Annotated in this window: 128 protein-coding genes (1 of these 128 running past the window's edge); 120 read left to right on the top strand and 8 right to left on the bottom strand. The window is 42.0% G+C overall.

Annotated features, from left to right (window positions below; genetic code table 11):
• The 64 genes from HPK16_RS09505 to HPK16_RS09195 form a co-directional block, all read left to right on the top strand.
• A protein-coding gene (locus HPK16_RS09505; RefSeq protein ID WP_181676735.1) for a hypothetical protein crosses the window boundary here: on the top strand, positions 1-147 show its 3' portion. It extends 21 nt beyond the left edge of the window; 147 of the gene's 168 nt are visible here — the last part of the coding sequence; its start codon lies beyond the left edge, outside the window; it ends in the stop codon at positions 145-147.
• A gap of 267 nt (positions 148-414) precedes the next feature.
• A complete protein-coding gene (locus HPK16_RS09500) occupies positions 415-651 on the top strand; it encodes a hypothetical protein (protein WP_181676734.1) in 237 nt (78 codons plus the stop codon).
• Positions 648-965, top strand: a complete 318-nt coding sequence (locus HPK16_RS09495) for a hypothetical protein (protein WP_181676733.1) — start codon at positions 648-650, stop codon at positions 963-965. The genes HPK16_RS09500 and HPK16_RS09495 overlap by 4 nt, the downstream gene beginning before the upstream one ends.
• Positions 962-1,294, top strand: coding sequence for a hypothetical protein (locus HPK16_RS09490; protein WP_181676732.1), 333 nt, complete (start codon positions 962-964; stop codon positions 1,292-1,294). Before HPK16_RS09495 ends, HPK16_RS09490 begins: the two co-directional genes overlap by 4 nt.
• On the top strand, positions 1,291-3,237 hold the full coding sequence (locus HPK16_RS09485; protein ID WP_181676731.1) for an AAA family ATPase: 1,947 nt from the start codon (positions 1,291-1,293) through the stop codon (positions 3,235-3,237). The genes HPK16_RS09490 and HPK16_RS09485 overlap by 4 nt, the downstream gene beginning before the upstream one ends.
• Before the next feature lies 1 nt (position 3,238).
• Positions 3,239-3,547 carry a hypothetical protein gene (locus tag HPK16_RS09480; RefSeq protein WP_059140768.1) on the top strand — a complete coding sequence of 103 codons (309 nt, stop codon included), beginning with the start codon at positions 3,239-3,241 and terminating at the stop codon, positions 3,545-3,547.
• On the top strand, positions 3,537-4,421 hold the full coding sequence (locus HPK16_RS09475) for a recombinase RecT (protein WP_181676730.1): 885 nt from the start codon (positions 3,537-3,539) through the stop codon (positions 4,419-4,421). Before HPK16_RS09480 ends, HPK16_RS09475 begins: the two co-directional genes overlap by 11 nt.
• Entirely contained in the window at positions 4,418-5,128 is a 711-nt protein-coding gene (locus HPK16_RS09470; protein WP_181676729.1) for an MBL fold metallo-hydrolase, read from the top strand. Before HPK16_RS09475 ends, HPK16_RS09470 begins: the two co-directional genes overlap by 4 nt.
• Positions 5,129-5,132: 4 nt before the next feature.
• A complete protein-coding gene (locus tag HPK16_RS17105) occupies positions 5,133-6,053 on the top strand; it encodes a Lin1244/Lin1753 domain-containing protein (RefSeq protein WP_181676728.1) in 921 nt (306 codons plus the stop codon).
• The gene (locus HPK16_RS09460) at positions 6,031-6,795 is read left to right on the top strand and encodes an ATP-binding protein (RefSeq protein ID WP_246369375.1); all 765 of its coding nucleotides are present in this window, start codon (positions 6,031-6,033) and stop codon (positions 6,793-6,795) included. The genes HPK16_RS17105 and HPK16_RS09460 overlap by 23 nt, the downstream gene beginning before the upstream one ends.
• Positions 6,792-6,998, top strand: coding sequence for a hypothetical protein (locus tag HPK16_RS09455; RefSeq protein ID WP_181676726.1), 207 nt, complete (start codon positions 6,792-6,794; stop codon positions 6,996-6,998). The genes HPK16_RS09460 and HPK16_RS09455 overlap by 4 nt, the downstream gene beginning before the upstream one ends.
• A complete protein-coding gene (locus HPK16_RS09450) occupies positions 6,985-7,182 on the top strand; it encodes a DUF6877 family protein (RefSeq protein WP_181676725.1) in 198 nt (65 codons plus the stop codon). Before HPK16_RS09455 ends, HPK16_RS09450 begins: the two co-directional genes overlap by 14 nt.
• Before the next feature lie 281 nt (positions 7,183-7,463).
• Positions 7,464-7,997 carry a Holliday junction resolvase RecU gene (locus HPK16_RS09445; protein WP_181676724.1) on the top strand — a complete coding sequence of 178 codons (534 nt, stop codon included), beginning with the start codon at positions 7,464-7,466 and terminating at the stop codon, positions 7,995-7,997.
• A gap of 13 nt (positions 7,998-8,010) precedes the next feature.
• A complete protein-coding gene (locus HPK16_RS09440) occupies positions 8,011-8,559 on the top strand; it encodes a hypothetical protein (RefSeq protein ID WP_181676723.1) in 549 nt (182 codons plus the stop codon).
• A gap of 39 nt (positions 8,560-8,598) precedes the next feature.
• Positions 8,599-9,306: a DNA adenine methylase gene (locus HPK16_RS09435; protein ID WP_343064811.1), complete on the top strand. Its 708-nt coding sequence runs from the start codon at positions 8,599-8,601 to the stop codon at positions 9,304-9,306.
• Positions 9,307-9,401: 95 nt separating this feature from the next.
• Positions 9,402-9,728, top strand: coding sequence for a hypothetical protein (locus HPK16_RS09430; protein WP_181676722.1), 327 nt, complete (start codon positions 9,402-9,404; stop codon positions 9,726-9,728).
• On the top strand, positions 9,725-10,084 hold the full coding sequence (locus tag HPK16_RS09425) for a hypothetical protein (RefSeq protein WP_181676721.1): 360 nt from the start codon (positions 9,725-9,727) through the stop codon (positions 10,082-10,084). Before HPK16_RS09430 ends, HPK16_RS09425 begins: the two co-directional genes overlap by 4 nt.
• A gap of 14 nt (positions 10,085-10,098) precedes the next feature.
• Positions 10,099-10,524, top strand: coding sequence for a YopX family protein (locus HPK16_RS09420; protein ID WP_181676720.1), 426 nt, complete (start codon positions 10,099-10,101; stop codon positions 10,522-10,524).
• Entirely contained in the window at positions 10,521-10,778 is a 258-nt protein-coding gene (locus HPK16_RS09415; RefSeq protein WP_181676719.1) for a hypothetical protein, read from the top strand. Before HPK16_RS09420 ends, HPK16_RS09415 begins: the two co-directional genes overlap by 4 nt.
• Positions 10,775-10,921: a hypothetical protein gene (locus tag HPK16_RS09410; protein WP_181676718.1), complete on the top strand. Its 147-nt coding sequence runs from the start codon at positions 10,775-10,777 to the stop codon at positions 10,919-10,921. Before HPK16_RS09415 ends, HPK16_RS09410 begins: the two co-directional genes overlap by 4 nt.
• Positions 10,922-10,932: 11 nt before the next feature.
• A complete protein-coding gene (locus HPK16_RS17000) occupies positions 10,933-11,055 on the top strand; it encodes a hypothetical protein (protein ID WP_281368036.1) in 123 nt (40 codons plus the stop codon).
• A gap of 27 nt (positions 11,056-11,082) precedes the next feature.
• Positions 11,083-11,463: a hypothetical protein gene (locus tag HPK16_RS09405; RefSeq protein ID WP_181676717.1), complete on the top strand. Its 381-nt coding sequence runs from the start codon at positions 11,083-11,085 to the stop codon at positions 11,461-11,463.
• Positions 11,460-11,645, top strand: a complete 186-nt coding sequence (locus HPK16_RS09400; RefSeq protein WP_181676716.1) for a hypothetical protein — start codon at positions 11,460-11,462, stop codon at positions 11,643-11,645. The genes HPK16_RS09405 and HPK16_RS09400 overlap by 4 nt, the downstream gene beginning before the upstream one ends.
• Positions 11,642-11,866, top strand: a complete 225-nt coding sequence (locus tag HPK16_RS09395) for a hypothetical protein (protein WP_181676715.1) — start codon at positions 11,642-11,644, stop codon at positions 11,864-11,866. The genes HPK16_RS09400 and HPK16_RS09395 overlap by 4 nt, the downstream gene beginning before the upstream one ends.
• Positions 11,863-12,015, top strand: coding sequence for a DUF6906 family protein (locus HPK16_RS09390; protein WP_181676714.1), 153 nt, complete (start codon positions 11,863-11,865; stop codon positions 12,013-12,015). Before HPK16_RS09395 ends, HPK16_RS09390 begins: the two co-directional genes overlap by 4 nt.
• Complete coding sequence (locus tag HPK16_RS09385) at positions 12,012-12,287, top strand: DUF3850 domain-containing protein (protein WP_181676713.1); 276 nt, start codon at positions 12,012-12,014, stop codon at positions 12,285-12,287. Before HPK16_RS09390 ends, HPK16_RS09385 begins: the two co-directional genes overlap by 4 nt.
• 14 nt (positions 12,288-12,301) lie before the next feature.
• Complete coding sequence (locus tag HPK16_RS09380) at positions 12,302-12,991, top strand: putative HNHc nuclease (RefSeq protein WP_181676712.1); 690 nt, start codon at positions 12,302-12,304, stop codon at positions 12,989-12,991.
• Positions 12,992-13,002: 11 nt separating this feature from the next.
• Entirely contained in the window at positions 13,003-13,407 is a 405-nt protein-coding gene (locus HPK16_RS09375; RefSeq protein WP_181676711.1) for a hypothetical protein, read from the top strand.
• A 73-nt stretch (positions 13,408-13,480) separates the two neighbouring features.
• On the top strand, positions 13,481-14,002 hold the full coding sequence (locus HPK16_RS09370) for a hypothetical protein (protein WP_181676710.1): 522 nt from the start codon (positions 13,481-13,483) through the stop codon (positions 14,000-14,002).
• Positions 14,003-14,414: 412 nt separating this feature from the next.
• A complete protein-coding gene (locus HPK16_RS09365; protein ID WP_181676709.1) occupies positions 14,415-15,203 on the top strand; it encodes a hypothetical protein in 789 nt (262 codons plus the stop codon).
• A 27-nt stretch (positions 15,204-15,230) separates the two neighbouring features.
• Positions 15,231-15,728 (top strand): hypothetical protein, encoded by a 498-nt coding sequence (locus HPK16_RS09360; RefSeq protein ID WP_181676708.1) that lies wholly within the window; start codon positions 15,231-15,233, stop codon positions 15,726-15,728.
• Between the two features lie 18 nt (positions 15,729-15,746).
• The gene (locus HPK16_RS09355) at positions 15,747-16,010 is read left to right on the top strand and encodes a DUF6275 family protein (protein ID WP_181676707.1); all 264 of its coding nucleotides are present in this window, start codon (positions 15,747-15,749) and stop codon (positions 16,008-16,010) included.
• 225 nt (positions 16,011-16,235) lie between these two features.
• Positions 16,236-17,123 carry a phage terminase small subunit gene (gene terS / locus HPK16_RS09350; RefSeq protein ID WP_181676706.1) on the top strand — a complete coding sequence of 296 codons (888 nt, stop codon included), beginning with the start codon at positions 16,236-16,238 and terminating at the stop codon, positions 17,121-17,123.
• Complete coding sequence (terL, locus tag HPK16_RS09345) at positions 17,098-18,567, top strand: phage terminase large subunit (protein ID WP_425487928.1); 1,470 nt, start codon at positions 17,098-17,100, stop codon at positions 18,565-18,567. The genes terS and terL overlap by 26 nt, the downstream gene beginning before the upstream one ends.
• A 19-nt stretch (positions 18,568-18,586) precedes the next feature.
• Complete coding sequence (locus HPK16_RS09340; RefSeq protein WP_181676705.1) at positions 18,587-19,987, top strand: DUF1073 domain-containing protein; 1,401 nt, start codon at positions 18,587-18,589, stop codon at positions 19,985-19,987.
• A complete protein-coding gene (locus HPK16_RS09335; protein WP_181676704.1) occupies positions 19,980-20,765 on the top strand; it encodes a phage head morphogenesis protein in 786 nt (261 codons plus the stop codon). Before HPK16_RS09340 ends, HPK16_RS09335 begins: the two co-directional genes overlap by 8 nt.
• Positions 20,766-20,826: 61 nt before the next feature.
• Positions 20,827-21,939: a DUF2213 domain-containing protein gene (locus HPK16_RS09330; RefSeq protein WP_181676703.1), complete on the top strand. Its 1,113-nt coding sequence runs from the start codon at positions 20,827-20,829 to the stop codon at positions 21,937-21,939.
• Between the two features lies 1 nt (position 21,940).
• A complete protein-coding gene (locus HPK16_RS09325) occupies positions 21,941-22,390 on the top strand; it encodes a structural cement protein Gp24 (RefSeq protein WP_181676702.1) in 450 nt (149 codons plus the stop codon).
• 27 nt (positions 22,391-22,417) lie between these two features.
• Positions 22,418-23,323: a DUF2184 domain-containing protein gene (locus tag HPK16_RS09320; protein ID WP_181676701.1), complete on the top strand. Its 906-nt coding sequence runs from the start codon at positions 22,418-22,420 to the stop codon at positions 23,321-23,323.
• Between the two features lie 28 nt (positions 23,324-23,351).
• A complete protein-coding gene (locus HPK16_RS09315) occupies positions 23,352-23,729 on the top strand; it encodes a hypothetical protein (protein WP_181676700.1) in 378 nt (125 codons plus the stop codon).
• A 13-nt stretch (positions 23,730-23,742) separates the two neighbouring features.
• Positions 23,743-24,087 carry a DUF4054 domain-containing protein gene (locus tag HPK16_RS09310; protein ID WP_246369373.1) on the top strand — a complete coding sequence of 115 codons (345 nt, stop codon included), beginning with the start codon at positions 23,743-23,745 and terminating at the stop codon, positions 24,085-24,087.
• The gene (locus HPK16_RS09305; protein WP_181676699.1) at positions 24,087-24,680 is read left to right on the top strand and encodes a hypothetical protein; all 594 of its coding nucleotides are present in this window, start codon (positions 24,087-24,089) and stop codon (positions 24,678-24,680) included. Before HPK16_RS09310 ends, HPK16_RS09305 begins: the two co-directional genes overlap by 1 nt.
• Positions 24,681-25,064, top strand: coding sequence for a hypothetical protein (locus HPK16_RS09300; protein WP_181676698.1), 384 nt, complete (start codon positions 24,681-24,683; stop codon positions 25,062-25,064).
• Positions 25,051-25,533: a phage neck terminator protein gene (locus HPK16_RS09295; protein ID WP_181676697.1), complete on the top strand. Its 483-nt coding sequence runs from the start codon at positions 25,051-25,053 to the stop codon at positions 25,531-25,533. Before HPK16_RS09300 ends, HPK16_RS09295 begins: the two co-directional genes overlap by 14 nt.
• 2 nt (positions 25,534-25,535) lie before the next feature.
• Complete coding sequence (locus tag HPK16_RS09290; RefSeq protein ID WP_181676696.1) at positions 25,536-26,534, top strand: DUF3383 family protein; 999 nt, start codon at positions 25,536-25,538, stop codon at positions 26,532-26,534.
• Positions 26,535-26,548: 14 nt separating this feature from the next.
• Positions 26,549-26,947, top strand: coding sequence for a phage structural protein (locus tag HPK16_RS09285; RefSeq protein WP_181676695.1), 399 nt, complete (start codon positions 26,549-26,551; stop codon positions 26,945-26,947).
• Between the two features lie 47 nt (positions 26,948-26,994).
• Positions 26,995-27,345 (top strand): hypothetical protein, encoded by a 351-nt coding sequence (locus tag HPK16_RS09280; RefSeq protein ID WP_181676694.1) that lies wholly within the window; start codon positions 26,995-26,997, stop codon positions 27,343-27,345.
• The gene (locus tag HPK16_RS09275; protein ID WP_181676693.1) at positions 27,326-27,517 is read left to right on the top strand and encodes a hypothetical protein; all 192 of its coding nucleotides are present in this window, start codon (positions 27,326-27,328) and stop codon (positions 27,515-27,517) included. Before HPK16_RS09280 ends, HPK16_RS09275 begins: the two co-directional genes overlap by 20 nt.
• A 1-nt stretch (position 27,518) precedes the next feature.
• Positions 27,519-32,192, top strand: coding sequence for a lytic transglycosylase domain-containing protein (locus tag HPK16_RS09270; protein WP_181676692.1), 4,674 nt, complete (start codon positions 27,519-27,521; stop codon positions 32,190-32,192).
• 1 nt (position 32,193) lies between these two features.
• Positions 32,194-32,763 carry a LysM peptidoglycan-binding domain-containing protein gene (locus HPK16_RS09265; protein ID WP_181676691.1) on the top strand — a complete coding sequence of 190 codons (570 nt, stop codon included), beginning with the start codon at positions 32,194-32,196 and terminating at the stop codon, positions 32,761-32,763.
• Positions 32,763-33,128, top strand: coding sequence for a phage baseplate plug family protein (locus HPK16_RS09260; protein WP_181676690.1), 366 nt, complete (start codon positions 32,763-32,765; stop codon positions 33,126-33,128). Before HPK16_RS09265 ends, HPK16_RS09260 begins: the two co-directional genes overlap by 1 nt.
• On the top strand, positions 33,121-34,086 hold the full coding sequence (locus tag HPK16_RS09255; RefSeq protein ID WP_181676689.1) for a phage protein: 966 nt from the start codon (positions 33,121-33,123) through the stop codon (positions 34,084-34,086). The genes HPK16_RS09260 and HPK16_RS09255 overlap by 8 nt, the downstream gene beginning before the upstream one ends.
• Entirely contained in the window at positions 34,087-34,431 is a 345-nt protein-coding gene (locus HPK16_RS09250; RefSeq protein WP_181676688.1) for a hypothetical protein, read from the top strand. It abuts the gene before it with no gap.
• Positions 34,431-34,781: a contractile injection system sheath initiator gene (locus HPK16_RS09245; RefSeq protein WP_181676687.1), complete on the top strand. Its 351-nt coding sequence runs from the start codon at positions 34,431-34,433 to the stop codon at positions 34,779-34,781. The genes HPK16_RS09250 and HPK16_RS09245 overlap by 1 nt, the downstream gene beginning before the upstream one ends.
• The gene (locus HPK16_RS09240) at positions 34,774-35,955 is read left to right on the top strand and encodes a baseplate J/gp47 family protein (RefSeq protein ID WP_181676686.1); all 1,182 of its coding nucleotides are present in this window, start codon (positions 34,774-34,776) and stop codon (positions 35,953-35,955) included. Before HPK16_RS09245 ends, HPK16_RS09240 begins: the two co-directional genes overlap by 8 nt.
• Positions 35,945-36,577 (top strand): hypothetical protein, encoded by a 633-nt coding sequence (locus HPK16_RS09235; RefSeq protein WP_181676685.1) that lies wholly within the window; start codon positions 35,945-35,947, stop codon positions 36,575-36,577. Before HPK16_RS09240 ends, HPK16_RS09235 begins: the two co-directional genes overlap by 11 nt.
• 17 nt (positions 36,578-36,594) lie before the next feature.
• The gene (locus HPK16_RS09230; protein ID WP_181676684.1) at positions 36,595-38,691 is read left to right on the top strand and encodes a hypothetical protein; all 2,097 of its coding nucleotides are present in this window, start codon (positions 36,595-36,597) and stop codon (positions 38,689-38,691) included.
• Between the two features lie 45 nt (positions 38,692-38,736).
• Positions 38,737-38,958 (top strand): hypothetical protein, encoded by a 222-nt coding sequence (locus tag HPK16_RS09225; RefSeq protein WP_181676683.1) that lies wholly within the window; start codon positions 38,737-38,739, stop codon positions 38,956-38,958.
• 2 nt (positions 38,959-38,960) lie between these two features.
• On the top strand, positions 38,961-39,371 hold the full coding sequence (locus tag HPK16_RS09220; RefSeq protein ID WP_181676682.1) for a hypothetical protein: 411 nt from the start codon (positions 38,961-38,963) through the stop codon (positions 39,369-39,371).
• A 20-nt stretch (positions 39,372-39,391) separates the two neighbouring features.
• A complete protein-coding gene (locus HPK16_RS09215; protein WP_220132303.1) occupies positions 39,392-39,676 on the top strand; it encodes a phage holin in 285 nt (94 codons plus the stop codon).
• Entirely contained in the window at positions 39,676-39,906 is a 231-nt protein-coding gene (locus tag HPK16_RS09210; protein ID WP_181676681.1) for a hypothetical protein, read from the top strand. The genes HPK16_RS09215 and HPK16_RS09210 overlap by 1 nt, the downstream gene beginning before the upstream one ends.
• A gap of 1 nt (position 39,907) precedes the next feature.
• Positions 39,908-40,849, top strand: coding sequence for a peptidoglycan recognition protein family protein (locus HPK16_RS09205; RefSeq protein ID WP_246369371.1), 942 nt, complete (start codon positions 39,908-39,910; stop codon positions 40,847-40,849).
• Between the two features lie 23 nt (positions 40,850-40,872).
• A complete protein-coding gene (locus HPK16_RS09200; protein WP_181676680.1) occupies positions 40,873-41,067 on the top strand; it encodes a LysM peptidoglycan-binding domain-containing protein in 195 nt (64 codons plus the stop codon).
• 23 nt (positions 41,068-41,090) lie between these two features.
• Positions 41,091-41,603 (top strand): SH3 domain-containing protein, encoded by a 513-nt coding sequence (locus HPK16_RS09195; RefSeq protein ID WP_181676679.1) that lies wholly within the window; start codon positions 41,091-41,093, stop codon positions 41,601-41,603.
• 42 nt (positions 41,604-41,645) lie between these two features.
• Here the strand turns inward: HPK16_RS09195 and HPK16_RS09190 are convergent, their stop codons facing one another.
• Entirely contained in the window at positions 41,646-41,930 is a 285-nt protein-coding gene (locus tag HPK16_RS09190) for a hypothetical protein (protein WP_181676678.1), read from the bottom strand.
• Between the two features lie 436 nt (positions 41,931-42,366).
• On the opposite strand from HPK16_RS09190, the gene HPK16_RS09185 reads away from it, so the two are divergent.
• The 17 genes from HPK16_RS09185 (at position 42,367) to HPK16_RS09105 (ending at position 60,074) form a co-directional block, all read left to right on the top strand.
• The gene (locus HPK16_RS09185; protein WP_181676677.1) at positions 42,367-43,320 is read left to right on the top strand and encodes a hypothetical protein; all 954 of its coding nucleotides are present in this window, start codon (positions 42,367-42,369) and stop codon (positions 43,318-43,320) included.
• Positions 43,321-43,438: 118 nt separating this feature from the next.
• On the top strand, positions 43,439-44,734 hold the full coding sequence (tig, locus tag HPK16_RS09180) for a trigger factor (protein WP_181676676.1): 1,296 nt from the start codon (positions 43,439-43,441) through the stop codon (positions 44,732-44,734).
• A gap of 434 nt (positions 44,735-45,168) precedes the next feature.
• Complete coding sequence (gene clpX / locus HPK16_RS09175) at positions 45,169-46,428, top strand: ATP-dependent protease ATP-binding subunit ClpX (protein WP_036077100.1); 1,260 nt, start codon at positions 45,169-45,171, stop codon at positions 46,426-46,428.
• 204 nt (positions 46,429-46,632) lie between these two features.
• A complete protein-coding gene (gene lepB / locus HPK16_RS09170) occupies positions 46,633-47,232 on the top strand; it encodes a signal peptidase I (RefSeq protein WP_181676675.1) in 600 nt (199 codons plus the stop codon).
• Positions 47,233-47,482: 250 nt separating this feature from the next.
• Entirely contained in the window at positions 47,483-48,022 is a 540-nt protein-coding gene (gene sipZ, locus HPK16_RS09165; RefSeq protein WP_181676674.1) for a type I signal peptidase SipZ, read from the top strand.
• Positions 48,023-48,034: 12 nt separating this feature from the next.
• Complete coding sequence (gene ylqF, locus HPK16_RS09160; protein ID WP_181676673.1) at positions 48,035-48,928, top strand: ribosome biogenesis GTPase YlqF; 894 nt, start codon at positions 48,035-48,037, stop codon at positions 48,926-48,928.
• Positions 48,903-49,682 (top strand): ribonuclease HII, encoded by a 780-nt coding sequence (locus tag HPK16_RS09155; protein WP_181676672.1) that lies wholly within the window; start codon positions 48,903-48,905, stop codon positions 49,680-49,682. The genes ylqF and HPK16_RS09155 overlap by 26 nt, the downstream gene beginning before the upstream one ends.
• A 150-nt stretch (positions 49,683-49,832) precedes the next feature.
• Complete coding sequence (gene dprA / locus HPK16_RS09150; protein WP_181676671.1) at positions 49,833-50,693, top strand: DNA-processing protein DprA; 861 nt, start codon at positions 49,833-49,835, stop codon at positions 50,691-50,693.
• A 282-nt stretch (positions 50,694-50,975) separates the two neighbouring features.
• Positions 50,976-53,054 carry a type I DNA topoisomerase gene (gene topA, locus HPK16_RS09145; RefSeq protein WP_181676670.1) on the top strand — a complete coding sequence of 693 codons (2,079 nt, stop codon included), beginning with the start codon at positions 50,976-50,978 and terminating at the stop codon, positions 53,052-53,054.
• Positions 53,055-53,133: 79 nt separating this feature from the next.
• Positions 53,134-54,438: an FADH(2)-oxidizing methylenetetrahydrofolate--tRNA-(uracil(54)-C(5))-methyltransferase TrmFO gene (trmFO, locus tag HPK16_RS09140; protein WP_181676669.1), complete on the top strand. Its 1,305-nt coding sequence runs from the start codon at positions 53,134-53,136 to the stop codon at positions 54,436-54,438.
• A 253-nt stretch (positions 54,439-54,691) separates the two neighbouring features.
• Positions 54,692-55,594 carry a tyrosine recombinase XerC gene (xerC, locus tag HPK16_RS09135; protein ID WP_246369370.1) on the top strand — a complete coding sequence of 301 codons (903 nt, stop codon included), beginning with the start codon at positions 54,692-54,694 and terminating at the stop codon, positions 55,592-55,594.
• A gap of 27 nt (positions 55,595-55,621) precedes the next feature.
• A complete protein-coding gene (gene hslV, locus HPK16_RS09130) occupies positions 55,622-56,149 on the top strand; it encodes an HslVU peptidase proteolytic subunit (protein WP_036093845.1) in 528 nt (175 codons plus the stop codon).
• 13 nt (positions 56,150-56,162) lie between these two features.
• Positions 56,163-57,557, top strand: a complete 1,395-nt coding sequence (gene hslU, locus HPK16_RS09125; protein WP_181676667.1) for an ATP-dependent protease ATPase subunit HslU — start codon at positions 56,163-56,165, stop codon at positions 57,555-57,557.
• Between the two features lie 20 nt (positions 57,558-57,577).
• A complete protein-coding gene (gene codY, locus HPK16_RS09120) occupies positions 57,578-58,357 on the top strand; it encodes a GTP-sensing pleiotropic transcriptional regulator CodY (protein ID WP_036077117.1) in 780 nt (259 codons plus the stop codon).
• Positions 58,358-58,455: 98 nt separating this feature from the next.
• Positions 58,456-58,878 carry a YbgC/FadM family acyl-CoA thioesterase gene (locus HPK16_RS09115; protein WP_181676666.1) on the top strand — a complete coding sequence of 141 codons (423 nt, stop codon included), beginning with the start codon at positions 58,456-58,458 and terminating at the stop codon, positions 58,876-58,878.
• Positions 58,879-58,893: 15 nt separating this feature from the next.
• Entirely contained in the window at positions 58,894-59,208 is a 315-nt protein-coding gene (locus HPK16_RS09110) for a hypothetical protein (protein ID WP_181676665.1), read from the top strand.
• Positions 59,208-60,074, top strand: coding sequence for an aldose 1-epimerase family protein (locus HPK16_RS09105; protein WP_181676664.1), 867 nt, complete (start codon positions 59,208-59,210; stop codon positions 60,072-60,074). The genes HPK16_RS09110 and HPK16_RS09105 overlap by 1 nt, the downstream gene beginning before the upstream one ends.
• A gap of 40 nt (positions 60,075-60,114) precedes the next feature.
• Here the strand turns inward: HPK16_RS09105 and plsY are convergent, their stop codons facing one another.
• Positions 60,115-60,708, bottom strand: coding sequence for a glycerol-3-phosphate 1-O-acyltransferase PlsY (gene plsY, locus HPK16_RS09100; protein WP_181676663.1), 594 nt, complete (start codon positions 60,706-60,708; stop codon positions 60,115-60,117).
• A gap of 192 nt (positions 60,709-60,900) precedes the next feature.
• On the opposite strand from plsY, the gene HPK16_RS09095 reads away from it, so the two are divergent.
• The 7 genes from HPK16_RS09095 to HPK16_RS09065 all read left to right on the top strand — a co-directional run bounded on the left by HPK16_RS09095 (position 60,901) and on the right by HPK16_RS09065 (position 69,132).
• Entirely contained in the window at positions 60,901-62,199 is a 1,299-nt protein-coding gene (locus HPK16_RS09095) for a purine/pyrimidine permease (RefSeq protein WP_181676662.1), read from the top strand.
• 66 nt (positions 62,200-62,265) lie between these two features.
• Positions 62,266-62,685, top strand: coding sequence for a CoA-binding protein (locus tag HPK16_RS09090; RefSeq protein ID WP_181676661.1), 420 nt, complete (start codon positions 62,266-62,268; stop codon positions 62,683-62,685).
• Between the two features lie 380 nt (positions 62,686-63,065).
• Complete coding sequence (gene parE, locus HPK16_RS09085; protein WP_181676660.1) at positions 63,066-65,033, top strand: DNA topoisomerase IV subunit B; 1,968 nt, start codon at positions 63,066-63,068, stop codon at positions 65,031-65,033.
• Positions 65,030-67,480 (top strand): DNA topoisomerase IV subunit A, encoded by a 2,451-nt coding sequence (gene parC / locus HPK16_RS09080; protein WP_181676659.1) that lies wholly within the window; start codon positions 65,030-65,032, stop codon positions 67,478-67,480. The genes parE and parC overlap by 4 nt, the downstream gene beginning before the upstream one ends.
• 74 nt (positions 67,481-67,554) lie before the next feature.
• On the top strand, positions 67,555-68,022 hold the full coding sequence (locus HPK16_RS09075; protein ID WP_181676658.1) for an S-ribosylhomocysteine lyase: 468 nt from the start codon (positions 67,555-67,557) through the stop codon (positions 68,020-68,022).
• Between the two features lie 149 nt (positions 68,023-68,171).
• Positions 68,172-68,477, top strand: coding sequence for a hypothetical protein (locus HPK16_RS09070; RefSeq protein WP_181676657.1), 306 nt, complete (start codon positions 68,172-68,174; stop codon positions 68,475-68,477).
• Positions 68,478-68,502: 25 nt separating this feature from the next.
• Complete coding sequence (locus HPK16_RS09065; protein WP_181676656.1) at positions 68,503-69,132, top strand: hypothetical protein; 630 nt, start codon at positions 68,503-68,505, stop codon at positions 69,130-69,132.
• Between the two features lie 44 nt (positions 69,133-69,176).
• On the opposite strand, the gene HPK16_RS09060 is transcribed toward HPK16_RS09065, so the two are convergent.
• Entirely contained in the window at positions 69,177-71,018 is a 1,842-nt protein-coding gene (locus HPK16_RS09060) for an acyltransferase family protein (protein WP_181676655.1), read from the bottom strand.
• Between the two features lie 257 nt (positions 71,019-71,275).
• Here HPK16_RS09060 and HPK16_RS09055 point away from each other — a divergent pair, with 257 nt between their 5' ends.
• From HPK16_RS09055 to glnA, 9 genes are all read left to right on the top strand, one after another.
• The gene (locus HPK16_RS09055; RefSeq protein ID WP_181676654.1) at positions 71,276-72,004 is read left to right on the top strand and encodes a glycerophosphodiester phosphodiesterase family protein; all 729 of its coding nucleotides are present in this window, start codon (positions 71,276-71,278) and stop codon (positions 72,002-72,004) included.
• Positions 72,005-72,209: 205 nt separating this feature from the next.
• Complete coding sequence (locus HPK16_RS09050; RefSeq protein ID WP_181676653.1) at positions 72,210-73,880, top strand: glycerol-3-phosphate dehydrogenase/oxidase; 1,671 nt, start codon at positions 72,210-72,212, stop codon at positions 73,878-73,880.
• 192 nt (positions 73,881-74,072) lie between these two features.
• A complete protein-coding gene (locus HPK16_RS09045) occupies positions 74,073-74,501 on the top strand; it encodes a hypothetical protein (protein WP_181676652.1) in 429 nt (142 codons plus the stop codon).
• Positions 74,502-74,639: 138 nt separating this feature from the next.
• The gene (gene miaA, locus HPK16_RS09040) at positions 74,640-75,566 is read left to right on the top strand and encodes a tRNA (adenosine(37)-N6)-dimethylallyltransferase MiaA (protein ID WP_181676651.1); all 927 of its coding nucleotides are present in this window, start codon (positions 74,640-74,642) and stop codon (positions 75,564-75,566) included.
• Between the two features lie 135 nt (positions 75,567-75,701).
• Positions 75,702-75,935, top strand: a complete 234-nt coding sequence (hfq, locus tag HPK16_RS09035) for an RNA chaperone Hfq (RefSeq protein ID WP_036064844.1) — start codon at positions 75,702-75,704, stop codon at positions 75,933-75,935.
• Positions 75,936-76,081: 146 nt separating this feature from the next.
• Positions 76,082-77,293: a GTPase HflX gene (hflX, locus tag HPK16_RS09030; protein WP_246369368.1), complete on the top strand. Its 1,212-nt coding sequence runs from the start codon at positions 76,082-76,084 to the stop codon at positions 77,291-77,293.
• A gap of 2 nt (positions 77,294-77,295) precedes the next feature.
• The gene (locus tag HPK16_RS09025) at positions 77,296-78,591 is read left to right on the top strand and encodes a methionine gamma-lyase family protein (protein ID WP_181676650.1); all 1,296 of its coding nucleotides are present in this window, start codon (positions 77,296-77,298) and stop codon (positions 78,589-78,591) included.
• A gap of 177 nt (positions 78,592-78,768) precedes the next feature.
• Positions 78,769-79,137, top strand: coding sequence for a MerR family transcriptional regulator (locus HPK16_RS09020; protein ID WP_181676649.1), 369 nt, complete (start codon positions 78,769-78,771; stop codon positions 79,135-79,137).
• A 58-nt stretch (positions 79,138-79,195) separates the two neighbouring features.
• Positions 79,196-80,530 carry a type I glutamate--ammonia ligase gene (gene glnA / locus HPK16_RS09015; RefSeq protein ID WP_181676648.1) on the top strand — a complete coding sequence of 445 codons (1,335 nt, stop codon included), beginning with the start codon at positions 79,196-79,198 and terminating at the stop codon, positions 80,528-80,530.
• Between the two features lie 166 nt (positions 80,531-80,696).
• On the opposite strand, the gene lexA is transcribed toward glnA, so the two are convergent.
• Positions 80,697-81,311 (bottom strand): transcriptional repressor LexA, encoded by a 615-nt coding sequence (lexA, locus tag HPK16_RS09010; protein ID WP_181676768.1) that lies wholly within the window; start codon positions 81,309-81,311, stop codon positions 80,697-80,699.
• 160 nt (positions 81,312-81,471) lie between these two features.
• On the opposite strand from lexA, the gene yneA reads away from it, so the two are divergent.
• The 11 genes from yneA to HPK16_RS08955 all read left to right on the top strand — a co-directional run bounded on the left by yneA (position 81,472) and on the right by HPK16_RS08955 (position 92,472).
• Positions 81,472-81,801 carry a cell division suppressor protein YneA gene (gene yneA, locus HPK16_RS09005; protein ID WP_181676647.1) on the top strand — a complete coding sequence of 110 codons (330 nt, stop codon included), beginning with the start codon at positions 81,472-81,474 and terminating at the stop codon, positions 81,799-81,801.
• A gap of 76 nt (positions 81,802-81,877) precedes the next feature.
• Positions 81,878-82,333 (top strand): large conductance mechanosensitive channel protein MscL, encoded by a 456-nt coding sequence (gene mscL / locus HPK16_RS09000; RefSeq protein WP_181676646.1) that lies wholly within the window; start codon positions 81,878-81,880, stop codon positions 82,331-82,333.
• A 21-nt stretch (positions 82,334-82,354) separates the two neighbouring features.
• A complete protein-coding gene (locus HPK16_RS08995) occupies positions 82,355-82,588 on the top strand; it encodes a DUF896 domain-containing protein (RefSeq protein WP_181676645.1) in 234 nt (77 codons plus the stop codon).
• A gap of 163 nt (positions 82,589-82,751) precedes the next feature.
• Positions 82,752-84,746, top strand: coding sequence for a transketolase (tkt, locus tag HPK16_RS08990; RefSeq protein WP_181676644.1), 1,995 nt, complete (start codon positions 82,752-82,754; stop codon positions 84,744-84,746).
• 233 nt (positions 84,747-84,979) lie between these two features.
• Entirely contained in the window at positions 84,980-85,216 is a 237-nt protein-coding gene (locus HPK16_RS08985; RefSeq protein WP_181676767.1) for a YneF family protein, read from the top strand.
• A gap of 255 nt (positions 85,217-85,471) precedes the next feature.
• On the top strand, positions 85,472-86,653 hold the full coding sequence (locus HPK16_RS08980) for an amidohydrolase (RefSeq protein WP_181676643.1): 1,182 nt from the start codon (positions 85,472-85,474) through the stop codon (positions 86,651-86,653).
• Between the two features lie 342 nt (positions 86,654-86,995).
• Positions 86,996-88,762 (top strand): ABC transporter ATP-binding protein, encoded by a 1,767-nt coding sequence (locus HPK16_RS08975; RefSeq protein WP_181676642.1) that lies wholly within the window; start codon positions 86,996-86,998, stop codon positions 88,760-88,762.
• Positions 88,749-90,551: an ABC transporter ATP-binding protein gene (locus HPK16_RS08970; protein WP_181676641.1), complete on the top strand. Its 1,803-nt coding sequence runs from the start codon at positions 88,749-88,751 to the stop codon at positions 90,549-90,551. Before HPK16_RS08975 ends, HPK16_RS08970 begins: the two co-directional genes overlap by 14 nt.
• A 76-nt stretch (positions 90,552-90,627) precedes the next feature.
• Positions 90,628-91,104, top strand: coding sequence for a CcdC protein domain-containing protein (locus HPK16_RS08965; RefSeq protein ID WP_181676640.1), 477 nt, complete (start codon positions 90,628-90,630; stop codon positions 91,102-91,104).
• 116 nt (positions 91,105-91,220) lie between these two features.
• The gene (locus tag HPK16_RS08960) at positions 91,221-91,724 is read left to right on the top strand and encodes a hypothetical protein (RefSeq protein WP_181676639.1); all 504 of its coding nucleotides are present in this window, start codon (positions 91,221-91,223) and stop codon (positions 91,722-91,724) included.
• A 136-nt stretch (positions 91,725-91,860) separates the two neighbouring features.
• Positions 91,861-92,472 (top strand): hypothetical protein, encoded by a 612-nt coding sequence (locus HPK16_RS08955; protein WP_181676638.1) that lies wholly within the window; start codon positions 91,861-91,863, stop codon positions 92,470-92,472.
• A 57-nt stretch (positions 92,473-92,529) separates the two neighbouring features.
• Here HPK16_RS08955 and HPK16_RS08950 read toward each other — a convergent pair whose 3' ends face one another.
• Entirely contained in the window at positions 92,530-93,138 is a 609-nt protein-coding gene (locus HPK16_RS08950) for a lysophospholipid acyltransferase family protein (protein WP_181676637.1), read from the bottom strand.
• 150 nt (positions 93,139-93,288) lie between these two features.
• Here HPK16_RS08950 and HPK16_RS08945 point away from each other — a divergent pair, with 150 nt between their 5' ends.
• The 9 genes from HPK16_RS08945 to HPK16_RS08905 all read left to right on the top strand — a co-directional run bounded on the left by HPK16_RS08945 (position 93,289) and on the right by HPK16_RS08905 (position 106,971).
• Positions 93,289-94,416: an exonuclease SbcCD subunit D gene (locus HPK16_RS08945; RefSeq protein ID WP_181676636.1), complete on the top strand. Its 1,128-nt coding sequence runs from the start codon at positions 93,289-93,291 to the stop codon at positions 94,414-94,416.
• Positions 94,413-97,484, top strand: a complete 3,072-nt coding sequence (locus HPK16_RS08940; RefSeq protein ID WP_181676635.1) for an AAA family ATPase — start codon at positions 94,413-94,415, stop codon at positions 97,482-97,484. Before HPK16_RS08945 ends, HPK16_RS08940 begins: the two co-directional genes overlap by 4 nt.
• A 135-nt stretch (positions 97,485-97,619) precedes the next feature.
• Positions 97,620-98,189: a GNAT family N-acetyltransferase gene (locus HPK16_RS08935; protein WP_181676634.1), complete on the top strand. Its 570-nt coding sequence runs from the start codon at positions 97,620-97,622 to the stop codon at positions 98,187-98,189.
• A gap of 29 nt (positions 98,190-98,218) precedes the next feature.
• Positions 98,219-101,389 (top strand): DEAD/DEAH box helicase, encoded by a 3,171-nt coding sequence (locus tag HPK16_RS08930; protein ID WP_181676766.1) that lies wholly within the window; start codon positions 98,219-98,221, stop codon positions 101,387-101,389.
• Positions 101,390-101,412: 23 nt separating this feature from the next.
• Positions 101,413-101,835 carry a general stress protein gene (locus tag HPK16_RS08925; RefSeq protein ID WP_181676633.1) on the top strand — a complete coding sequence of 141 codons (423 nt, stop codon included), beginning with the start codon at positions 101,413-101,415 and terminating at the stop codon, positions 101,833-101,835.
• Between the two features lies 1 nt (position 101,836).
• Positions 101,837-102,478, top strand: coding sequence for a lytic transglycosylase domain-containing protein (locus tag HPK16_RS08920; protein ID WP_246369366.1), 642 nt, complete (start codon positions 101,837-101,839; stop codon positions 102,476-102,478).
• Positions 102,479-102,649: 171 nt separating this feature from the next.
• A complete protein-coding gene (gene acnA / locus HPK16_RS08915) occupies positions 102,650-105,358 on the top strand; it encodes an aconitate hydratase AcnA (protein ID WP_181676632.1) in 2,709 nt (902 codons plus the stop codon).
• 92 nt (positions 105,359-105,450) lie between these two features.
• Positions 105,451-106,383, top strand: coding sequence for an aldo/keto reductase (locus HPK16_RS08910; RefSeq protein ID WP_181676631.1), 933 nt, complete (start codon positions 105,451-105,453; stop codon positions 106,381-106,383).
• Between the two features lie 18 nt (positions 106,384-106,401).
• Positions 106,402-106,971, top strand: a complete 570-nt coding sequence (locus HPK16_RS08905) for a DNA-3-methyladenine glycosylase I (protein ID WP_181676630.1) — start codon at positions 106,402-106,404, stop codon at positions 106,969-106,971.
• 62 nt (positions 106,972-107,033) lie between these two features.
• Here the strand turns inward: HPK16_RS08905 and HPK16_RS08900 are convergent, their stop codons facing one another.
• The 3 genes from HPK16_RS08900 to adhE all read right to left on the bottom strand — a co-directional run bounded on the left by HPK16_RS08900 (position 107,034) and on the right by adhE (position 110,911).
• Positions 107,034-107,447, bottom strand: a complete 414-nt coding sequence (locus HPK16_RS08900; protein WP_181676629.1) for a VOC family protein — start codon at positions 107,445-107,447, stop codon at positions 107,034-107,036.
• A gap of 98 nt (positions 107,448-107,545) precedes the next feature.
• Positions 107,546-108,142, bottom strand: coding sequence for a class I SAM-dependent methyltransferase (locus HPK16_RS08895; protein ID WP_181676628.1), 597 nt, complete (start codon positions 108,140-108,142; stop codon positions 107,546-107,548).
• 168 nt (positions 108,143-108,310) lie between these two features.
• Positions 108,311-110,911 carry a bifunctional acetaldehyde-CoA/alcohol dehydrogenase gene (gene adhE / locus HPK16_RS08890; protein ID WP_181676627.1) on the bottom strand — a complete coding sequence of 867 codons (2,601 nt, stop codon included), beginning with the start codon at positions 110,909-110,911 and terminating at the stop codon, positions 108,311-108,313.
• Between the two features lie 385 nt (positions 110,912-111,296).
• On the opposite strand from adhE, the gene HPK16_RS08885 reads away from it, so the two are divergent.
• The 3 genes from HPK16_RS08885 to tsf all read left to right on the top strand — a co-directional run bounded on the left by HPK16_RS08885 (position 111,297) and on the right by tsf (position 115,115).
• Positions 111,297-113,159, top strand: coding sequence for a multicopper oxidase family protein (locus tag HPK16_RS08885; protein ID WP_181676626.1), 1,863 nt, complete (start codon positions 111,297-111,299; stop codon positions 113,157-113,159).
• A gap of 201 nt (positions 113,160-113,360) precedes the next feature.
• Complete coding sequence (gene rpsB / locus HPK16_RS08880) at positions 113,361-114,146, top strand: 30S ribosomal protein S2 (protein ID WP_036093911.1); 786 nt, start codon at positions 113,361-113,363, stop codon at positions 114,144-114,146.
• Between the two features lie 84 nt (positions 114,147-114,230).
• The gene (gene tsf / locus HPK16_RS08875) at positions 114,231-115,115 is read left to right on the top strand and encodes a translation elongation factor Ts (RefSeq protein ID WP_181676625.1); all 885 of its coding nucleotides are present in this window, start codon (positions 114,231-114,233) and stop codon (positions 115,113-115,115) included.
• Positions 115,116-115,343: the final 228 nt, after the last annotated feature.

The raw sequence follows: 115,343 nt of genomic DNA, 5'->3' as shown, positions 1-115,343 counted from the left end.
TTCATTTTAGGGTTCATGTTAGCGACGATTTACGGCAACATCTTTGTAGCCGATAAAGCGAAAAGAAAGGCGGATGAATATGACTCTACCACTTTGGATGGTAATCATAGCGATACTGTCGTTAGTCGGAGCAATGACAATCGTTGAGAAAGTTGTAAACCAGGTCAAGGAGATCAAGCGAATCGGTTTTGAATCATGGTATATGAGGTGGTTCAATGCTTAGCGGTTACGAAGGTTATGTATTCGGGATTATCGGGTTTATTGTTTTCGTACTTCTGTTGTGCAGATTCAAACGAGAAGACAAATAAAAAAACACCCTTTGCAGAGGGTGCTCACATAAATTGGCTGTTCGCCATACATTTCACCTTTATTATATGCGAACAGCCCCAAAATTACAAGATAGGGGTTTTTATTATGGAGAAGAGCATTGATGTAGTTTTTTTGAAAGAAGTATTGTTTACAGCGAAGTTGTCAGCGGAAAGATCGGTTATCTATATGCAAGATAAGATTGCTGAATATGGTAATGATACACATTTGCAAGAGTTTTTTACTTTACAACTTGAGGATAGAGAAGCTTTTCTCAATAAAATCAACGAGAAAATCGCAGAAATCGACAACATCAAATTTAATATTATGGGGGAACAGTTATGAAAACAGTACAGAGCAATTATAAAGAGGCGTCCAATTTAGTGGTTGAAGCTTGTAAGGTATGTCGAACGAGTCAAGACAGAACAACAATGGTCGGCCTTGTTTTGAACAATGATGATACCACAGTGGCTTTTGAAGGCGAAGGAGTCGCATTACTAGAAGCCTACAAACGATTAACTCGAGAGTTGGTAGCAATGTTTGCTACTAGTATTCCAGTTGAAGAGGTAATCGATGAGGTTAAGGAAGCTGGGGCGCTTGGGATTATCGACGGAGTTATCAAACACGGGCAGAGAGCCAATAAGGAGGCTCAGCGATGAAGCGCAAAAAACTAACGCCTTTTGAAGAGGTTTCCAATTTAACGGATCGCATTAATGTTATCTCTCGTGCCGATAATAATGTCAGTTGCATTTCCGCTATTGCTCGAAGTGGGGGCGATAACGGCTTTAATTACGTAGCGAATGTGAACGGTGGCAGGGAAGAATTACTTGCACTCTATACGCAGCTGACACAGAGCATAGCAGAAGTATTATTCATGGACCGACCAGACGAAACTACTTTGAAAGATATGCAACGAGCAGGTGGCGAAGGGCTTGCCAATGGAGTGTTGGCAGTTAATCCGAATTACAGAGGGGACGAGAAGAAATGAAAAACATCCGACTAATAAATCTCAAACTACGCAATTTCAAAGGTATTAAAGAGTTCGAGTTAGCATCCAGATTCGAGGAAAACCTAGCAGTGTATGGGGCGAACGGGACAGGCAAGACATCGATTTTTGACGCTTTCATGTACTTATTGTTCGACAAAGATAGCCAAAACAAAAAGGAGTTCTCGATAAAAACACGCGACGAGAACGGCGAAGAAATTCACTTTTTAGAACATGAAGTCAGCGCTGTGTTATCCATCGCGATGAAACACACAGAACTAAAAAAAGTATACAAAGAAAAATGGACGAAGAAAACAGGCGCAATAGACAAAGAGTTTACAGGCCATACCACTGACTACTATATCAACGACGTGAAGGCGAAGAAAAAAGAGTACATGGATTTCGTGTCGGATTTGATTGACGAAAATACTTTTAAAATGATTACCTCACCAACATTTTTCAGTGAACAGCTCAAGTGGCAAGAACAGCGTGATGTTGTGATGACTATCGCAGGTGATGTGACAGACGAGGAAGTGATACAGTCCAATCCGGAGCTAGCCGAACTAACAGATTTGCTTGGCGCTCGAAGTGTCGAGGATGCTCGTAAAATCGCGATACAGAAGCGTAAAGATGTGAATGAGCAACTGCAAAACATACCAGTTCGGATTGATGAAGCAGCGCGTAATATGCCGGATGTTTCGGAATTAGATCAGCAGCTACTTACTGATGAAATTCAAGCATTAGAGTTATCTAAGGATGAGAAGCAAGGTGAGTTGCAAAATATCCGGAACGGATCGCACGCTGCTGAATTGATGATTCAAAAATCGAAAATCGAAGGCGAACTACAAGAAATTAAGAATCGTCATCAAAGCGAAGTGTATGCCGCAACAAATGACAAACGACAAGACATGTCCAATTTACAAGGTAAGATTGCGAGTGCCGAGGGCGTACAACGTAGCTTGCAAGATACTTTCGAAACGCTGACTAAATCAATTGAAACTAAAACACATCAGAAAGCGCAATTAGAGCAACACTGGTACGCGAAGAAACAAGAAACGTTTGACGAACACCGAGCGACTTGTCCGACGTGTGAGCAAACCTTCCCACCTGACAAATTAGATCAGATGATTGCAAATTTCAACAACGAAAAAGCCGCAGCACTCGAAAAAATTGTCGCCGATGGTCAAGCGCTGAAAGAACAGATTGAGAGTCATCAAAACCAACTCGACTTTGAAGAAGCGGCGCGGAAAACAGCAAAAGAAGAGCTTCAAAACCTATGTGTTGATCTAGCTTTAGAACAAGAGAAACTAGCCGAAATGGAAGCTAACGCAACGAAAGTCGAGAACACCGGCGACTATGTAACGAAGTTCCAGAAACTCGAAGAAGTAAGAAAACAAATCGAAAACGGCGCACAAAGTAGTACGGTGCGTGAATCAGAAGTTAGGAACGAAATTGGCAGTATCGAGAACGATATCGCCGCTTTGCGTACCGATTTATCTAAATTTGAGACGATTTCGAACATAAATGCACGAATCGAAGAATTGAAAAAAGAGCAGGCTGAACTTGCCGACTTGTTCAACGAGTGCGAAAAAATGGTGTTCTTAACGAATAAATTCACTCAAGCGAAAGCGAGCCTCTTGGAAGGCCGTATCAACGACAAATTCGAGCTTGTACGCTTCAAATTGTTTAGAACACTGATAAACGGCGGGCTAGAAGAATGTTGTGAGGTTACTGTAAACGGTGTTCCTTACACCTCTGGGCTCAATACAGCATCGCGCATTAACGGCGGTTTGGACATCATAAACTCGCTTAACGAACATTACCAGGTAGCGGCGCCAATTTTTATTGACAACCGCGAATCAGTAACCGAGCTTATCAAGACGAAATCGCAGGTCATTAGCTTGATTGTTTCAGAGAATGATAAAACTTTGAAGGTGAGTGAATAGGTTGGATATAAACGTTGTGGATAAAAAGGTTAAATATCTGTCCAAATTACGAAGCCAATATAAAGAGATTGAAGAAGCGAAAACACGCGTAGGAAATGCTTCGATTGGTGTACTTGGAATTAATTGCCCAAGCGAGGGTAAGCCAAGCTGTGAGCGATCATATGTTGGTCGATTCGTTCAAGATTTTGAAATTGATGAGCGATTAGTAACGATTTGGAAAGATGGGATTGTACTAGAGCTTGAAAATAGATTGCTTGCTATTGAAAACGAAATTGAAAAAGCCTTAGGAGGAATGCCGGATGAGCAATGAATTATCCATGATGAGAAAAGATATTATCAGCCAAGTGGAGGGCAAAGTGAAAACACTACAAGGGAATGCAGAACTGCATTTCCCCGCTGACTTTAGCCCCGAAAATGCAATGAAGAGTGCGTGGCTGATTCTTCAAGAAACGAAGGATCGTAACCAGAAGCTTGCTTTAGAAGTTTGTACCCGAGATAGTATCGCAAATGCATTGTTAGACATGGTTGTGCAAGGTTTAAACCCACAAAAAAAACAGGGCTACTTTATCGTTTACGGCAAAACACTCACGTTCCAACGAAGTTACTTTGGAACGATGGCGGTTACCAAGCGTGTGACGGGAGCAAAATCCATTGATGCAATGATTGTTTACGAGGGTGACGAGGTTACCTATGAAATTGAGAATGCGCGGATTAGCAACTTAAAACATACCCAGCAATTTGGAAACATCGACAAGAAAAAAATACTTGCAGCATATTGCGTTATAACACTTCCAGAAGGCGAATATTACACGGAATTTATGACGATGGACGAAATACGCCAGTCATGGGGACAATCTCAAATGTGGTCCAAAGGTGCAACGGTTGAAAAAGAAGGCTCAACTCATGAAAAATTCTCGCAAGAAATGGCTAAAAAAACAGTCATTAACAGAGCATGTAAGAGGTATCTCAATAGCTCCGATGATTCCAGCGTCCTCTTAGACACATTCAATCAATCACCTGATGACTCTGTAGAGAGTGCTGTAGAGCAAGAAATCGCAGAGAACGCTAATGCCGAAATAATCGAAATGGATGATTATCAAAACGAACCAGAAGCCCAAGCGGAGGTCATCGAAGCAGAATCAGTCGTGCAAGAAGAAGTCATAGAAAAGCCTCCGTTCGCATGATTATCAAGACATTAGCAAGCGGAAGCAAAGGGAATGCCTATCTATTGTCAGACGGGCATTCTGAATTGCTTCTAGAATGCGGTATATCATTCAAAAAGATTCGCGAAGGTCTAGGGTTCAACTTATCAAAAATAGCAGCCTGCCTAGTCTCTCATGAACACGGAGATCACACGGCAGGCATTAACAAAATGTTACGAGAAACAAGCATACCCGTATACGCGTCAGAAGGCACCATATCGGCTTTAAAAATTCAGGACAAGCAAACATTCAAGTTAGTAAATAAAACACCGTCAACGGTCGCTACGTTCCGAATTATGCCGTTTGATGTGCAACATGATGCATCGGAGCCTTTGGGATTCATGATTGACTCTATTCACACAAAAGAACGGTTAGTTTTCATAACAGACAGCTATTACGTCAAATACAAGTTTCCGAAAATGGACTATCTCATGATCGAGTGCAATTACGCAGCTGACATCTTAGAAGAGAATGTCCAGTCTGACCGCGTACACAGAACACAGAAAAAACGAGTTTTACAATCGCATTTCAGTCTTGAGAACGTCAAAGACTTTTTGAAAGCTAACGATCTGTCGAAGCTAAAAGAGATTCACCTGCTACACATTTCAGATAGCAACGGTGATCCAGAACGATTTAAACATGAAATACAAGAACTTACAGGAATACCAGTTTATATAGCTAGGGGGTGACAACGTGGCTCGGCCAACAAAACAAGGACTAAGTTATTTTCCGCTTGATGTTGATGCGGATTATGACGATAAATTTCAACTAATCGAAACCATACACGGACCCACAGGTTTTGCAGTGATTATTAAGCTAATGATGAAAATTTACAACGAAGGTTTCTTCTATAACTGGTCCGACAAAGAACAAATACTATTCGCTCGTCGGGTTAATGTTGAGATTAACCAAGTAAAAACTATCATTTCGGACTGCATAACCTATGATTTGTTCGACAAAACTCTTTACGATACAGAAAATATATTAACTTCTAGGGGTATTCAAAGCCGTTTTTTCAAAGCAGTAGACAAACGCAAAAAGTTAGAAGTACCCATCGAATACCTATTAATTGACAAGGAAGATATTCCAGGAACAGCGATAAAATACGTTTTGTTGCACAAAACCCCTAGTTCCGCCGAACAAAACACTACCGAATGTGAAATAAATCAGGGATTAAGTACACAAATTAAAGTAAAGGAAAGTAAAGAAAAAGAAAGTAAAGCAGAAGAAAGCAAAGAGCAAATTATCGACGAACAAAAACCTGCTACTACTGCCTACCGATTTTGGGAAAGTAATGTCGCGATAACTGGATTGTCACAATTTGATATAGAGCTACTAAACAAGTTGCTTGATTTAGGCGGCAACGAACTGACTGTACACGCGATGAAGAAAGCAATTGAGCTCAACCGGCGCAGGATGAAAACTGTAGATACTGTATTGCGTGGTTGGCTAGATCATGGTGTTAGGACGACAGAAGAGGCAGATATTCACGAAACGAATTGGATTGGAGGGAAAACGGATGGAGGAGATGAAAAGCAACAGGAGCAACCTACAATCAGCGACAAATATAATTTCGGAACTACAAGCTCGAATGGCGAAGCACTCCCTTTCTGACGCGGAAGAGAAGCAGATTAGAGAGCGAATTGAAGCTGAGGATAGAGAGTTGGCAGAGAAAGCTCGAAAAGCAGATCAAAATATTCTCATGTCCAAGGTTTTTTCTCAAAGCATGGTAAATAAAAAACTTGAAAATGCGTGTTTCGACAATTACGAACCAGAAACCGAAGAAGCTAAAAGAGCATTGGAGATTTGCAAAAAATATGCAACTAATTTCAAGGTGAGCAATCCGCAAAGTATCATGCTGTACGGCACTTTTGGAATCGGAAAAAGTCACTTAGCGGTAGCGATAATGCGTGAATTAAGCAAGATAGATTTAGTCGTGAAACGTGATGAATCAAGAAACGTTGTTCTAAAGACTAGAAAAATGAGCATGTTATTCATCAACACAGCGAAGTTGCTGACTAAAATTAGATCGTCATTCAATGCAGATAGTGAGTTTTCCGAAGATAAAGTACTTCAAGAATTGGAAGATGTGGATCTGCTGGTCCTTGATGATTTTGGTAGCGAGATTAAAGACGTGAAACCTGCGGACTTTAACACCAAAAATGGTTTTGCTATTGAGAAAATATTTGAAATCGTAGAGAGCCGTGTAGGCAAGCATACGATATTTACAACGAACTACGATGTGGATACATTATTCAGATACTACGGAGAGCGTAGCTTTAGCCGAGCTATGGAAGATACGACATTGATTCAGATGACTGGTCGTAATTATCGATTGAGGGGGTTTGAAAAATGATAGCAACACTAGGAAAAGTTGAAATGGTCGGTTTTGATGGTCCTGATCCAGAGCATGTGATTTTATGGATCAACGCAGGCAAGCCGGTTGCAAAAACAATCTGCTACGACAACGAGGATGTCCAGAATGCGCTGGCGCACAAGGCAGGAAAATATGAAGGTTACGAGGTGATTGAGAAGGTTGTTGTAGATGAGTCAGCCTGATTACTTAGCGGAGCTAGAAGCAATATCCGATAAGGTACCGCTTGTTGTGCTTGCAGACGTCAATAACCGTATTAACGATTGGATATTAAGTGGCGGCAAGGCAACAGACAACTACGTTAAGCAGAAAGTAGACTACGCCAAGATGTGGGCGGAAAAAGGAGCGAAGGATAGTGAGCAGATTTGAGCCGGGAAATCGAGTCATGGGAATAATCAACAACAAGCTTGAGACTGGGGAGGTATGCGAGGTAACGGGTCCAGAAAGATATACCGTTATCTATGATTTTGACCGCGGAGGGTTATATCCGCAATCAGGCGAAGATTTAGTTTTGCTGGAGTCGGTAGGAACCCCTGTGTATGAGGTGATTCACCAATTCAGCCGGTTCGGAGTGGTGCATAAAACTATTACTCTAGAGAAGCCAGATTTAGACACTGTACAGATAAGTCGTAGAGGGAGGGTGATTTGGGATGATTAGAGCAAAAAGTAGGACACATGCCAATCGTGGAATGAAATTCGAATCAGCGATAGAAAAGTCATGTGAAAACTATCGGCAACAAAAACTAGCAGTTATCAAAAAACGGCCGACAGATTGGACAGTGCGATGGGAGGACGGAAAAATCATCAGTGCGTTCCCAAAGAAGAAAAGTACCGTGGATTTTGAGGGCATTCTTGCAGGTGGACAAGGTATCGCATTTGAGGCTAAGGAGACCAAAAACAAAACAAGTTTTCCGCTTAGCAATTTCCAATCGCATCAAATCAGCTACTTACAAAACTTTGCTCAAATGGGCGGTATGGCTTTCGTTTTAATCCGTTTTACAGTGCATGAGGCAGTTTACAAAATTATGATTGACGAGTTTTGCAAGATGATTAGCGACTGCGAAACACTAGGGAGAAAATCAATTCCTCTAGACCGTATAAAGCAACCTTCAGATAAATGCTACCGAATCACTGAAATGTATGAGTTACCGCTATTCTTAAATAACCACTATAACCAAAAATGAGGAGTCGATGAAAATGGAATTTAAACCAGTACCCCAAAAAATCACAGCAAAAGGTGACGGTGTTATCGAATTAGTACTAAAGGTTGAAAATGGTAGCCTTTACGGCAAAATGGATCAAATTCAAGAACTAATAAAACGGCCGTGTGTTGTCAGTATCAAACTAAACACGACAGAGTTCACAACCGAAAGAGACAAGGTCACTAAGCAGCCGCTAATCCGTTATCAAATTGACGATAACTCGGGACTGGTTGAGGCAGTTCATATCGAGCAAGAACAACTCGAACTCGAGGGAATCGAAAAGTTAGAGGTCGAGAAGGAAACGCAAGAAATCGATATTGATATCATAGATCAGTTTATTTTAGAGGCTGCCCAACCGGAATTTGACGGAATCGATATTGATGCCCAAAGAGTGATCATGTTGCAAAAAGCAGGGAAGGCCGATCGTGAAATCGCATTAGACTTGGAAATCGAGACCGAGGCGCTGATAACGCAGATGGATGAGTATAAGCAACTGGTTGCGCCGTATGCATTCGCTTGGTGGTCTTGGAAGACAGGTAAGTAAAATATCGGGCGGGAAACCGCCCTTTCAAGTAGGTGCGGTATGAAACGAATATTAAATTATCCCGGCTCGAAATGGAAAATCGCGAAATGGATCATTGAGAATATGCCAAGTCATCAGTCATATTTAGAACCATACTTCGGAAGTGGTGCGGTTTTCTTCAACAAACAAAAAAGCCTAGTCGAAACTATAAACGATCTGGATGGACGAATTGTGAATCTCTTTCGGATGATGCGTGAACAGCCTGAGGAATTAGCTTTTTTAATAAAAAATACACCGTACGCTCGAGACGAATTCGAGAACAGTTTAGTGGTTTCTGCAGACTCACTCGAAGATGCGAGACGGATGTTAATCCGTTGTTGGTTTGCGATAGGAGGCAAAACAAGCAATAAATCAGGTTTTCGCAAGCTGGTATCTCCAAATGGGCCGTATGTTGTTCAGGATTGGATCAAAATGCCCGCAACGATTCTGGAAGCTGGAAATAGACTTAAAGAAGCACAAATTGAAAACTTGGATGCGATAGCCCTTATTGAACAAAGCGCTCGGTCAGAAGTCCTTATCTACGCTGATCCACCCTATCTGCCCTCTACGAGATCAAGCAAACATTATGAGCATGAATATATCGAATCGGATCATAAAGACATGTTGGAAGTATTAAAAGCGCACCCCGGCCCAGTTATTTTAAGTGGATATGATAGTGATTTGTATCGTGACGTATTGCATGATTGGCAGGTAAAAAAATTCAAGTAACAGCCTTGCAAGGGGCTAAAAGACAGGAAGCATTATTTATCAATCCCGCAGCAACAGGAAACGGACAACTAAATTTATTTGAGGAAGTGGAATAAATGAGCTTTGAACAGTTAGATTTATTCACTGAAACCGAAGAACCGGAAACAACAATACAGCATGTCGGTGAGCCGTGCACGCAACTAAATGTGTTGCTAGCTATCAAGGAGATTCAAGCATTAACAGGGCGTAAAATAGTAGCTACACACGGATGTTATCGCGGTAAAACAGCGTATCACCCTGAGAGTGAGTACAAATCATTTTTCAAATTCGAGACAGGGATCTGCTACGTAGACGAGTTTTTGCAGTTGTGGATCATAAACGGAAATCCCAAGAAGCGGCTGTATAACAAAGCTGGCGTACTAAGTGATGGGGTGAGGCTATGACAAGCCCAATGCCAATAACAATAAACCGGATGCGCGAGTACGAATTACACGATGCCATTGCAGACGCCGAAAAGCGCGGCTACAGAGTGATTAGCGATGTACGACATAACTACGCAGAAGGCAAAACGTATCACAAGGAAGGCGCGTTTTTCAGGCAAGACAGCGTATCAGATACTAACAAATACACAGTGAGGATGATTAAGCCAATGAAAAAAGAGGAGCGGACGAAAGAAATTCAGAGTTACATGGACTCATTGATACTTTGCGAAAAAGTCACCGAAGAAGAAATGGAGACGTGGAGCGATAAGCGGATTGAAACAGCTTATTATCAGTTGCGTAGCGAATTGGATAGTTGAGGAGGAGCGGAAACATGAAACCAAGTGAATTCAGAGGTAAGCGCCTAGATAACGGAGAGTGGGCATTTGGAACATATACTAACGCGTATGGAGACTGGATTAATGAATTTGCACCATACGGGCCAAAAATGTACGGAAATGAGATTGTCGAAGATGCTGGGGAACATTATGCAGAAAACGAAGTAGATCGTGAGACAGTCACCGGATTTACAGGGATTACAGACATAAACGAAAATAAGCTTTACGATCAGGATATTTGTGAAGATGAGAATGGCAATAGGTTCTTAGTCATGTGGTCGATGTACTTTAACGCGTGGTGCTACATCGAGTACCTCGGAGACTTACGCGAATATCCACTATACAAATTTATAGGAACATACCGAAAAGTTGGGAACAAGTTCGATAATCCAGAGCTTTTAGAAATTGAGGTGGCGGAATGAAAACAGGCGAGTTTACTCAGGCGGTAGAGAAATTAGGTTACACAATACGACTAGTTGGTCGAGATAAAGCATATTTTCGAATTTACATTAATGATGCGATAGCTGCGGTGATTGATGGAAATGCATTTATGAGTTCCGACACGGTGTTTACAGAATTTGAACAACTAGACGATGCACGTAAATTGGAACTTGGGTCATTGATAATTAAATATGCATGTACGCCAATAAATGAGCGTGAGGGGGAAGCTGAATGAGTGGAGATAACGAGGGATTGAAAATTGGTGGTGAAGTGAGATTTACGGATATTGTCACCATTGTAGAAGTGGAAGATGACAGCGTAAAGGTTCTTACAGATTCAGGGTTTGAGTTCTGGACGACACGAGATAATTTAGAGTAGGGTGAAGTGCATTGAATGCAAAAGATGTCAGAGCTTTGATGCTTACATCAGTCGATGAAATCGTAGAGGAAACTACAAAAGCGTGTGCAGAATTAGCGATGAAAGGCAAAACAAGTATTAAGGTCCGAAAATAAAGAATTGCTGGAAGGAGCGGAATGAGCATGGAAAACGAATTAATCGAAGAACAGTTCAATAATTTAGACGGCGCAACTTTGGAAATCGGATACAGCAAGGAAGTAAAATCACACTTACTCGCACTGTTCCCTGAAAAGAAAGGTGACGTAGTTAGTATATGGATTGATAGCGAACTTAAAAATAAAATGATGGACGCGCTAACGGTTAAAAAGCTCGATGCTAACGATCTATTTATGCTTGAGGAGTTGAAAAAATTAGTTCCAATGTATAAAGGTGATGTAATAGCAACTTTGACCTATGCGAAAAATGATGCTGAATTTTTCTTTATATGGAAAGACCTTGAAAATAAAAATCTTATCATTCAAAAACTCGCTACTTGGGCGCTTGAACAGGAGGAAATGGAATGAAGGCTGTGACATGGCGCGTGAGAGTAGGAGATCTTTATTTTATCAAATTTGGTGGTGGCAGGCGTCCTGATTATACAAAAAATAGAAGCCGTGCAACGACATTCGAGGATAAAGAACGGGCGGAGGAAGTCGCTAAAATGCTTGTTGCCGGCGAGCTGGAGGAAGTAGGGAGTGACGAATGAAATGGCGACCTTTTAACATTAATCACAATGTCAAAGTGAAGCTGACTCGAGTAGGTATACAGCGTTATAAAGACTGGATGAATCGATATATACCTGTGAAGGATAGTCACTTACGAATCGAGCGACCAACAAGAGATGATAGTCGTTTATATCAGTTCAATAAGCGGAAAATGGAGTCGTTTATATATGATTATTACGAATGGGGAGGCGTCGCGGTATGAAAAACGGCAAACGACCAACAAAGCGAGAATGCGAGCAGATTAAAGTATACGGATTGAACCCCGCCAACTGGCTGATTTTTAAGAACTTGCATGACGAGCTACACCTTGTCCATCGCGAAACTGGAACGAAGCGGGTGATTAGCAAATGAAAAAGCAGGCACACTCAACGGAAATAGTCACTGTTCATAGACTTAAGATAGCCCCAGAGTTTTTCGAAGCAGTGCAGTCAGGAGCGAAAAAAGCCGAGGTCAGAAACAATGATCGTAATTTCAAAGTAAATGACACGATTTTGCTTCAAGAATACGAAAACGGTAGGTACACAGGCAATATCGTATGTGTCCGAGTTACCTACATTTCAGATTACAATCAGCCACCGGGGCAAGTAGTTCTAAGCATAGAGGTACAATCAAAAGAAATTTGAAGGGACTGATCCAAATGACTACGTTCGCCAAAATTCGCGATGTGCGAGAAAAGGGCGGTAGACAGCTCGTCATTGTCGAATTTGACGAGCCTATGCCAAAGTACCAATTAGAGAAAATGAGCCCAGAAATCGAGATACAGCTACACGACGGACGCCGTAAATCACCAGGGCAAAATAAACTGATCCATGCGCTGCTGAATGAAATCACAGTTGCGTATGTAGGGCCAAGCACTTCTATACAAAGGAAAATCGATTTAGAGTACACGAAAAGCACCATGAAAGCCATGTTTGCAGACGAGTTGGGACGAAATAGCTTCTCGGTCGGAAAAGCCAACATGACTGAGGCTACGGACTTTATAGAGTATCTAATCAATTTCTGTATACGAGAAGGTATCGAGTTAAAAAACAGAGATATGTACAAGGATTACAACCTGCAGCACTGGTCATTCTGTTGCTTGATTCACGGTAAATGCGCTATAAGTGGCGTGAATCAAGGCGTTGAAAAGCATCATGCGAAGAACCTAGTTGGCATGGGCCGTAATCGTAGAAATTTGGATCATCTAGATTCGTATTTTATATCGCTATCAGCTATCTATCACGAAGAAGCGCATAAGCTGGGCTGGACAGATTTTAGCAATAAATATCATGTTGAATGCGTGAAACTAAGCACTGAATGGATTAAAAAGTTAGGAATAAGTAGATGAGGAGAATGAATATGAATGAGGAAACACCGAATTGGAAGCTGAGTTCTATTATTAAACAGGGGTGGAGGAATCAAGCTGATAGTGCATTGCGAATAAATGAGAAGGGGATGTTTTACAATATTGAAGGACTAGAAATAAAAGCGCCTTTGGATATTGAAGCAGCATTCAGGAAGGCATTAAACATAGAATTCGCGTTAAGTGAGCAACAGCAAGTTATTTTTGATTACCTGGTTGAAAATGAATACAACATGGATGATGTATTCACAGCTGTAGGTGAGATTGGAAATGACTATTACAATTGCGAGGGATATACTCCAATTCCTGCGATAGTAGTGGCTTACGGTGAGCTAGAAGGAGATCGGATTGCGCAGGTTATATGCCGATTCCTAGACTACCAAGCAAAAAAAGACAAATAAAAAACCAGAACGCATTCGCTCCGGCAAGGTATTTCTACTCGACATAGAAATTATACCATAGGAGGGCGTTCTGGTGGAACAATTATCATTATTTAATGCCAATAATATAGAGATCGATATTACATCAACACGGCGTAATATTTGGATTGAGGTAGAGCGATACCAGCACGCACAACACGTAATCAAACGGAATGGTAGAGCTAAGGTTAATTTGGGGGCACAACAGATCAGTGATATGCCAAGCGTCCCACAAAATGAATATACATCAAATGTGGAACGCGCTGTCATTGAGGCGCAAACAGAGCTTGAAGATGCAAAATTCTATGTTGAAGAGTTTGACGACGCAATGGAACAGATCACGAACTACAAAACGCGGGATGCTGACATCCGTTCCAGGCGTCGTGAAATCTTTAAATACACCTTTTTAAAAGGATGGGGACGCACTCGTATTTGTTCAGAGTTCGCAATTAGCGAAACGCTATACTATGAAGAAGAACGAGAGGCAATCAAGCAGTTTAGTCGCAATATGGGTTGCTATGCGATTGCTCATAAAAACAGCAAAAGGAAAGAGGGGATGTTTGTTGATAAGCACTAATTTTGAAAAGGTGGAATATCACAGGAATATGAGCGGGATATTCCCGGAAAAACTCCGTGATATTTACCATCAAAATCATGATATTATGTTATTGTCGAGTAGTGAGGGAAACATAATTTCGACCCCTGCATCGTCAGTTTTTAGTGAAACATATTTCATAGAGCGCGAACGCCTCTTAAACAACTTGACGAAGTGAACAACGTCGTGCGGTTGAAAATGAATCTAAGGTCATGAACTTAGAACAGAGAGTAAACTGTAGCAGTTTAAAGTCACGATAAACAAGGCGGACCAGTCGCGTTGTATGAAGTATGTTTCACTATTTCTGAAATACTTTCTCCTTTTACACCTACTTGCTATTGCGAGTAGGTGGTTTTATTTGGTATAGTGGTTTTAAAAAAAAGGGTGAGAAAGCATGAGTAAGAGTGAACCAAAAAAGACATTTGCTGTACTTGCGGCAATTGGTGTTTGTACGGTAATTGTTGGTGTAATTGGTTTTTTGGCACCATACGGTAACGAACGTTGGAATTTTATTTTTGAGAATTTAATCTGGTTACCACTTGAACTGGCATTGGTAGTATTCATTTTTGACCGATTAATGAAAAGGAATAATGAAAGGGTGGCAGCTAAGAGGGAATTTGATGAGTACTTTTTGTTAGCTGAAGCAAGGTTAACTGAGCTGATACAGGTTTTAAAACTTGAAATGATAAAAGTATACACTGGAACAGTACCTCAATCACATGAAGAAACGAATACGGCATTTGAAGATGTGTTTAAGAATATTGATGAAGTTATAAATCCTGCTAAGCTACATAAAGGTATAGAATCTCCAATACTTGATCTTAGGAATATTCAATTTCCGCCCAAATACCAAAGGAGAACACATCTTGAACTGTCCGAACTTGCTGGCATGGAGATTGTTTTTCAAATTAAAGGCCATTTTGATTTATTTATCAAATATATACCCAAAGAAATTTTCCATACCTTAGATAAGATTCTAATATGTATAGATCAGTCGATGGTTTTTTCGGAAAATCCCAATTTTAAAATGATGCGTGGGATGCTTATACTTAGGGACTCAGATAAAAAGTGCTCCTATGAAGAGTATCTAGGTCTAAGCAGCAGTTATGTAGCGACTTTTAAGGAGTATTATCAATTAGTAATTGAGTTAGAAGAACAGATCGCAGAGAAAAGAGCCAATTAGGCTCTTTTTTTATTGGAGGAATGAAAAATGAAAAAAGATGTATCACCAAAACCAGTTACTAAGGATATGTTTCCTGCGCCACCATTGAACGGATATAGTTGTGAACATAACGAGCCACCCGAAAAAACCAGAGCTTTTTATGAAAAGCTTATGTCGGAACACGAAGTAAAAAATAAAGAGACAGGATGTGCAGATGTAATTACTGCTGACCAAAAATCGGAAATAATAAAGGAGTTTTACAATAGTTTAGGTACAGATATCCCATTAACACGAGAAACGGACTTCGAAGATTTTAAGAGTGGTGATATTGTGGGTGTGTACGCTTGGGATTCTTTTTGCGGAATGCCAAAGGGGTATCAGCAAGGAATTGTTGTGGATTTGAAAGGTGAAGAAAAGCCGGTGATTGCTTTTACTGACATAGGTTTAGCGATGAGAGCAGACGCGGAAGGCGTATGGCAATTTCTGAACTTTGAGGCATGGGGTAATTGCAACATCGTATTGCTCCATCGCTGTAACAATTCATAAAAAATAGGAGTGATAAGGATGGATAATCAAGACTTTATCGGCAAATGTAAGGACCTTGTGGTTGGCTACGCAAATGAGCGGTTGGATAAGACAGATGGCAAGAACATCACTAGTGACGATGTTTATGTCGTGTGGAGCTGTAAGACGCTGCAGAACAATAAAGCGATGCTAAGTACAACGCTGTTTGACGGTATGTACTATGAGCTGACGCTGAATGGGGATAAGCGTGAGATTTATCTGGACGCCTATAAGAAGTGGGAAAACGTTAAGTATGATGTGTGAACTAGGAACCGTCACAGTAAACGTGAAACCTCACATTGAATTCTCGTTTCCTGATGCTAATGGATGCACAGTCTGCAAAGGAAAGGGATTCATTCAAGGTTTCGAGGCGCATGGCGTAATAGCAGGTAAATCACTAGCGAAGTCCAAAATAGTAACTTGTCCAACATGCAAAGGTACCGGTGGACGCTGAAAACAAACTCTAACACATGAGGGGGTGTAACAATTATGGCGCAGAAACGGAACCCGCAGCGGGATGAAGCAAAACAGATGTGGTTAGAATCTGGAAAACAAATCAAACTAGCGGAGATTGCTGCCAAATTGGAGACACTCCCTAGCACGATAAGAAAATGGAAATCCCAGGATCGTTGGGATGATGAAACCAATGAGAGCGCTCCGAATGACAAAGGGAGCGCTCCTTTACGTCATGCCTCCATGAAAGGCAACAAGAACGCTACGGGGAACAAGGGTGGCAAGGGAGCGCCGCTAGGTAACGACTATGCGAAAGGGAACGCTGGAGGTGGAGCGCCCCCTCGCAATGAGAACGCCGTGAAAACTGGCGAGTACCAAACAATCATGTGGGGCTACCTCTCCGATGAGGAAATAGCGCTCTTTCAGTCGATTCCTGATGACCCACTCGTTCAAATTACAGCAACAATAAAAGAGTTGGAGATAAGGAAATATCGCATGGCAGGGCTACTTGACAAAGCGAAGAAGGAATTAACGCCATCGCAGAAAAAGACGCTTAAACAGTTGCAAGAAGTACCTTATATTCAGGATGTAAAGGGAACGAAAGTGCGAGTATCGCGTGAAGAACTCTCAATCGTAGAGGAGCGCGAGGAGTCAGTAGACATATTCAACAGGATATTAAGCATAGAGGACGCGCTCACACGTGTTACTAATCAACTTGTGAAGGCGATCAAGCAAAAGAGCGATTTAGAGCTAGCCAGCGCACGAAAGAAGCTGATTCAGACACAAACAGACGTCAACAAAGAGAAGCTTTATCGCCCCTCTACTGTTGAAGATGAAAAGGTAGAGAACAAAGCGCCTCCTGATATGACTCAGTTGAGCATAGAGGAGTTGAGGAACCTTGCAAGCATCAACAAACTTAGTTAAAACCGAAGAAGAGCTGTATATAGAAATGATTCGAGAAGAAGCCAACAAAGAACTAGCACGGCGTTCTTATCGCGACTATGTAGAATACGCCCACTTCGGTATATACAAGCACTTCCCGCACACGGATCTCATTTGTGAGCATCTACAGCCGATTGCGGACGGTGAACAGAAATTCATTATTATTGAAATGCCTCCTCGGCACGGTAAATCTATGACGACAACCGAAACATTCCCGTCTTACTATGTGATGAAAAACCCTACAAAGCGTGTCATCACAGTATCTTACGCGGACACATTAGCCCGCAAGTTTGGGCGGAAGAACCGCGACAAGGTGCGATTAGTGGGGCAAAAGCTGTTCAATGTGAATATATCGCCGCTGGTCTCAAAAGCCAACGACTGGGAGCTTGAAAACAGCGGGGGCGGGATGATAAGCGTTGGTATCACAGGTGGTGCGACTGGTCACGGTGCCGATTTACTGGTTATCGATGATCCATTTAAGAACCGTGAGGAAGCCGAATCTCTACTCATGCGCGATAAGGTGTTTGAGGAGTGGGAAAGCACATTCCTTACCCGTTTGCATGGTGGTGGAAGCATTGTAATCATCATGACGCGATGGCACGAGGACGACCTTATCGGACGTTTGTTAAAGAAGAGCAATTTCAAGTGGGAGCGGCTTAGACTACCAGCTATTGCAGAAGACAGTGACGACTTACTACAACGTGCGATTGGTGAGCCACTTTGTCCTGGTCTAGGCTATGATAAAAAGTGGGCAGACGACAAAAAAATACAGGTTGGATCGCGCACGTGGGCGTCATTGTATCAGCAACGACCATCGCCTGCAGACGGTAATATATTTAAACGACACTGGATCAGATATTATGTGCCAGACGAAGAATTTAGACGTAAATATGATTTGGGCGACGAGGTGAAAGTATTGCCTCGTTTATTTGATGTGAGCGCGCAATCGTGGGACTGCGCATTTAAGGATACCAAAAAATCCGACTTTGTTGCAGGCCATGTGTGGAGTGCTAAAGGTTCTAACTTCTTTATGCGTGACCGCGATCATGACAGGATGGACATTATACGCACTATGCAAGGTATACGGAATATGACGACTAAATGGCCTAATGCAACTGCTAAGTATGTTGAGGATAAGGCAAATGGTCCAGCGGTGATACAAATGTTGAAAGACGAAATAAGCGGGCTTATTCCTATAGAGCCAAACGGCGGTAAGGAAGCGCGTGCAAATGCTGTTGCTCCTCTATTCGAGGCTGGCAACGTGTATCTGCCACATCCGCTTTATAAGCCATGGTCGGAAGATGTCGTCGAAGAACTCGTCTCATTCCCTAATGGTCTGCACGATGATGATGTGGATGCTACAACTCAAATACTTAATAAGTTACGAGGGCATACGGCTTCACTGAAAGACAGATACAATTATTAAACAATAAGGTGGTGAGCTAATGAGTATCACGGAAGACTTACAACAGCTACGGCAAGATGCAAAAGAAACTCGTAATGATTTCATGCTTGGAAATGGGAAGGGCGACCCCAAAGACAACCTCACAAGACAAAGACCTGGTGCAGCTAAAATACTAACGTTTAACGACTGCAAGAATCTGTACGCCTCAAACGGCATTGTTAAAAATATTATCGACATCATACCTGAAGATATGACAAGGGCAGGGTGGACCCTAAAAACAGAGAATAAAGAGGTGAAAAAAGCGATTGAATCTAAATGGCGGCAGCTGAAAACTAAAGATAAGTTTCGAAAGCTGTTTGCTGACGACAGGCTCTATGGGGACGGCTACATCTCGGTTGGTGCAGTTAGTAATAACGTGGATAATGGTAGCAATCTGAATCAAGCTATCGACACGAAGCAACTTAAGAGCGTGCCTTATCTAAATGCCTTTTCTGCACAAAAAGTTAGTCGTTTCTACACTAATGAAGATATGTTTAGTGCTGATTATGGTGAGGTTGAGCAATTTGAGGTTAGTAGGCGGTCTCAAATCGGCAATCATATCATGTCTATAGGCGGTATGAGTGCGACAACCCAAGAACTGGTCCATCGGTCAAGGATTTTACATCAACAATCTCTTAGATTTGAGGATGAGCCGGATGGCAGGTCTGTACTTGAGGGGTTGTATGACATTATCACGGTCATGGACACATCACTCTGGAGTGTGGGGCAAATCCTGTATGATTATGCATTCAAGGTGTTCAAATCACCCAAAGTAGACAATATGACGAAGAAAGATAAAGCTGAAATTGGGATGCTGATGGACTTTAAGTTCAGGACGGAAGCACTGGCGCTGATTGGCGATAATGAGGAGTTGAAAAAAGAATCTACTGCAACAACTGGCATGAAAGATTTATTAGATTACGGCTGGGATTACCTCTCTGGTGTTGTACGAATGCCAAAAAGTGTTTTACGAGGCCAAGAAGCTGGAACGCTGACAGGTGCGCAATATGACGTCATGAACTATTACGCACGTGTGAGTTCGATGCAAGAAAACCAGTTAAGGCCTCACTTGGAATACTTGACTAGGTTGTTGATGTGTTGTGATGACGATGCTGGACCTAAAATTGATCCTGATACTTTCGAATGGGCAATAGAGTTCAATCCTTTGTGGTCCGTTGATTCAAAAACAGATGCCGAAATACGGAAATTGACTGCAGAAGCGGACAAGATTTATATCGATAGTGGCGTTGTTGATCCAGAAGAAGTCTATGATACCCGTTTTGGGCGCTTTGGTGTGGAAAATACGAGCAAGTTTAATGCTGATAGCCTAGATGATATTGATGAGATAGCCAAAAAGGTATTAGAAGCCTATAACGCTAATAGGGCTGGTAGCCATGGCTAAACGAATGCCGATAACGCGATATCCGCACAATGTAGAGAGAGCTTACGCTAAAAATATGCTGAAACTCACACAGGCGATTGCTGACATCGTTTTATACGAATTTGATACACAGATAACCCCTGAACTTAATTCTCGAAATATGCGCTTTGACGGCTTTATAGCCGATAGTATCTTTCAGAAGAGTTTAGACAGAATAAAAGCCCTCACATTAGGGATTTTTACTGCTAAAGAGAAGTATTCTATCGCCAGTAAGTTTGTTAGAGCAAGCAATAGCACAGCAAAGACTCAATTTGTAAATCAAATGGAGGTTTCTGGGGTTGACCCGACCACAACAGAGCCCTGGATAAATGACTATATGGATGAGGCAATTGCTGAAAATGTTAGCTATATTGGCAGTATTGGGGATGAATACAACGCTAAAACGGAACAAATTATACTGCGAGGAGCAAAAGAAGGACGTTCAAGTCAAGAAATACGAGATGAATTAGTAGACCAGATAGGAATGACCGAAAATAAGGCTAAATTTATTGCTCGAGATCAGACAGGTTCGCTATTTGGGGACTTGACCATGATGCGACATAAAAAAGCAGGAATACCAGGATTTATGTGGTCTGATTCAGGCGATAGCAGGGTTAGGCCGAAACACGTCGAGTATAACGGCCAGTTTTTCTCTTACGATGACCCAAATGCTCCGATTCCTGGTAAGGATTATGCGTGTAGGTGCGTGGCTATTCCTGAATTTGATCCATCTAAAATACCTGAATATATAGCGGCCTAGAAGGTGTTAACAATCTGTTAATGCTTTTTTATTATGCCCTGAAAGGTGGTGAGAACATGAAATGAGAGTACAACGGTATGATCGATCGTATATTACTGATTCGAATTTGACGGAGACGGCTGAGGGGTATCTCACTGTGCGAGCTCCGGTAACAAAACCGGGCGTTTTTCCATACATGCGTGGAGATGGTGGAGTATCTATGGAAGTAAAGCTACCTGACGAGTTATTTTCAGAGGGCGTATTACAATCCATGAATGCTAAACCAGTCACAGACAATCACCCAACTGAATTAGTCACCGCTGCTAATTACAGTAAGTATTCAAAAGGCATGACACATACAGATTCAGCAGTTAGTGACAATAAACTGTTTGTATCATTTACGATTACTGATTCTGATACGATTCAAAAGGTGAAGAACGGTAAACGCGAGCTTTCGCTAGGCTTTTCAGCTGACATTAAAGACGAAAGTGGCACATATGACGGGATCAAGTACGATTCCGTACAGAGGAATATGAAGATTAACCACCTCGCAATTGTTGATAAGGGGCGAGTTGGTTCAGAAGCGGCAATCAGAGGAGATTCAGCGGCCTTTATGGTTGATGCAGCTGATATTAATAAACAAGGAGGCAACAATAACATGGCTAAATTAGTTCTAGACAGTAAAGAGTATGAGGTGGATTCAGTTGTTAAATCGCGCATCGATACATTAGAAGCGCAGTTATCGGCTGAAAAAGTGAAATCTGGCTCCATTGACACAATCACAGGTGAACGTGATGGATACAAAACTAAGCTGGAGACTGCAGAATCTGAACTCGCGACTTTGAAAGATAGCGCCTTGACTCTTGATAAGGTTGAAGAAATAGCAGAAGCTCGTGTGGCTATGATTAACACAGCTCAAAACTTCTTAGGTGATTCATTCGATTTCAAAGGAAAGACTGAGAAGGCGATTAAGGAGGCAGTTATCCAAACGGCTGACAGTGCTTTCAAAGCAGATGGGAAATCAGAGGACTATGTTAATGCCTATTATGATGCTATGACGGCAAATCATAAAGGATTTACAGCTGATGCAGGGTTTGGAAAGCCAAATGATAAGGCGGCTGCGGCAAAAGAAAAGGAAGAAATCGATGCTAAGAAGCAAGATCGGTTGAATATGAGAAAGAAAGGAGAGCAATAATATGACGATTCCAGTAGGACAAGAGTATATGGACCCGAATATTGGTATTGGGAAGTTAGCAAATTACCAAAACACACAGGCGGATAGCGCAGTTGTAGAGGGAACAATTCCGTTTGGTTCAGCTGTACAGTTTTCTGATGGTGTAGCTAAGGTCTTGAGTGATAAAGACTTTTATGGCGTTGCGCTAGCCAAGGAGTATGTCCAAGAGCTGTATGGAGATAAAATCGGTAACTATGAAGAAAAAGAAATGGTGGCTGTCGTTCGTCGGGGTGTTATTTGCGTGCATGTTGAGGAAGATGTTGTCGATGGGGACAAGGCGGCTGCTAACAAAGCTACAGGAACGTTCTTGCCAGCTACATCCCCTGTTAGTACAAAAACCGAGGCAATTGGTCGCTTCAAAACTACTGCGCAGGCAGGCGGGCTAGCACACTTGGAAATTAATTTACCTTAATCGGTGAAAAATGAGGAGGAAAAATAAATGCCAGCATCACAAGTAACAGCGAGACTACAAGCTCGCGATTTAGAAGTTATTGATAAAACACTATTTGAACCGCGCGAAGAGGAACTCACAGCGCGTACTATTTTTGACATGAAAACTGATATTGACCCTGGTGCCGAGACATACGGTTATGATGTTGCTACTAGATCCGGTGCAGCTAAGATCATTGCAAACGGTGCAAATGATCTACCATTGGTCGACACAGATGTGAAACGCTATTTTGCGCAAATTTACACGATTGCATTAGGTTTCCGATACAGTTTGCAAGATTTGCGTCAATCACAAATGACAGGTAAGCCGGTAGATGCAACTAAAGCCGCTGCAGTCCGTCGCGGAATAGCAGAGAAAGAAAATTCTTTAGCGTGGAAAGGTGATTCTAGATATGAAATTCAAGGGGTAGCAACTGCCACTGGTATTCAAATCGAAGCTGTAGGCACTAATGCTGCAGGCACGTCTACTAAGTGGGTGGATAAGTCGAGCGACGAAATTGTTGAGGAATTACGTAAATTACGTACGCGGATTACTGTACTACCTGGTTATGGCGATGCTTCACTCATCTTAGCATTACCTCCAGTGCAGTTTGAAGAGCTGAACAGACGTTACAGTGACTATGATGCTAGAACTATTATGCAAGTAGTTGTAACTAATAGATGGTTCTCTAAAATCAAGCGTGTAGCTGATTTGAAAGGGATTGGCCTTTCAAAATCTGACTCCCTTATCATCTGTCATTCAGAACCAGAGACGGTGCAATTGCTTTTACCTATGGATATTACACGGCAACAAGAAGAATACCAATATCCAAACTGGAAAGTTCCATGTGAAGAACGTTTCGGCGGTGCTGTTGTTCGCGCGCCACACGCTATTTTACGTGCTGACGGAATCTAATAAAACTGCTTAGGAAGGGGCTAGAAAGATGATTATTCAAAATAAAGGCAAGTACACATACAATATCGGTGCAAGGATTATTCCTGGTGCAAACAATCTGGAGGGTTCGGATATTGAGGCATATAAATCAGCTGTCAAATTACCGCTAAATGCTGCGTTGGTTAAAGATGGTACTATCGTGCAAGAAGCTGAGGATATTACGCAAATGAATGTTGGAAAAGCAGGCGATCTTATCGGTGATACGTGGGATTTACAAGTTTTAGAGCAATTTCAGGAAAAGGAAGAGGCTAGTAAAGATCCTCGCTCAACCGTTATTAAAGCGATAGAAAAACAAGTAGAATCGATAGTCAACCCGCCTGATGACGAAAGATTAAATAATAACGGTGATGAGAACCCGCCTGAATAGGAGGTTTTTTATTTTGGTCAAAACTACTATTGATAAGCTGAAATACACGGCAAAGGAAGTAAGTAATCTACCAAAAGAAGCATTAGAAATGCATATTGATGATGCTTTTCTTGAGGTGCAAGAAGCTAATTTTCCAGAAAAACACGAAGAACGAGCCAATCGCTATTTAGCTGCACATCTTGCCACGTTAGGGGACAAGAATGTTAAGTCGGAGGCGGTTGGTTCGTTGAAACGTGAGTACTCGGGGAAGAATGTATCTTTCCAAAACCTAAAAGGGACAGCATACGGGCAAGAATATCTACGCTTGTTGGAGGAGTTTGCAGGTGGTGGCAACGGAATAGGGTTGTGGGTGATCTAATGCGAGTGACTAACGATAAAACAGTGATGAAAAGTGTAATCCAGACCTTAGATGAGTTAAACGATTATTCGCTACAGATCGGAATTTTTGGGGAAGATAACTCTTTTATCCAGATGATCGCAGGTGTGCAAGAGTTTGGGCTCACCATCAAGCCGAAAAACAAATATCTAACGCTACCTACCGAGGCGGCAGCTGGTCGTAAAGCTCGTGAAATACCTGGTCTGTTTAAGCCAAAGGGCAAAAATATACTTGCTGTTGCTGATAAGAACGGCAAACTAGCCGTTATGTTTTATCTCAAAGAAGAGGTAAAGATTCCTGAACGGTCTTTTTTGCGTTCGACATTTGAGGAGAATAACCAGAAATGGCTTGATTTCTTCGATAGGAAAATGGACGAGATCATTGTCGGAGAATGCACAGCACAGCAAGTATATAACCAGTTAGGCGCGATGATTGTGGCTGATATTCAAATGAAAATCAGGGATACACAGTCACCGGCTAACTCGGGGTATACGGCTAAGCGTAAAGGCGCTAATAATCCGCTTGTTGATACGGGACGATTGCGCCAGAGCGTTACATGGAAGGTGGTGCGCTAAATGGAAAAGATGGATTTTCAATCTCTGTTGGACACGTTTGGCGTGCCGCTTAAAGTGTACCCGAAGCAGGAAGCTGGTGGCGAGTACGATAACAAGGGTGTTTGGGTCAAAAAAGAGGCGGACGAAGTAACGGCATTAGAAGTCTCAGAACCATTTATCCCATCATCGTTGCAAACTAAGCTACCCGTTCAAGGTAATTATCGCGGTGGCGGACGAATTGAAGAATTTGAAATGGTTTGGTTCTCGTCGCAAGTGGTTCCTCTGAAATCGATAGTTGTTCACAACGGTGTATCGTATTCCGTTGAGGATAGCATCCCGTACACTGATTACTCGAATGTAACACAGTACGGATGCAAGGCGGTGAGCGCTTTTGTCAGAGAATAAAGGATATGACTACTCCGATTTGGCAGCTGCGCTTGTAGAAGCCATTTCAACTTTGAGTGACGGTAACCCTCTCATCGAATCAAATTCGAACGGAGAGCAACCAGAATACCCATTCTGCACATATTCGATAATTAACCCGTATATCGGGATTACGTTCGATGTCGTGCAGAATGAGCCATTTGAGGCGGTAGTTTCGCTCACTTGGTACGACGATTCGGCAATTAACGTGCTAAATCTAGCAAATAGAACAAATAAATGGTTCCGCTCCTTCGCAGGGCGGGATTTTTTGTTTCAAAAAAACATCATTGTTGTTGATGTGAAGATGGACGGTCAACGTGATGACTTTATCAGTATCGAGTACGAACGCAAAGCGGGATTAGATATCCGGCTGCGACTTAACGACTCGTTTATTGACGAAGTGGGGAGCATTGACGAGTTCAGTATCAACAACGAAAACGAGGAGGAATAAAGATGGCAGTAGCAGTTACAGATGTTGTAGTAAACATCGATATTGAGCGTCCAGCGGCAAAAGTCGGTCTTGGTCGTCCGCTAATCTTAACAAAAGATGTTGCTGTTGATGCGAAATATGGCGAATTTACATCGCTTGAAGCATTGGCAAAAACATATCCGAATACTACGAAGGTGTACGAGAAGGCTAAGGCAATCTTTTTACAGAAGAATGCGCCTGATATGGTTGCGGTCGCGCCGTATAACACTAGTGTTGCGAACGCATTAGAGGATGTTTTCTCGAAAAGTTGGCACTTCGCTATTTTAGACGAGTATGTAGCAGCTGACGCGCTGGCAATTTCAAACTTGATTGAAGAAAAGGCGTTCAAGTTTGCTGTGATTCAAGTGCCTACATTTGCGGGGGCAGCACAGCTTAAAACCAATTCTCGCACGATTGTGGTCGTTCATGACAAGGTTGGCGAGCATTTAGACGCTGCATGGATTGGAGACGTAGCAAGTGCGACAGTAGGCTCCGTTACATGGAAATTCCGTAAAAATCTAGTCGGAATTACAGCCTCTGAACTTACTTCTGTGCAAGTGGATGAGATCCATGCGCAAGGAGCAGTTGCGTACGTTGTTAAAGCTGGGATTCCGCAGACTTCGGAAGGTAAAACGGCTAACGGTGAGTTTATTGATGCGCTACACGGTGATGATTGGGTTAAATCTACAATCGAAACCCGATTGCAAAAGGCGCTCACTGATGCGGATAAAGTAAGTTTTGATTCGCGCGGGATCGCACAATTGCAAGGTGAGGTTGTCGCCGTAATGGACGAAGCTTTCGCAAATGGAATTATTGATACTGATGATGCGACCGGCCAAGCGAACTACACGGTGACCGCACTTGATCGTAGTGAGCTAAAAGAAGAAGATATTCTGGCGAGAAAATACAATGGGCTAAAATTCCGGTACAAGCGCTCTAATGCAATTCACAGCGCGACTGTATACGGAACAATAGTCGTATAGGAGGTACGGTCTAAATGGCTGAAATGGAAACATATGACGCGCTAAAGGTAGTAACAGTTGTTGATGGAGTAACGCTCTTTGGATTTAGTGACGGAGACATGGTGACTTGTTCTAAGGACGCAAACAATATGGAAGCAAAAACAGATGCACAAGGCACAGCGTCGGCTGCTGTAAATAATGATAGCTTAGGCACCATAAAAATAGATTTAGCAGCTACTTCGCCCTGCAATAAACAAATGATTACACTCGCAAATACGCGTAAAAAATTCCCAATTCGAGTGATAAATGGCAAAGAAACTATGGGCGGCTCATTGGCTTTTGTTGAGAAACTGCCTGATAGCGGCTTTGGCAAGGGCGTGGGTACACGCTCTTACAGCATAAAAATTCTAGACTACTCCCATAAATACGACTAAAAAATCAATAGGCGGCTGAATGTCGCCTATTTCAGGAGGAAATGACAATGACAGAAACTAAAAATGCAGTAACAAAGAAAGATATTGAAGCAGCGCAAACAGCGCAAGCAATTTCGAAGGATGAAAAACATCCAATGCGTAAATATGGGAAACAAGAAACGCACACGGTTGAAGGGGTTGACTATACGTTCCAATTCCCTGGCGTGAGGCATACGCAACAAATTATTGATAGCGCGAAATTACCTGGTGGGGTTTTTGGCGAAACAAATTACAATACAGCGATTATGAGCGATGTTATCATCAGTCCTAAAGTTGACTGGGATTACTGGGAAGAACACGATGGATATGGTGAGGTTATGGCGTTAGCGGACAACTTTCTTGGTCGAACACTCGGCTAATCCGAACACGCGTGTTATTGAGCGGGAAGTTAATCAGAATTTCAATATGTGGCTTCCCGTTATCGCTGGAATAGCGACAAAAGAAGAAGTTGAAATGGCAACAGCGCATCAGCTTGCTACGTGGTGTGAAGTCGCTAAAACAAAAATAGAACTTATGAGAGGTGGTGTCTGATATGGCAAAGGCATTGAGAAAAACAACAATTGAGATCGATTGGAAAATTAACAATAAAGCTTTGCAAGAAGCGAATAAAGAGACGGATAGCATGATAAAACATGCTGGCGATTCTGAAAAAGGGTTTGTTAAAACAAACAAAGCGATTGAAGGCGCCACTTCCTCAATTAAAAAGCAAAATTCGGCCGTGAACAAAGCGACAGGAGAAGTGGTACAGTTTCAGGGTAAATCAAAAAATGCCTTTGACACGACGACAAAGGGAGCTAAAGAAACGCGGTCGAATGTGATACATATGGAAAGTGCATTCGATAAAAGCAAAAAAAGTGCAGTTGGCATGGGAAGAGATACAAAAAAAGCACTTGATAATGCCAAAAATGGTACACAGGATTTAAAAAAATCATTTAATACGCTAGATTCGAATGTCGGCAAAATGACTTCCGGTGCTGTGAAAGGTCTCAATTTAGTTAAAACAGCTATCATCGGGATAAGTACTGGCGTGCTGGTATCGGCGGGTAAAAAGGTCTTTGAACTGGCATCAGATACAAATGAGAGCTTGAATAAAGTCGAAGTTGCATTCGGTAGTAATGCTGATTCTGTTAAGGCGTGGTCTAAGACAACATTAGATAAAATCGGTCTTGCGCGCGGAACGGCTTTGGATTTGGCGGCAACTTACGGCGATATGTCCACATCGATGGGGTTGAATACCCAAGAAGCAGATAAAATGTCAACATCAATGGTTGATTTGGCGGGAGATTTGGCATCATTCAAGAATATAGGCATCGATCGCGCAAATACAGCTCTAAATGGTGTTTTCACAGGCGAAACAGAGGCGCTCAAGAGCCTTGGTATCGTTATGACACAAACGAATTTAGAACAATTCGCGATGAGTTCTGGGGCTTTGAAAGCTGGCAAGGATCAGTTGGCCGCGTCCAAAAATGCGCTTGCTCGAGAAAAAGCGCAGAAACAATTGAATACGGCAATAAAAGAACATGGTAAAAACTCGTTAGAGGCCCGAGAGGCGCAGTTAAAGCTGACAGAAGTTGAGAAAAAATCAAATACGCAGACGCAAGCATCGTTGAAGTCGTTGAGCCAAGCAGAACTTGTAAGGTTACGGTATAACTACGTAATGAATGCGACAAAGAACAGTCATCATGATTTCGCGAATACGAGTAATCAAGCAGCGAATGCTTCTCGCGTCTTCTCAGAATCGCTGAAAGAGTTGGGATCTAATGCAGGGCAGTATCTGTTACCTATTTTCACGCCTGCGATAATCAAAGCTTCGAGCTTTGTGAAAAAGATGTCGGATATTCCTGGAACTTTGAAAAAAATGACGGAAGAAGCCGCTCCTACTATCGAGGGTGCGAAAGATTTACTTGGTAGCGTAGGAGAGACGTTGAAAGAGGATGTGATTCCAACAGCAAAAGACTTCGCTCTGGCAATCGGACCCGCTGCACTGGATGCAGGAACGGCTAGCTTGAAAGGTATCGGATGGACCTTCAAGACGTTCATATCGCCACCATTACGGGAAATACGAGAGTTTGTCGAGAAGCATCCAGATGGAATGAAGAAAACAGCTAAATTTGCTGGCATTGGATTAACAGCATTTCTCGGTTTCAAAGTTGTATCAGGAATTTTCACGAGAACGAAAGGCGCGGTTGACAGTCTGGTAAATTCGATCAAGAGGATTGGGCCAGCCACAACTTCCGCTGCGGTTCAATCATCGGCTGCGATGCAAGGCATGGAGGCATCGACTAACAATACCCGATTAGCTGATAATATATTGCCTGCTGGGGCAAGTAGAGTAAAACCAAAAATCGCAAAAACTCCACTTTGGAGAAAGCTGACAATAGGAACAAGTGGGGCAGAAAAAGTTGCGCTCCAAGGAACGCGCGTGGGTAAAAACATGAGCTGGTTATCTAAGGCTAGTATGGGTATGAAATCGACGGGAGTTCTAGGCAAAGCTTTAGGTGGAGCTGGCATTCTAGGCGTGGGATTATCGGCAGTTGATTTGTTAGGCATGAATAAAAAAAACGCTGGCGATAAACTTGGTGGTTTCGGCGGCTCGCTAGGAGGTATGGCAGGCGGCGCGGCGATTGGAACCATGATTGCCCCTGGAATTGGTACAGCAATAGGTGGTGCGATAGGCGCCTTTGCAGGTAGTGCGCTTGGAAAGAAATTAGGCGCATATTTGCAAAAAGAAGGCCCTAAAATACTTGATAAGTTTAAAGACGGTTGGAAGGGGCTTTCAGCATTTGCGGAAAAGCATCCGCTTTTAATGGCTCCCGTGAATCAGGTTAATGAAGCGATTAAGACGTATAAAAAAGGTGCTAAACAGATTAAACAAGCTTGGAATGATGCAACAGCTTCACTAATTTCTGATAAAACGAACGTGGGCGGCAAGGGTGTGAGTAAAGATGCTGCTAAACAGGTAAATTCTTATGTTGACGCAGACAACAAGATGGCTAGTGAATTCCAGTATAAGATGTATTCTGGTGAAAAAACATCGGCTAAAGAAAATGCTACTGTTAATAAATCGTATGATTCACAGGCGTCGAAAATCGTTTCTGCTTATGATAAAAAAGAGAAGAAGTCTGCTAAGAATATTGATTTCTTTCAACAAAATGGTTTGATGAGTGTATCGGAGGCTGCGAGTGCGAAAAAGCGGACAAAAGAATTCTATGGCATCGGCAAAACTGATGCGAAAAAGAATGCGGCTGAGTTAAAACGTATCAATAATCAAATGTACAAAGAAGAAGAATCTTCAACAAAAATGTACGAGAAGCGGATTAATGCTATTAAGGCGAAAGCTAAGAAAGAAGGTCGCGTTCTCACATCTAAAGAAAACACTGAGATTGCACGCTTAGAAAACACAGGTAATGCACATAGAGCTAGTATTCGTAAGCGATATGAGAAACAAAGAACAGAATTACAACAAAAACAACAGCGTGAAGCGGTCACTTCGATGTCAAAATCGGCCAAGGAACAGAAACGTATTCTTGGTAAGTTGGAAGATGATTCTGGCAAAATCTCGGCAAAACAGGCAGCCGATGTAGTGAAAAATTCAAAAAAAGCTAAAGATGGAGCCATTAAGGAAGCTAACGCGAAGTACAATTCCGTGATTAAGAAAGCGGAAGAAGAGTATTATGTGAACGGTTCAATAACTAAAGAACAGTATGAAACGATTGTTAATAATGCTAAGAAGACAAAAGAAGATGCAGTACAGCAAGCAACAACTATGCACGAGGGCGTCGTCGATCAAGCCAAGAAACAAGCAGCTGGTCATGCCACTCAGGTAGATTGGGAATCAGGCAGGGTTTTGGGCATCTGGGATAACATAAAGATAAACATGGCTAAAGCTGTAAATTGGGTATCTGGTGGTGTCAACAAGGTATTGAAGTTCTTTAAACTGCCAGAAATACCGATGTGGGACCCACCAGGTTCAGGCGGAGGAAATGACTCGTCATCAAGTTCCGGCTCATCAGCAAAATTCTCAGGTGGTGGTAAGCAATCAGGTAGCTTGGCGATGAATTACACTGGTTCAAACAGTGCCAGCGGTCAGATTATGGCTGGTGAGGAAGGCGTCGAGATTGCTTATGATAAATCGAGCGCAAAAGCATATCTTCTGGGTGCGGATGGTCCTGAAATTACAACTGTTGGAGCGAATACTAAAATTTTAAATCATGCCGATTCTAAAAAAATGCTTTCAGGTGGTTTAGGTGCTGGAAGAGTATTACCTGGGTTTGCTAAAGGAACTAGCTCCTTAGCCGATTTCGCGACTGGCGCACTTGATAAAGTGAAGGATGTTGGTGGAAAAATTGCTGATGGGGCTTCGGCAATGTGGGATTGGGTGTCTAATCCGGTCGAAAAAGTAAAAGGATTGCTGAATAAATATAATCCTTTCAGTGGCGGAGATGGCGTGGAAGGCTTAGGGAATGGCATCTTTAAGCACTTCGGTAAAGGCGTTACCAATTATGCAAAAGAAAAATTAGCAGATGCAGGTTTCGGTGGTGCTGGTCCTGCTGGTCCCGCGGGAGCGAATGCTCAAGCATGGGCTCCTATCATTCAACAAGCAGCGGCTGCAATGCGTGTAAACTTAGGCGGTGGAGAATTAGGCGGTATCATCGCTCAAATTCACAGAGAGTCGGGCGGTAATCAACGTATAACGCAATCCTCGGCGGTAGTTGATGTCAATACGCTTAGCGGTAACCCTGCGAAAGGGCTATTGCAATACATTCCGCAAACTTTCGGATCATACGCAGTCAAAGGACACGGCAACATATTCTCCGGATACGATCAGTTGCTGGCATTCTTCAATAACTCGACGTGGCAACGAGATTTACCTTACGGAAAACGTGGATGGGGACCGCGTGGAAAGCGGAGATTTGCAAAGGGCGGTCGTCCTAATGTCGCTGAAACCGTGCTCGTTGGTGAAGAAGGACCTGAGCTTTTCGAAACAGATTCACCGGGAACGATTCACACAGCGCGTAAAACGCAAGAATTACTGAACAACCGCAAAGGTGGCGGTGAGACTCACTACCACTTTGAACCTACTATCAACATCACGGTTCAAGGATCAAACACAGACGCAAAAGGCATTGCAAGTGAAGTAAAAGGCGCATTGTACGAGATGTTCCAGCAATGGCTAGAACAAATTGAACCAGGGGAGGTGTACTAAGATGGCAAAGCTAGCAGGTATCTATATTGTCAATGAAACAGAGACCTTCACACCTTCCGTCGAGGTCACCCAGCACCCTGTTGAGCAAGGCGTGGCTATCACGGATCACGTGCAGAAAAACAATAGAACAATTAGTGTATCGGGCATGCTACTTGCGAAAGATTCGGCGACGGCCGAACGGAGTTACAACACGTTGCTAGCCAAAATGGAATCCGGTGCATTCGTGACCTATGTGGGGCGGACTTACGCCGCTAATTACCTAATAACATCGATGCCAAAGGATTATTCCGCAGTGAAAAATGGCTTTGGAATAAGCATAGAGTTACAGCAGGTGAGAATTGCGAAAAGCCCCTGGGTACGCAAGAAAACGACGGTTAAAGTTAAGGCGAAGAAATCAACTGCTAAGCCCAAAACGTCCGCAGCGAAGAAGTTTCATAAAATCAAAAAGGGGGAGTGTTACTGGATTCTTGCCCGTAAATACGGGACAAATCTTAACACATTAAAGAGTTGGAAAGAAAATAAATGGCCGGATAGGCGTATTCCTATTGGCGTGATGGTGAGGGTGAAATAATGGCTATACGTGAGTATTTACCTGTTGATATTGATGATATTCCAGAACGATTTGACGTGGATATTGAGGACGAGACATTTATATTTCAGGTCAATTACAATATGAGCCAGAAATACTACACGATTGATCTGTACAGTTCTGATGAAGATCCAATCATGCTAGGCGAAAAGCTGGTATTAAACGAACCACTTTGGGAGGGTATTTACGACGAGAGATTGCCCGCCCCTACCTTGATTCCGATGGATGAGGCAGGTCTGGCCAAAGCCATAACCCCCGAGAATTTCATGAAAACAGTCTTTATTTTCTTCGACAATATCGTGCAAGATTTAGAGCCAACGTTGGGAGAAGGTGATTCGGATGGCTAACGAGTTATTCGGACGCTACGCAGATGTTTACGTCAGCGGATCAGTATACGCAGCACATTTTAATATGGCTAATTTATATCTTGAATTCGAGGTAGAATTCGATGACGATTCTAAGCCGAATATAAGCTCTGTGAGCATTTTTAATCTTTCCCAAACATCTAGGTCAAGAATTGTAAAAGGAGCCAATATCGCTATCACAGCGGGCTACAGGAAGGACGGCACAGGGGTTATTCTTCAAGGCAAGATAACGGGCGTCACAAATAACAAGGATGGTGTGGATCGCATTACGAAAATCAGCGTCAAAGAAGGTCAAGATTACAGTCATATCAAGATTGACACCTCAACTGCAGATGCTGCCGTCAAATACCAGGTAAAAAAACGCGTGAAGCTCAAAAAGCCAATCGTGACATACACGAAAACCAAGACCGGCAAGAAGAAAAAGAAAACAATTTCGTATCGTACGGTGACCGAAACCAAATATAAAAAACGTGCGATGAAGAAAAGTTTTGGTAAGAATACGCGCTCTTCTACAATCATTCGATGGTGTGCTAGGACGCTTGGAATGAAGATAACGACGCTCTCACTTCCTACCGACAAGATATACAAAAAAGGTTACACAATCACAGGGAGTATAGAGGCGAAGATGGAAGAGGTCGTTAAAAACTGCGGTGCTGTGATGTACTACAGACGCGGTAACATGGTTATCCGGAGCGTCAAAGTTGGTAATGACGAGCGGTTCACATTAAGCGCGGCAACCGGCTTGCTAGACAGTCCGGAACAGTCCGAAGATGACGACGGCAAGAAAATATATACGGTGCGATCGTTGCTCCAGTATCGGATCGCAACAGCAAGTATTATCAGCATCAATTCAAAAACGGTAAACGGCACATTTCGAGTGAAAAGCGGTAAGCATATCTGCAACGGTAGTGATTTTATAACGGAATTGGTGGTGTTCTAGGTGGCAAATGATACGAAGTTTTGGGACACTTTTTCCCGTTCAATCATTATGAAAGTGCATACGTTGGCGCCTGCAAAAGTACTCGAGTTAAACGGGGACAAGACAGAGGCGCAGGTGCAGCCGCTCTTTTTGACGAAGGATAACGACGGAAATATGCTAAGGCAACCTAGTGTTCCGGCTATTGTTCTAAAACACTGCAGGGACGATATCAAAGTGGACGACGTTGTTTTTATCATAGCAGCGGAACGGTCGTTGGATAACTTCGAGGGAACAAATGAGTTTATTGATCCTGACGACGTTCGGACACATGCATTACAAGATTCAGTGATAGTAGGTGTGTACTGATGAAAGATTTACTAATAAAAAACGGCGACCTCGTTTTCACAGGTACGGATTTTAGGCTAGTAGAGGGTTCAGAACAGTTGAGGCAAAATGTAGAATCAATACTGAAAACAGCAGAAGGCGAGTATTTCCTTGACGAAGATTTAGGGTTGAATCGCGAGAACATCCTAGGTAAGAGTTTCGACGAAGAACTAGCTCGTACCGATATCGTAGAAGCGATCGGGCAAGAACAGCGAATAGAAGAAGTATCACAAATCGACTTTGAAAAGAACGGCCGGGAACTGCAAATAAATTTAAAAATGATTAAAGCTGACGAGGAAGAAATCGAATTGGAGGTGGACTTGGATGCTTGATGAAACTGGTTATAAACGCCCAACCTACAGCGAAATATTGGAACAAGAAGAAGCAATGGCGCGTGAGTTGTTTGGCGAAGATGCCGACGTTTCATCCACTGCGGCGTTAGGCAAACTCATTCAAATCAACGCGTGGAAGCTGTCAGAGCTTCACGAGCTAGTGGAACGCGTCTATTACAGCGGTTTTCTTCGCTTCTCTGAAGGTGTGCAGTTGGAAGCTCACGGCAACAACCGCGGGATTTATAGGAACCCTTCGTCGGAGTCATACGCGATCATTGAAGCGACAGGGCAACCGGGATTTGTTCTTGAGACGGAGACAGAGCTGACAACTGAAAACGATGTGCATTTCATGCTTATTGAGGATTTGCGAATCGATGCAACCGGAATCGGATACGCCGATGCCGTTTCAATTGATAAAGGCGCGGACCAGAATGTCGCGGCCAACGCGATTAATCAACTGATAGAGCCGTTTGACGAAATTACATTTGTGACTAATATAGTCGCTTCATCGGGCGGAGCAGATGCGGAAACGGATAAAGCATACCGAGACCGAATCAGGCTTAATAACGAAGGTAAATCTACAGCGATTCGTGATGCCGTAATTGCCGCAATTAGGAATGTAAACGGCGTACAGTCTGCATCGGTAATAATCAATAACACAATGCAGACGGACGGTGATGGTAATCCTCCGAAATCTATTCATCCATACGTGTTAGGCGGGAACCGTGAGGATATTGCGCGAGCGCTACACGAAAACATTCCAGCGACAGCACAGACAGTCGGAACGATTGCCGAAGTCGTGAAAGACCTGGCGAATATCCCGCATACGTACCGCTTTGATTATGCTGTTCAAGTGCAGATATTTGTTAAGGTTGAGGCTACAATTACACCTGAATTTGAGGTCGATGGAGAGGCTGTAATTCAAGATAGAATTGTAGGAGACATCGGCGGAGTTAATCGCGAAAATGTAGTTGTAATAAGCAATCAGATGGGCGATGAAGTAGACGTTTCGACACTCTATCATGCCATCGGTGATATAGCTGGCATCAAGAAGTCTAGAATCACGATAGGCACATCAAAAGATAACCTATCAAGCGCGACCGTCACTATATCGCCAAAATCGGTTGCCCAAACCGCGATCGCTAATATCGAGGTGATTACAATTGACAACTGATAACTATTCAAAGATGTTGCCGGATATGTATGATAAGGCGTCTGACAGCAATATTTCTAAGTTGCTACAGATTTATGCGGAAGATATAGAAACGTTGCGAGCAATAGCGGAAAAGGTCGAAACCTACCGTGATATAGATCAGGCTGTCGGCAAAACACTAGATTATGCAGGCAATAACATTAATCAACAACGCGGTAAGACCTCGGACGAGATTTACCGGGTGTTGATTAAAGCGAAGGAAACACGGATTCGATGCTCTGGAACAACAGACGATATTATCGAATCACTTGCAAGGGCGCTCGATTGTTCGTACGATCAGATTCAAATCTATTCTGATATAGACGAAGGTGGAGTGGAACCAGAGGCGCTTATTCTCAAAGGGCTGCCGCTTGATTCACTGAATAAAGTAGCCATGTCAGCCACGCAATTTACGCAGCTTGTTCAAAAAGTAGTGCCTTCCGAGGTGAGAGTATCGTCAGTTATCCTGGACGGTACTTTTTCTTTTGCTTCCGGGAGTGTCGTAGAGACGAGTCCGCAAGGATTTGCTAATACTGCGATGACAACAGGCGGGACATTAGGCGGCGTATTCACACCAGAAAATGATTATATCCTACCAATTTAGAAAGAGGTGATACAAAAATGGCGATATTCAAACAAGGGTTACCTGAATGGCAAAAGGCAGGAACCAAGCCGCCTAGCGGTATGATTACAGGTGGATGGGTATCAAGTCAAAAACCGCCCGCAGATTACTTTAACTGGTTTTTCAACACTACTTATATGGCTTTGAAAGAACTACAAGAGGTAGCAGATAGAGAGTTTATTAAGCGAGATGGAACCGTATCTATGACAAGTGCATTGAAAGTCAAATTAGCAAGTAATTCAGGTAGTGTTCTAATAATAAACGAAGGAAGTATTTCACATGGCTTTGCTACGGCGATAACTGCAGCAGGATATATTGCGATGGCGCCGACAGGAGCGGATGGCAACCCTGACTGGACCAAGCAACTTACTTTAAACAGGTTGGGGAATTTAGATGTACAGGGACTCACTATAAAAGGTGAGCAAATTGCATTAGCAAAAGATTATCTGTCTCTCACGGGAGGTGAAATGATAGGACAAATTGCGAGCGCAGCAACAACACCTATCCAAGCGAGACTTCTAAACGGTTTGTATTCATGGAATCGAGGAAAACAACCCTCGGGTACAGTGGTTAAAGTTGAATTAAGGATTACAGGAACTACGGTTTACACACGGTTTCTTGAAATTACGGTAGGTTCAGGCGAGGGGGCTGTTGCTCCAGAAGGTGATTTTTCAATTGATGCGATGGGGATTAATGATGGACTTGTGAAGGGGACGGCACCTATAGGTACTACTCTTCGATATAGCATTAACGGTGTTGCAATGACCTTAGGGACTCCTGTCGCGCAATATTGGTATAGAGTTACTCGTAGCGAAGATGGAAGCAAAGATTATCTGCAATTCGGAGCTCCGCTTGATTTCTCAGGTATCGGCGGAACCATCGGATCAGGAGTGAATTTTATTCAGCCTTATCTTCGATTTAATGGTCGTGACGTTGCAATAAAAGACGAGGTATTACTCTTAGCAGGCGGAGAATTGACTGGAACAGTTCATACTCGCGCGTCAATTGCTTACACTGGGAAAGTGGGCGATATTAAGCACTACATCAATCCGCAAGCAAATGGAACTGTGATAAGGTTTGAACTATTTATTGATGGGGCTTGGAGTAAATCTCTAGACATTACAGTAGGCGATACCGCAATTACAGGAGCGTCTGATTTCTTTTTAAATCCCATGACAAATACAACATCTTATATTACGGGGCTTGGCCCGCTTGAGGCTACAAAAACGAAGGCAACTGTAATATCATCGGGCGCCAATACGATTTCAGGAGCCGCGTTACCGACATATTGGTGGCTTCGAATCTTGCGTAATTTCTATGATACATGTATTCAGGCAGGTAAAAACTTGATATTTTCTGGATATGGGAATACACCACTAGAAAAAGTGGAGTTCAAAACAACATCCCTATTGAGAAACGGAAAAGAGATTGCGATAGTTGACGATGTAACAGCAGTACAATCTTCGTTAACAACTCATACGAATGATGCAATTAAGCATATAACAGCAACCGAACGAACAAATTGGAATGCAAAGGAGACCGTTTCAGGGGCGCAAGAAAAAGCAAATGCTGCAATCGATACTAGCAAATCATATACAGATGCCTCAATAGCTAATCATGCGAACGATGCAGTAAAGCATCTTACGGCGAGCGAGCGGACTGACTGGAATGCTAAAGAAACACCTACTGGCGCACAAGGAAAAGCGAACACGGCAGAAAACAACGCGAAATCTTACACTGATTCTTACTTTTCGAGTAAAACGATAGTATCGAATGTCGCCGTGTATTTAAGCGACACACAGAGCTATACTTGGAATCATACAAATATGAAAAAAGGAATGTATATTGAAGTAGTCAGATACACGGTTGGAACAGGATCGAATGATTACGGGTACCACGAGATTTTTATTTCAAAAGATTTTATTGAGCGTAGGTTAGGAAAAGCATGTTGGTTACCAATGCCGCAAAGCGTCAACGGCGAAAAGAAAGCTGTTAAATTCACATTAAGCGGAGGTACTGGAACCATAACAGGCTACGCGAGTAATGCTTCGTCCCCAGATTCTAGTTGGGCAGTTTCAAATATAAGATATGAATAAACGCCAGTTAGGCGTATTTTTTATGGAAAGAAAGAAGGTGACGGGATGCCTAAAAATATGTTGGAACCAGTACCACGATGGGAATTTGAGGCGTTGGAAAAAGAAGTGGAACGTCTGAGTCTAGCTCTAAATGAGTCGGATAAAAAAGTCGAGGATTTTGTCAAGGAGCGCGATAAAGACAGGAAAATGAGCTTAAACGTGATTATAGGCGCACTAGCATCCCTGGTGGTAGGAATCTTTACTTTCTTAATTACGAGGGGGTTTTGAAAATGCCATTTAAAAAGACAGTTGAATTTAAAGGGATTGCCGTAATTGAAAGTGGGGTCACGGTTTTTGGCGCTTATGAAACGGTGGCATTATTGTATAACCCTTATTTATTTGATGACAAAGCATCGACTGCCTATGGGATTTTAGCACATTTCATACCTGAATATGCATGGGCGTTTATCTTCTTTGCTATGACAGTTTTAGTGGGGGTAGGAACATTGATTCAGGCGAAGTTGCAAATTCGATTAGGGCTGTTCATGCGGATGTTAGGGTTGCTTATGGCAGCCATTATTTCGGCGTTTTTTGCGGCAATTTTCTTAGTCGATTTCCCAAGCGTATTGCCTGGAGTCATCATTGGATTCGCAACAATTGTCATCATGGGCTTAATACAAACGATTATCAAAAGGTTCTAAAGTTGAAAGGCGGTGATGAAATGATAAAAATTAATTGGAAAGTCCGATTCAAAAATTGGCGCACGTGGGTGTTGTTTTGTATTACAGGTGTCACGATTGTATGGACAGCTGGTGGATTTGAATTGTCTGATTTAGATAGTTGGAACCTTTTAGGGCAAGCTTTTATGGAGTTCTTAAGCAAACCAGCTGCGATAATTGCTGTTTTTACGGCTCTGATTGCAACGTATGTGGACCCGACGACAGCTAGCTGGGGTGATAGTCAAAGAGCTATGCAATATACAGAACCGAGAAAGGATGATAAATGATGTTTAGAATTGATGAAAAAGTTGCCATTGTTGATGTAAATAAGGTAAAAGGTGATCCGTTTTTAGAGGATAACGCAAAGAATATTTTAGAAGCGAATAACTACGAAGGATATGTAACAAAGAACTTTGACCAGGATGGCGAACCTCTAACGGCGGTAACTTTCTACACAAACGAAAATAGATTAACTCAAGTATTCAAGCAAGATGAGATTAAGAAAGTAGGTGAGTAATATGGCGTTGGCCGCGATAAATGGAGTACCATTTGAACAAAATTTAGTGAGTCCTACGAAACATTATTTAAAATGTCCTAATGTGATGGTGGCTAAAAAACTGACTATACACAACACATACAATAAAGCAAAGGCAAAAAATGAAACAGATTACTGTAAAAATAACGACAATCAAGTCAGTTTCCATGCAGCGATTGATGATAATGGAGCAAGTCAAGTTGTGCCGTTTAACAGGAATGCGTGGCATTGTGGCGATGGTGGCAATGGATACGGGAACAGGAACACGATCGGTCTTGAGATTTGTTACAGCACCGGTAATGCTGTTCAGTATCTAAAAGCGGAACAAAATGCAATCAAATTTGCCGCGGGCCTATGTGTGCAACAAGGTATTGTAGCAACCAAAGACACGATTAAGAAACATGAGGATTGGAGCGGTAAACATTGTCCTCACCGTATTCTAGACGAAAAGCGTTGGCCTGCAGTTCAACAAGCAATCATCAACGAATATGCACGTATTATAAAAGCACCAGAGCCAAAACCGAAGGGCAAGAAAACGGTTTATGCAAAACGCAATCTATACTTGTTGCCAACAGGGAATTGGGGAGCTGAATCAACAAAAACTATCCATGAAGGCTACGCCGCTGTATTGAATTTTGACGTTACAAGTAACGGATTCGTACAGGTAGAGTTCCAGGGTAAAAAGTATTTCTATTCAGGAGCGGTCGATCCGTATTGGTATACCGCAAATCCTAACGTTCGGTATAAAGCGCTCAAAGATGTTCTAACGCGCGCTGAAAACAAGTGGGGCGGAGCCGCTTCTTTTCGCATGAAAAAAGGCGAGGAAATTAATGTAGTCGCCATTGTTGGGAACTGGCTTAAATGCTCTAAATCAGGTGTTATCGGCTATCTTCCGAATGATGGACAGCACTTAATCAAAAAATAGATTTACTAATGGAGGGCGAAAAAATGGCAGAGAAAGCGAAGAAAAAAGAAGATGAACAGGTAGTAGCAGCAACAGAAATTAAGCACACAGTTAGAGCAGGGGAGAAGTTAAGCAAAATCGCGACGGATAACAACGTCACGATCGGTCACTTAATCGCTCTAAATGAGCTGTCAACAATGGTTCTTGAAGAGGACCAAGTAGTATATATCCAAAAATAAAAAATGAAAAGGGAGTTTATGAAATGAAAAAAATTATGGTAGTTTTGTTAGCAAGTGTACTATTTTTTGCGGTTCCAGCAACAACGCAGGCGGCAGTTCTGAAGGAAGTTGTAACGCAGAAGCAGAATGTCTATAGCAAGCAAAATGGGCAAGGCTCGATTATAGGCTACATTTACCGGGGGTCAGTCATCAAGTATGATAGTGTCAGCAAACGAACAATTTATCGAAATGTGAATGGGTACCTGAACACAGGGTACTACCTCGCGCCTGCCATCACAGGGGCATGGTGCGCAGCTGTTGTTTCTGCGGACGCATTAAACTTACGCGCACAGCCTACCGCTTCGGCTAAGATTATTACGACTCTGGCGGGTAATGAGGTCATTCGTGTGAATACAGGTAACATGCAAAATGGCTGGTACCCAATTGCATATAATCGCGCAGGAAACTGGCAATGGCAAGGCTGGGTGAACGCCAAATACGTTGTTCGAGTTGACGGATTTAGTTACGATTCGTTAGCCCAATTCTCAAATTTGTGACATAAAAAAAGCCCACGCTCTTAATCGAGTGTGGGCTTTTTATTATGCATTAAAATCCATTGTTGTGAATACAATAAAAGTACTTTCGATTGCTAAGTCGTCTAATATTGTGTTTCCATTGGCATCGTTAATTCTACTTTTCCCATGTTGGATATGCCCAATCCCCCAGTTTACAGTATTCTTTCCGACTTTAATCCAGCTATTTGAGTGGAAAAATAACGGATAGTTGTCTATGTATGCTTGTGCAGCGTGTATTTCATTGGCTGCCTCCATGTCTTGGCTATCTTCGATGTCTTTGCTTTTTCTTATGATTAAGTAATATGGCATAGTGTCCCCCTAATAGTTTCTCTGCTTATTATATTTCATTTTTTCGTTTTATGCTATACTATATTTATCTCATCCCGAAAGCATCTGCTGACAATGAGACAAAAAACACTCATCGTGTGCTGATGAGTGTTTTTTTCTGTGTATTTGATAAGTATAGTAGCGGTTACTCGAATTTAGAGAAAGGGATGGTACGATTAACGGCAGAAAAGGCAGCGGTGTTAGCAGAAATTTTGCGTTGCAAACAAGAAGATTTTTTTAAATAAATCCCTTCAAAACGTGACGATTTGTCACGTTTTTTGTATGTCAATAGAAATAAAACAAAAAAAGAATATCAACTAGACGTGAAATCGTGTAAAATGGAATCAAATGGAGGCGTGCGAATTCCAGGTTGTGCGCCACTAAAAATGGACTTATTTTTGTGAGGAGTTTTTTAACGATGAAGGGATCAGATATTATTTTTCCTACTATTGTAGAGATGTTTTTAAAAGATGGCATCAAGATTCTCGGGGAAGAAGAGGAATATGTGGTACAGAAATTTTTAGAGCAAGCGTATGTGGAGCAACCGTGTAATGAAGCTGTTGTCTACGCGTTAATTAAATTGTATAATGCGAAACAGGCGTTTGAAGATGCAAGGGAAGTTGGGCAAGCCTTTTTAATGATGGATGGTTATAACAAGGAAATACTAGGTGAGCTATCGGCGACATTCTTATCATTGAACGAGATGGATACGTATTTTAGTTTGGTTAAGCAACATTTGGATAAAGAATCGCAATTGGACGATTTAGAAACGAGTGGCGTTGAGGAAGCGAGTAATGTCATTCCGTTTCCAAAGAAAATTAAACCTAGACGGAGCATCGCGAATTTTTTAGAGTGGGGCACAGCGGAGCAATTGGAATTTTTACAGCAGGCTAGATTTCATGATGTTGAGCCATACCTTGAGCCATTTGCGGCATTCTTAGAAGATGCGACGACCTCTCCATTCGTGAAATCAATGATATTTGAGCTTTTACAAGAAAAAAAGGTAGATGCTGCTTTCTTGGTGAAGAAGGTGGGTATGGAGGAACAGGTGAATCCTAGTAAGATCCCGCTTTTAACTAGCGATCCGTTCATTGAGGAACTGATAGAAAGTTTAACAAGGCGGTGGGAGCATAAAAATCCAAGCTTTTTGGAACAACTACTAGTCATTGTGCAGCAACACCTTTTCATTATGTATCCATTCCGATTTCCGTCCGAACATATCGACCTATGGAGTGAGGCATACAGCAAGTGGTTGTCACAAATGTATGGAGAAATCTGGCGAGATAATGCTGAAATAAATCACGAAGAACTAATGGAAGCAACCCAGTTTATCGAGAGAATGGAACAGGTACAGCAAAATTATCTGCTTTAACCAGAGGATTGTTGTTTTCAAGTAGATAAGTTTTATGTTATTATGTATGAGTGCGACTGAAATCAGTATTGAGGAATCAAGACTAATAACCAGTAAATAGATGTATGGAGGGAATACCATGTCAGTAAAATGGGAAAAAAAAGAAGGTAATGTTGGTACATTAACTTTCGAAATTAATCAAGAACAAATCAAAACAGGAATGGATAAAGCATTCCAAAAAGTTCGTAAAAATCTAAACGTACCGGGTTTCCGTAAAGGGAAAGTGCCGCGTCAAATCTTTAACCAACGTTTTGGTGAAGAAGCCCTGTATCAAGACGCATTAGATATCATGTTGCCAGAAGTTTACGCAGCTGCTATTGAAGAGTCTGGAATTGATCCAGTGGATAACCCACAAATCAATGTAGAATCAATGGAAAAAGACGCAGTATGGGTACTAACAGCAGAAGTAACTGTGAAACCTGAAGTGAAACTTGGCGACTATAAAGGCGTTGAAGTAGAAGCGCGTGATGCGAAATTAACAGACGAAGAAGTGGATGCTGAACTTAAGAGCATGCAAGAACGTCAAGCCGAATTAGTTGTTCGTGAAGATGCTCCAGCTGAGGATGGCGATACAGTTATTCTTGATTTTGAAGGATTTAAAGACGGTGTTGCTTTTGAAGGCGGCCAAGCAGACAATCATTCATTAGAGCTTGGTTCAGGTTCATTCATTCCAGGTTTTGAAGAACAAGTGGTTGGTTTGAAAGCTGGCGAAGAAAAAGATATCGAATTAACATTCCCAGAAGAATACCACGCAGAAGACCTTGCTGGTCAAGCTGTTGTATTCAAAATCAAAGTACACGAAGTTAAAACAAAAGAAGTTCCAGAACTTGATGATGAGCTTGCAAAAGACATCGACGAAGAAGTGGAAACTCTTGCTGAATTAAAAGAAAAAGTAACAAAACGTTTACAAGAAGCAAAAGAAGATAGCGTTGTACAAGCGAAACAAAATGATGCGATTGCAAAAGCGGTAGAAAATGCAGAAGTGGAAATTCCACATGCAATGGTTCACCACGAAGCAGATCACATGATGAACCATTTTGCGCAAGATTTACAAGCACAAGGATTAACTCCTGAGCTTTACTATCAATTCACTGGTCAAACAGAAGAAGCGATGCACGCGCAAATGGAAACAGACGCTGAAAAACGCGTAAAAACAAACCTAGTTCTTGAAGCAATTGCTGAAGCTGAGGGCATTACGCCAACAGAAGCAGACATTGACGAAGAAGTAAAAACACTTGCTGACAAATACAGCATGGAAGTAGACGCAGTTCGTGCGGCATTAGGCGATATGAACGAATTGAAATCTGATCTTAAAATCCGTAAAGCAATTGATCTTTTAGTAGAAAACGCTAAAGAAGTTAAAGCAGCGGAATAATTTTTAGGAAATAAGACAATTCACTAGTATGTTTAGGAGAGGGCATGAGTTTATAACTTGTGCCCTCTGTTTATGTTGCGACTCTTATGAAGCTCACTTGCTGAATTAGAGTCGCAATATGAGTGCGAGCAAAGCGAGCATTCGTTCCATTAAGTTGTTCGAGCGTTGTTTTTACGGCAAATAAGGATCAGAAACTTGATATGAATTCCTGTTCGGACGAATCGGGTGTTACGTTTTGCGCCTTCGGATCTAGCCATGTTGTGGTTCTTATGGAGCATTAGAACCACAACATGCATAAGAACGAAGAAAATATGCACTCCGCTTAATGTTTCTTAATAGCATTTCTCACAAACTAGTGATATGATAAACAGACATAAGCTTGTTTTATAAGGCATTACGCTTATGAAAACACTTAATTAGAAGGGGTGAAAACCTTGTTCAAATTTAATGACGAAAAGGGAACGTTGAAATGTTCTTTTTGTGGCAAAACACAAGACCAAGTGCGCAAATTAGTTGCAGGACCTGGCGTGTATATTTGTGACGAGTGCATCGAATTATGTAACGAAATTATTGAAGAAGAGCTAAATGTGTCTGAATTTGTAGACTTTGGCGATGTGCCGAAACCTCAAGAAATTCGCCGCATTTTAAGTGATTATGTTATTGGTCAAGACCGTGCGAAAAAAGCATTGGCTGTGGCGGTTTATAATCACTATAAGCGTATTAATTCTAACGAAAAAGCAGACGATGCGGTGGAATTATCTAAGAGTAATATCTGCTTAATCGGACCAACTGGTAGTGGTAAAACATTGCTAGCACAAACGCTTGCCCGACTGTTGAACGTGCCATTTGCTATTGCAGATGCTACGAGTTTAACAGAAGCTGGGTATGTCGGTGAAGATGTAGAAAATATTCTCCTGAAACTACTTCAAGCGGCAGATTTTGATGTAGAACGTGCTGAAAAAGGGATTATCTACATTGATGAAATCGACAAAGTAGCGCGTAAATCAGAGAACCCGTCGATTACCCGTGACGTTTCTGGTGAAGGCGTGCAACAAGCCTTGCTGAAAATCTTAGAAGGAACGGTTGCAAGTGTTCCTCCACAAGGCGGACGTAAGCATCCACATCAAGAATTCATCCAAATCGATACAGGGAATATCTTGTTTATCGTCGGTGGTGCTTTTGATGGCGTGGAACAGATCGTTAAGAATCGTCTTGGTGAAAAAGTCATCGGATTTGGAACGGAAAATGAGCAATTAAAAGAAGATGAAACGTATCTTTCAAAAGTTGTTCCCGAAGATTTATTGAAATTCGGTCTGATTCCTGAGTTTATCGGACGTTTGCCAGTTATTGCAACACTTGAGCAATTGGACGAAGAGACACTGATCTCGATTTTAACCGAGCCAAAAAATGCCCTTGTGAAGCAGTACCAAAAAATGTTAGAGCTTGATGATGTAGAACTTGAGTTTACAGCTGAAGCTTTATCAGAGATTTCTAAAGAAGCGATTGCTCGTAAAACTGGAGCACGTGGTCTGCGCTCGATTATTGAGCATATTATGCTGGAAGTTATGTTTGAGATTCCTTCCCGTGATGATATTAAGAAATGTATCATTACGAAAGAAGCCGTTACTGGTGAAGCCGAGCCTCAATTACAATTAGAGGATGGCTCTATTATCCCAATTAAAACATCAGCGTGATAGAATGAAAAACGCTAAATCCAACATGTGGATTTTAGCGTTTTTCTTTTTGGGAATTGGGTAAATAGTAGTTAGGAAAGAGATTATATATTAGAAATGGATTAGAATTACTCTAGCACAGTATATTTTGCTGTTTTTTTAAAAGCGTTTCATGCTATACTTTAACTTGTGTTTAGTAGTAATTGTAGAGAGGAACTAGAGGATATGGATAGTGAGACTAATGAGACTAAAAAAACTGGTCGTGGCAAGGGGAAGGCGATATGGGGATGGGTTCAAGTAATTCTTATAGCCGTCATACTTTCCATGGCGCTCCGCTATTTTGTGATTTCACCGGTTACAGTTTTTGGGGATTCGATGTACCCAACATTGCATGATGGAGAGCATTTATTTATTAATAAAGTAACAGGCCCAGATCGATTTGATATTATCGTATTCCCTGCACCTGATGAAAAGGATACGGAGTACATCAAACGTGTGATTGGATTGCCTGGAGATACGGTAGAATATAAGCAAGATCAACTGTATATCAATGGCAAAAAATATGACGAGCCATACTTAGATGAAGAAAAGAAAGATTTATCAAATGGTTATTTAACGACGCTAAATGATGGCGCGCAAGGTAATCCTAACTTCTCCTTGGCAACAATTCCAGCGTGTGGAGGAGCTACGAAGGTACCAGAAGGCAAATTATTCGTGTTAGGAGATAATCGCCCTATAAGTAAAGATAGTCGCTATATTGGCTTTATTGACGAGGATAAAGTACTCGGAAAAGTTATTTCATTCGGTAAGTCGTTGCAAAAATAAGGAATTAAGCAGATTATCCTGAATTCTATTTTTGGGGTAAGGCGTTAATTTTGCTTTAAACAAATCGAGCGAAAGCGTTTGTGTTCAGGGAAGTTCACTAGCCTCCCCGAACACAAACGCTTTTCGCCGATTTATTTGGGTTATCGACCAAACCAAAGCTTTTTTTGTGTTATTAGTGTATACTTAGAACTATAAAAAATAAAATCAAAAGGGTGATAAGTCTAGCAAGTGATTTAGGGGAGATGGCATTTTGAACGAAAAGAATTTAAAATTATTATGGAGCTGGACTTGGGCGATTGTACTGGGCCTATTTTTAACGATACTTATCCGTTTTTACTTTTTTGTGCCTGTAATGGTAGATGGATCTTCAATGATGCCGACGTTGCATGACGGAGATCGTGTCATTATTAACCGCTTTGGAAATGTGGATCGCTTTGATGTGGTTATTTTTAAAGATGAAGGTAGAGAGTATGTGAAACGTGTGATAGGTGTGCCGGGTGATAAGATAGTATATAAGAATGATGAACTATTTATCAATGGTAAAAAGCAGGACGAGCCTTATCTAGATGATTATAAAAAGCAGTTAGGAAATGCATTATTAACAGATGATTTTAGCACAGCAGACATGATTTCAGGAGGCGTTGTGCCAAAAGGAACGGTGTTTGTGTTAGGAGATAATCGACGTGCCAGTAAGGATAGCCGCATTATGGGACCAATTCCAGAGTCGAAAATACTTGGGACGACCCCGATTTGCTATTGGCCGCTAGAGCACGCGAAGTTTATTAGATAAAAGGAGTTTATTATGACAATACAATGGTTTCCGGGTCATATGGCAAAAGCCCGTCGTGAAGTAACAGAGAAATTGAAGTTGGTGGATGTGATTTTTGAGTTGGTGGACGCAAGAATTCCTTATTCTTCTTCTAATCCGATGCTAGAGGAGATTATTCACCAGAAAAGACGCGTGATTATTTTAAATAAAGCAGATACAGCTGATGAAAAAGTGACGCAGGAATGGATTGATCATTTCGCAGAGCGTGGATTACCGGCAGTTGCTGTGAACGCACAAGAAGGAAAAGGAATGCACAAAATCGAGCGGGCGGCCGAAGCATTGATGGCGGAGAAATTTGAGCGTCAGCGTAGTCGTGGCATGAAACCGAGAGCGATTCGGGCGATGATTTTGGGGATTCCAAACGTTGGGAAATCGACATTGATTAATCGGCTTGTGAAGAAAAATATTGCTAAAACGGGGAATAAACCGGGTGTCACGAAAGCGCAACAATGGATTAAGGTTGGGAAAACATTGGAATTACTGGATACTCCAGGGATTTTATGGCCGAAATTTGAAGATCAGCGGGTTGGTTATAAGTTGGCTTTGACGGGTGCAATCAAAGATGATTTACTACATATGGAAGATATCGCTGGGTTTGGGTTGCGTTTTTTAGAGGAAAATTATCCGGAGAAATTGCATCAATGGCTGCAAATCGAGTCTTTACCAGAGGAAACAACGGAAGTTTTGGCGATGATAGCAGAACGACGAGGTATTTATGATCGATATCGTGATCCTGACTATTCGCGGGCGGCTGAGTTGTTAGTGAGAGAGATGCGTCAAGAGAAAATGGGGCGAGTTTCCTTTGATTTTCCAAGCGATTTGGTAGTGGAGGACGATGAAAATGGCAGAGAAGCTAGCGATAATTAAAGAACGACTACAGTTGGTGACTTCTGAAACGGATCCTTTTTTCCAAGAATGCCTTTTGGATGAGCGTAAGGGCGTTGCCAAATTAGTCGTTTCGTTTCGGCGTGAACAAGCGAAAAAAGAGGCGCTTCTTGCTCAATTAGAGGCGATGAAATACTATGAAAATGAAGCCAGAGCGAAGGGCTTTCAGGTGATTGCTGGAATCGATGAGGTTGGGCGCGGACCGCTTGCTGGACCGGTCGTTGCCGCAGCCGTAGTGTTGCCAGCTGATTTTGATGTCGTTGGTGTCAATGATTCGAAACAGCTAAATGAGGCGAAACGCGACCAATTATATGACGCGATTTTGGAGAAAGCGCTGGCTGTGGGGATAGGTATTAAATCACATGAAGTAATCGATAACGTCAATATTTATGAAGCCACAAAATTAGCAATGGCTGATGCGATTGATGCGTTGTCTATGGAACCAGATTTTTGTTTGATTGACGCAATGCCTTTGAAACATTGTGAACATGAGTTGTCTCTGATAAAAGGGGATAGTAAAAGTGTGTCAATCGCTGCGGCATCTATTGTTGCAAAAGTGACTCGTGATAGAATGATGGCAACATTTGATGAAGAGTTTCCAGGTTATGGTTTTGCAAAGAATATGGGTTATGGTACGAAAGTGCATCTGGAAGGCCTTGAAAAGCAGGGAGTTTGTCCTATTCATCGATTGACTTTTGCTCCAGTGAAAAATATTTTTTTAGCCTATAAAGGTTAGTTGAAAAAGTAGTAACAACGGTAAAAATTATCTTTTGTAGAAGTTGAGATGATTTTGCTGTTTGAAACTGCTTTTTTGCTGTTTTTGACACAATTTACAAAGTAGGGATGAGGGGATAAGATAGGGGAAACGTAAAGGAGAGAATAACACATGAAAAACTGGCTATTGCACATGAAGTATTGTTCATCGATTTCTGTCAAACAACTAGGAAAGTTATGGCGTGAGTTTCCAGTAGGGCAGTTACGAAAAATGTCTGCAGAAGAAATAGCAACAAGCTTAGAGATGTCAGAAGAACAGCGTGAGCGATTTAAAAATGAATTTTCTCGTTTTCATTTAGCGAATGTATTATTGGAATTGGAACGTTATCAGATTACCCTTGTATCAATTGAGGATGCATGTTACCCAGTATTATTACGCGAATTGTATGATCCACCGTTGCTTTTATTTGCTAAGGGGAATATAGAATTATTAGCGTGGGAGAAATTAGCTGTTGTCGGTACGAGAAAGATGACGGATTACGGAAAGCAAATAATCCATTATCTAGTTGCACCGCTATGTAAGGAGTCATTAACTGTTGTAAGCGGCTTAGCGGTGGGGATAGATGCAGAAGCACACCGTGAGACTATACGAGTTGGTGGAAAAACGATTGCGGTAATCGGAAGTGGATTCTTGCAATTCTACCCGCTTGAAAATAAGCCCCTATTCGAAATGATAATGAAAGATGGGCTTGTATTAAGCGAATATGCACCACATGTTACAGCGCGAAAATGGCATTTTCCAGAAAGAAATCGCATTATTAGCGGCCTATCGTTAGGGACATTAATTGTACAGGCGGAGAAAAGAAGCGGCTCTCTTATTACAGCAGATGCAGCATTGAATCAAAATCGTGAAGTTTTCGCCGTTCCTGGAAGTGCCTTTCAACTTAGCTCTGCTGGTACGAATAAATTAATTCAAGAAGGAGCGAAATTAGTAATGGAAGCTTCTGATATAATGGAAGAATTGCGTCAATAAGGATAAAATTCTACATTTTAAGTGATTAGGCTTGCATTTCTCACGTATTTGATATAAGTTGGCTAAAGAATCATCATTATTCCAAGTTTGTAAAAAAATAAGCTGGGATAAAAATGAATTGACAAATAGCACAACTAAGGATAACATTTACTACTGATTACACGTTTTATTTTTGTAATTAGAGTTGGAGACTATTTAAAATCGGAAGCTGAATGTCAGAAGAATGTTACTGACGCGCTCCGCCGTCTTAAATGCGTATCCCAAATTAGGGAGGAATTAACAATGGCCGATTATTTAGTAATAGTAGAATCACCAGCAAAGGCAAAAACAATTGAGAAATATCTTGGCAAGAAATACAAAGTAAAAGCCTCTATGGGACATCTTCGGGATTTACCGAAAAGTCAAATGGGTGTGGACACAGAGAATAACTTTGAACCGCGCTATATAACGATCCGTGGTAAAGGTCCTATTTTAAAAGAGTTAAAACAAGCAGCAAAAAAAGCGAAAAAAGTTTATCTTGCAGCCGATCCAGATCGCGAGGGTGAAGCAATTGCTTGGCACCTTGCGACAAGTCTTGGTTTAGACCAAACAGATGATCTTCGTGTTGTTTTTAACGAAATAACAAAAGAAGCAGTAAAGGAATCCTTTAAACATCCGCGTAAGATTGATATGGATTTAGTAGATGCGCAGCAAGCTCGCCGTATTCTAGACCGTTTAGTAGGCTATAACATCAGCCCCATTCTATGGAAGAAAGTAAAAAAAGGGCTGAGCGCTGGTCGTGTTCAATCTGTCGCTCTCAAATTAGTTATTGACCGAGAGAATGAAATTAAAGCCTTTATACCAGAAGAATATTGGACAATTGATGGTAATTTCAAAAAAGGAAAAAAAGAATTCCAAGCCAATTTCTATGGTATGGACGGGAAGAAAAAGAAATTATCCACTGTTGAGGATGTCAAAGAAGTGATGTCGACAATTAAAGGAAAGCAGTTTGAAGTTATTGATGTAGTCAAAAAAGAACGCCTGCGTAATCCAGCAGCACCATTTACGACATCATCTTTACAACAAGAGGCTGCGCGTAAGCTTAATTTCAGAACACGTAAAACGATGATGTTAGCGCAACAATTATATGAAGGAATTGCTTTAGGTCGCCAAGGTACGGTTGGTTTGATCACGTATATGCGTACTGATTCCACGCGTATTTCCGATACGGCTATCCAAGAAGCATCCACATTTATTACGGAGACATATGGCAAGGAATTTGGACGTACGCAAAAAAGAACTGATAAAAAAGCAAAAGGTTCTCAGGATGCCCATGAAGCTATCCGGCCAACTAGTGCGATGCGTTCGCCACAAGATGTTAAAGAGTACCTTGGTCGTGATCAGCTACGTTTATATCGCTTGATTTGGGAACGTTTCATAGCTAGTCAAATGGCTCCAGCGGTTTTGGATACGATGCGAGTAGATTTAGATAATAATGGCGTGATGTTCCGTGCCAATGGTTCTAAGATAAAATTTGCAGGGTTTATGAAAGTCTATGTAGAAAGTAACGATGACAATAAAGAAGAAAAAGAAAATATTTTACCAGACTTGAAAAAAGGTGACAAAGTAGAGTCGCAATCATTAGAACAGCGTCAACATTTCACGCAACCACCTCCACGTTTCACGGAAGCCAGACTCGTTAAAACGCTGGAAGAAGTAGGGATCGGTAGACCGTCTACGTATTCGCCTACGCTTGATACGATTCAAAGACGTAACTATGTATCGTTAGATAATAAACGATTTGTGCCAACAGAATTAGGTGAAATCGTGCATGAGCTTATTCGTGACTATTTCCCGGAAATATTAGATGTACAGTTTACGGCTAATATGGAAGCGGAATTGGATGAGGTAGAACATGGTCAGATGCAGTGGGTAAAGGTTATCGACCAGTTTTACCAAGGTTTCGAGAAAAATGTAGAGCGTGCAGATAAGGAAATGGAAAAAATTGAGATTAAGGATGAACCAGCAGGGATTGATTGTGATCTTTGTGGTGCTCCAATGGTCTTTAAAATGGGGAAATACGGCAAGTTTTTAGCTTGTAGTCGATTCCCAGATTGTCGCAATACGAAACCTATTGTGAAAGAAATTGGTGTTATTTGTCCTAAGTGTAATGAGGGGCAAGTGATTGAACGTAAGAGTAAGAAGAAACGGATATTCTATGGTTGTGATCGCTATCCTGCATGTGATTATGTTTCTTGGGATAAACCAATCGCGCGTCCGTGCCCGAAATGTAATGAGAAAGCCCTTGTTGAGAAGAAGCTCAAAAAAGGTGTGCAGATTCAATGTACAAATTGTGATTATAAAGAACAACCGCAACAATAGAATGAGTTATAAAATAGCTAGACACAATAGCAACAAGCGATAATCGCGCGTTGCTATTGTTCTGAATTGGAGGATAAAAATGGAGAAAAAAGTAAATGTAATTGGGGCAGGTTTAGCTGGAAGTGAGGCAGCTTGGCAACTTGCAAAACGTGGAATTAAAGTGGATTTATATGAAATGCGCCCTGTCAAACAAACCCCGGCACATCATACCGACAAATTTGCTGAATTAGTGTGTAGTAATTCGTTACGAGCCAATACGATGACTAATGCTGTAGGCGTTATTAAAGAGGAAATGCGCTTGCTAGATTCTATTATTATTGAAGCGGCTGACCAAGCCTCTGTTCCGGCGGGTGGAGCTCTAGCTGTGGATCGTCATGAATTTTCAAGCTATGTAACGGAGAAGGTGAAAGAACATCCGAATGTGACAGTATATCATGAAGAAATTACGGAGATACCAGATGGTCCGACCATTATTGCAACAGGTCCACTGACGAGTGAGGCTTTGGCTGGGAAAATCAAAGAACTTACTGGTGAAGAGTACCTGTACTTCTATGATGCAGCGGCTCCGATTATTGAGCAAGATAGTATCGATATGGACAAGGTGTATTTGAAATCTAGATATGACAAAGGGGAAGCGGCTTACCTCAATTGTCCGATGACAGAAGAAGAATTCAATGCGTTTCATGAAGCTTTAGTGACGGCGGAAACAGCAGAGCTAAAAGAGTTCGAAAAAGAAATTTTCTTTGAAGGTTGTATGCCAATTGAAGTGATGGCTAAGCGGGGCATTAAAACGATGTTATTTGGGCCGATGAAACCAGTTGGCTTAGAGGATCCTAAGACAGGAAAGCGCCCTTATGCTGTTTTGCAGTTGCGTCAAGATGATGCGGCAGGAACATTGTATAATATGGTTGGCTTCCAAACACATCTGAAATGGGGCGACCAAAAACGCGTATTCCAAATGATTCCTGGTTTAGAGAACGCAGAAATCGTTCGCTACGGTGTGATGCACCGCAATACTTTTATTAATTCGCCAAAAGTCCTATTGCCAACTTATCAGCTAAAAGCCCGTCCTGAACTGTTTTTTGCAGGGCAAATGACTGGTGTTGAGGGTTATGTTGAGTCTGCGGCAAGTGGATTGGCTGCTGGGATAAATGCAGCGCGTCTTGTTTTAGGCGAAGAGTTGGTTGTATTCCCTCAAGAAACGGCGATTGGAAGTATGGCGTATTATATTACGAACACGAATACGAAAACATTTCAACCGATGAATGTAAATTTTGGTTTATTCCCAGCCTTACCTACAAAAATTCGGGGCAAGCAAGAAAGAAATGAACAACATGCAAACCGAGCGATTGAAGCAGTAAAAGAAGTTATTCCGAATTTATAAAAAAATAAGGGGATGTGGCTTCTATAAAAAGAGGCCGCATTGTCTTCTTTTTAATGTTAAAGGGAAAATATTACTGATAGAATCTAAACAAACTAGGTAAGAATGTATTTTACTGAATCGCATTAGAGTACGTTTTATCCTTTAATTTACACTTTCCCGGTTCAATTCGAAAGGTTGCGAAAAATGTATAAAATTATTGCAACATCACACCATGTGTGATACGATGGACTTGTTTGAGAGGTGTATAAATGTGATGACTGGGCGAAATTGGGAGCAGGAGTTTAGTAATTATTTAAGCACCGAGCGCAATTATTCAGAACATACTAATATCAATTATATTCATGATATTCGTGATTTTCATGTATTTATGGTGGAGGAATCGATTAATCATTTTACAGATGTGACGTATATGGATGTTAGGCTATATCTCACGTATTTACGCAAACAGGAATTTGCCCGTACAACTGTAGCTCGGAAAATTTCAAGTTTGCGCAGTTTCTATGCCTTTTTGCTACGAGAAAAAGTTATGAATGAGAATCCGTTTGCCTTTGTTTCGCACGCCAAGAAACAGTTGCGATTACCTAAATTTTTCTATTCAAAGGAAATGGAGGCACTGTTTGATGTTGTTTATGCAAACAATGACCCATTGACTTTGCGAGACCGAGCTTTGCTTGAACTATTGTATGCTACTGGAATTCGTGTAAGTGAGTGCGCGGGAATTCTGTTGCCTGACATTGATCAAATCTATCAAGCCATTTTAATTAGGGGAAAAGGAAACAAGGAGCGGTACGTTCCATTTGGTGCTTTTGCGCTAGACGCTGTGAATGATTATACAAAAGGTGGTCGCGCTATTTTGATGGAACACCACGCGAAGGAACATCAATCGCTATTGATAAATCATCACGGTGATCCGTTGACAGCAAGAGGTATTCGTTATTGTTTGAGCAAAGTAATCGAGAAGGCTTCGCTAACAAGGAAGATTCATCCTCATATGTTGCGGCATACATTTGCGACCGATTTGCTGAATAATGGTGCGGATATGCGAACTGTACAGGAATTGTTAGGTCATGCAAGTCTTTCTTCTACCCAGATTTATACACATGTCACGAAGGAACATTTGAAGGAAACGTATATGAAACATCATCCAAGAGCTTGATTTTTAAGGAATGGAGGCGTATGGAAATTGACAACGATTTTTGCAATTCGTCACAATGGCAAATCTGCTATGGCTGGAGACGGACAAGTAACATTAGGAAATTCGGTCGTGATGAAGCACACGGCTAAGAAAGTAAGACGTCTTTTTCATGATAGAGTGGTTGCGGGGTTTGCTGGTTCTGTTGCGGACGCTTTTACGCTCTTTGAAAAGTTTGAAGGAAAGTTGAATGAATATAATGGCAACTTAGAGCGAGCAGCAGTGGAACTTGCTAAGCAATGGCGCAGTGATAATGTTTTGCGTAAACTAGAAGCGATGTTAATCGTCATGAACGATGAAAAATTATTATTAGTGTCGGGGACTGGTGAAGTTATTGAACCCGATGATGGTATTTTAGCGATTGGTTCTGGCGGTAATTACGCGTTGGCTGCTGGACGAGCGATGAAGCGTTTCGACGGTGATCGGCTAGAGGCGAAAGATATTGCTAGGAATGCGCTAGATATTGCATCGGAAATTTGCGTGTTCACGAATGATAATATTATTGTAGAACAATTGTAAGGAGGGACTCGATTTGTCAACTATTAATTTAACGCCACGCCAAATCGTAGAAAAATTAGACCAGTACATCATTGGGCAAACGGGTGCTAAGAAGTCAGTCGCAGTTGCACTCCGGAATCGCTACCGCCGTTCATTGATGGCAGATGAAATCAGGGATGAAGTTATTCCTAAAAATATTTTGATGATTGGGCCAACAGGTGTCGGAAAAACGGAAATTGCTCGACGCATTGCTAAAATTGTTCGTGCACCATTTTCCAAAGTCGAAGCAACGAAATTTACAGAGGTTGGGTATGTTGGGCGTGATGTAGAGTCCATGGTCCGTGATCTTGTGGAGGTTTCTGTTCGTTTGGTGAAAGAGGAAAAAATGCAAATTGTTCGTGTGAAAGCGGAAGAGAATGCGGAGAAACGTCTTGTGAAATTGCTTGCGCCAAGTAAGAAGAAGCAAAAACAGGCATCACAAAATCCGCTGGAAATGCTTTTTGGTGGTGGAAATCAGCAGGAAGAAGAAGCCGAACCTGAGGATGACTCAGTACGTTCAAAACGTAGTCAAATCGAATGGCAGTTAAAGAGTGGCGACCTTGATAACGATTATGTGACAGTTGAGGTGAAAGAGCAACAAAGTCCAATGGCTGACATGTTCCGTGGTGCTGGAATGGATCAGATGAGCGGTATGCAAGACGCTTTTTCAGGTCTATTTCCGTCAAAAATGAAAAAACGCAAAGTAACCGTAAAAGAAGCACGCAAAATCTTGTTTGAAGATGAGGCCTCGAAGTTAATTGATCAAGATGAGGTTGCTGCAGAAGCGATTTTACGCGCAGAACAAATGGGTATTATTTTCATCGATGAAATTGACAAAATTGCAAGCGGTCAAGGTGGCGGTAATGCGCAAGTATCGCGTGAGGGTGTGCAACGAGATATTTTGCCAATTGTAGAAGGATCGCAAATCGCAACAAAGTACGGCACAATCAATACGGAATATATTCTTTTCATAGCGGCTGGAGCGTTTCATATGTCCAAACCGTCAGATCTTATTCCCGAGTTACAAGGACGTTTCCCAATTAGGATTGAGTTAGATAAATTATCCCAAGAAGATTTCGTGAAAATTTTAACGGAGCCGGATAATGCGCTAATTAAACAATATAAAGCATTACTGAAGACAGAAGATATTGAACTTATTTTTACGAAGGAAGCCGTAGAGCGATTAGCTGAAATCGCCTTTCACGTCAACCAAGAAACGGACAACATTGGAGCCAGAAGATTGCATACGATTCTAGAAAAATTACTAGAAGACTTGCTTTTTGAAGCGCCAGAGATTACACTAGAATCTGTCACGGTAACAGAAAGTTATGTGAACGACAAATTAGCCACAATTATGATGGATAAAGATTTAACGCAATTTATTTTATAAAAATTTTAGGAGGACTAATAATGAACTTATTAGCAAAAACAAGAAAAATTAATGCCATGTTACAAAATGCAGCAGGTAAAACGGTTAACTTCAAAGAAATGGCAGATACGTTAGCGGATGTTATCGAAGCAAACACGTATGTCGTGAGCCGTAAAGGGAAGCTACTTGGTTATTCAGAAGTTTTACCAATCGAAAATGCTCGCATGAAACAAATGTTAGTGGAACGTCAATTTCCTGAAGAGTACACAAATAGTCTTTTCAATGTGAATGAAACATCTTCTAACTTAGAGGTTTCTAGCCAATACACAGCTTTCCCGATTGAGAATAGTGATCTTTTTGTCAAAGGTTTAACGACGATTGTTCCTATTGTCGGTGGTGGGGAACGTCTTGGTACATTGATTCTTTCTCGTTTAGAAAATGATTTCACGGATGACGACTTGTTGCTTGCAGAGTACGGTGGAACAGTTGTCGGAATGGAAATTTTACATGAAAAAGCAGAAGAAATTGAAGAAGAAGCTCGTAGCCGTGCGGTTGTTCAAATGGCAATCAGTTCGCTTTCTTACAGTGAGTTAGAAGCGATTGAGCATATCTTTGATGAGTTAAATGGTAAAGAAGGCCTTCTTGTTGCTTCTAAAATTGCTGACCGTGTAGGTATTACTCGTTCTGTTATCGTTAACGCGCTTCGTAAATTAGAGAGTGCAGGCGTTATTGATTCTCGTTCGCTTGGAATGAAAGGTACATTTATCCGTGTCTTGAATGATAAATTCCTAGTAGAATTAGAAAAATTAAAAAATCATTGATTAAAAAATAGATTTGAGAAACTTCCGCGATTATTATAATTGTGGAAGTTTTTTTGTCGTGGTAGAATGGATAATGTGATGAAAGGAGGGGAAGTTAAGTGAAGTATCATGAGTCGACAATTGTTGTCAGATACGCGGAGACAGATCAGATGGGTATTGTATATCATGCGAATTACTTAGTGTGGATGGAGATTGGTCGTACGGATTTTCTAGAGAGCATTGGGTTGCGTTATTTTGATATGGAGCAAGAAGGCTATATTTCGCCAGTTTTAGATGTGCATATTTCGTATAAGCGAGCCATGAAGTATGGGCAAAAAGCGGTTGTGAAGACGTGGATTAAATCATATGATGGTTTTCGGGTTGTTTATGGATATGAAATCAGGCAAGAGGGCGGCAATGACATACATATTTCTGGTGAGACGGAGCACATTGCGGTTCGAAAAGTTGATTTTAAACCCGTGAGCACAAGGCGGACTTTCCCAACGTGGCATGAGGCCTATTTAGAAGCAATGAAATCGTAATGGTAGGTGAGGATAATGGCTTTTGGCGTGAAACGAGCGGAACTAGAGGCATGGAAAAAACGAGCGGACAGTGGCGAAATTGCCTTTTTGACGCATTATTGGTTAGATGATCGTTTTCCTGATTCGAAAACGGTGACAAAGGCTGCTTGTGCGGATATAGCGAAACTTGAAGCATGGGGTGCAACATACGGTTTTAAACCAGAATGGATTGACAGACGGCACGGAGCCTATCCTCATTATGATTTGTTTGGTGATATACAGCGAACGGTACTAAAAAACGAAGGGGAATGGGATCAGTTAGAGCGGTTTCATTTGAATGGTGATAAATAATGCTAAAACTAGAGAACGATGCCATACTTGTAGAATTAAAAGAGGATGGCGCAGAATTAACACGTATATTTGATAAGAATTCGGAAAAAGAGTTTTTATGGCATGCGGATGGTGCTTTTTGGGCGAGACATTCTCCTGTTTTATTCCCTACGGTGGGTCGTTTAGTAGAGGATACGTATTTGGTGGATGGTAAGCCGTTTCATTTGGGGCAACATGGTTTTGCACGTGATCGCGTATTTCATGTGACGGAGCAAGGAGAGCAGTCGATTACATTACGATTGGAGTCTGATGCGGATTCACTTGCCATATATCCATTTCGTTTTGCTTTGGAAATTTCTTACCGGATTGAAGGGGGAACGATTCACGTTGGCTATCACGTGATGAATTTGGATGATAAGACGATGTATTTTTCAATTGGCGCACATCCTGCTTTTAACGTGCCGTTTGTACAAGGTGAAGTTTTTGAGGATTATTATTTGGAATTTGGGGCTGAGGAGCAACTAGATTCGCTGACACTTTCCGGACCATATTTATCGGGAGAGAAGAAGAAAATAGCAGATGCGAAGAAAATACCGCTGAATTACGAGTTGTTCGGAAATGATGCACTGATTTTTGAAGGTTTGACAAAAAATGAGGTAACGATTCGCTCGCGAAAAAATCGCCATTTTGTGAAAGTAGCATTTCCTGACTTTAAATACGTTGGGATTTGGACGCCAAAGCCGGGTACGCCATTTTTATGTATTGAGCCATGGTTTGGTATTGCGGACACGAAAGGTGAGTCTGTGGAGCTTAAGGACAAGTTAGGGATTGAAAAGTTAGCGGTGGGTGCTGATTTTTCAAGTGAATATACGATTACCATTGGGTAAATAAAAAGAAGTTGGCTGTAGCCAACTTCTTTTTTGGATATTACATCCAGCTTATTTTTGGTTCTTCGCCTTTTTTGATACGTTTTATGTTTGGAATATGGCGGTAAATAATGAACGCTGCAATCGCGGCGATGATACCAACTAGAATCCAGTCCTGGAAGAATAACGAGATAACCAGCGCGCTCGCAGCAGCTATCATGGAGCTGAGTGATACGTATTTGCTGATTTTTAGAGATAGGATAAAGATGACTAGTGCGGCTAAGAACAGCCAAGGTGCATAGGCAAGAATGACTCCTGCTGACGTGGCAACCGCCTTCCCGCCTTTGAATTTCGCAAAAACCGGAAAACTGTGTCCGATAATGGCGAAAATACCTGTGAGTAACCAGAAATGATGGTTGACATCTAGCTGGAAAAAGAACGGTAGAAGTGTTGCAGCTGTTCCTTTCAAAATGTCCATCAGGGTAACGACAATACCCGGTTTCACACCGAGGACGCGGAAGGAGTTGGTCGCGCCAAGATTACCACTTCCGAAGTCACGAATGTCCTTTTTATAGAAAATTTTCCCGATCCACAAACCTGAGGGTATAGAGCCAAGAATATAAGCGATGAGACAAAGTAAAATTATCATTTCCATTTGTTTAGAAACTCCTTTTATTTCGAACTATGTATCTCCGCCATTATAGCATAAAAAAAAGATGCAGAATACCGTAGATACTTATTTATTTCATGGACTTTTTCTAATAACTGGCGTAAAATAGAAAACTGGGTAGCTTTTACTTTTGTTTTGAATAATTAGAAAATAACACAAAAAGGAGTGGGTTTTTGAATGAAAATGGGAATTGCCGCGCTACAGTGGATGATTTTTATGATAGCGGCTGCAATCGTGGCGCCAATTGCGATTGCTGATTTATACCAATTAAGTGCTGTCGAAACGGCGGGCTTCATGCAACGTACGATATTTGTTTTAGGTATAGCGGGGCTGTTACAAGGTTTGTTAGGGCACCGTTTACCGATTCATGAGGGGCCTGCAGGATTATGGTGGAGCGTATTCACAATTTATGCAGGATTTATTGGTGTTTTATACACGTCGAATATCGAGGCATTGCAAGCTTTATCGGGTGGATTACTCGTAAGTGGTGTATTCTTTATTATCTTAGCTGCCAGTGGATTTATCGGTGTATTAGCAAAATTATTTACGCCGACCGTGACGTTTGTTTACTTGATGTTACTGGTGTTGCAACTGAGTGGTTCCTTTATAAAAGGGATGTTCGGAATTTCAGCGGATCACCCAATTATGGATCCATGGATGGCGTTTCTAAGCTTGATTGTAGTCATTGCTGCTTTTTCATTTGGACGCTCAAAAGTCATGTGGATTCGGCAGTATTCGGTGATTTTCAGTTTAGTTCTGGGTTGGGGATTATTTTTGATTGCTGGAAAAGCGCCGAGTGTTGGAGAAGCACATGGTTGGTTTGATTTGCCAAAACTGTTTGCGTTTGGAGTACCGACATTTGATTCTGGCGTGATCACAACAGCGATTTTTATAACGCTACTTTTAATAACTAATTTAGTTGCTTCTGTACGTTTGATGGAGGGAATTGTAGCGAGTAATGAGCGGAGCGATCCGAAAAGATATAGACGAGGTGGACTGATTTCAGGTGTCAATCAGTTACTAGGTGGCGGGTTTTCCGCAATTGGTTCTGTTCCTATTTCGGGAGCTGCTGGTTTTGTCACACAAACGGGTCAGAAATCGATTAAACCATTTTTGATAGGGTGTTTACTAGTCATCGGGATTACGTTGTTCCCACCGATTATGAACATTATGAGCGCGTTGCCGGCACCAGTTGGCTATGCGGTAACCTTTGTGATTTTCTCTAATATGGTTGTTATGGCTTTGAAGGAGCTTAAAAAAATAACCGCTGGGGAAGAAAATGCCTATCTAGTTATTGGTATATCGATGATGATTGGTGTAGGTGTGATGTTCCTATCTCCTTCTGCGACAAAAGGGTTACCAGCTGCGGTCATTGCTATTTTGAATAATGGACTTATCGTTGGCAGTGTTTTTGCGATGCTATTAGAACAGTTTTTCTTATTTCGAGAAAAAGGGCTTTCCTTTAGAAAAAAATAAAATACCGTTCTTGCTTGCTATTTCGCCTCCTAATCCGCTATGATGGACGTATAGGAGGGGATTTAGATGGCAATTTTGAATCCTGAAAGGTCGGAAATTCACCAAATTTTGAACAAAGCTAAGCGAATCGCGGTAGTTGGTCTTAGTGATAATCCAGAGCGCACATCCTATCAAATCTCAGAACGGATGCAGCAAGAAGGTTATACGATTATCCCGGTTAACCCTCGTGTAGACGAAGTACTTGGCGAAAAAGCCGTGGCTAGTTTAGCGGAAATTGAAGGCCGTATCGATATTGTAGATATTTTCCGGAGATCTGAATTCTTACCAGAGTTGGCAAAAGAATTCGACCAAATCGACGCAGATGTATTCTGGGCACAATCAGGCGTTGCAAACGAAGAAGCCTACAATTTCCTAAAAGAAAAGGGCCACACAGTCATCATGGACCGCTGCATTATGGTTGAGTATTTGCTTTCTGGCAAAGGATAATGTTAGACTAGACAAATAGCTAAGAAAGAAAGCCTCTGTAAAAGGGGCTTTTGACTTGCAAAAAAATACATATCGCTGCACTTAAAACACGCTACACCAAAAATACTAAATCCCATATCCGTGTTATGAAACCTCTACCGCTTAATTTCTAGGCAAAAGTGAGTATCAGCGCGGGACATAGGATTGTACGAGAGCATTGGAACGGAGCTTTTAACGACGAAAGTGAGTGGTTCTCGTCCCGCAGAAGAGCAAGTGGGCTTTATTTTTTTGGGCGGAAGTGCTATTCTGTTAAAGTAGTTGTTGCCAACATATGTTTGGATAACAGGTAGAAATGGGTAAACAGCAAGGTATATAAGCAAAATCGGAAGGAGCAAAATAAAATGAGTCGTTCAAAAAATGAGTATAATGATGATTCGATTCAGGTGTTGGAAGGACTTGAGGCGGTACGTAAGCGCCCGGCGATGTATATCGGTTCGACAGATACACGTGGATTGCATCACTTAGTCTATGAAATCGTGGATAATTCCGTCGATGAGGCATTGGCTGGATATGGACATAAAATAAAAGTTGTTTTACACGCAGACGAGAGTGTCAGCGTTTCGGATGAGGGGCGTGGTATGCCGGTCGGAATGCATAAAACAGGTAAGCCAACTGTTGAAGTTATTTTGACGGTGCTTCATGCGGGTGGTAAGTTTGGCCAAGGTGGTTACAAAACAAGTGGGGGCTTGCACGGTGTAGGTTCTTCGGTTGTTAATGCTTTGTCAGAAACGCTAAAAGTAACAATTTATCGCGAGGGCTTCACCTATGAAATGGATTTTGAAAATGGTGGTAAACCAGTAGGTACGTTGCGCAAGCTAGGCAAAACAAATAAAAGAGGTACAACGATTCGTTTTAAACCTGATAAAACGATTTTTCCCATGACTTCTTATAATTATGAAACGTTATCGGAACGTTTGCGTGAATCGGCATTCCTTTTAAAGGGGATGGAGATTGAGCTTGTAGACGAACGTATCGGGATGGAAGAGAAATTCCATTTTGAAGATGGCGTGAAAAACTTTGTGGAATACATCAACGAAGGAAAAGATGTGTTGCATCCAGTTGTGTCGTTTGAAGGGGATAGCAATACGATTGAAATCGCGATGGCGTTCCAATTTAACGATGGTTATGCGGAGAATATCTTGAGTTTTGTTAATAACGTGCGGACAAAGGGTGCAGGCGCGCATGAGGCTGGTATGAAGGCTGCAATGACGCGTGTGTTTAATGAGTATGCTCGCCGCGTTGGGATGCTGAAGGAGAAAGAGAAGAACCTTGAAGGTAGCGATATTCGTGAAGGGCTTTCGGCAGTACTTTCGATTCGGATTCCGGAGAACTTATTGCAATTTGAAGGTCAAACGAAGGAAAAACTCGGAACGCAAGAGGCCAGACCTGCGGTGGATGCTGTTGTAGCGGAACATTTGGGCTATTATTTAGCGGAGAACCCAGAAGTGAGTGCTTTGCTTGTGAAAAAGGCTGTGAAGGCGCGTGAGGCGCGTGAGGCAGCACGTAAGGCTCGTGAAGAAACGCGAAACGGCAAGAAGCGTAAGCGTTCGGAAACATCGCTTTCTGGTAAACTGACGCCAGCACAATCGCGAAACCCGGAAAGAAATGAATTATATCTTGTCGAAGGAGACTCGGCGGGTGGTTCGGCTAAACAAGGGCGTGATCGCCGTTTCCAAGCCATTTTGCCGCTTCGTGGTAAGGTTATTAATACGGAGAAAGCGAAACTCGTCGATATTATGAAAAATGAAGAAATTAGTACGATTATCCATACGGTTGGCGCTGGTGTAGGTGCTGAGTTCGAGGTGGAGGATTGTAATTATGATAAAGTTGTGATTATGACCGATGCGGATACGGATGGTGCACATATTCAAGTGCTGCTTCTGACGTTCTTTTATCGATACATGCGTCCGTTAGTGGAAGCTGGCAAGGTTTATATTGCGCTACCACCGCTTTACAAGGTTAGTAAGGGTGTTGGTAAAAAAGAAGTGATGGCCTATGCGTGGACTGATGAGGAGCTAGATGCAGCGATTCAAAAAATTGGCAAAGGCTACATTATCCAGCGCTATAAAGGGCTTGGTGAGATGAACGCCGATCAGTTGTGGGATACGACGATGAATCCAGAGTCGCGAACGCTGATCCGTGTACGCATTGATGATATCGCTCGCGCTGAGCGTCGTGTGGCGACACTGATGGGCGATAAAGTAGAGCCAAGACGTGACTGGATTGAGAAAAACGTGGAATTCTCGCTGGAAGAAGATCAGAGTATTCTAGAAAACGAGAACATGATTATTGAGGAGGCGGGCGAGTGAGTACTCCAGATGAAAAAATTCAAGACTTAGCCTTGGAAGAAGTTTTAGGAGACCGGTTTGGTCGTTATAGTAAATATATTATTCAAGAACGTGCGTTACCGGATGCGCGTGATGGATTGAAACCTGTACAACGTCGGATTTTGTTTGCGATGCATGTCGAGGGCAATACGGCGGAAAAGGGATTCCGTAAATCAGCGAAAACAGTTGGTAATGTTATCGGTAACTATCACCCGCATGGTGATTCGTCGGTGTATGAGGCGATGGTGCGGATGAGTCAGGATTGGAAAGTTCGTAATACCTTGATTGAAATGCACGGAAATAACGGTAGTGTCGACGGTGATCCGCCTGCTGCCATGCGTTATACGGAAGCACGGACATCCAAAATTTCATCGGAGTTATTGCGTGATTTGGATAAAGAGACCGTTGATTTTGTGTCAAACTTTGATGATACAACGAGTGAGCCGACGGTATTGCCAAGTCGTTTTCCGAATTTGCTTGTCAATGGCTCGACAGGGATTTCAGCTGGGTATGCAACAGATATTCCACCGCATAATTTGACGGAAGTGATTGAGGGCGTCATTAAGCGTTTGGATAAGCCGGATTGCACGACGTCGGATATTATGAAGCTGATTAAAGGCCCAGATTTCCCGACTGGTGGGATTATTCAAGGTATTGATGGGATTCGCAAAGCCTATGAAACTGGAAAAGGACGCGTGGTTGTGCGTTCGAAGACAGTTATTGAAGATATGCGCGGTGGTCGTCAACAAATCGTGATTACCGAAATTCCATATGAAATTAACAAAGCGACACTTGTCAAGCGGATGGATGATCTACGTATTGATAAGAAAATCGAGGGTATTTCAGAGGTTCGTGATGAAACGGATCGGACTGGACTTCGCATTGTGATTGAATTGAAAAAAGACGCGAATGCAGATGGGGTACTGAATTACCTTTTCAAAAATACGGATTTGCAAATTTCATATAATTTCAATATGGTTGCGATTTTTAATAAACGTCCGCAATTGATGGGTGTTATTTCGATGATTGACGCCTACATTGCGCACCAAAAAGAGATTATAACGAAGCGTTCGGAATATGATATTAGACGTGCGAAGGCGCGCCAACATATCATTGACGGTCTCATGAAGGCTCTATCGATTTTAGATGAAGTGATTCAAATGATTCGCGGTTCCAAAGATAAACGTGATGCGAAGTTAAATTTGCAAACAACATATGATTTTAGTGAGAAGCAAGCAGAAGCCATTGTTTCTTTGCAACTCTATCGTTTAACAAATACAGATATTACGCAACTTCAGCAGGAGGCCGATGAGCTGGCGAAACAAATTTCAGCATTAGAAGCCATCCTGGGTGATGAGAATAACTTGATTGCTTGTCTAAAAGAAGAGCTAAATGAAATTAAGAAAAAATATAAAACACCGCGTTTGACGGTTATCGAAAATGAAATTTCTGAAATAAAAATTGATACAGAGGTTCTTGTTGCAAGTGAGGACGTTGTTGTTTCTGTTACGAAAGAAGGTTATGTGAAACGCACGGGTATGCGTTCATACGCCGCGTCTAATGGAGAAGATTTATCGATGAAAGAAACCGATCATGCTATCTTTATTCAGACGATGAACACGATGGATTCGCTGTTACTTTTCACAAGTAAGGGAAACTATATTTATCGTCCTGTCCATGAGTTGCCGGATATTAAGTGGAAGAACCTGGGTGAGCATGTGAGCCATCTCGTTTCGGATACGTCCTCAGAAGAAGAAGTTGTCGCGGCCATTCCGATGAAAACGTTCAGTGAAACGGATTATTTCTTGTTTGTTACGAAAAATGGCATGATTAAAGCATCGGCGGTATTGAATTACAAACCGCAACGTTATTCCAAAACATTGATGGCGATTAACTTAAAAGGTGATGACAGCTTAATTTCTGCGGAGACTGTTATTGGAAATGAAGATGTATTCTTAGCGAGTCATAATGGCTATGGTCTGCGTTATTCGATTAGTGAAGTGCCACTTTCTGGTGCTAGAACGGCTGGTGTCAAAGCGATGAATCTGAAAGCAGATGATTTTATTGTTGGCGCCAAAGTAATTGTTCCAAGCGAAAAACGTGATTTGGTCTTGCTTACACAGCGCGGATCAGCTAAACGAATGAAATTATCAGAGTTTGAGCCGATTTCCAGAGCAAAACGTGGTCTTCTAATGCTCCGTGAACTGAAAAGTAGTCCGCACCGTTTTATCAGTTTAGATTTAGCAGATAGCAAGGACACCATTCATATTGCGACTGATAAAGAAGTTGTTGTGAATCTGGATGTTTCCAACTTGCGCGTGACGGATCGTTATTCGAATGGTTCGTTCATTATGGACGAGCAATTAGAAGGCGGACCAGTCGAAACATGGCTGGGACTTGCAACGATTACTGAAAATACGGTAGAATAGTTCGTGTCGTAGAATTCCTAGGTAAGCAAGTTTACGCTAGCCTAGGAATATTTTTTTAGAGAGGATGGATTGGAATGTCTGAAAAAATGAATGTAGAGAGTTTTAACCTAGATCATACGCTTGTAAAAGCACCGTACGTAAGACTTGCGGGCCAAAAAATAGGGGAGCACGGAGACGAGATTTATAAGTACGATATTCGTTTTATGCAGCCCAATAAAGAACATATGGAAATGCCGGCGCTTCATTCACTGGAGCATCTAATGGCGGAGTTATCACGCAATCATTCCGATAAAATTGTGGATATTAGTCCAATGGGTTGTCAAACTGGTTTTTATTTATCTATTATCAACCATGATGACTATGAGGATGTGTTGGCGATTCTTGAAAAAACGCTGGTTGATGTATTAGAGGCTACGGAAGTTCCTGCTTGTAATGAAGTGCAATGTGGCTGGGCTGCTAGTCATAGCTTAGAAGGTGCTAAGGAGTTGGCTAAAAATTTCTTGGACAAAAAGCAAGAATGGCCGCACGTTTTTGGAGAATAATTCGTAAAAGCATTTACATGTCAGCTGGAATATGTTAAATTGTATATATATACATGACGATGAAGATCACTATGAGAGTGGTCTTTTTTATTGTCACTTTGAAAGCGGAAACACCTACATATATAAAACAGTTTATGGAAAGGCGGATAATGATGAGGAAAATTTCTTTTATGCATCAAAATGAAATGGACATAAGATTACGAAGGTTTAGCGATGCGGTAAATGGGTTACAAGGACTGTCGAAAAAACAAACAGTCGTTGAGAAAAAAGCGGCTAAATATATCGTGATAGAACCGTTTGAATCTGCCTGTGAAAAGGCGTTAAAACAAATGGATGCGATTGATAACGGATTCAGGAAATATTTAAAAGGTCGCGTACATGTGGAAAAAGAACTGTGGATTATTGCGTCAATCAAGAATTTAATTGATTATGGTTACTTAAAGATAGAGGAGTAGCAATGCTGGAAAGGAACCGCTTGATATGGAATTAGAACGGATTTGTCGATTATTAAAGCAACGTGGGGAACGGGTGATTGCGAAGAAAAATAGTATTGAGACCTTTCATGAGCAAGGAGAGGATTACTATCGATTGGAGCGCGAACGATTAGCAGGTAGTGAACGGTGGCATTATTTTTATGTGCGGAGTGAGGAAAAAGAGCACCTAGCGAGCTATGTCGATGAGCGTGAAGGGGCTCGGATATTTTATTTGTGGACGATGCGTAGTCATTACCGCGAAAAATATATTTGGAAAATTCATGAATATCTACAGGAGACAGATTATGATATCAGTCCAGATACGGCGACTGTTGAGCGAGCATTGGCGGTTTTGTCGAAGTTACATATACCGAGGCACCTATATAGTTTGGAAAATGAACAGAAGCCAGACTCGATTAACCTTGAAACAGATTGGGATTCTGGACGAAGTTTTTATATTGATTTAAAGGGGAGAAGGCATCGGGAAACATTAATTCGATCTAAAAGCATCGCGGTGAGTATAGCGTTTGATAGAGTCTTGATGCTCTATTTATTTTATCAGGAACAGGATGCGTTGTTTCAGTCTAACGAAATACAAACGCTATTTAACGAGCAGGAGCGCTTGGTCTTTCTATAGAAAAAATCCATCGAATCCGGTGTTAGGGGATTCGATGGATTTTTTTAATGAGCCATTTTATTAGTCAATAAACCAACATAAGCGGAAACGCCTTTTTTCGTTAAATGAACGCCATCACGACCGAAATATTCTGGATGATCGACGGCTAAGCTGTACCAATCTACGCGTGTGACATTATCATACTCCGCGTCAATTTTATCGATAGATTCATTTACTTCGGATTCCCATTGACGAGGAACGCGTGTATTCACAAGATAAATACTAGCTTGATCGAACATTTGAACGAGTTGCTCCATTTTTTTGAGGGCAAAAGGACCGTTTGTACCGAGTTCGAGAATCACGGCGCTCCCTTTGTTGTTATATTTATTATATTGTGTAGCAGTGTTGATAGCATCAGCCATTTGGCGACCTACTAGACCGTCAATTGTGATATTTGGAACGGATTTCTCGAGTACTGGCTGAATGTCAATCATGAGTGAATCACCAATCGCTAATGTTTGTGTATAGCTAATTTTGTCTGGGGTGACCGGTGCTTTCGCCGCATTCTTTTTAGGTGCTGGTGTCGGCTTGGTTGGTGTATCAGGTTTTGGTGTTTCTTTTTGCGGTGTTTTCGCGTCTGCAACAATTTTTACGTGGGTTTTCTGTGTGCCTTCTGCGTTTGTTTTCACTGGAATTAGATTACTCATACCGAGTGCGAAGAATCCAAGAATGAGAACGAGACTGCTTATAAAAGCCCATTTTCCAACTGGATAGCCGCGCCAATGTAGTAAACCTTTGAAATGGAATGACTTGACGTATGCGATGAAGCCTTTTTTTCTAATCGGGGTTTCTACAAAGCGATAGGAAAGTTCCGCGATAAGAAGTGTTACTACAACTTGAAGAGTAGCTCGTACTAAATTCGGCGTCCCGACTTCGGTGATTGGTGTTGTCAAGGTGATAATGGGATAGTGCCATAAATAAATACCGTAGGATCGCATCCCAATCCAGCGCAATGGTTTAAAACTAAATAATTTGCTAAGGTATGAGGCTGGGTGCGCGATAGTAGCAATCATGATAATCGCGTTGATGGCAATTAAAAACATGCCTCCTCGGTATAAAAAGGAATCATACTCGTTTACGGTTACGATACAAATTAAGAAGATGGATACGCTGATCGTTCCAGCCAGGTTGACGGCAAATTTTGCAGGCTTTGGAATGTGAGGCGACAAGCGTGTAAATGGCCAAACAAAAGCCAATGCTCCGCCGAGTAACAAGCCAAATGCGCGTGTGTCTGTGCCGTAATAAACACGACTTGGATCGCCGTCCGGTGAATACAGAACAGCCATTAAAATAGCAGAAAGCATCGCTGCAATCACAATAATGCGTAAAATGATGGCTGGTTTCTTAATGAACTTTAAGGCGCCATATAAAAACAGTGGCCAGATAATATAAAACTGTTCTTCAATAGCTAAAGACCATAAATTTTTGATAGGGGATGCCGTTCCAAAAGAGTCAAAGTAGGATACGTTATGGAAAATGAACCACCAATTACTCATGTACAGAAAGGAAGCTGTGGCGTCTCCGCGTAATGTTGCCAGAAGTGGGCGGTTAAAAATCACGGCAAAAACCACAACGACAACAATCATTAAGTATACGGCAGGAATGAGTCGTCTGAAACGGCCAATCCAAAATTTCTTCAAATCAAGGCGTTCATTCTTTTCCCATTCGGATAGTAAAATATTGGTGATTAAGTAGCCTGATAAAACAAAAAAGATGTCAACTCCCAAGAAACCACCGGAAGCCCATCCAAAACTGAGGTGATAGGCGATGACAGCTATAACTGCCAGTGCTCGAAGCCCATCAATGCTAGGTACGTATTTTCTTTTATATCGAGCGGATCTCTCCATGTAATCTCTCCTAACTGCAAATCATAAGGAAAGAAAGTTTCCTAATTTTAATTGCTAATATGAGTAGTAGGAACAAAAGCTTGTTAATAATTCCATTTTGCTGACTTCGGTTATTCTCTACTGACCTATCATAACACATGTTTCTAGCGCTGTAATTCGATAGGCCGCAAAAAAACAGGAATTTATTAAATTTGAGACAATTGTCTTATTTATGTATAATAAAAAGAACAATATGTCACATGATTGAGGTGAGGAATTTGACGGAAATATTTGCTCATCGTGGGAGTAAGGGGTCACATCCTGAAAATACGATACCAGCCTTTTTGGCAGCGGCGAAGGCTGGGGCTGATGGAATTGAATTAGATGTACAATTGACAAAAGATGGGGTCCCTGTCGTGATTCATGATGAAACGGTAAATCGGACGACAAACGGCTCGGGATTAGTAAAGGATTTTACGTTGAAGGAGCTCCAAAAGTTGGATGCGCACCAAGGATATAAGAAACGTTTTCGGGCGTTGTTTAAAAAAACAAAGATTCCTACATTGGAAGAAGTTCTTGTTGTACTAGGCGGATATCCGTTGATTCTAAATATTGAATTAAAAACGGATGCGTATGATTATCCTGGAATCGAGGAGAAAGTACTGGAACTTTGCAATAGGAGAGCTGGACGGCTTGCTTTTTTATTTTGCTCCTTTAATTTAGATACATTGGCGCGAATGAGGGCGCTGGATGATACGATTAAACTCTCGGCGATTACGAAATTGGATGTGGAAGAAGCAGTCGCGCAGTTAGCAAGTTTGCAACTGGATAGTATTAACCCGCCGTATACGATTCGGAATCATGATATGTTTGGAAATGTGGCAACGCGTTGCTGGACGGCTAACAAAGTAAGCCAGATGGAGACACTTTTTGATGAAAATGTTCGAGGATTTATGACGGATTTTCCAGAAAAGGCTGTAGAAATACGAAGAAAGCGAAACAAATAGCTTTACTTTTAGGGAACGGCTGTACTATAATTGGAGACAAGTTAATATTAATTATTGTCTGAGATACGGAGAGACTACAAATGGCGAGCGCAATCGCTTGTTTTGTAGTCTCTCTTTTTTTGTATAGCGGTTTCAAACCCAACGAAACGTGGAAAACAGATGATGATGGATAGACTGCAAACAGGTCCTAGAGGGGGAAAAGATGATGGTACAATTATTTTCAGCTTTTGACAGAGAAACGATTCAAACGAAGATGGCAGAGGAAGAATTCGATTTAGTTATTGTAGGCGGTGGGATTACAGGTGCAGGGATTGCGCTTGATGCCGTTTCGCGTGGGATGAGCGTGGCGCTAATTGAAATGCAAGATTTTGCAGCGGGAACTTCTAGCCGTTCGACTAAATTGGTTCACGGTGGCTTGCGTTATTTGCAACAATTTGAAATTAAAGAAGTAGCTGATTTAGGGAAGGAACGTGCGATTGTATATGAAAACGGTCCGCATGTGACGACGCCTGAATGGATGATGTTACCGTTTCATAAAGGTGGAAATATGGGTAAATTGAGCGCCTCGTTTGGCATTCGCTTATATGATTATTTGGCGGGTGTAAAAAAGGACGAGCGACGCAAAATTTTATCAGCAAAAGAAACATTGGCTAAGAACCCATTTGTGAAGAAGGAAGGGCTGAAAGGTTCGGGGTACTACGTGGAATACCGTACAGATGATGCTCGTTTAACTATTGAGGTAATGAAAAAAGCTGTGGAGCTGGGCGCGAAAGTCATTAATTATACGAAAGCGGAGAATTTTCTATATGACGCAAAAAAACACGTAGTTGGCGTTGTAGCACGTGACCGTATTACTGGAAAAGTATTCGACATTAAGGGACATCGTGTAATTAATGCAGCTGGGCCATGGGTCGACAAAGTACGTAAGATGGACTATGCAGTCAATAATAAACACCTTCGCCTTACAAAAGGCATCCATCTTGTTATTGATAAAACGAAATTCCCGATGGAGCAAGCTGTTTATTTTGATACGCCAGATGGTCGAATGGTTTTTGCTATTCCTCGTGAAAAGAAAGTCTACGTGGGGACGACAGATACCGTGTATGAAGAAATGGTGATCAATCCAAAAGCGAATGAAGAGGATCATAAATACGTGATTAAAGCGATTAATTACATGTTCCCCGATGTTCATATTAGCGAAAATGACATTGAATCGAGCTGGGCTGGTGTTCGTCCGCTTATTTATGAAGAAGGTAAGGATCCATCTGAGATTTCGCGTAAAGACGAGGTTTGGTTCTCAGAAAGTGGTCTGATTACGATGGCTGGTGGGAAATTGACTGGTTACCGCAAAATGGCTGAGAAGCTGCTAGATGAGGTTTCTAAAGCTCTCGCGAAAGAGACGGGTAAGAAATTTAAAACAGTACAAACGCATCATCTGCCAATTTCAGGTGGAGATGTCGGTGGTTCGAAAAATATTGATGCCTTTATTGAGAAGAAGGCAAAAGAAGGGAATAATCGCTTTGGCTGGTCGTTAGAAGAGGGGCGTGAATTGGCGAAGCGTTATGGTTCGAATATCGATCATGTATTCACCTATGCGCAGGAGCACAAGGAAAACGGGACATCGTCATTGCCGAACAGTTTGTATGCACAACTTCACTATGCGATTTATCAAGAAGCTGTGGTTCATCCTGTCGATTTCTTATTGCGTCGCACGGGTTACTTGTTGTTTGATATGCCTTACTTGTTGGAATGGAAGGAAGAAGTCATAGAAGATATGAATAATTTATTCCAATGGGACACGCAAACGAAGGAGCAATTGGTAGCTGAATTGCAAACACAGATTGATGATGCGCGGGAACCGGCAGACTGGCATTAAATTCAAATTATTATATTTCATTAAGCCTCTCGGACTAATCTTCGGGGGCTTTTTGTTATAAATGAATCTAAAATGACTATTTTTATTTGATTAGTGATTTAGAAGTAGTAGAATAGAGATGTGATTTATTCTACGTTACCTTACTATCAAAAAGGATCAAGGTGGTTTGGGCATTCAAAGGGGGATATTTATATGTCAACAGCTATGCGCTTTTTAGGTGAACACGCAGAAGAGGCTACTGATTATTGGATGAGCGCTTATTACATGAATTCAGAGGAATATCAAGCGAGGAAATTTACGCCCGGTTATATCGAAGCGCAGCGTAAGGAAACGGTGGCTCTCCTCAGGCACGCTTTAATGGATGAAGTTAGTATTCCGTCTAATGCAAAGAATATGGGAGAGGACAGGTATGACATGCAGACGGATTTTAGAGATGTCCTTAAAAATCATATGAGCTTTTACCAAGCGATGAATGAATTCCTTATTATCCACTACATGAAGCGAACTTTCACTTGCGAAGAAAAAGATTTTTTTGAAGAATTGCTAAAACTCCGAAAATATGAAGCTGTATCTATAGATGAGTTCGTTGCTGGGTATATGTTGAACCAGGCAGTTAGATAATTACATTTATATTTCGATATCGAACTTTTTTCTGGTAGAGACACCGATTGCGTGATGGTCGGTGTTTTTGTTTGCTTTTTTATAGTGACCGCTACAGTGGTTAGATGGTACAATGGAAGTGTGAAGGGGGAGGTTTTTTTGAGCAAAATTCCCATTATTGTCATTGTTGGACCAACTGCGGTTGGGAAGACGGCGCTTAGCATTGAAATGGCGCAGAAATTTGGTGGAGAAATTATTAGTGGTGATTCGATGCAGGTCTATCGTGGATTGGATATCGGTACTGCAAAAGTAACGGAGGAGGAGATGGCTGGGATTCCCCATTATTTGATTGATATTCGTGAACCAGAGGAACCTTATGATGTATCGGAATTTAAGCAGGAGACGCATCGGCTTATTCATCAAATTTGGCAAGCTGGAAAAGTCCCGTTTCTAGTTGGTGGAACGGGACTTTATGTGCAGTCGGTCCTCTTTGATTATACTTTTTCGGAGGTGGCTAGCGATGTGGGTTATCGTGACTCTTTATCTGGGAAGTCGAGTGAGACGCTTTTAGAGATGTTGCACGAGGTGGATCCTGAAAGTGCGGCAAAATTGCATGCGAATAACCCGCGGCGTATTATTCGGGCGCTAGAAGTGTATCATTTGTCTGGTAAGAAATTCTCTGAGTTGCAGAATCAAGAACAGCAATCAAGTACGTTCGATCCTTTGTTAATTGGTTTGGATCGTGATCGTGCAGATCTTTATGAACGGATTAATTTGCGTGTGGACATAATGATGGAGCAAGGATTATTGGCAGAGGCGCGGAGGCTTTATGATACTGGGTTACGTGATGTTCCAGCGGTGCGTGGGATTGGCTATAAAGAATTGTTTACACAATTTGATGGCGAAATGTCTTTGGATGATTCTGTTGAGCTACTTAAACGTAATTCTAGACGTTTTGCTAAGCGGCAGCTGACATGGTTTCGCAATCGTATGGATGTTACGTGGTTTGATACAAATGAAACAGGTGTCAATGGTGCTATAACCAGTGAAATAACGCAATTTTTAGCAACTAATCGTGTGTTTTAATCCTTGATAAAAAGGGTATTTGAAACTAGCATAGAAAAAACAGTCTTCTTTTCTTAGAAGTGTCATTTGTAGTTTTTGTACATTTCGTATAGAATGGAGATAACTGAAAAAGATAGAGAATAGGAGCGATTCAATATGAAACAAGGTGGGCAAGGGTTACAGGATCATTATTTAAATCAATTGCGGAAAGAGAAAATTTTGGCAACGGTATTCTTAACAAATGGATTCCAGTTGCGCGGCCGGGTTATTAGTTTCGATAATTTCACGGTTTTGCTAGATGTAGATGGCAAACAACAACTTGTATTTAAACATGCGATTTCAACGTTCTCTCCACAAAAAAATGTAGCTTTGAAATCGGATGATGAATAGGCTAATTGACTTTTAAAAGAACATAAGCCGAATGTTTTGTACCAGTTTTTATTGGGGCGAGCATTCGGTTTTTATATGCGTTTCCATCTTTCTTTGTGCTACTTTTTATGCTACGATGAATGGAGGAAATGATAGGAGTGCGGATAATGGTGGAAAGAGCGATATTAGTCGGCTGTGAATTGCCGAAACAGACGGAGGAACACTTTTACTATTCGATGCTGGAATTGGGTAGTTTGGCGAAAACGGCGCAAGCAGAGGTCATTGGAGAGGTGACGCAAAAACGGGAGCGGGTGCACCCAGCGACATTTGTTGGTTCTGGGAAAATAGAAGAGATTGCAGCGTTTGTCGCGGAGATGGAAGTCGATGTGGTGCTTTTTAATAGTGAGCTTAGTGCGACGCAAGTACGGAATATTTCTAAGATTGTTGATGCACGAATTCTTGATCGGACGCAGTTGATTTTGGATATTTTTGCGATGCGTGCGAAGACTCGGGAAGGGAAGTTGCAAGTGGCATTGGCGCAATATCAATATTTGTTGCCCAGATTGAGCGGTCAAGGGGTTTCTTTGTCGCGTCTTGGTGGCGGAATTGGGACGCGTGGACCTGGGGAAACGAAATTGGAGATGGATCGACGCCATATCCGGCAAAAGATGGTTGATATTAAAAAGCAACTGGATATTGTCGTAAAACATCGGGAACGGATGACGGCTAGGCGTAATGACCAGGCTATTTTTAGATTTGGTTTGATTGGCTATACAAATGCTGGTAAATCCACGCTATTTAATCGCTTGAGTGATGCGAAAACGTTGGAGGAGGATCAGCTTTTTGCGACGCTGGATCCGACGACGCGGAAATTGGCTTTTTCTCAAGGATATACGGCACTTTTGACGGATACGGTTGGGTTTATTCAAGATTTGCCGACAACGGTTGTGGCGGCTTTTCGCTCCACGCTTGAAGAGACGGCGAATGTGGACGTTCTTTTGCATGTGGTTGATTGCTCGAATCCGGATTATGTCCAACATGAAAAAACGGTTTTGACACTGCTTGAGGAGTTGGAAATGCAACATATTCCGATTTTGACGGTTTACAATAAGAAGGATCAGCAGTTGCCTTATTTCATCCCGACGCAACCAAACTATGTCGAAGTGAGTGCATTAGAAGAATCTTCGCAGTACTTTTTGATGGAAAAAATGTTATGGGAGATTAAGCAATTATGGCAACCTTATGTGGTTCGTGTTCCTGCAAGTGACGGACGAATGTTACATAAATATAAGCAGGAAACGGTTATTATTGAAGAGATGTTTGATGAGGAAACGGAAAGTTATCAATTAAAAGGCTATCAAGCGCGAAAGGATAAGTAGAAATGACATCATTTTTTAAACAAATACCAGATGAATTGCGTCAGTTAGCGTATGTTGTGGAGGATGAGTTGCGCCCTTTACAACGCGAGACAGAGTTGATTGCAGAAGAAAATCAGTGGAAAGTCATGCAGGCTTTTCAGAAAAATAGGGTGAGTGATTTTCATTTCACTCCATCGACTGGTTATGGCTATGATGATGATGGTCGTGACACGCTAGAGCGAGTGTATGCAGATGTTTTTAGAGCAGAGGCGGCACTTGTTCGCCCGCAGATTATTTCAGGGACACACGCGATCTCGACGGCTTTATTTGGCGTATTGCGTCCTGGGGATGATTTGTTGTATATAACAGGTGCACCATATGACACGTTAGAAGAAATTGTCGGTATTCGTGGGACTGGCAAAGGCTCGTTAAAGGAGTATCAAATTGGGTATGATATGGTTCCATTAAAAGCGGATGGTTCGGTTGATTTGGAGCTAGTGCGTTCGAAAATAAAGCCAACAACCAAAATGATTGGGATTCAGCGTTCGCGAGGATATGCAGATCGCCCATCTTTCTCCATTGCAAAAATAAAAGAGATGATCGCGTTTGTTCGTGAGGTGAAAGCGGATGTCGTTGTTTTTGTCGATAATTGTTACGGCGAATTTGTGGAAGTTTTAGAACCGATTGAAGTTGGTGCGGATTTAATAGCAGGCTCTTTGATAAAAAATCCAGGCGGTGGATTGGCTAAGACTGGCGGTTATATTGCGGGCAAGGAGGAGCTAGTCGAATTGTGTGCTTATCGGCTGACAACTCCAGGGATTGGTGCGGAGGCTGGGGCTTCTTTATACAGTCTTCTTGAGATGTATCAAGGCTTTTTCTTGGCGCCACATGTTGTTTCACAAGCTGTAAAAGGTGCTCGCTTTACTGCAGGAATCTTGAGTGCCTTTCAGATTGAAACAGATCCAACCTGGGATGCACCGCGGACAGATTTGATTCAAAGTGTTTCTTTTCATGATCGCGAAAAAATGGTGGCCTTTGCGCAAGCGATTCAAACGACTTCGCCAATTAACGCGCATGTTGTTCCGGAGGGTGCTTATATGCCAGGATATGAAAATGACGTTATCATGGCAGCGGGAACTTTTATTCAGGGGGCAAGTTTGGAATTAACGGCAGACGGTCCGATAAGGGAGCCTTATCAACTGTATGTGCAGGGTGGCCTTACATATGAGCATGTGAAGTTAGCGGTTTTAGTAGCGACGAATCGGCTAATAGAGCAGGGATTCATAGCGCTATCGCAAATAACATGGAGATGTAAATAAATTCAAAAAACAGTGAAAATATTTTTCGCTGTTTTTTCATATTATGCTTTAACTGTTGGTATATAAGGGTTTGCAAAGATGTCATATTATCTAACATATATTTGACAAATGATATAACATACATTATAATGCAACTAACATATGAAAAATATAGTGTTTTGAAAGGGGTAAAATGTCGTGAGTGAAAAAGAAATTAGAAGATCGATGCCTCTTTTCCCGATAGGTCCTGTCATGAAACTCACAGATCTAACCGCGCGACAAATTCGTTACTATGAAGATCAGGGATTAATACATCCAGCCAGAAATCAAGGGAATCATCGCCTGTATTCGCTACAGGATATTGATGTACTGCTTGAGATTAAAGATTATTTGAATGACGGTCTGAATATTGCGGGAATTAAAAAAATGTACCAAATGCAGCAGGATGAACAGAAGACGCCGCTCACTGATGAGGATGTACGTAAAATTTTGCGAAAAGAGATGCAACAAGCCGGTCGATTCGTGAAACAAGATGCCTCTGGGAAACAACAATTACCAAGATTTTGACATAAGGTATTTACTTTTAAAAAGTTTATATAATATCAATTATTGGGAGGATTTAATTATGACATCGTATACTAAAGAAGACATTTTTCGCTTCGCAGACGAACAAAATGTGAAATTCATCCGCTTGCAATTCACGGATATCCTAGGAATCATTAAGAACGTGGAAATTCCGGTAAGTCAATTAGGCAAAGCATTGGATAACAAAATGATGTTTGATGGCTCCTCTATCGAAGGTTTTGTACGTATTGAAGAGTCTGACATGTACTTATTCCCAGACCTTGCTACATGGGTTGTATTCCCTTGGACAGCAGAAAAAGGGAAAGTAGCGCGCTTGATTTGCGATATTTATAATCCAGACGGAACAATTTTTGCGGGGGATCCTCGTGCTAACTTAAAACGTGTATTAGCCGAAATGCATGACTTAGGATTTACAGATTTTAACTTAGGACCAGAACCCGAATTTTTCCTTTTCAAACTAGATGAGAAAGGAAAACCGACGCTTGAATTGAATGACAATGCTGGCTATTTTGATTTAGCACCAACTGATTTAGGTGAAAATTGTCGCCGTGATATCGTATTAGAATTAGAAGAAATGGGCTTTGAAATTGAAGCAAGCCATCACGAAGTAGCGCCAGGACAACACGAAATCGATTTCAAATACGAAGATGCGGTTACTGCATGCGATAATATCCAAACATTCAAATTAGTCGTAAAAACAATCGCTCGTAAGCATGGTTTACACGCGACATTCATGCCGAAACCACTGTTCGGTGTGAATGGATCAGGAATGCATTTCAACATGTCATTGTTCAATGAAGAAGGAAACGCCTTCTTTGATGCGGATGGCGAGGAGCAATTAAGTCAAACGGCGTATCATTTCTTAGCAGGTATGCTAAAACACGCGAAAGGCTACACGGCAGTAACTAATCCAACTGTCAATTCTTATAAACGCCTAGTTCCTGGATACGAGGCACCGTGTTATATCGCTTGGTCAGGTAAAAATCGTAGCCCACTTGTTCGTGTTCCTAGTTCTCGTGGATTAAGTACGCGTCTAGAGCTTCGTAGTGTCGATCCAGCAGCCAATCCATATTTAGCAATGGCTGTACTGCTTCGTGCTGGTTTAGATGGTATCAAGAATGAACTTACTCCACCGAAACCTGTAGACCGTAATATTTATGGTATGAATGAAGAAGAGCGTCATGCGCACGGTATTTTCGACCTTCCAGAAAGTCTAGCACTAGCTTTGAAAGAGCTTGCCAATGATGATATTATTGTTGATGGCTTGGGCGAACATATTTTGGAACATTTTGTAGAAGCTAAAACAATTGAATGTGATATGTTTAGAACCGCGGTTCATCAATGGGAACGCGATCAATACATGGAAATATATTAATAGAGAGCTAGAGCTACCCTAGGTAAGAAAGTGAAATTCAGCACGAAAACTTGAAAATAGAAAAGCAGGAATCTTGTATAGAGCCATTTAATAAAATGGATTATACAAGATTCCTGCTTATTTTTTATTTTTGAGACCCTTTTGTCCGAGATTCAACTTTTTGAGTTTAGCGAATATCGCGGTATAAGCCGATAACTTTTCCTAGGATAGTAACATTTCTTAAAAGGATCGGCTCTAAAGCGTCATTCTCTGGTTGTAAGCGGAAATGACTGGATTCTCTGAAGAACCTTTTGCAAGTAGCTTCATTGTCATCGGTCATTGCTACAACGATTTCGCCGTTATTAGCGGAATTCTGCTGCCTTACAATGACTTTGTCGCCGTTAAGAATACCTGCATTAATCATACTTTCGCCATCAATTTCTAACATGAATATCTCTGTTTCACCATTTGCCATATATTCGGGTAAAGGGAAGTATTCATCGATATTTTCAACAGCGGTAATAGGGATACCTGCTGTTACTTTACCTATAATAGGAATATTAATGACATTTGGAGTTGCAATATCGTCTTCTAAAGATAGGATTTCAATAGCTCTAGGTTTTGTTGGATCTCGGCGAATGAGTCCTTTTCCTTCAAGTCGTGCTAAGTGACCGTGTACTGTGGAGCTAGAGGCTAAACCAACTGCTTCACCGATTTCACGCACGGATGGCGGATAACCCTTGTCTTTTACTTCAGACTTGATAAAGTCATAAATATCTTGTTGTCGTTTTGATAATTTCATTTGTTTCACCCCGCTCACTCTTTCATTACTTCTTTATTAATCCCAGTATATCAAAGATTTTTTGGATATGCAAACAATTGTTCGTTTTTTTATTGACATAACAGAACGAGTGTTCTATAATGAATAAAAAGCGAACATATATTCTTTTGGAGGGATAAAGATGACTTTAAAATCTATTTGGGATCGGTATTATATTGCAATTATATTTATTATTACGTGTTTTGTTTTAGGTCTAGTATTAATGGTGGTTACAGTGAATCAGGCGGGTTCTGAATACAATGAGGTTAGCGTTGCTAGTGGAGACTCTATTTGGAGTTTGGCGGATGAGTACGCTGGCAATTATAAAATGAGCAAACAAGAGTTTGTGGCATGGGTGGAGAAAGAAAACCAGATAATCAATGGTAAGCTGACGGCTGGTGAGACAATTACGATACCGGTTAAGAAAGCTAACAATGATATAGATAGATCTATTCAATTAGCAAATGAATAAATAGAACACAATGCTTTAAAAACCTCTTATTTTCATGTAGAATAGGCATTGATAATGAACGAAAAGAGGTTTTTCGATGTTTAAAGATTTTAAAGCATTTATTTCGAAAGGGAACGCACTTGGCATGGCAATTGGAATTGTCATTGGGGCTGCATTTACAAGTATTGTGAACTCACTTGTAAATGATATTATTATGCCTCCATTGGGTCTGTTAATAGGCAATGTGGATTTTAAGAATCTATTCATCAGCCTAAATGGGACACATTACGATACGCTAAAAACTGCTCAAGCGGCTGGTGCGCCGACGATAAACTATGGTTTGTTTATCAATAATGTCATTAGTTTTCTCATTGTTGCTTTCTCGGTTTTTCTAATTATTAAAGTGGTAACCAAATATATACCACTGGAGCCGAAAAAGCCTGCGACTAAAGAATGTCCTTATTGCTTGTCTGCTATTCCAGAGAAGGCCAGTAAGTGCCCGCAATGTACATCGGATTTGGCTCAAGATAAAGAAGCGGGATTATCAGTATAACAGTATATAAGGAGGTCAATAATGTTAGAGAAGGCGAAGATAGATCGAATTAATGAATTGTCGCATAAGAAAAAAGCAGGTACAATGACCGTGGATGAAAAATTAGAACAAGAGGCACTAAGAGAAGAGTATATTAAATCATTTCGAAATCAAGTCCGTGATACGATTGAGCATACGACGTTCATCGACCCAAACGGTGATGATGTAACCCCTGAAAAGATAAAACGAAAACGCGACGAACGAAATAAGCTTTGAAGAAACTGGGGGAATCGATAGATTTCTCCAGTTCTTTCTAATCGATCGAACATTATCGATCATTTAAACACATTTATGAACAAGTTGATATTTTTTAGTTGTGAAAAAGCCTAGAAAGGATTATTATAAAGAGTAGTGACTAAAACAAGAGAGGATGTTTCATTTGTTTGATAAAACGGATCAATTAGCAATTAATACTATTCGAACATTATCGATCGACGCAATTCAGAAAGCCAATTCTGGTCACCCAGGATTACCAATGGGGGCAGCTCCAATGGCGTACGCATTATGGTCAAAAGTACTGAAGGCAAACCCAGCTAATTCACATTGGTTTAACCGTGACCGCTTTGTTCTTTCTGCAGGACATGGTTCTATGTTACTTTACAGCCTGCTACATCTTAGTGGTTATAAATTAGGATTAGAGGATTTGAAGCAATTCCGTCAATGGGATAGTAAAACACCAGGGCATCCAGAGGTTCATCATACGGATGGTGTAGATGCGACGACTGGTCCGCTTGGACAAGGTATCGCGATGGCTGTAGGTATGGCGATGGCAGAAAGACATTTAGAAGCAATGTACAACAAAGATGGATTTCCTGTTGTGGATCACTATACATATGCATTATGTGGTGATGGCGATTTGATGGAAGGTGTTGCATCGGAAGCTGCTTCACTTGCTGGACACCAACAACTGGGCCGTTTGGTACTTTTATATGATTCTAATGACATTTCGCTAGATGGCGATTTAGACAAATCATTTTCCGAGAGCGTAAAACAACGATTTGAATCTTATGGTTGGGAACATTTGCTTGTTAAAGATGGCAATGACACCACTGAAATTTTAGCAGCTATTGAGAAAGCGAAACAAAACACATCACAACCAACAATGATTGAAGTGAAAACAGTTATTGGTTTTGGTGCTCCAAACGAGGGAACGAGCAAGGTACATGGTGCTCCACTTGGTGCGGATGGCGTCAAAGCTGCTAAAGCGGTATATGGCTGGGATTACGAGGAAGATTTCTACGTTCCAAGCGAAGTGTACGATCGTTTTAAAGAGACAATTGCAAAACGTGGTGCTGAGGAAGAAGAGGCATGGAACAAGATGTTTGCTTCTTATAAAGAAAAATTCCCTGAACTGGCGACTCAACTGGAACTTAGCTTGGATGAGAAGCTTCCAGAGGGCTGGGATAAGGATTTACCTGTATATGGTGAAGACAAATCGTTTGCTAGCCGTGCGTCAAGTGGTGAGGTAATCAATGCCCTAGCTGCCAAGTTACCGCAATTATTTGGTGGATCTGCTGATTTAGCTGGTTCTAATAATACCAATATCGCAACGGATGGTGAATTTACTAAGGCTACACCTGCTGATCGTAATATTTGGTTTGGTGTACGTGAGTTTGCTATGGGTGCCGCACTGAACGGTATGGCGCTACATTCTGGGCTTAAAGTTTATGGAGGTACATTCTTCGTATTCTCTGATTATCTACGCGCGGCGATTCGCTTGTCTGCGATTCAACACTTACCAGTTAACTATGTGTTGACGCATGATAGTATTGCGGTAGGAGAAGATGGCCCGACGCATGAACCTGTAGAACAAATTGCTTCTCTTCGTGCGATGCCTGGTTTGACATTACTTCGTCCGGCTGATGGTAATGAAGTTGTTGCAGCATGGAAAATCGCGATTCGCTCAACCAATCGTCCAACGGCTCTTGTGCTTACGCGTCAAAACTTACCAACGTTACCGAACTCTGCGAAATTGGCGGAAGAGGGCGTAGCTAAAGGAGCTTACGTGTTATCTCCAGCGAAGAAGGATGTTGCTGATGTACTTCTTTTAGCAACTGGATCAGAAGTTAACTTAGCTGTTCAAGCACAAACGGAACTTGCTAAAGATGGTATTGATGCATCTGTCGTTAGTATCCCTTCATTTGACTTGTTTGATCAGCAATCAGCGGAGTACAAAGAGAGTGTTCTACCGAATGCTGTTCGTAAACGTGTATCTATCGAAATGGGCTCAACGCTTGGTTGGGAACGTTATGTTGGATTAGATGGTAAGACAATCGGAATTGATAAGTTTGGCGCTTCGGCACCAGGCGATACGATTATCAAAAATTATGGCTTCACTGTGGAGAACGTCGTCAATACGGTGAAATCTCTGTAAGTAATAGATTGGAAGTGCAAGATGAGGCGATTTTTTTCGTTAAATCATTTTGCACTTCTTTTTATGATAATATGTTGTGTATGCGCTGTGTTGATGGTATAATGAGGCAGTTGTGATTTTTTAATGATAGGGAACTTTTATTGCTATAGAATATCGAAAAACTATTGTTTTGGCCTGATAAATCAAGTACAATAAAAGGGATATATTGTTTCGAGGAGGAGAAAGAGAATATGTTGTGGTATATACTTATCGGCATACTTTGCTTAATTGCTGGTTTGGCATTAGGATTTTTCATCGCAAGAAGATACATGATGACGTACTTGAAGAAAAACCCGCCAATTAATGAGCAAATGTTACAAATGATGATGGCCCAAATGGGAATGAAACCGTCACAAAAGAAAATTAATCAAATGATGAACGCAATGGGTAAACAGCAAGAAAAAGAAGTAAAAACGAAGAAGAAAAAATAAGGTTTGGGATCGAGTATGGAATGACAGCTTGGTAGTCTGATGTACTGATTTTAGACAGCTTATTTGTTGGTATACTTGAAACACTTTTTGGGATTACGTTTGAGACGTGATTTTGAGAGGTGTTTTTTAGTTCTAAGCTATATTTGCAGAATATTTCGGGTTTTATGAGCGTGTCGCAAGTAAAAGCTGTGCTGGAGTGGTAGAATAGGTTCATGCAGGCGAGATGGTGCTTAAAAAGGAATTGGAGGCGTTGGGATGAATGACAAGATAAGGGCTGAGGTTAAGAGAAATGAAGCGAATATGATTGCTTTTCGGAGGGATTTACATAGGAATCCAGAGTTGTCGTGGCAGGAGATTCGGACGACAAATCGGGTTGTAACGGAGCTTGAGCGGATGGGAATTTCGTACCGACGAATGGAGCCGACAGGGGTTATGGCGGAACTGGTCGGGAATAGGGACGGGAAAACTGTGGCGCTTCGTGCGGATATGGATGCGTTACCTGTGACGGAATTGAGTGAGGGGTTGTCTTACAAGTCGGGAAATATCGGGAAAATGCATGCGTGTGGACATGATGCGCATACGGCAATGTTGCTTTGCGCGGCGGAAGCGCTAATTGAGGTTCAGGATGAGTTGACTGGGACGGTGCGCTTTATTTTTCAACCTGCTGAGGAGATTACGGAAGGTGCGGAGGCAATGATTCAGCAAGGCGCGATGCAGGGCGTAGATAATGTGTTTGGGATTCATATTTGGTCACAAATGCCGACACATACTATTTCTTGTAATGCTGGGCCTGTTTTTGCGTCTGCGGATGTGGTTAAGATTAGATTTACGGGACGCGGGGGACATGGGGCGATGCCTGATGCTTGTATTGATGCGACGGTTGTTGCCGCGGCTTTTGTGATGGGTGTTCAGGCGATTGTATCACGGGAAACCGATCCGCTTGAGCCAGCTGTTTTTACAATTGGGCGCATGGAAGCTGGAACACGCTATAATGTGATTGCGGAAAATGCGGTTTTAGAGGGTACGGTTCGGTCGTTTCATCCGCGAGTGCGTGAAAAAATGGAAGCGGCGATTCGGCATTATGCGAAACAAATTGCGGCTACTTATGGGGCGACGGCGGACGTGGATTATAGTTATGGGACACATGCGGTGATAAATGAGGAGGAGAGTGCCAAGTTAGCGCAGGGTGTGGTTGTGAGCAGTTTTGGTGATGACGTGCTGTATTCTGATCGACCAACGACGGCGGGTGAGGATTTTAGTTATTATTTACAGGAGGCTCCTGGTTGTTTTGCGCTTGTTGGGGCTGGAAATCCGGAAAAGGAGACGGAATGGGCTCACCATCATGGTCGATTTAATGTGGACGAGGATGCGTTAGTTTATGGCGCGGAGCTCTACGCTCAGTATGCCTATACGTATTTGACAGGGAATCCTAAATAAGGGGTTCTTTGTCTGTTAAATAAAAAAATTATAAATATACTTGAATCTTTTAAAGAAATCGGTTACACTAGTTCCTGTAAACAAATTTGAGAGGGAGGTAAGGACAATGAAAAAGATAATTGGATTTGATAATTTAACCATTATTGTAGGAGATAGCCTAAATTCGGCGTCCGTTATATCGAGGAAGAGGTACAGGCTTATTTGAGGGCTAGTATGTGTACTTTTATGGCATAAATTCGATATATATTTCCAAACAGTAATGGGCAGAGCAAGATATGTCCGTTATTTTTTTATGTCCAAAACAAGGAATAAAATGGCTTTCGAGGGAAAAGAGGGTTGGGAATGAAGATTTATAAGGAGCTGGGATGGTTTTTTAAAGAGCAGCGGAAATCGTATATTATCGGGGTTTCATTGCTTTTTATGATAACTTTACTTCAACTAGTTCCGCCGAAAATACTTGGTATGACGGTGGATGCGATTAGTAAGGATACGCTTACGAAAAATCATTTATACATGTGGATGGGCGTATTGCTCGGAGCTGCAGTTGTGGCGTATGTCGGTCGTTATTTTTGGCGGATGATGATTTTTGGATCTGATAATAAGTTGCAGCGTCAATTGCGGTTACGTTTATTTGAGCATTTATCGAAAATGTCGCCGTTCTTTTTTCAGCGTTATCGAACAGGGGATTTGATGGCGCATGCGACGAATGATATTTCGGCTATTCAGCAAGTGGCGGGCTTTGGTGTTTTGACGTTATGTGATTCGATTTTGACAGGGAGTACGGTTATTGCAACGATGGCGATTACGATTGATTGGCGCTTGACGTTGATTGCGCTTTTGCCGATGCCGTTTATGGTGTGGGGAAGTTCGGTGCTTGGTCGGAAATTGCATGATCGTTTTCATAGTGCACAGGCGGAGTTTTCGAAGTTGAATGATAAGACGCAGGAAAGTTTGTCTGGGATTAAGGTTACGAAAACGTTTGGGCAGGAGCAGGAGGATATTGAGGATTTTAGGCGGCAAACGGAGGAAGTTGTTGGTGTCAATGTGAAGGTCGCGAAATTGGATGCGATGTTTGATCCGATGATTTCGATTATTGTTAGTGTTTCGTTTGTTCTATCGCTTGGTTTTGGTGCGAAATTTGTGACGGAAGGAACACTTACGATTGGCCAGGTAATTGCGTTTACGAACTATTTGTTCTTGTTGATTTGGCCGATGTTGGCGTTCGGGTTCTTGTTTAATGTGATTCAGCGCGGGAATGCGTCGTATGACCGATTGAATACGTTGTTGAGTGAGCCTGAGGATGTGAAGGATGATTTTGGTGCGATTGATGAGTTGCCGCGGGGGGATATTGATTTTGCGTTAGAGGAATTTACGTATCCTGATGAGTCGGCGCCTGTTTTGCAAGATATCGTTTTTCAGTTGGAATCGGGGGGAACGCTTGGAATTGTTGGCCGAACGGGTTCTGGTAAGACGACGCTTTTGAAATTGTTGATGCGGGAATATGATGATTACAAGGGCTCGATTAAGTTTGACGGGGAGCCGATTCAGCGTTATACGGTGCGCGGATTGCGTCATGCGATTGGTTATGTGCCGCAGGATCAGTTCTTGTTTTCGACGACGGTTCGGGAAAATATTCGTTTCGGCAATCCGAAATTGTCGCAGGCGGACGTGGAGCGTATTGCGGAGATGGTCTCGGTGCATGAGGATATTACGGAGTTCACCGATGGATATGACACTGTCGTGGGTGAGCGTGGTGTATCGCTTTCTGGAGGCCAGAAGCAGCGGCTAGCAATTGCAAGGGCGCTGATTATGAATCCGGAGTTGCTTATTTTGGATGATGCGCTTTCGGCTGTGGATGCGAAGACGGAAGAGCTCATTTTGCAAAATCTCAAAGCAAATCGTGCGGATAAAACGACGATTATTAGTGCGCATCGACTTAGTTCGGTGGAGCATGCGAATATTATTATCGTGATTGATAAGGGTAGAATTGTGGAGCGTGGCACACATGCAGAGCTGGTGGCGCTCGACGGTTGGTACGCAGAAATGTTCCGAAATCAGCAATTAGAGGAGCTTATTGAGGGCGGGGGTGATACGAATGGAGCCGAATAATGAGGAAATGTTAACGATGAGTGGTAAAGAACATCGCGCGGTTTTGAAACGCTTATTTAGCTACACGAAATATCATATCCCAGCGCTTATTTTGACAATTTTTCTAGTTATGCTGGTTACACTGGCGGATGTATTTTTGCCAATCTTGATTAAAATATTTCTGGATGATTACTTGACGCCGCTTCATTTCGTGGCCGGACCTATTCTTTTGTTGGCATCGGGATACATGGGTTTGGCGATTGGTCGATCTGTGGTTTGGTATTTTCAGCTAGTTTTATTTCAAAAAATTGCTTTGCGGATTGTGCAGCGGATTCGGGTGGACATCTTTAGTAAGTTGCAGAATATGGGGATGCGTTACTTTGATCAAACGCCTGCGGGAAGCTTGGTTTCGCGTGTGACGAATGATACGGAAGCGATTAAGGATATGTTTATTAATGTGCTAGGAACGGCGATTCAAAGCGTGTTTATGCTTATCGGGATTTATACGGCGATGTTTATTATGGATGCCAAATTAGCGGCGTATAGTTTGCTCGTTTTTCCGCTCACGATGTTGATTATTATTGTGTACCGGAAGTATAGTTCGCAGTTTTACAGAGCGCGTCGGGAGAAATTGAGTCAATTAAATGCGAAGATTGCTGAGTCTATTTCGGGTATGTCGATTGTGCAACAGTTTAATCAGGAGAAGCGTTTAATCGGTGAGTTTGAAGAGATTAATAAAGATTATTATGATGTTGGTATGAAAAATATAAAATTTAACGCGTTACTTCTTGGTCCGGCGATTGATTTGATTTATTCGCTAGCGGTCGTACTGATTCTTAGTTTTTTCGGAATTCAGTCGTTTTCGGGGCCGGTCGCGATTGGGACAATTTATGCTTTTATTACCTATTTTGACCGGTTTTTGGAGGCCATTTACAACATTATGGAGCGTTTGGCGCTGTATCAAGAGGCGATTACGGCGGCTTCGCGTGTGTTCCGAATTATGGATGGCACGGATTTGGCGCCGGAACAGGATGCCGAAGCTGGTTTAGCTATCGGAAAAGCGAAGATTGAGTTTAAGAATGTCACGTTTTCGTATGATGGGAAAAAGGACGTTTTGAAGGATATTAGTTTTACGGCTGAATCGGGTCAAACGGTGGCGCTTGTTGGTCATACTGGTAGTGGGAAAAGTTCGATTATCAATTTAATGATGCGTTTTTATGAGTTTGAACAGGGTGAAATTTTGATTGATGGGAAGTCGATTAAGCGCTACCCGATGGAGGAATTACGTGCGAAGACGGGGCTTGTCTTACAGGATAGCTTTATGTTTTATGGCACGATTAAGGATAACATTCGGCTGCATAATAAGTTGATTACGGATCGGGAAATTATAGAGGCGGCGCAATTTGTTCAGGCGGATCGGTTTATTAATACGTTGGCGGATAAGTATGATCATAAGGTGATTGAGCGTGGAGCTTCGTTTTCAAGTGGGCAGCGGCAGTTGATTTCCTTTGCCAGGACGGTCGTGACGAATCCGCAAATTCTTGTTTTGGATGAGGCGACGGCGAATATTGATACGGAGACGGAGAGTTTGATCCAGACGGGCTTGCGAAATATGAGGCAAGGTAGAACGACGATTGCAATTGCACACAGGCTTTCGACGATAAAAGATGCGGATCTTATTTTAGTGCTTCGAAAGGGCAGTATTATTGAACGGGGGACGCATGAAGAGTTGCTTGCGCATGGTGGCGTGTATCATTCGATGTATCAGCTACAAAACAGTGGCATGGATTTAGAGGAGCTGGGTTCGTAAGGGCATAAAGGTTGTTTTTCTTCTAAAAAAGTTTATAATGAGGCAAGTAAATAGTGCCGATTAGGAGGAAAAAAACGTGTCATTTATAGTATCAATTATCATCACGCTTGTTTTTGGTGTCGGGGTTATCTTGATTCGAATGAAGGCGTCGAAAGAGCCGGCGACTGTGAAAAAAATTATTATTCCGCCAATTATGATGAGTACGGGGGCGCTGATGTTCGTGATTCCGTATTTCCGAGTTTCGCCAGCTGGAATTTTAGAGGCGGTATTGATGGGATTAGTTTTCTCACTCATTTTAATTTGGACGACGCGATTTGAAATTAAACACAAGTATGTTTTTATTAAGCGGACGAAATCATTCCCTGTTATCTTGCTGAGTTTGCTGTTGATTCGACTTGGTATTAAATATTGGATTAGTGGGTCAGTCGATGTTGGGGAGTTATCTGGAATGTTTTGGATTTTAGCGTTTGCAATGATTGTTCCTTGGCGAATTGCGATGTATTTTCAATATAAAAATGTCGCTGGGAAGCTGGAACAAACGGAAGAAACATGATTTTACAATTTGGGAGAATATATCCCATGAAAACGGTTGAATTATGACAGGAACATCGATATAATGAGTAAGGTTGCATGAATTGGGCAACATGTATAAAAGAGGAGGTTTTTCATTTGAAGAAATGGTTAGTAGCTTTATTTTCCCTTGCGCTTGTTTTTGGCTTAGCGGCTTGTGGGAACGATGCTAAGGATGAAAAAGAGACAGAGAAGAAAGATGTTAGTGCGGATGCGATGAGTTTTTACATGGACTTAGTTGCAAAAATTAATGACAATGATGCGGATTATGACGCGTATCAAGCGGCAATTGGTGGCGACACACCACCAACTGGTGCAGAGCTTACAGCGCTTGCGACAAAAGCGAGTGCCTCGGCAGACAAAGTTTCGCAAGTTTTGGCAGATGTAAAAGTTCCGAATTTAGGTGATGAAACGGATGCATTCAAAACGGCGGTGAAAGACTTAAGTGATGCGTATTCGGCGGAGGCTAAAGGCTTAAAAGCTACTCCAATCGATACGAAGTCGGCGGATGAGGCAATGCAAAAAGCTTCTGATGCACTTGGTAAAGCGTTGAAGGATACTGGTTTAGCGCCATCGAATATTATGAATGATACAGCAGCATAAGAATAAAAGGAGGGCGTTGTGGCATGAATCGTTGCAACGCTTTTCGTTTATATGTGTAACTCTTTGTGATTGTGGGTATAATAGAGCGTTACATAAATATGTGATAATTAGGATTATTTAAAAGGAGGAATTTCATTTGAAAAAGTGGGTAGTAGGGACATTAGCAGCGGTAACGATATTTAGTTTGACAGCTTGTGGAAATGTGAGTGATGACACGAAGGATGAGGCCAAAGATAAGGTATCGTCTAAAGCAGAGGATGTTAAAGAAAAAGCGAAATCAAAAGCAGATGAAGTGAAGAAAAAGGCAGATACAAAACTGGATACAACCAAGCAAAAATTACAAACGAAAGCGATGGATTTCTACACAGGGTTAGTTGCGAAAGTGAATGAAAAAGATCAAGATTATGACGCTTATATAGCGGATATCACAAGTGATGCGCCGTCAAAAGGTGAGAAGTTAGATGAGTTGGCAGATAAAGCCAGTACATCCGCAGAAAATATTTCTGAAACACTGGCCAACGTAAAAGTTCCTGACTTGGGAGAACGGACAGATGCATTTAAGTCGTCTATTCAAAGCCTGAGCGATGCATTTGCTGAAAAAGCAGCAGCAATTAAAGCGAATCCTGGCGACACAAAGGTAGCGGAGAAAGCGGATGCCGCAATGCAAGCTGCTTCGGATAAACTTTCAGTGGCCTTACAAAATATTGGTTTGGCGGGTTCTAATATCATGAACGATATTGCTGGCTGAGCATAAAAAAACTTGATTTCTTCACCGTTTATGTTCGCGGTGGAGAAATCAAGTTTTTTATTTTTGTTTTGTTGCATCTATTTCTGCTTGTAAACGTTCAAATGTCTTCAAAACTTCTTCGGACTTAATTTCTAGTAGTTCTTTTTGGTCGATATCCTTGTCATTGAATGGAATAGGATCACCAAATCGGATGATGACTTTTTTTCGTTTGAAAAGTTCACCGACTGTTTTCGGGCCATCGTACACGGCTGGTAAAATAGGAACTTTCCCTTTTAGTGCTACGGTCACAGCGCCGCGTTTTAGGTGGAGGCCGGCCGATTTTCTAGTACCGCTCGGGAAGATACCAACTACTTTGCCGTCTTTTAAAAGGCGAATTGGCAGCTTGATCGCGCTTGGGCCAGGATTTTCACGATTTACTGGGAAGGCGTTGAGATGGCGCATTAGCCAGTTCAGTGTCTTCGTTTTAAACAGTTCTTGTTTTGCCATATAGTGAATTTGAAGTGGCTTGATGGCAAATCCGAGGTAGAGAATTTCCATCCATGATGTGTGTGTGGAAACGACGACGAATGGTGCTTCTGGAATCTTGTCTTTATTCTGTACCTTGAAACGTCCGCCGATTATCGTGAGGATCACCTGGACGAAATTTCTCGCAAAAGTGTAGAACAAGTTGGTTCACTCCTATAATTCTTTTTTTAGTCTTGTTTTTAGTATACTGAAAAGTTGCGGAAACGTCTAGTGCTTACGTGCCGTTCTTGTTTTTTTCGAAAATATAGTATACTGGAGGTAATGATGAAAATAGAATAATGAGGTGTTAGGATGAAATTTTTACATACGGCGGATTGGCATTTGGGGAAAATTGTGAATGGCATGTCTATGCTTGCGGAACAGCGGTATATTTTAGAGCAGATTGCGCGGATTGCGGAGGAGGAACAGGTGGACGGTGTTGTGATAGCTGGGGATTTGTATGATCGCTCGGTGCCGCCTGCGGATGCGGTGACGCTGCTTAATGATGCGTTGATGGAGCTGAATGTGACGCTTGGGAAGCCGGTTTTTGCGATTAGTGGGAATCATGATAGTGCGGAACGGGTGAACTTTGGTTCGGCTTGGTATGAGAAGAGTGGATTACATATTCAAGGGACGTTAGGTGCTGATTTGACGCCGATTGAGTGGAACGGGGCACAGGTTTGGTTGGTTCCATATCATGAGCCGGCGCAGGTTCGGGCGGCTTTTGAGGATAAGTCGGTGCGGTCATTTGAGGATGCGATGCAGGCTGTTACGGCAAAAATAAGAACGATATGGGATGCGGATAAGGCGCAGATTTTGGTTGGGCATGCGTTTGTTGCGGGTGGACTTCCTAGTGATTCGGAGCGGCAATTGGCGATTGGAAATGTGGACCGGGTGTCGACGAATTGTTTTGGTGGCTTTGATTATGTGGCGCTGGGGCATTTGCATCATCCACACGCGATTCATCATCCGAGTATTTTTTATGCTGGGTCACCACTGAAATATTCTTTTTCGGAGGCGAAGGATAAGAAGAGTGTTCGGATTGTGACGATGGATGGGAAGAAGCTTCAAGAAGTGCGGGAATGTTACTTGGAGCCATTACATGATTTGCGGATTATCGAAGGATATTTGGCGGATTTGGTGAGTTCGGTAGCGCCTGGAAATGAGGACTTTCTGCAGATTAATTTGTTGGATGAGGGTGCGTTGATTGATCCGATTGGGCAACTGCGGGCGTTTTATCCGAATGTGTTGCATTTGGAGCGGGTACAGGAGAAGTTGACGGATAGCCAGTTTGAGCGATTTGAAGATGTGATTAAAAAAGATAATTTGGAGCTGTTTGCGCAGTTTTTTGAGCATGTGAGTGGAAAGGAAATGTCGGAACAGCAGGCGGAGATTATGCGAGAGACGATGGACAGCGTGAAGGGGAGTGTGGATCAATGAGACCTTTGAAACTTACGATGCAGGCTTTCGGTGCTTATGCGAAGGCGGAAACGATTGATTTTACGGAGCTTGGTCAGGAGCGGATTTTTGTGATTTCTGGAAAGACGGGAGCTGGGAAGTCGACGATTTTTGATGCGATCAGTTTTGCGATTTTTGGGAAGGCGAACACGAACGATCGGGAAGGTTTTTCATTGCGGAGTCATTTTGCGAAAGCGGAGGATTTGACGGAAGTGTCGCTTGAATTTTTGCTTCGGGATGTGCGTTATTTGGTTCGACGGGTTCCGCAACAGGATGTTCCTAAGCAGCGCGGTGAAGGGATGACGACGGTGACTGCGAAGGCGGAACTCTATGAATTGGATGGGGATGAGGAACGTTTACTCGCTAGTTCAGTTCGGGATGTTGGCGCGAAGATGGAAGAGATTATCCAGTTGAATGTGGACCAGTTTCGACAAATTTTGATGATTCCACAGGGCGAGTTCAGGGAATTACTTGTAGCGGAAAGCAAGGAGAAGGAAGCGATTTTACAGCGATTGGCGCATACGCATTTTTACCAACTTATTGAAAATCAATTGTGGAATCAGCAGAAGGAACAGGAACAGCTGGTACGATTGCTACGGGAAAAAGTGGCGCGTATTACGCAGGAGGCTTTTGACGCGGAAGCGCTTGCTGGGAAAACGGCGCGGGATATTGAGTTGCTGTTTGCCGAGCGTCTAGTTGTGGAGCGGGAAACGATGGTTGAGCTGCAGGAACAAATGGATTTGGCAAAAGAAAAGGCTGAAATCACGGCAAGGAATGTGACGTTGGCGGAGGAAAAAATCGCGGAATGGGCGCAATTAGCGAAATTGCGAGCGGAAAAAGTGAAATTGGACGGGCAGTCTGACAAGCGAAATCAGGAGCGGGCAGCGGTGGATTTGGCGCGAAAAGCGGGAGCGATTATTGATCAGGACGCGCTATGCTTGCGATTGAAGCAACAATTGGACGAGGCAAGATTGGAAGAGCAGCAAGCGGTGGAAAATATGCAAAAACACGAAATGGCGCTTGAAAATGCTGTTTTGGAAGTAGAAAAGTTAAAGGAAATGGAAGCGGAGTATGTCGCGTGGGTCAAAAAACGCGAATTGCTGCAATCGATGGAGACGAAAGTGACACGAGCGATGGAGCTACAGCAGGAATTAGCGCAGGATAGTGAGCGTAAGCAGGCGTTAGCGCAGAAATTAGAACGGCTAATTTTGCAGGGAAAAGGACTTTTAGAGCAATCGGAGCAGTTAGTCAACCGGGTGCAGCTTGTGCAGGATGCGCGACTAAAATCTGCGGAAATGAAACAACATCTGACGGAGCTGAGGCAAGAGAATCTGTTTGTGGTGACTGAAATTGAAAAATGGGAACAGAAAAATAAATGGCAATCGGAGCTCGTTGTACTAGAAGGAGAATGGAGTCAGGCGGAAAAACAGCTTCTTGACGCCGAAGCAAAGTACGCAGAATTAGATGCATTGTGGCAACATGAGCAGGCAGCGACATTGGCGTTATCGCTCGTGGATGGCGATGCATGCCCGGTTTGCGGCTCTCTGGAACATCCGAATGTAGCGGTACAAACAGCTGGGATGACAAAAGCAGAGGTAGACGTGGCGAGGGAAGGGCGAGATGCAAAGCAGGAAACGGCAAAAGCGCTAGGTGTGCAAGTGGAGCAGAAAAAATGGCAGATCGAACAGATCGTATTTGCTTCTGAGGAATCTTTGCACGTTTTGAGGGATAGACAAATGCTGTGTGCCGAGGAGCTTGTGAAAAAAGAACAGGAACTTGCGGGAATCGATGTTTTTCTGACGGAAGAACAACAGGTGGAAGAACTGGTAGAAAGGAATAAACAGGACTTGGCTAAGCTTGCGGAGGAAAAGGCGCAACAACAAGCGGTTTATGAAGAAGTCCGTAAAAAAGTGGATACGTCCGAGACTACGTACGCTTTACTTTTAGAAGACGTACCAGAAGAGTTTCAAAATCCGGCTGGTTTTTATGAAAAGCAAAAGGTGTTGACGGTGAATATCACTGATTTTGAAACGAAAAAAGGACACGCAGAATCGGTGTTTAATACGGCGAAGGAAGGACAATTCAGGGCAGTTTCGGCTAGTGAGATGGCAGAGAAAGCGGCTTTGAAAGCGAGTGAGGCTTTGGCGGCGCAACGCACGATTTTTAAAGATATCATGGCAACGAATGGTTTCGCGGATTACGCTTCTTATCAACGAGCTATTTTGAGTCCAGAAGTTTTAGAGGAGAAGGAGCGCTTTATTCGTGATTTTGAGCAACAGTATCATTTTGTATCAGAGCGCTTAAAAGAGGCGGAGGCAAGGCTTGCAGGCGTGGCACAACCGGATTTGAAAGAATTACAGCGATTGGATGATGAGTCGAAACGTGCGTATCAGGAAAAGACGGAACAGTGGATGGCACAGAAAGACGTTGTTCGTAAGGTTTCGGAGCTTTCGGAGCAATTTATGAAACATGTGAAAGAGACGAGTGAGGCGGAAAAAGCATACGCGGATATTGGCTATTTGGCGGATATGGCACGTGGCAAAAACGACCGTCGCTTAACGTTCGAGCGCTTCGTTTTAGCGACATTCTTAGATACGATTTTACTTCGGGCAAACGGGCGGTTGAAAAAAATGACGAATGGTAGGTTTCAATTGAACCGCAAAAAGGAAAAGTCTAAAGGAAACGTGCAAAGTGGTTTGGAGCTTGAGGTTTACGATGAATATACAGGTCTGGAACGGCATGTCAAAACATTATCTGGTGGAGAAAGTTTCAAAACATCTTTGTCTTTGGCGCTAGCTCTTGCGGAAGTTGTGCAGGAAATGTCAGGCGGGATTTCTCTGGAGACGATGTTTATCGATGAGGGATTTGGCACGCTCGACCCGGAATCGCTAGAAATGGCGGTGGAATGTTTGCTCGAAACGCAGGAATCAGGACGACTTGTCGGTATTATTTCACATGTGCCTGAACTGAAAGAGCGGATTCCTTCGCGGCTAGAAGTAACGGCGACAAATCACGGAAGTACGACGAAATTTTTTGCGCAAGGACTATAAAGAAGTGATCTGGAGGTGCGAACTTAGCGTGACAATAGCTTCCTAGTTTGAAACATTAGGCTTTTTTCGATATAATAAAGTGTTGGATGAAAAAAGGGAACATTTTTTCCTGATGAAATGAATGGAGGAATTGTGATGATACGACAAGCGAAAGCGGAAGATGCGGAACAAGTCGCACCACTTATTTATATAATTTTAGAGGATATGGAGTTGCCTTTTTTAGCGGGTGTTAGTAAAGAAATGATGCTTGAGATGATTGAAGCGAGCTTTTTACGGCCGGATTATAGGTTCAGTAAAGAGAATGTGATGGTCAAAGAAATCGATGGCAAAGTGGCGGGAATCCTTGTGAGCTATCATGGGGAGCACGCGGAAAACATGGACGACGAGTGGGAAGGCATCCAGGATATGTTTGGGATTGTCAATAAAATCCCGTTGTTCACGGAGCAGGAAACGTGGATGGGCGAGTATTACCTCGATTCACTTGTGGTGGACTCGGCTTATCGCGGGCAAGGAATTGGGAAAGAGTTATTGCATGCATTTAAAGAATTGGCTGTCGCTAAAAATTGTGAAATTATTGCGCTCAACGTGGAAAAAGCAAATGCAGGCGCGCTAAATTTATATAAAAAATTAGGTTATGAATCGGAGTATGATTTGGTTTTATCTGGTCATGATTATTATCACATGACCCAAAATGTCAGGAGTTGAGTGAATTGTTAACAGATCCAAAAAACACAATGATTCCTGTTTCGATTAAGAAAAAGGGGCGCGAATTACTGGAAGATGGGGCAATCACTGTTTTTGAAGAAAAGACGAGTTATGCGAATATGTTCCGTTCGGTCGTTGTTGATGACCGGGTTTCGTATGAAGTGAAGCATGTAGCGAGCGGGAACTATCAATGTGATTGTATTTACTTCCAGGAGAATAGTGTTTGTTCGCATATTTATGCGATTGAACTGGAACACGAGGCGCGTCAGACAAAAATTGAGAAGGCTAATTTCAAGCAACGTATTCTGGCTCAAGAGGCTACGACGCTACTTTCCTTATTCCAGGAAAATATGGATCGTCAATTTGATACGTTCGATACGACGGCCAAAACGCCATTGAAGGTGGAGTATATTTTACGGATGCAGGAAAATCGTGATAAAAATATGTTGACGCTTGATTTGAAGGTTGGGCAGGATCGTACGTATGTGGTGAAAAACATCGGTGACTTTTTACAAGCGATTAAACAACATACGAGCTATTTTTTCACGAAGAATTTCAGTTTTGATCCGAATGAATATTATTTTGGTGAGCGTGATATCGCGGTTTTCAATGAGCTGACGAAGATAAATGAAATTGCGAAAATGTATGATACGGATAGCTTTTACTGGAACAAGTCGTATGCGGAGGAAAAGGTGCTGATTATTCCACCGAGTTTAGCGGAAACAATTCTGGCTGACTTGATGGGGCAGAATACGATTTGCATTCATGATGATATTAAATATAGCGGTTTGATGTTTAAAAAAGGGACATTGCCATTTTCGTTCGTGTTTCGTAAAAATGACAAGGGTGACATGTACCAGCTTGTGATGGAGGAATTGCAGCAAGCGAGTTACTTGGAAAGCTATCAGTTGTTGTTTTTAAACGGTGTATTTTATCGGCCAAGTGATGCAGTTTGGGAGCAATTAACGCCACTTATTCATTTCCATAGTGTGACGGAGAATGAGGTGGTGCAGTTTTCGGAATCGCAACTCAGTGAGGTGATGTCTTACGTCCTGCCATCGCTTCAAAAAAGTGGGCACGTTCAGATTGATCCGTCGATTGAGGATCGTGTTATTCAGCAACCGCTTGTTTCGAAGATGTGGATCTCGCAAAAAAACAACGAACATGTGCTAAAGCTGGAATATCACTATGGTTCACAGGTTTTCGATCCGTTTGCTTTAACGGAAAGCGTGGATCCGGACGGGCGCATCATGATTCGGGATATGGAAACGGAAGCAAAAATTATGCACCGGATTGAGGCAGCTCCTGTTCATTTTTCGGAAACGCAAATGGTGGTTAATTCGGATGAAGCGAGTCTTTACGAGTTTTATTATCGGGTTGTTCCGAGTTTGGCGACGGATGTGGCGATTTATTTAGAAGATGGTTTGGAAGAAATGGTGGAAGAACATGTGAAGCCAACGACAACCGTCGATGTGTCGCATGATAATGATTATTTATCGGTTGCGTTTGATTTTCAAGGTATCGATGAGGATGAGATTCAAGAAGTACTGCAATCTTTACGGGAAAAACGGAAGTATCATCGCTTGAACAGTGGGCGGTTCTTATCGCTTGAAGATGAGAGTTATCAGCAAATGGAAGCGATTTTTGATATTTTAGATGTCCGAAAAAAAGAAGTCGGGAAGCAGATGGCAGTGCCGCTTTATCGTGGTATGCAAATCTACGAGGCGATGGGCAGTGCGCAAAATGAGCATAATAAGTTCAGCCGGACGTTCCGCGATTTATTACATGAAATTGTGAATCAAGAGGATACATCCTATCCTTTGCCAGCGAATTTGAATGCGGAACTTCGGGAGTATCAGGTGACTGGTTTTGAATGGATGAAATCGCTTGGGAAGTATCATTTAGGTGGTGTTTTAGCGGATGATATGGGGCTTGGAAAGACGTTACAAGCGATTACGTATATTGCCTCGACGATCGAAGAAAATCCGGATATGAAACCTGTTTTAATCGTGACACCAGCTTCTCTTTTGTATAACTGGTCAAGCGAATTTGAAAAGTTTGCGCCTGATATTCCGGTGACGGTCATTCACGGGGCTTCACAAATGCGTTTGGAACTGATTCAAAAAATCGAGCCAGGGAATGTCTATTTGATATCATATCCGTCCTTGCGTCAAGATGAGCAGGAATTCTTAACGACACGCTTCCAAACGATTATCTTGGATGAAGCGCAAGCCATCAAGAACTACAATACGAAGGCTTCACAAGCTGTGCGAGCGCTCAAAACGACGAATGTTTTTGCGCTTAGTGGAACGCCGTTGGAAAATAGCATTGATGAGTTATGGACGATGTTTCAGACGATTATGCCGGGCTTTTTCCCATCGCTTCGTAAATTTAAAGAATTACCGCATGAACGTGTGGCTCAGATGATTCGCCCGTTCTTGATGCGCCGTCTCAAACGGGATGTTGTTAAAGAATTGCCGGATAAAATCGAGACAAATCTTTATTCTGAGTTAACAGAAGCGCAAAAAACTGTCTACCTCGCTTACTTGGAGAAAATACAACAAGAATTGGCTGCAAAAGATGGTAACGAGCAAGAAGACCGGATTAAATTGCTAGCAGGTTTAACACGATTACGCCAAATTTGTTGCGATCCAGCGCTTTTTGTGGAAAATTATGATGGTGGTTCTGGTAAACTGATGCAATTGTTTGATACAATACAAACAGCACGTGAAAGTGGCAAGCGAATCTTGATTTTCTCGCAGTTCACATCGATGTTACAAATCATGAAAGCGCAGGCTGAGGAAGCTGGCTATCGCTATTTTTATATGGATGGTGGCACGCCTTCGAAAAGCCGGATGGATCTGGTGAATTCCTTTAATGCGGGGGACGCTGATTTATTCTTTATTTCACTGAAAGCCGGTGGAACGGGGCTGAATTTGACTGGCGCCGACACGGTTATTTTGTACGATTTATGGTGGAATCCTGCGGTGGAAGAACAAGCTGCGAGCCGAGCACACCGAATCGGACAGAAAAACGTGGTGCAAGTGATTCGGATGATTACAAAAGGCACGATTGAAGAGAAAATCTATAATTTACAGAAGCAAAAACAGGCATTGATGGATGCGCTAATCCAGCCTGGTGAACAGATGCTCCATCGTTTAACAACAGATGAGATAAAAGAGATTTTGACATTGAGTTGATTATAGAAGGGACGCGAGTGTTTATGGATAATTGGGAAGTATTTATCGCAGGAAATGAAACAGAGGCCGTGGATAAAATTACAGAACTTGAGGTTAGAGGCTATAAAAAAGAGAACATCTCGATTTTGGCGAAATCAGACCAAGAAGAGGAAGTAAAAGACATTATTGAGTCGACAAATGTAGAGGAAGAGCACCCAGTGAATGAAGAAGCGTTTGGTGTTATCTCTGGTATTTTGCAGTCGCTTAGCGGTGGATTGATGATTCCGCAGGTGTATAATCCGAAATACGGTGCACTTTATGCTGCTGGTCCTTTTGCGAAATGGTTTTCAAATACGAGTGACAAATCAGTAAAACGTTTGCTAACAGATTTTGACTTGAATGATGCTCAAATTGATGAATTCGTTCGTGCGCTTCACAGTGGTCAAATCCTGATTTTGGCGAGATAAATTGGCGAAGAAAAAGCCGACAAAGGCGCAACTACGTAAAGTCAAACAGAGACGCAGCATGTTTTTGGCGATTTTAGCAGTAATCGTGTTAGGTTTGGCACTCGTTGTCTTGATGCAATTCCGGGCAGAGGAGAAGCCAAAACCTTACACGCAGGATATTCCTGAACAATTTGTTTCGATTTATCAAGCGGCGGCGAAAGAATACGGCATTGACTGGTTCTTACTTGCCGCTGTGCATCGCGTGGAGACCAAGTTTTCAACGGTAGAGCCGATGATTTCAGGAGTTGGTGCGATTGGCCCGATGCAATTTATGCCGTGTACGTTTGTGGGATGGAGTGCAGAAGGTTGTCCAGCAACGGGTGGCGTCGGTGATTTTTCGGACGATGATTTGGTGGATCCGAGCGTGATTAAGGCGTATGGCGGTTATGGCGTGGACGCGAATCACGATGGTAAGGCGGATCCATGGGATTTGGAAGATGCCGTGTTTTCCACCGCGAATTTTTTAGCAGACAATGGTGCAAAAGTTGGCAAGGAGAAGCAGGCCGTCTTTAAGTACAATCATAGCGATATTTATGTGCGAGATATTATGTTCTATCGCGATCAGTTTAAGAAAGCGTGGAACAAAGATGTAGCTTCAAAGTGAGAAGAAGTCGGGCGATTATGTTCGGCTTTTTTGAGGTGGCTCCGCTGATAATTTTTACTTATTGAAAAGCATCGATTTATCTTAGTTTACTTATCATGCTTTTTTTCGTACAATAGAAGAGTAGAAGAATGCAACGAGAGCGAAGGGTATCACAATGGGAGGCAAAAACTAATGAAAAATTGGAATGAGAAAGCAAAGCAGTCGTTTCAAATCGGAGACGACACGTATCATTATTATCAATTAAAAACACTTGAGGCGGATGGTCAAACATCCATTAAAAAACTGCCTTATTCTATCCGCGTACTTCTTGAATCGGTATTGCGTCAAGCGGATGGACGGATCATCACGGATAAACATATTGAAGATTTAGCGCACTGGGATGCGACGAAAAAGAATGACGGAGAAGTTCCGTTCAAACCAGCGCGTGTTATTTTGCAAGATTTCACGGGTGTACCAGCAGTTGTTGACTTGGCGTCACTACGTAAAGCGATGGCAGACTTGGGTGGGAATCCAGAAGACATCAATCCGGAAATTCCTGTGGATCTCGTTGTCGATCACTCGGTGCAAGTGGACAGTTACGCGAATCCGGAAGCGCTAGAAGTCAACATGAAGCTCGAGTTTGAGCGTAATATGGAGCGTTACCAATTCTTAAACTGGGCGCAGAAATCGTTTGATAATTATCGCGCAGTACCACCAGCAACGGGAATCGTCCACCAAGTCAATTTGGAGTATTTGGCAAGCGTTGTAATCGCGAATCAAGTGGCTGAGAATGAATATACAGCGTTCCCAGACAGCTTGGTCGGAACTGACTCGCATACAACCATGATTAACGGAATCGGCGTACTGGGCTGGGGTGTTGGCGGAATCGAGGCGGAGGCAGGAATGCTTGGCCAACCATCATATTTCCCAATCCCAGAAGTTATCGGTGTTAAATTAATCAATGCCTTACCAAATGGCGCAACAGCAACCGATTTAGCCTTAAAAGTAACACAAGTACTCCGTGAAAAGAAAGTAGTCGGCAAGTTCGTCGAGTTCTTCGGTAAAGGCGTAGCGACATTACCGCTTGCTGACCGGGCGACGATTGCGAACATGGCACCAGAATACGGCGCAACATGTGGCTTTTTCCCAGTAGATGAGGAATCATTGACGTACATGCGTTTAACAGGACGTGAAGAAAAACAAGTCGCGCTTGTGAAGGAATATTTGCAAAATAACGAGCTATTTTTCACACCAGAAAATGTAGAACCGAATTATACGTCAGTTGTAGAACTTGATTTAAGCTTGATTGAGCCGAACTTGGCAGGACCGAAACGTCCGCAAGACTTGATTCCATTATCAAAAATGAAAGAGAGTTTCCAAGCCTCGATCAGCGCGCCAAATGGCAACCAAGGATTTGGTTTATCGAAAAAAGACTTGCATAAAGAAGCGAAAGTAACGTTTGGAAATGGTGATCAATCAACAATGAAGACGGGCTCAGTGGCGATTGCGGCGATTACCAGTTGTACGAATACATCCAATCCGTACGTGATGTTAAGCGCTGGGCTACTCGCGAAAAAAGCGGTGGAATTAGGTCTTGAAGTGCCTAAATTCGTGAAAACATCGCTCGCACCTGGTTCGAAGGTCGTGACCGGGTATTTGGAAGATGCAGGATTACTGCCATTCCTTGAGAAGTTAGGATTTGACCTTGTTGGTTACGGCTGTACGACATGTATTGGTAACTCCGGACCGCTAAAAGACGAGATTGAACAAGCGATTGTAGACAATGATTTGCTGGTGTCCGCTGTACTTAGTGGAAATCGAAATTTTGAAGGACGGATTCATGCTTTAGTAAAAGCAAACTTCCTAGCTTCACCACCGCTTGTCGTTGCATACGCGCTTGCTGGAACGACGAACATCGATATGCTAAATGAACCAATCGGAAAAGGCGAACACGGTCAGGATGTATTCTTAAGCGATATTTGGCCAGCACAAGAAGAAGTGAAGGCGCTCGTGGAAAGAACGGTAACGCCAGAGCTATTCCGCGAAGAATATGCAAATGTTTTCAGTCAAAATGAAGAATGGAATGCGATTGCGACGTCGGAACAAGCACTTTACGATTGGGATACAGATTCAACTTATATTGCGAACCCGCCATTTTTCGAGAACTTATCGCCAGAACCAGGCACAGTAGAAGCACTTCACGGACTTCGTGTCATCGGTAAATTCGGAGATTCAGTTACGACGGACCATATTTCACCAGCTGGAGCGATTGGAAAAGATACTCCGGCCGGGAAGTACTTGCAAGCGCACGGTGTAGCGATTCGTGATTTTAATTCGTATGGTTCGCGTCGTGGTCATCATGACGTGATGATGCGCGGAACATTCGCGAATATCCGCATTAGAAACCAAGTAGCACCAGGCACAGAAGGCGGCTATACAACATATTGGCCAACGGAAGAAATCATGCCTATCTATGATGCATCGATGAAATATCAAGAAGCTGGGACAGGACTTGTTGTTTTGACGGGTGATGACTATGGAATGGGATCTTCTCGTGACTGGGCTGCAAAAGGAACGAATTTACTCGGCATTAAAACAGTCATTGCGAAAAGCTACGAACGGATTCACCGCTCAAACCTAGCGATGATGGGAGTCTTGCCATTGCAATTTAAAGACGGTGAAAGCGCGGATTCACTTGGCTTGACTGGTCGGGAAACGATTAGTGTCGCGATTGATGAAACAGTTGCCCCGCTCGATTTTGTGACAGTAACAGCAGTTGCAGAAGATGGTACACACAAAACATTTGAGGTGCTCGTTCGTTTTGACTCGGATGTAGAAATTGATTACTACCGTCATGGCGGTATTTTACCAATGGTTTTACGTGGGAAATTGAAGAAATAAAAGAAATGAAAAAACATCGAGCTAGAACGTGCGTTCGATGTTTTTTTATGTTATCATGAGGTATAGCGACAAATCAGGGAGGTTTTTGGAAGATGGAGAAACGTGTAGAGATTGGTAGGACTGGACTTCGGGTCACACCGATTGGCTTTGGAGCAAATACGATTGGCGCGCATAATCTATTTCAAAATATTGATGAAGAAGTAAGCCGTGAAACGCTGCGGGCGGCACTTGGCTCGGGTGTTGATTTTTTTGATAGTGCATTTATGTATGGTTTAGGGCGATCAGAAGAGCTGATTGGCGAGATTTTATCGGAGACTGGTCGTCGTTCGGACGTAGTAATAGCAACGAAAGCCGCACATATCGTGACGGACAGTGGGGTTAAATTAGATAATTCACCAGAGTTCTTAACAGATTCTGTAGACATTGCGTTAAAGCGTCTACAAACAGACTACATCGATTTATTCTATATCCATTTTCCAGATGGTGTGACGCCGCCAGATGAAGCGGTCGGTGCATTACAACGTTTAAAAGAAGCTGGGAAAATTCGTGCAATTGGCGTATCTAATTTTAGCATGGATACTCTGAAAGCAGCGAATAAAGACAGCTATGTTGATGTTGTGCAGGATAAGTATTCGCTCGTTTATCCTGACTTAGAGGAGGACATGATTCCTTACTGCCGCGAACAAGGGATTTCTTTCATACCGTACACACCGCTTGCAAGTGGTTTATTAACAGGGAAGTTCACAGCCGGTAATCCGCCGCAAGATTTCCGTAAAGATCGACCGCATTTCCAGGGGCAAGCCTACCTTGACAACATCGCAAAAGTGAATAGCCTTCAAGAATTAGCTGATAAACACGGCGTTTCCATCGCGAATATTGTCTTAGCGACAACGCTTGGTATCGATAGCATCGATGTTGTCATTCCAGGAGCTAAGAGTCCTGAACAAGTACTAGCTAATAGGAAAACATTACAGGCAGACTTGACCTCAGAAGATGTGGCACAAGTCCGAGCTTTATTTAAATAATAGGAAGAAGGATGTCATATGCAGCAAGAACGATGTGGTTGGGCAATGAGCGATACGGTGGAGCAAGTGTATCATGATAAGGAATGGGGTGTGCCGAGTCGTGATGAACAGTATTTATTTGAAATGCTGAATTTAGAAGGCGCACAAGCAGGCCTCTCATGGCGCTTAATTTTGACTAAACGACCAGCGTATAAAGAAGCATTTCATCAATTTGACCCAGATAAATGCGCGCGGATGACAGATGAGGAATTAGAGCACATACGTGAAACAGCAGCCATCGTCAAAAATAAACTTAAAATTGGTGGCGTCCGCAAAAATGCCATCGCTTTTCTGAAAGTGCAAGCTGAATTTGGTTCTTTTGCCAATTATATTTGGGGATATTCAGACGGAAAGCCGATTATAAATCATTGGACGGATATGTCTCAAATGCCCGCAAAAAATGACTTGTCTGAGCGGATTAGCAAGGATTTGAAGAAGCGTGGTTTTATTTTCGTTGGACCAGTTATTATATATTCATACTTACAGGCAATTGGGATGATAGATGATCATGTTATCACGTGCCCGTATCATACAGAGAATCGTAACTGAGTAGACGAATCTAAAAAGACGTAAGTAAACCTGGAATTCCAGGTTTACTTACGTCTTTTGATTTAGCTTTTTTGCCAATTAAGTTGCCATTCAATGCCTAGTTTATCTGTTACTTTTGCATAAACGCCACCCCAAGGCATTTCTTGTAGTTCGATGGATACCTGACCGTCATTCTTTAGTATGTCATACGTGGTTTTTAATGCAGCTTCATCGTCAAACATGAAGGCGATCGAATGTGTGTTTCCTATTACTAGAGGCCCATCTACATAGGAATCTGAGAAATAAAGTAGCTCGACATTATCTTTTTCCAGGCGTGCATGAACGATACGTTTAGCTAGCGCTTCGTTTCCGCGTGAATCCCCCATCTCGCTGTAGGTTTGTACCATTGTTGGTGTGGCACCAAAAGCTTTGGCATAGAAATCTAGGGCTTCTCTTGTATTACCATTGAACTGTAAATAAGGTATCGTATTCGGCATAAAAATTCCTCCTGAAAGAATATTTTTATCACGCTACGGTGATACGAGTAGTATAAGGTAAAACATAGTAGAAATCTACTAAATGCATTTTTCGTATTTTATTTTTGACTAACAGCTATAAATAAAGTTGCATCTTGCTTCATAAATAGTTTTTTGCCGCTGTGGAATAGCTGAATACTAGCCGATTGGAATCCTACATCAGTGAGTAGTGCTTCTAGTTCGCTAGCAACGAAACCGTTATGAACTTTTGGATGGCTGATAGCTGGGTTTTTATCGAAATCAACAATAATTAATTGGCCGTCAGCATGGAGTGTGGCATAGAGTTTTTCTAGAATCAATTTTGTGTCGGGAATATGCAAGAGAACAAGCGAAACGATTATAATATCGGCTTTTACATCAATTGTGTCTTTAGTAAGATCAGCGACGATAGTCTGGACGTTTGAGATGTTGTTTTCTGTTACTTTTTCGTTAATTATCTCGACCATAGTACTGGAGGAGTCTATCAGGATAGCATTTTTGACGTAATCGGCCATTTGCAAGCCCACCAAACCAGTGCCGCTACCATAGTCAATCAGGGTTTTGTCTTTTGCTTGCGTCAGTTCTTCGCTTATTTTTGTCGCAATAATATTAGCAAGTTCTATCCGCTCAGAACTATCATATTTTCTGGCCATTGTTTCGAAAACGTTTTCTTCCATTATTTAATCGCATCCTCTGCTATATGATAAGTTAATAGTATAAATGAAACAATTTCTTTTCGCAATGAATAGAAGAATAGATGACAATAATATTATTATGTAAACTAATCTTGTATGATAAAAAATAACAGCCCGAGGGAAGGGCTGTTATTTTCAAGTATTTATATTTTAAACACCTTTATAAGCGTTCATATAAACTTCTTTCAACTCAGAAACGAGCGGTTGAACTGGGTTAGCAGTTGTACATTGATCCATGAACGCGCGATCAGCAAGTGTATCAACCACTGCGTCGAATGCTTTCTTGTCAACGTTTTGACCTTTCAAGCTCATTTCGATTCCGCAATCTTTACCAAGGCTGATGATTGCATCAACTAGTGATTTCACGCCTTCTTCTGTTGTAGAAGCTGGAAGCCCTAGTACGCGAGCAATTTGTGCGTAATCTTGATCTGCGCGGTAAGATTCGTATCTTGGGAACAATGCATGTTTTCTAGGTTTTGTCGCATTGTAACGAATAACGTGTGGCATAAGGATAGCGTTAGCACGACCATGAGGAATGTGGAATTCAGGTCCGATTTTGTGTGCCAGACTATGGTTAATTCCTAGGAAAGCATTGGCGAACGCCATACCTGCCATAGCGGAAGCATTATGCATTTTTTCACGAGCATCTTCGTCAGCATCAAGAACGGATGCGCGTAATGATTCGAATACCATTTCGATGGCGCGTAGAGATAATCCGCGTGTATAATCGCTCGCCATTACGGATACGTAAGACTCAATCGCATGTGTTAATACGTCCATACCTGTGTCTGCTGTGATGTGAGCTGGAACTGTCATCACATATTGCGCATCGACAATCGCCACGTCTGGAGTCAATTCGTAATCTGCAAGTGGGTATTTAATGTTGTTTTCTTTATCTGTAATAACCGCAAAAGGAGTAACCTCAGATCCAGTACCAGATGTAGTAGGGATGGCAACGAATTGCGCTTTTTCACCAAGTTTAGGATATTTGAATGTACGTTTGCGAATGTCTAGGAATTTTTGTTTCAAACCGAAGAATGAAGCTTCTGGGTGTTCATAGAATAACCACATACCTTTGGCAGCATCCATTGCGGAACCACCACCAAGTGCGATAATGCAATCTGGTTTGAAGTCTTTCATTAGTTCCGCACCTTTATAAACGGTTACGTCAGATGGATCTGGCTCTACGTCTGCGAATACTTGATACGATACGTCATTTCCACGTTTTTTCAAGTGTTCGATAACAACGTCAACATATTTGAATTGCACCATTCCTGGGTCAGTTACGATAAATACGCGTTCGATGTTAGGCATTTTTTGTAGATATTGTGTGGAATATTTTTCAAAGAATACTTTTGGTGGCAGTTTGAACCATTGCATATTATTTCTCCGTTCTGCGATACGTTTCACATTTAAAAGGTTTGTTGCGCTAACATTTTGTGATACAGAGTTTTTACCGTAAGATCCGCAACCTAGTGTTAGGGAAGGGATAAAGCCGTTGTAAAGGTCGCCGATTCCGCCTTGAGCAGATGGTGCGTTCACAATGATACGACAAGCTTTCATGCGTAAACCGAATGCAAGTTGTGCTTCTCGGTCTGTTGAATGAATAACTGCTGAGTGACCTAAACCACCGTATACAAGCATTTCTTCACAACGATCAAAAGCTTGTGCTTGGTCTTTTGCTTCAATAAAAGCGAGAACTGGGCTTAGTTTTTCATGAGATAGTGGATAATCATCGCCCACACCTTTAATTTCAGCTACGAGCATTTTTGTGTCTTCTGGAACTTTGAATCCAGCTTCGTTTGCGATCCAAGCAGGGGATTTACCTACAACATTTGGATTTAATGCATGTGTTTCAGGATTGATCACATAGCTTTCTAATTTTTTGAACTCAGCGCCTTTAACAAAGTAGCATTTGTTCGCTTCCATTTCGTCTTTCACAGCTTTGGCAACTTCTTTGTCGACGATTACAGCTTGTTCAGAAGCACAAATCATACCGTGATCGAAAGTTTTAGATAGGATTAGATCGTTTACTGCGCGTTTGATTTTCGCTGTTTTGTCGATGTAAGCTGGAACGTTACCAGGACCAACGCCAAGAGCAGGTTTACCAGTAGAGTACGCTGATTTAACCATTGCTGCACCACCTGTAGCAAGAACGAGCGCTACATCTTTATGGTTCATCAATTGTTTTGTCGCTTCTAGTGATGGTTTCTCAACCCATTGAATACAATGTTCAGGAGCGCCGGCTGCAACTGCTGCTTCATATACGATACGAGCGGCTTCAGAAGAACATTTTTGAGCGCTTGGGTGGAATGCAAAAATGATTGGGTTACGCGTTTTGATGGCAATGATTGCTTTGAAAAGTGTTGTCGATGTTGGGTTCGTAACAGGAGTTACCCCAGCAATAACGCCGACTGGTTCTGCGATTTCAACGACACCAGTTTGTTTATCTTCATTGATAATACCGACTGTTTTGTCTGCTTTGATACTGTTCCAAATATATTCTGTTGCGAAAATGTTCTTAATACATTTATCTTCATAGATTCCGCGACCAGTTTCTTCAATCGCTAGTTTAGCAAGCGGCATATGTTGGTCAAGACCCGCTAGAGCCATTGCGTGAACGATATGATCTACTTTTTCTTGGTCGAAATCGGCGAATGCTTTTAGTGCGCTTTGTCCGTTACTTGCTAGTGTATCAATTACTTTTTGAACCTCTAATTCTTCATTAACAGCTTTTTCTTTCATTGCCATTTGTGAACCCTCCAATAGTATTGGGACTAAAAACGTCCTCTGGTGACATTTAACGTCCCTGTTATTTCAAAAAAATTGCGGCGGTCGACTCGCCGTCATCTTCTTGGATTTCTTATTTACAAAGTAAGTGTAACATTTCACAAAGTCTTTGTCTAGTGTTTATTGTGAAAACATTCACTTGTTCTCGAAAATAGTAAAAAAGACACACCTAAAAAAAGATTTCTACTAAATATTACTTAGGTAGATTAAGAAAAAGGGGAGTTTCCCTTAGCTTGATTCTTAGCGGTTTATCAGAAATAGTTTCGAGATTCTAAGAAAGATTGTGCATTTTATAGTATACTTGGTGAGAAGTGAGATTATATATAGAAAAAGGGCTTACATAACGATGTATATGATGTTTTTTGGAAGTTCTGTATTAATTTTAATGGGAATGGCGATTGCATGGTCGATTCTTCCTTTTAAAGGCGGACGTTGGCTTATAATGGCAAATGTATTGCTTCTGTTTGCTTGGTTCGCAGTTGCTGTAATTGCTGGTTTGAGTATTGGGTGGGAGTTTATCCGACAGATTTTTGGAATGTTGATGCCGATGGTTGTTTCGCCATTCCTTTTGCTAGCGATACTGCGGAAACGAAAATTGTGGAATCGCTTAGTTAAACGTTATGCCGTTTTTGTGGCTTGGTTTGCGGTGTTTATGATCGCTTTTCAAATACCTGCTTTCCCGGACGGATGGACATATTTCGAGTGTTTTGGACTACCAATTCTTATTTTCTCCCTATTATACGTTTGGGATAGACGGCTTGGCGGGCGTTTTCGAATGCGGTGGATTGTTTCGTGTAGTGTTCTTCTTATTGTAGGTTTTATTTTTGGCTCCTTAGTGTGGAATGCCACCGCGATGCAGGCGGATGGTCACGAGGCGAGCATGGACTGGGGTGGTGGCAAAATGACACGCGGGAGGCAATCGGTGGATGTGACGACACTTACGGGACCAGATGCTGCGGCTGTTACGAAGCGTTATCATTTTACAGCGGCCAAAAAGAAGATGGAAGTTCCGGATGGGACAAAGAAGGAGTTGTGGCTTTTTAATGGGAAATTGACGGGCCCAGCGATCCGAGTGACACAAGGCGATGTTGTGGAAGTTACGCTGAGCAATAAAAATATTGCAGATGGAGTCACGATTCATTGGCACGGTTATGATGTTCCGATTGCAGAGGATGGCGTACCGGATATTTCGCAAAAAGCTGTCGCGGTTGGTGAGAGTTATACGTATCGATTTAAGGCGGATACGGCTGGAACGTTCTGGTATCACTCACATAATCAGTCGTCGGAGCAGGTGGGGCATGGCTTATTTGGTTCGCTCGTTGTAGAACCGAAGACGCTGGTAAAAGAGGAGCTAGAGATTGTGGGCTTTGTAGCGCCAAAATATATCGATGCGTCAGGCGCGCTGCTTTCTAGTAACGGTGAGGTACCGAAAAAAATCAAGCCGGGTACCAATGTTCGAATTCGTCTTGGAAATGCACATAATAAGCCGCAAAAACTGATGTTGAATGGTGCGGTATTTCAAGTGGCAGCGATAGATGGCAATTTGATTCATAAACCTACTGATTTGAAGAACACGTATCTACAAATTCCTGCTGGAGGTCGCATGGACATAACCTTTACGATGCCAAATCATGCGGTTCGTTTGTTTGATGCAAATGATGAGAACGGCGGTTGGGTTTTCCAATCTACGGCGACAACAACAAAAGCATCGACGGAGATTCCTGATGAGGTTTTCAAGCCAGAGGAATACGGGGAACAGCAGGCGAGTCAGCTAGATTTATCGGCTGGTTTTGATCGGGAGTTTGAAATGGTTTTTGATAGTAAACTCGCTTTCTTTGATGGGATGGTGCATCATTTGTGGACGATTAACGGCGAGCTGTATCCCAATACGCCGATGTTGATGGTAAGCGAGGGTGATCTTGTAAAAACGACTTTTATCAATCGCAGTTACAGCCATCATCCCATGCACTTGCATGGCCACAAGATGTTAGTGTTGACGCGCAATGGCGTTGAAACAACGGGAAGTCCTTGGTGGACGGATACGCTAAATGTGAAGCCTGGTGAAACGTATGAGGTCGCTTTCAAGGCGGACAATCCCGGTATTTGGATGGATCATTGTCATAATCTTGATCACGCTACCAATGGGATGATGATGCATTTGCAATACGATAATGTGTACACGCCATTTTCTGGGCATACCCATGAATGAAAGCTAATTACTTATAATGAGCTGAAACACTGCAAATCACTTGTCATAGGCCGTATTCTGTGATATCATAATAAACGGTGTTAAAACATCACACACACATTGAGGACAGTCCAAAGGGTGCTTGTTTACAAGTCTTTGTCTGGTTGATTCATGTGGAGGGCGGAAAAGTCCGCAAAAAATAAAACCATAGGAGGGAATAACATGCCTGTTATTTCAATGAAACAATTGCTAGAAGCTGGGGTACATTTCGGCCACCAAACACGTCGCTGGAACCCAAAAATGAAGAAATATATCTTCACAGAAAGAAATGGTATCTACATTATCGATTTACAAAAAACGGTTAAGAAAGTAGACGAAGCTTTCAATTTCATGAAAGAAATCTCTGCTGACGGTGGAACAATCCTTTTTGTAGGAACTAAGAAACAAGCGCAAGATTCAGTACGTGATGAAGCGATCCGTTCAGGTCAATATTTTGTTAACCATCGTTGGTTAGGTGGAACATTGACAAACTTTGAAACAATCCAAAAACGTATTAAACATCTTAAGAAAATCGAAAAAATGGAAGAAGATGGTACTTTCGAAGTCCTTCCTAAAAAAGAAGTTGTTCTACTTAAGAAAGAACAAGAGAAATTAGAAAGATTCCTAGGCGGTATTAAAGATATGAAAGGTCTTCCAGATGCTTTGTTCATCGTTGACCCTCGTAAAGAACGTATTGCTGTTGCAGAAGCTCGTAAATTACACATCCCAATCATCGGTATTGTAGATACAAACTGTGATCCTGATGAAATCGATTATGTAATTCCTGCAAATGACGATGCTATCCGTGCGGTTAAACTTTTGACTGCTAGAATGGCTGATGCTATCATCGAAGTAAACCAAGGTGAAGAGCAAGAAGTTCCTGTAGAAGAAGTAAAAGCTCCAGTTGTTGAAGAAACTGTTGCAGCAGCTCCGGCTCCTGTTGCTGAAGAACCAACTACAGAAGCATAAGTTATGATTTAAAACTAACAAGGTGATAAGTGGCAATCTCTTATCACCTTTTTTCAAAGATTTTTATATTAGGAGGAATTGTAAATGGCTAACGTTACAGCTCAAATGGTAAAAGAACTACGCGAAAAAACTGGTGCAGGTATGATGGATTGTAAAAAAGCATTAGTAGAAGTAGATGGAGATATGGATTTAGCAATCGACTACCTACGCGAAAAAGGTATTGCGAAAGCTGCTAAGAAATCCGATCGTATCGCTACAGAAGGTATGACAAGCGTTGTCAGCAATGATAAACATGCTGCAGTACTTGAAATCAATGCAGAAACAGATTTCGTAGCTAAAAATGATCAATTCATTCAATTAGTAAAAGACATTTCAAATCAACTATTGACTGTTCGTCCAGATAACTTGGATGACGCGTTGAAAACAGAAATGCCAAATGGTCAAACCCTACAAGATTACATTAACGAAGCAATCCAAAAAATCGGTGAAAGAATCTCTCTTCGTCGTTTTGAAATTCAAGAAAAAGTGGCAGATCACGCATTTGGCGAGTATATCCACATGGGCGGACGTATTGGTGTATTAGTGGTTCTTGAAGGAACTTCTGATGACGCGATTGCAAAAGATGTTGCGATGCACGTTGCAGCAATCAACCCTAAATACATTTCACGTAATGACGTTTCTCAAGACGAAATTGCGCACGAAAGAAAAATCCTTACAGAACAAGCGCTTAACGAAGGCAAACCAGCCAACATCGTTGAAAAAATGGTCGAAGGTCGCTTAACGAAATACCTTAGCGAAATTAGCCTAGAAGATCAACCATTCGTTAAAAACCCAGACGTAACTGTAGGTCAATTTGTTAAAGAAAAAGGCGCTACGATTAAATCGTTCGTTCGTTTTGAAGTTGGTGAAGGGTTAGAGAAGAAAGAGGATAACTTTGTTGAGGAAGTTATGAATCAAGTGAAAAAATAAATCGCTTTTTAGGTGATTTTGGATGAACCGTTTATTCGTTGAGAATTGCGGTTTTTCTTTGTAGTGGGATAAATTTATACTCTTCCTAGACATTTTAAAAGGGCTCTATGTCAATTGTTGGGGTGAAATATCAAGGTGCGAGCTAGGGAGTCAATAGCTCGTGCCTTTTCTTAACCTACAGAGATGTCAAAATCTTTGATAAAGTGTTGGGCTAGTATTTTGGCTCGG

This window comes from Paenilisteria rustica, from assembly GCF_013820765.1.
Taxonomy (GTDB): Bacteria; Bacillota; Bacilli; order Lactobacillales; family Listeriaceae; genus Listeria_A; species Listeria_A rustica.
This window is presented reverse-complemented; position numbering and strand designations above follow the sequence as displayed.

What these genes read in the sequence shown, in the direction of transcription:
- HPK16_RS09500 (WP_181676734.1), top strand. Translation starts at nt 415, where the DNA reads ATGGAGAAGAGCATTGATGTAGTTTTTTTGAAAGAAGTATTGTTTACA.
- HPK16_RS09495 (WP_181676733.1), top strand. Translation starts at nt 648, where the DNA reads ATGAAAACAGTACAGAGCAATTATAAAGAGGCGTCCAATTTAGTGGTT.
- HPK16_RS09490 (WP_181676732.1), top strand. Translation starts at nt 962, where the DNA reads ATGAAGCGCAAAAAACTAACGCCTTTTGAAGAGGTTTCCAATTTAACG.
- HPK16_RS09485 (WP_181676731.1), top strand. Translation starts at nt 1,291, where the DNA reads ATGAAAAACATCCGACTAATAAATCTCAAACTACGCAATTTCAAAGGT.
- HPK16_RS09475 (WP_181676730.1), top strand. Translation starts at nt 3,537, where the DNA reads ATGAGCAATGAATTATCCATGATGAGAAAAGATATTATCAGCCAAGTG.
- HPK16_RS09470 (WP_181676729.1), top strand. Translation starts at nt 4,418, where the DNA reads ATGATTATCAAGACATTAGCAAGCGGAAGCAAAGGGAATGCCTATCTA.
- HPK16_RS09460 (WP_246369375.1), top strand. Translation starts at nt 6,031, where the DNA reads ATGGCGAAGCACTCCCTTTCTGACGCGGAAGAGAAGCAGATTAGAGAG.
- HPK16_RS09455 (WP_181676726.1), top strand. Translation starts at nt 6,792, where the DNA reads ATGATAGCAACACTAGGAAAAGTTGAAATGGTCGGTTTTGATGGTCCT.
- HPK16_RS09450 (WP_181676725.1), top strand. Translation starts at nt 6,985, where the DNA reads ATGAGTCAGCCTGATTACTTAGCGGAGCTAGAAGCAATATCCGATAAG.
- HPK16_RS09445 (WP_181676724.1), top strand. Translation starts at nt 7,464, where the DNA reads ATGATTAGAGCAAAAAGTAGGACACATGCCAATCGTGGAATGAAATTC.
- HPK16_RS09440 (WP_181676723.1), top strand. Translation starts at nt 8,011, where the DNA reads ATGGAATTTAAACCAGTACCCCAAAAAATCACAGCAAAAGGTGACGGT.
- HPK16_RS09435 (WP_343064811.1), top strand. Translation starts at nt 8,599, where the DNA reads ATGAAACGAATATTAAATTATCCCGGCTCGAAATGGAAAATCGCGAAA.
- HPK16_RS09430 (WP_181676722.1), top strand. Translation starts at nt 9,402, where the DNA reads ATGAGCTTTGAACAGTTAGATTTATTCACTGAAACCGAAGAACCGGAA.
- HPK16_RS09425 (WP_181676721.1), top strand. Translation starts at nt 9,725, where the DNA reads ATGACAAGCCCAATGCCAATAACAATAAACCGGATGCGCGAGTACGAA.
- HPK16_RS09420 (WP_181676720.1), top strand. Translation starts at nt 10,099, where the DNA reads ATGAAACCAAGTGAATTCAGAGGTAAGCGCCTAGATAACGGAGAGTGG.
- HPK16_RS09415 (WP_181676719.1), top strand. Translation starts at nt 10,521, where the DNA reads ATGAAAACAGGCGAGTTTACTCAGGCGGTAGAGAAATTAGGTTACACA.
- HPK16_RS09410 (WP_181676718.1), top strand. Translation starts at nt 10,775, where the DNA reads ATGAGTGGAGATAACGAGGGATTGAAAATTGGTGGTGAAGTGAGATTT.
- HPK16_RS09405 (WP_181676717.1), top strand. Translation starts at nt 11,083, where the DNA reads ATGGAAAACGAATTAATCGAAGAACAGTTCAATAATTTAGACGGCGCA.
- HPK16_RS09400 (WP_181676716.1), top strand. Translation starts at nt 11,460, where the DNA reads ATGAAGGCTGTGACATGGCGCGTGAGAGTAGGAGATCTTTATTTTATC.
- HPK16_RS09395 (WP_181676715.1), top strand. Translation starts at nt 11,642, where the DNA reads ATGAAATGGCGACCTTTTAACATTAATCACAATGTCAAAGTGAAGCTG.
- HPK16_RS09390 (WP_181676714.1), top strand. Translation starts at nt 11,863, where the DNA reads ATGAAAAACGGCAAACGACCAACAAAGCGAGAATGCGAGCAGATTAAA.
- HPK16_RS09385 (WP_181676713.1), top strand. Translation starts at nt 12,012, where the DNA reads ATGAAAAAGCAGGCACACTCAACGGAAATAGTCACTGTTCATAGACTT.
- HPK16_RS09380 (WP_181676712.1), top strand. Translation starts at nt 12,302, where the DNA reads ATGACTACGTTCGCCAAAATTCGCGATGTGCGAGAAAAGGGCGGTAGA.
- HPK16_RS09375 (WP_181676711.1), top strand. Translation starts at nt 13,003, where the DNA reads ATGAATGAGGAAACACCGAATTGGAAGCTGAGTTCTATTATTAAACAG.
- HPK16_RS09365 (WP_181676709.1), top strand. Translation starts at nt 14,415, where the DNA reads ATGAGTAAGAGTGAACCAAAAAAGACATTTGCTGTACTTGCGGCAATT.
- HPK16_RS09360 (WP_181676708.1), top strand. Translation starts at nt 15,231, where the DNA reads ATGAAAAAAGATGTATCACCAAAACCAGTTACTAAGGATATGTTTCCT.
- HPK16_RS09355 (WP_181676707.1), top strand. Translation starts at nt 15,747, where the DNA reads ATGGATAATCAAGACTTTATCGGCAAATGTAAGGACCTTGTGGTTGGC.
- terS (WP_181676706.1), top strand. Translation starts at nt 16,236, where the DNA reads ATGGCGCAGAAACGGAACCCGCAGCGGGATGAAGCAAAACAGATGTGG.
- HPK16_RS09340 (WP_181676705.1), top strand. Translation starts at nt 18,587, where the DNA reads ATGAGTATCACGGAAGACTTACAACAGCTACGGCAAGATGCAAAAGAA.
- HPK16_RS09335 (WP_181676704.1), top strand. Translation starts at nt 19,980, where the DNA reads ATGGCTAAACGAATGCCGATAACGCGATATCCGCACAATGTAGAGAGA.
- HPK16_RS09330 (WP_181676703.1), top strand. Translation starts at nt 20,827, where the DNA reads ATGAGAGTACAACGGTATGATCGATCGTATATTACTGATTCGAATTTG.
- HPK16_RS09325 (WP_181676702.1), top strand. Translation starts at nt 21,941, where the DNA reads ATGACGATTCCAGTAGGACAAGAGTATATGGACCCGAATATTGGTATT.
- HPK16_RS09320 (WP_181676701.1), top strand. Translation starts at nt 22,418, where the DNA reads ATGCCAGCATCACAAGTAACAGCGAGACTACAAGCTCGCGATTTAGAA.
- HPK16_RS09315 (WP_181676700.1), top strand. Translation starts at nt 23,352, where the DNA reads ATGATTATTCAAAATAAAGGCAAGTACACATACAATATCGGTGCAAGG.
- HPK16_RS09305 (WP_181676699.1), top strand. Translation starts at nt 24,087, where the DNA reads ATGCGAGTGACTAACGATAAAACAGTGATGAAAAGTGTAATCCAGACC.
- HPK16_RS09300 (WP_181676698.1), top strand. Translation starts at nt 24,681, where the DNA reads ATGGAAAAGATGGATTTTCAATCTCTGTTGGACACGTTTGGCGTGCCG.
- HPK16_RS09290 (WP_181676696.1), top strand. Translation starts at nt 25,536, where the DNA reads ATGGCAGTAGCAGTTACAGATGTTGTAGTAAACATCGATATTGAGCGT.
- HPK16_RS09285 (WP_181676695.1), top strand. Translation starts at nt 26,549, where the DNA reads ATGGCTGAAATGGAAACATATGACGCGCTAAAGGTAGTAACAGTTGTT.
- HPK16_RS09280 (WP_181676694.1), top strand. Translation starts at nt 26,995, where the DNA reads ATGACAGAAACTAAAAATGCAGTAACAAAGAAAGATATTGAAGCAGCG.
- HPK16_RS09270 (WP_181676692.1), top strand. Translation starts at nt 27,519, where the DNA reads ATGGCAAAGGCATTGAGAAAAACAACAATTGAGATCGATTGGAAAATT.
- HPK16_RS09265 (WP_181676691.1), top strand. Translation starts at nt 32,194, where the DNA reads ATGGCAAAGCTAGCAGGTATCTATATTGTCAATGAAACAGAGACCTTC.
- HPK16_RS09260 (WP_181676690.1), top strand. Translation starts at nt 32,763, where the DNA reads ATGGCTATACGTGAGTATTTACCTGTTGATATTGATGATATTCCAGAA.
- HPK16_RS09255 (WP_181676689.1), top strand. Translation starts at nt 33,121, where the DNA reads ATGGCTAACGAGTTATTCGGACGCTACGCAGATGTTTACGTCAGCGGA.
- HPK16_RS09245 (WP_181676687.1), top strand. Translation starts at nt 34,431, where the DNA reads ATGAAAGATTTACTAATAAAAAACGGCGACCTCGTTTTCACAGGTACG.
- HPK16_RS09240 (WP_181676686.1), top strand. Translation starts at nt 34,774, where the DNA reads ATGCTTGATGAAACTGGTTATAAACGCCCAACCTACAGCGAAATATTG.
- HPK16_RS09230 (WP_181676684.1), top strand. Translation starts at nt 36,595, where the DNA reads ATGGCGATATTCAAACAAGGGTTACCTGAATGGCAAAAGGCAGGAACC.
- HPK16_RS09225 (WP_181676683.1), top strand. Translation starts at nt 38,737, where the DNA reads ATGCCTAAAAATATGTTGGAACCAGTACCACGATGGGAATTTGAGGCG.
- HPK16_RS09220 (WP_181676682.1), top strand. Translation starts at nt 38,961, where the DNA reads ATGCCATTTAAAAAGACAGTTGAATTTAAAGGGATTGCCGTAATTGAA.
- HPK16_RS09215 (WP_220132303.1), top strand. Translation starts at nt 39,392, where the DNA reads ATGATAAAAATTAATTGGAAAGTCCGATTCAAAAATTGGCGCACGTGG.
- HPK16_RS09210 (WP_181676681.1), top strand. Translation starts at nt 39,676, where the DNA reads ATGTTTAGAATTGATGAAAAAGTTGCCATTGTTGATGTAAATAAGGTA.
- HPK16_RS09205 (WP_246369371.1), top strand. Translation starts at nt 39,908, where the DNA reads ATGGCGTTGGCCGCGATAAATGGAGTACCATTTGAACAAAATTTAGTG.
- HPK16_RS09200 (WP_181676680.1), top strand. Translation starts at nt 40,873, where the DNA reads ATGGCAGAGAAAGCGAAGAAAAAAGAAGATGAACAGGTAGTAGCAGCA.
- HPK16_RS09195 (WP_181676679.1), top strand. Translation starts at nt 41,091, where the DNA reads ATGAAAAAAATTATGGTAGTTTTGTTAGCAAGTGTACTATTTTTTGCG.
- HPK16_RS09190 (WP_181676678.1), bottom strand. Translation starts at nt 41,930, where the DNA reads ATGCCATATTACTTAATCATAAGAAAAAGCAAAGACATCGAAGATAGC.
- HPK16_RS09185 (WP_181676677.1), top strand. Translation starts at nt 42,367, where the DNA reads ATGAAGGGATCAGATATTATTTTTCCTACTATTGTAGAGATGTTTTTA.
- tig (WP_181676676.1), top strand. Translation starts at nt 43,439, where the DNA reads ATGTCAGTAAAATGGGAAAAAAAAGAAGGTAATGTTGGTACATTAACT.
- lepB (WP_181676675.1), top strand. Translation starts at nt 46,633, where the DNA reads ATGGATAGTGAGACTAATGAGACTAAAAAAACTGGTCGTGGCAAGGGG.
- ylqF (WP_181676673.1), top strand. Translation starts at nt 48,035, where the DNA reads ATGACAATACAATGGTTTCCGGGTCATATGGCAAAAGCCCGTCGTGAA.
- HPK16_RS09155 (WP_181676672.1), top strand. Translation starts at nt 48,903, where the DNA reads ATGGCAGAGAAGCTAGCGATAATTAAAGAACGACTACAGTTGGTGACT.
- dprA (WP_181676671.1), top strand. Translation starts at nt 49,833, where the DNA reads ATGAAAAACTGGCTATTGCACATGAAGTATTGTTCATCGATTTCTGTC.
- topA (WP_181676670.1), top strand. Translation starts at nt 50,976, where the DNA reads ATGGCCGATTATTTAGTAATAGTAGAATCACCAGCAAAGGCAAAAACA.
- trmFO (WP_181676669.1), top strand. Translation starts at nt 53,134, where the DNA reads ATGGAGAAAAAAGTAAATGTAATTGGGGCAGGTTTAGCTGGAAGTGAG.
- xerC (WP_246369370.1), top strand. Translation starts at nt 54,692, where the DNA reads ATGACTGGGCGAAATTGGGAGCAGGAGTTTAGTAATTATTTAAGCACC.
- codY (WP_036077117.1), top strand. Translation starts at nt 57,578, where the DNA reads ATGAACTTATTAGCAAAAACAAGAAAAATTAATGCCATGTTACAAAAT.
- HPK16_RS09110 (WP_181676665.1), top strand. Translation starts at nt 58,894, where the DNA reads ATGGCTTTTGGCGTGAAACGAGCGGAACTAGAGGCATGGAAAAAACGA.
- HPK16_RS09105 (WP_181676664.1), top strand. Translation starts at nt 59,208, where the DNA reads ATGCTAAAACTAGAGAACGATGCCATACTTGTAGAATTAAAAGAGGAT.
- plsY (WP_181676663.1), bottom strand. Translation starts at nt 60,708, where the DNA reads ATGGAAATGATAATTTTACTTTGTCTCATCGCTTATATTCTTGGCTCT.
- HPK16_RS09095 (WP_181676662.1), top strand. Translation starts at nt 60,901, where the DNA reads ATGAAAATGGGAATTGCCGCGCTACAGTGGATGATTTTTATGATAGCG.
- HPK16_RS09090 (WP_181676661.1), top strand. Translation starts at nt 62,266, where the DNA reads ATGGCAATTTTGAATCCTGAAAGGTCGGAAATTCACCAAATTTTGAAC.
- parE (WP_181676660.1), top strand. Translation starts at nt 63,066, where the DNA reads ATGAGTCGTTCAAAAAATGAGTATAATGATGATTCGATTCAGGTGTTG.
- HPK16_RS09075 (WP_181676658.1), top strand. Translation starts at nt 67,555, where the DNA reads ATGTCTGAAAAAATGAATGTAGAGAGTTTTAACCTAGATCATACGCTT.
- HPK16_RS09070 (WP_181676657.1), top strand. Translation starts at nt 68,172, where the DNA reads ATGATGAGGAAAATTTCTTTTATGCATCAAAATGAAATGGACATAAGA.
- HPK16_RS09065 (WP_181676656.1), top strand. Translation starts at nt 68,503, where the DNA reads ATGGAATTAGAACGGATTTGTCGATTATTAAAGCAACGTGGGGAACGG.
- HPK16_RS09060 (WP_181676655.1), bottom strand. Translation starts at nt 71,018, where the DNA reads ATGGAGAGATCCGCTCGATATAAAAGAAAATACGTACCTAGCATTGAT.
- HPK16_RS09050 (WP_181676653.1), top strand. Translation starts at nt 72,210, where the DNA reads ATGGTACAATTATTTTCAGCTTTTGACAGAGAAACGATTCAAACGAAG.
- HPK16_RS09045 (WP_181676652.1), top strand. Translation starts at nt 74,073, where the DNA reads ATGTCAACAGCTATGCGCTTTTTAGGTGAACACGCAGAAGAGGCTACT.
- hfq (WP_036064844.1), top strand. Translation starts at nt 75,702, where the DNA reads ATGAAACAAGGTGGGCAAGGGTTACAGGATCATTATTTAAATCAATTG.
- hflX (WP_246369368.1), top strand. Translation starts at nt 76,082, where the DNA reads ATGGTGGAAAGAGCGATATTAGTCGGCTGTGAATTGCCGAAACAGACG.
- HPK16_RS09025 (WP_181676650.1), top strand. Translation starts at nt 77,296, where the DNA reads ATGACATCATTTTTTAAACAAATACCAGATGAATTGCGTCAGTTAGCG.
- glnA (WP_181676648.1), top strand. Translation starts at nt 79,196, where the DNA reads ATGACATCGTATACTAAAGAAGACATTTTTCGCTTCGCAGACGAACAA.
- lexA (WP_181676768.1), bottom strand. Translation starts at nt 81,311, where the DNA reads ATGAAATTATCAAAACGACAACAAGATATTTATGACTTTATCAAGTCT.
- yneA (WP_181676647.1), top strand. Translation starts at nt 81,472, where the DNA reads ATGACTTTAAAATCTATTTGGGATCGGTATTATATTGCAATTATATTT.
- mscL (WP_181676646.1), top strand. Translation starts at nt 81,878, where the DNA reads ATGTTTAAAGATTTTAAAGCATTTATTTCGAAAGGGAACGCACTTGGC.
- HPK16_RS08995 (WP_181676645.1), top strand. Translation starts at nt 82,355, where the DNA reads ATGTTAGAGAAGGCGAAGATAGATCGAATTAATGAATTGTCGCATAAG.
- HPK16_RS08980 (WP_181676643.1), top strand. Translation starts at nt 85,472, where the DNA reads ATGAATGACAAGATAAGGGCTGAGGTTAAGAGAAATGAAGCGAATATG.
- HPK16_RS08975 (WP_181676642.1), top strand. Translation starts at nt 86,996, where the DNA reads ATGAAGATTTATAAGGAGCTGGGATGGTTTTTTAAAGAGCAGCGGAAA.
- HPK16_RS08970 (WP_181676641.1), top strand. Translation starts at nt 88,749, where the DNA reads ATGGAGCCGAATAATGAGGAAATGTTAACGATGAGTGGTAAAGAACAT.
- HPK16_RS08945 (WP_181676636.1), top strand. Translation starts at nt 93,289, where the DNA reads ATGAAATTTTTACATACGGCGGATTGGCATTTGGGGAAAATTGTGAAT.
- HPK16_RS08940 (WP_181676635.1), top strand. Translation starts at nt 94,413, where the DNA reads ATGAGACCTTTGAAACTTACGATGCAGGCTTTCGGTGCTTATGCGAAG.
- HPK16_RS08935 (WP_181676634.1), top strand. Translation starts at nt 97,620, where the DNA reads ATGATACGACAAGCGAAAGCGGAAGATGCGGAACAAGTCGCACCACTT.
- HPK16_RS08930 (WP_181676766.1), top strand. Translation starts at nt 98,219, where the DNA reads ATGATTCCTGTTTCGATTAAGAAAAAGGGGCGCGAATTACTGGAAGAT.
- HPK16_RS08925 (WP_181676633.1), top strand. Translation starts at nt 101,413, where the DNA reads ATGGATAATTGGGAAGTATTTATCGCAGGAAATGAAACAGAGGCCGTG.
- acnA (WP_181676632.1), top strand. Translation starts at nt 102,650, where the DNA reads ATGAAAAATTGGAATGAGAAAGCAAAGCAGTCGTTTCAAATCGGAGAC.
- HPK16_RS08910 (WP_181676631.1), top strand. Translation starts at nt 105,451, where the DNA reads ATGGAGAAACGTGTAGAGATTGGTAGGACTGGACTTCGGGTCACACCG.
- HPK16_RS08905 (WP_181676630.1), top strand. Translation starts at nt 106,402, where the DNA reads ATGCAGCAAGAACGATGTGGTTGGGCAATGAGCGATACGGTGGAGCAA.
- HPK16_RS08900 (WP_181676629.1), bottom strand. Translation starts at nt 107,447, where the DNA reads ATGCCGAATACGATACCTTATTTACAGTTCAATGGTAATACAAGAGAA.
- HPK16_RS08895 (WP_181676628.1), bottom strand. Translation starts at nt 108,142, where the DNA reads ATGGAAGAAAACGTTTTCGAAACAATGGCCAGAAAATATGATAGTTCT.
- adhE (WP_181676627.1), bottom strand. Translation starts at nt 110,911, where the DNA reads ATGGCAATGAAAGAAAAAGCTGTTAATGAAGAATTAGAGGTTCAAAAA.
- HPK16_RS08885 (WP_181676626.1), top strand. Translation starts at nt 111,297, where the DNA reads ATGTATATGATGTTTTTTGGAAGTTCTGTATTAATTTTAATGGGAATG.
- rpsB (WP_036093911.1), top strand. Translation starts at nt 113,361, where the DNA reads ATGCCTGTTATTTCAATGAAACAATTGCTAGAAGCTGGGGTACATTTC.
- tsf (WP_181676625.1), top strand. Translation starts at nt 114,231, where the DNA reads ATGGCTAACGTTACAGCTCAAATGGTAAAAGAACTACGCGAAAAAACT.